This window comes from Pseudomonas sp. NPDC096950, from assembly GCF_044762525.1.
Lineage (GTDB): Bacteria > Pseudomonadota > Gammaproteobacteria > Pseudomonadales > Pseudomonadaceae > Aquipseudomonas.
Genome location: NZ_JBIWEL010000015.1, coordinates 1 through 113138, shown reverse-complemented (window position 1 = coordinate 113138; position 113138 = coordinate 1). Strand labels below are relative to the sequence as shown.

Sequence of the window (113138 nt, the reverse complement as noted above, 5' to 3'; positions counted from 1 at the left end):
ACACGTTCATGGACACCACCGACTACACCATGTACGAGCTGAACGCTGAAGACATCGAAGCCGTTCTGCCTTTCGTTGAAGAAGGCATGACCGATGTTTGCGAAGCGATCTTCTTCGAAGAGCGTCTGGTTTCCGTAGAACTGCCGACCACTATCGTGCGTCAGGTTGACTACACCGAAGGTTCCGCTCGCGGCGACACTTCCGGCAAGGTGATGAAGCCTGCCAAACTGAAGAACGGTACCGAGCTGTCGGTTGCTGACTTCATCGAAATCGGCGACATGATCGAGATCGATACCCGCGAAGGCGGTTCCTACAAAGGCCGTGCTAAATAAGCACAGCTTCAGGAATGAAAAAGCCCGACCATTGAGTCGGGCTTTTTTGTGCCTGCGAATAACGTGAGAGCGCTGAAAACCCCCTGTGGGAGCGGGCTTGCTCGCGAAAGCGGTGTATCAGGCGACAATGATTCGTCTGACACTCCCTCTTCGCGAGCAAGCCCGCTCCCACATTTTTATTTCAGGTGTTGCTTGAGTTCTTCAGACGCTTGCAGCATCGCCGAACGCACCGCCGGCACCTGACTCACCACGTTCAACAAACCATAGTCGTGGATCATGCCGTTGTAGCGAACCGCCGTGACCGGCACGCCAGCCTCGTCGAGTTTACGCGCATAGGCCTCGCCTTCATCGCGCAGCACATCGGCGCCGGCGGTCTGCACCAGAGCCGGTGGCAGACCTTTGAGCTGAGCCGTGGTCGCCCGCAGCGGTGACGCGTAGATCTCGTTACGCTGATTGACGTCGGTGGTGTAGTTGTCCCAGAACCACTTCATCATGTTTTTGGTGAGGAAGTGCCCCTCGGCGAACTGGTTGTAGGACGCGGTCTCGAAGCTGGCGTCCGTCACCGGCCACAACAGCACCTGAAACTTGATCGCCGGTGTGCCTTTGTCCTTGGCCATCAGCGCAACCACTGCGGCCATATTGCCACCGACACTGTTGCCGGCCACCGCCAGGCGTTTGCCGTCGACGTTGATCTCTTTACCGTGCTCGGCCACCCATTTGGTCGCGGCGTAAGCCTGGTTGATCGCCACCGGGTAGTGCGCTTCCGGCGACGGGGTGTAATTGACGAACACCGCCGCCGCACCCGAACCCACCACCAGATCCCGAACCAGCCGTTCGTGGGTCGGGAAATCCCCCAACACCCAGCCACCGCCGTGGAAGAACATGAACACGGGCAACTCACCCTTGACCCCGGCCGGCCGGACGACGGTCAGGCTGATCGGTTGGCCATCGACTTGAATGGTCTTCTGGCTGACGACGGCTTTTGGCAGCGTCAGCTTCACCCCGGCTTGCGCACCCACCAGCACCGCGCGGGCCTCTTTCGGCGAGAGCTGTTCCATCGGCTTGCCGGTGCCGGCATTCAGTACATCAAGGAACGCCTGGGTGTTGTGTTCAACCCCATCGCCCGCGAATGCGCTGTGGACGGAGAGGGCGAGAAGGGTACCGGTCAAGACTTTGCTGAACGTGTTCATGGTCATTTCCTGTTCGGGCCTGGGAATCAGTGGTTAGACGGCAACGTGCAGGCGCACTTCGACGTTGCCACGGGTGGCGTTGGAGTACGGGCAGACCTGGTGAGCCGCATCGACCAGGGATTGCGCGTCAGCTTGTTCCAGGCCTGGCAGGCTGATGTGCAAGTCGATGTCCAGGCCGAAACCGCCAGGAATCTGGCCGATGCCGACATGGGCAGTGATCGAGGCGTCGTTCGGGATGGTGCGTTTGGTCTGGCTGGCAACGAATTTCAGCGCGCCGATGAAGCAGGCTGAGTAACCGGCGGCGAACAGTTGTTCAGGGTTGGTCGCTGCGCCGCCTGCACCACCGAGTTCTTTCGGGGTAGCGAGTTTGACGTCGAGGATGTTGTCGCTGGAAACCGCACGACCGTCACGGCCACCGGTGGAAGTTGCGATTGCGGTGTAGAGAGTTTGCATGGTGTGAGCCTCATTCGGATTTTGGTGTTTTGCGCTAAATGTTTGCGCGCTAAGTAACTGCGAGATAAATGTAGCTCGCGAATATTTAGCGCGCAAGATAAATTTTTGAAAAAGTTTTGTGAGGGGAGGCAAGTGGGCGGGCGAGGGTTGTAAAGACTATTGAGTTAGAGGGGTTTGATCAGGATTTTAAGGACGGAATTTTTTTCAAGGAAGGCCACAAAAACAACTGTGGGAGCGAGACTGCTCGCGAATGCGGTCTGACATTCAGCACTGATGTTGACTGACACACCGCATTCGCGAGCAGGCTCGCTCCCACAGGGATCTATTGTGTTTGGGGGATTAGAGGCTGTCTTGCAGATGGCTGCGCAGCTCTTGCAGATCGTTTTGCAGTTTCTTCAACTGTTCCAGCGTCTGCCCGCTGGCACCGAGGATGCACTGCGGAATATCCCGCGCCTTGTCCCGCAACGCCCGGCCCTGTTCGGTCAGCTCGACAATTACCACCCGTTCATCTTCACGGCTGCGGGTGCGGCTGAGCAGTCCTTCGACTTCCAGGCGTTTGAGCAGTGGCGTCAACGAGCCCGGATCGGTCAGCAGGCGATTGCTGATTTCGCCGACGGTCAAACCATCCTTTTCCCACAACACCATCATCGCCAGGTACTGCGGATAGGTCAGGCCCAGTGCTTGCAGCAAGGGTTTGTAGACCTTGGTCATCAGCAGCGAAGTGGAATGCAGGGCGAAGCAGACCTGATTGTCCAGCAGCAGGTCGTCGCAGTTGTCCGGGGTGTTGCTCTCGGTGGTCATGTCAAAGCCTTGATCAGTGATCGTCATGAATCTAGCGGGCGAATCTTTAATGCGCCAGATAATTATGGCTAATACCCGGCCAGATTGCCTTGCAGGGCAAGATCCCAGGGAGCAATCGGGCTGAAGCGGGTCTTCAGGTATTCCAGCAACAGGCGACTGCGGGAACTGGCCTGCTGCTCCAGGCGCAACGCGTAAATTCCGGCGGTTTCCGGTTTCGGCAGACCGTTTTCGCAGAACAATGGCAGCAATTCGCCGCGCAACAGGTATTCGCTGGCCAGCCAGGTCGGCAAGTGCGCGATGCCCAGTCCAGCCAGTGCGCCGCAAACCAGCGCCTCGGCATTGTTGGCACTCATGCGAATGCGCGCCGGGCGATGCAGTTGCATGCGCCCGTCCTGTTCAAAGCGCCAGGCGAAGGGCGGGGCGAGGCCGTCCCAGTCGAGGCCATCGTGTTCGATTAACTGAGCAGGATCGGTCGGCACCCCTCGGCGTTTCAGATAGTCAGGACTGGCGCAGGCGATACGTACCATGTTCGCCAGTGGCGTGGCCACCAGTCGGGTGTCGGCCATTTGCCCGGCACGCAGTACGAGATCGACTTTGCCCAGGTTCAAGCCCTGCATGTCGACAAAACTGTCGATCAGGTGCAATTGCACGTCGAGACCGGGGTACAACATCAGAAAGTCAGCGATGACCGGTGCCAGATGCCGGCGGCCGAACGCGGCGGGCGCATCCACCCGGATCAAGCCTTCGGGCGCGCTGCTAAGGGACACCGCTTCGGCCCGGGCCAAACGCAACTCAGCCACGATCCGCCGCGCACGTTCGGCAAACGCCAAACCGGCCGGCGTCGCCCGCACCGCGTGTGTGCTGCGCAGAAACAATTGACTGCCGACCGCGCTTTCCAGGCTGTCAATACGCCGGGCTACTGCCGAAGGTGTCAGCGGATGGCGCCGGGAAGCAGCGGAAAAGCTGCCGGTTTCCAGCACATCGAGGAACAGCCCGAGTTGGTCGGTCAATTGATTGGGATTCATGGTTTCACCAGCGCTTGTGCGAAATCGGCACAGCCATTGTGCGTTGCTGTGCGTTTCCCCGCCAGCACCGACTGCGTAGGATGAAACGCCTGACGAGAGGGAAGTGGCCTGTGATTGAGTTTTTGATGTACCTGATCTTCGGCGTGGCCTTGGGCACCCTGGGTGGGCTATTCGGCATCGGTGGTGGCTTGGTGGCCATCCCGTTGCTTGGCGTGCTCTGCGGTCTGGACCAGCAACTCGCCCAAGGCACGGCGTTGGTCATGGTGGTGCCGAACGTGATGCTGGCACTGTGGCGCTATCACCAGCGCAATCGCATCGAATTGCGCCACGCTTTGCCTTTGGCCTCGATGGGTTTTTGTTTCGCGTGGATCGGATCGATCTGGGCCGTGGGCATCGACGCACAAACCATGCGCATCGGCTTTGTCGCGTTCCTCGTGGCCCTGTCCACCTACAACCTGGTGCGCATGTTCACCGCCAATTCGCCGGTTTCTTCACAGATGAATTACTCATGGCCATGGCTGGGTGTGCTGGGCGCGGCGTCCGGGACCATGGGCGGATTGTTTGGCGTGGGTGGGGCAGTGGTGGCGACGCCAGTGCTGACCAGTCTGTTCGGCACCACTCAAGTTGTCGCCCAAGGCTTGTCGCTGGCACTGGCATTGCCGAGCACCGGCGTCACCCTGGTGACTTACGCCGTGCACCATGAGGTGAACTGGATGATCGGTTTGCCATTGGCTGTCGGCGGTCTGATGAGCATCAGTTGGGGCGTGAAGATCGCCCACGCCTTGCCGGAGCGGCTGTTGCGCGGGCTGTTCTGCGGTTTCCTGGTGTTCTGTGCGGTAATGCTCGCCCTTAAAGTTTGAAGCCTTCGACGATGTGTTCGGCCAGGCATTCGGTGATCGGCGACGGGTTGTGCAGGTTGCGCACCAGCATGATGCAGGCTTCGGGCAGCAACGGCAGGTCTTCGGCGGCGCCGAGGATGCGCATGTCCGGGGTGATCAGGCTTTCCAGTTGCGCAGTCACCGCCAGGCCGGCGCTGACCACCGCCATCAACGCCGACAGGCTCGAGCTGTTATAGGCGATGCGGTAATCGCGGCCCATCGCGTCGAGGGCATTGCACGCCCACAACCGACAGAAACAATCACTGTTGAACATCGCCAGGGGCAACGGCGTCTGTTCGTGGGCGCTGAAGCATTGCGCCTCGGCCCAGACGAAACGTTCCTTGCGCAGCAATTGGCCAATCTCGGTGCCTGGCTCACGGGTGACGATCGACAGGTCCAGGTCCTGGCGCTGCAACAGTTGCTTGGTCGATTCACAGTGAACTTCAATCTGGATCAGCGGATAGAACTTGGCGAAGCGCGACAGGATTCCTGGCAGAAACCGCATCACATAATCATCCGGCGTGCCGATGCGCACCGTGCCGACCATGTGCGGCTCGCGCAAAGTATTGAACACCTCACTGTGCAGTTTGAGGATGCGCCGGGCATAGCCGAGCAGCACCTGGCCTTCAGCGGTCAGCTTGACCTAGCGTCCGTCCCGCTCGAACAACTGACGCTGCAACACGTCTTCTTCCAGGCGTTTCATCTGCATGCTCACCGCAGACTGGGTGCGGTTGACCAATTCACCGGCTCGGGTAAAGCCGCCCTGGTCGGCGATGGCAACAAAGGTGCGCAGCACATCGGTATCAATACTAGGAAAGGCCGACATTCATCAATCTCCGAGATGCATACCATCAGAAACATTCGTTGGATTGATCTTAGCTCTGGCGCGAGACTTGAGCCATCCCTAAAGGAGGGCAACATGATGAAAGGTCAACACGAGCATGTAACGTCAGAAAAATTCTCAATCCACGCTGTTTCGGATCTGCTGCACAAGTTTAGTCGCTGGTACGAACTTCACCGCGAACGCGAGCTGCTGGCGAGCCTGAGCGATGAAGCGCTGAAGGACATCGGTGTGAGCCGTGCGGATGTCGAGCACGAATCGATCCGGCCGTTCTGGGACGATCCGATGCATAAATGATGAGGCCATTGCTACACAAACCCCTCTCTGGTGAGGTAGGTTGCGAGCAGACAAGGAGATGCTCATGCCCGCAACGCTGTCCTTTTCCATCAAACAGGCTCGACGTCTGGCACTGGCTGCCCAAGGGTTCAACGGGCGCCAGCCGCCAGCGGCGATCAAACCGGTTCAGCTCAACCGGTTGATCGAACGCCTGGGTATTTTGCAGATCGACTCCGTCAATGCGTTAGTGCGTTCGCACTACCTTCCCTTGTTTTCCCGTCTTGGCAATTATTCATCTGACTTGCTCGACCAGGCGGCCTGGAGTCAGGGCCGACAACGCACGTTGTTCGAATATTGGGGCCATGAAGCTTCGCTGTTGCCGTTGTCCATGTACCCGTTGATGCGCTGGCGCATGCAGCGTGCGACCCGTGGTGAAGACATCTATCAGCAATTGGCGAAATTTGGTCGTGAACAGCAAGAGACGATTCGCCGGGTGTTGGCGTCGGTCGAGGAACTGGGGGCGCTGGGCGCCGGTAGTTTGTCGACCCGTCAGGAACGGGCCGGGCCGTGGTGGGACTGGAGCGCCGAGAAGCATGCCCTGGAATGGTTGTTTGCCGCTGGTGAAGTGACTGTCGCCGGAAGGCGCGGATTCGAACGGCTTTACGATTTGCCGGAACGGGTGATTCCTTCAGCGATTCTCCAGCAACCGTTGCTCACCGAAGCCGAGGCTCAGCGCGGGTTGTTATTGCATGCGGCAACGGCGCTGGGTGTCGGCACGGAAAAGGATTTGCGCGACTATTTCCGTTTGAACCCGGCCGACAGTCGGCTGCGATTGGCGGAATTGGTCGAGGCCGGTGAATTGCTGACCTGCGAAGTCGAAGGCTGGCGGCAACCGGCCTACTGCCTGCCCGAGCCCAAGGTGCCGCGCAAGGTTGAGGCCAGCGCCTTGTTGTCTCCCTTTGATTCACTGATCTGGGAACGCAGCCGCACCGAGCGTTTGTTCGATTTCCGTTATCGACTGGAGATTTATACGCCCCAGGACAAGCGGATCTACGGCTATTACGTGTTGCCGTTTTTGCACAATCAACGGATTGCCGCGCGGGTGGACTTGCGCACTGAACGGGCATTAGGCCGGTTGGCGGTGCATGCGGTGCATGAGGAAGAGCCGGGGCTGGATGAGGCGGGGATGTTGGCGTTGGCGGTCAATTTGCGGCAAATGGCGGATTGGTTGGGGCTGGAGCAGGTGCAATTGAATTGTCAGCGGGTGAGTGCGGGGCGGTTGCGGGTGGCATTGGCTCAGTTGGGTGGTGCCTGAGCGGACGCCTTCGCGAGCAAGCCCGCTCCCACAGGGGACCGCATTCCAAATGCGGGAGCGGGCTTGCTCGCCAAGGGCGCGACGCGATTTAACGGCGGACTTGCTTCAACGTCTCAGCAATCAAAAACGCCAATTCCAGCGATTGATCGGCATTCATCCGCGGATCGCAATGGGTGTGGTACCGATCCGACAACCCGTCTTCAGTAATCGGCCGCGCCCCACCAATGCACTCAGTAACATTCTGCCCGGTCATTTCGATGTGGATACCGCCGGCATAAGTGCCTTCCGCTTCGTGCACCTGGAAGAACTGCTTCACTTCGCCAAGAATCTGCGCAAAGTCGCGGGTCTTGTAGCCGCTGCTGGCCTTGATGGTGTTGCCGTGCATCGGGTCGGAACTCCACAGCACTTTCTTGCCTTCGCGTTCGACGGCGCGGATCAGCTGTGGCAGGTGATCGCCGACTTTGTTCGCGCCCATCCGCGCGATCAGGTTCAAGCGGCCCGGATCGTTGTCCGGGTTGAGCACGTCGATCAGGCGAATCAAATCTTCCGGGTTCATGCTCGGGCCGACTTTCACACCGATCGGGTTGTTCACCCCGCGCAGGAATTCCACGTGTGCGCCATCGAGCTGGCGGGTGCGGTCGCCGATCCAGAGCATGTGGGCCGAGCAGTCGTAGTAATCGTTGGTCAGGCTGTCGCGACGCACGAAGGCTTGTTCGTAGTTCAGCAGCAGCGCTTCATGGGCGGTGAAGAAACTGGTTTCGCGCAGTTGCGGCGAGCTGTCCATGCCGCAGGCGCGCATGAACGCCAGGGTTTCATCGATGCGGTCGGCCAGGTGGCTGTACTTCTCGGCCAGGGCCGAGTTGGCGATGAAATCCAGGTTCCACTTGTGCACTTGATGCAGGTCGGCAAAACCGCCCTGGGCGAAGGCGCGCAGCAGGTTCAGGGTCGCCGTAGACTGGTGATAGGACTGCAGCAGGCGTTCCGGGTCCGGCACGCGGCTTTTTTCGTCGAAACCGATGCCGTTGACGATGTCGCCACGGTAGGCCGGCAAAGTCACGCCGTCGATGGTTTCGTCATTGGCCGAGCGCGGTTTGGCGAACTGCCCGGCCATGCGCCCGACCTTGACCACCGGGCAACCGGCGGCGAAGGTCATCACGATTGCCATTTGCAGCAACACTTTAAAGGTGTCGCGGATTTTCGCGGCGGAGAACTCGGCGAAGCTTTCGGCGCAGTCGCCGCCCTGCAACAGAAACGCGCGGCCCTGGGTGACTTCGGCGAACTGACGGCGCAACTCCCTGGCTTCACCGGCAAACACCAGCGGCGGATAGCTGGCCAGGGTTTGCTCGACGTGCTGCAAATGCGCGGCATCGGGGTAGCGGGGTTGTTGCTGGATCGGCAAGGCACGCCAGCTGTCAGGGCTCCAGGGTTGGCTCATCACGGTCTCTAGTGTTTACGCACGGGTCCTTATGTTATCAGCAATTAGTGCGTGACCTGTTCCCGTCGCTTCGCGGACAATCGCGCCTTTGCCGCTTCATGTTGCGGTGTATTGGTTGCCGGGCCCGGTGACGATCTGGAGACGAAATGACTGAGGAGCGCGTCGAGCATCTGCTCGCCGAGGTACAGGATGAGTTCGGCGTGATTCGCGTGCTGGAAGTGGCCGATTACCGCTTTCTAGAATTCGGCGATGCCATCGAGCAAAGCTGCGTGTTCACCGCTGACCCGAGCTGGCTGGAATACGACTACACCCGCGCCATGTTGATCGGTGCGTTGTGTCACGAGCAGCCGGAAAGTGCGCTGTTCCTCGGTCTCGGCGCCGGCACGTTGACCCAGGCCTGTCTCAAGTTCCTGCCGCTGGAAGACGTCGAAGCCATCGAACTGCGCCCGGACGTGCCGCGCCTGGCCATCGAATACCTGGGGCTGGATGACGATCCCCGGCTGTATATCCGCGTCGGCGATGCGCTGGAGTTGCTGGAGACCGCTGAACCGGCAGACCTGATTTTCGTCGATCTCTATACCGACGTCGGGCCGGGCGTCGGGCATCTGGCCTGGAGTTTTCTGGAAAACTGTCAGAAACGCCTGAGTCCGGGGGGCTGGCTGGTGATCAATCAGTGGGCCACCGACGACGGCAAACCGCTGGGCGCCGCAATGTTTCGCGGGCTCTATCATCGGCATTACTGGGAACTGCCGGTGAAGGAGGGCAACGTGATCCTGATCGTGCCGTCGGAGCTGGATCAGGAACTGGATATGGACGGCCTGATCGCCCGGGCCGAAGGGCTGGCGCCGCAATTGGGGTATTCGTTGTTGTCGTTGATCAAGGCGATTCGGCCGGCGACTTGATGGGGTGTCTGTGATGGCCTCTTCGCGAGCAAGCCCGCTCCCACAGGGAAATGCATTCCAATGTGGGAGCGGGCTTGCTCGCGAAGAGGCCCCTGCTACCAATGCATCCCTCAAACCCCTTTAAAGACCCCCGGTCGCTTCTCGACCATCGACCGCACACCTTCCTTGGCATCCTCACTGGCCAGCAACTTCTTCACCATCGGCGGCAACGCCTGTGCCGCCGCGGTTTCCCCTTCATACCGCGCCTGTCTGGCAGACATCAACGTCGCCTGAACCCCCAACGGCGCCTGCCGGGCGATGCGCTCAGCCAGTTCAATCGCCCTCGGCAACAGATCCTCACTGGCCATGACTTCCTGCACCAATCCCAGGCGCAACGCGTCATGCGCATCGAATTCATCGCCGGTCAGCAGCCAGCGCATGGCGTTGCCCCAGCCGGCGACCTGATGCAGACGCAACGTGGCACCGCCGAACGGGAAGATCCCGCGCTGCACCTCCATCTGGGCGAAACGGGTGTTGCTGGCGCAGAGGTTGATGTCGGCGGCCAGCATCAACTCGATGCCGATGGTCAGGCAGTAGCCTTGCGCGGCGACGATCACCGGTTTGCTCACCCGTGGCCCGGCGAACACGCCCCACGGATCACAGCCGCCGGGCGGTGCCTGCCAGCCTTCGGCGAGGGCGGCGCTGGCATTGATCAGGTCGAGCCCGGCGGTGAAATGCTCGCCATGGCCGAACACCACCGCCACCCGCGCCTCGCTGTCGGCCTCGAATTCGCCATAGGCCAGGCTCAGTTCGTTGAGCAGGTCCAGGTCGAAGGCGTTGCGCTTGGCGACCCGGTCCAGGCCAAGTAACACGACATGACCACGTCGTTCACGGCTGACGCGACTGGAAACGGTCTGATTCATGGGGCATTTCCTCGGGCGGGAAGGAGAGGTCAGACCGAAGGTCTGCGTCACAAGGGTGAACCGTTTTAGCGCCATCACCAGCAGGGCCGGGCCTTTGAAAAATAGACCGTTGCACGATTATCCGCAAAGCCTGTGACACAACGGTATATACGTCAGTTTTCCGACAAATAATGCTCCCTTTTTGGGCGAATTCCGGTATAGTGCGCGCCGGCCTTTAACCGGGCCGCGTTTAGGTAGCGCAATTCCCCGAAGTCAGCTTCGGCTGCACGTCCGCACAGCGGACTCTCCCTTGACGAATCTTTTTCATTCATTCGTTTTCGCAAATCCCCGCCGACAAAGCAGCCAGGGCGACTCTTGAGTCTTACACGGCATGCGCAGCTTTGGAGCATGGGTCTTTGCGGATGCACTTAGAGGCAGACCCATGACCCAGGAAACCGGCGGCTTCGCCGCTTTTAATCTTAATCCGAATATTCTTGCAGCCGTCATTGCGACCGGCTACGAAGAACCTTCGGCTATTCAGCAGCAATCGATCCCGATCATCATGGCCGGCCACGACATGATTGGCCAAGCGCAAACCGGTACCGGTAAAACCGCCGCGTTCGCCCTGCCTATCCTGCATCGCATCGATCCTGCCAAGCGCGAGCCGCAAGCCCTGATCCTGGCGCCAACCCGTGAGTTGGCGCTGCAAGTAGCAACCGCTTTCGAAACCTACGCCAAGCAAATGCCGGGCGTTACCGTTGTGGCCGTTTACGGCGGCGCCCCTATGGGCCCACAACTGAAAGCAATCCGTAATGGCGCACAGATCGTTGTCGCCACGCCGGGCCGTCTGTGCGACCACCTGCGTCGTGACGAAAAAGTCCTGTCGACCGTGAACCACCTGGTTCTGGACGAAGCGGACGAAATGCTCAAACTGGGTTTCATGGACGACCTCGAAGTTATCTTCAAGGCTCTGCCACCGACCCGTCAGACCGTATTGTTCTCGGCGACCCTGCCGCAGTCGATCCGTGCCATTGCCGAGCGTCACCTGCGTGATCCGCAGCACGTGAAGATCCAGACCAAGACTCAGACCGTTACCGCGATCGAACAGGCTCACCTGTTGGTTCACGCTGACCAGAAGACCTCGGCTGTATTGAGCCTGCTGGAAGTCGAAGACTTCGACGCCCTGAGCAGGTTCGTGCGCACCAAGCAAGCGACCCTGGACCTGGCCAGTGCCCTGGAAGCCAAAGGCTACAAAGCCGCTGCGCTGAACGGTGACATTGCCCAGAACCAACGTGAGCGCGTGATCGAATCCCTCAAGGATGGCCGTCTGGACATCGTTGTTGCGACCGACGTTGCTGCTCGTGGCCTGGACGTTCCGCGTATCACTCACGTGTTCAACGTTGACATGCCGTACGATCCAGAGTCCTACGTTCACCGTATCGGCCGTACTGGCCGTGCCGGTCGCGAAGGTCGTGCACTGCTGCTGGTGACTCCACGTGAGCGCCGCATGCTGCAAGTGATCGAGCGTGTAACCGGTCAAAAGGTTGCCGAAGTTCGCCTGCCGGACGCACAAGCTGTTCTTGATGCCCGCATCAAGAAGTTGACCAACAGCCTGTCGCCGCTGGTGGCTGATGCCGAATCGACTCACGGTGATCTGCTCGATCGCCTGACCGCCGACATCGGTTGCACCCCGCGTGCCCTGGCCGCTGCTCTGTTGCGCAAGGCCACCAACGCTCAGGCGCTGACCCTGGCTGCAATCGAGAAAGAACGTCCACTGGTGCCGAACAACGCACCGCGTGGCGATCGTCCAGAGCGCACCGGTGATCGTCCGGACCGTGGTGATCGTGAGCGTCGTGCTCCGGTTCCATTGGCCGAAGGTCGTGCTCGCTGCCGTACCGCGCTGGGTGCGCGTGATGGTATCGCTGCCAAGAACCTGCTGGGCGCTATCCTGAACGAAGGCGGCCTGGCTCGCGAAGCAATCGGTCGCATCCAGGTGCGTGACAGCTTCAGCCTCGTCGAGCTGCCGGAAGATGGTCTGGAAAAACTCCTGACCAAACTGAAGGACACTCGCGTTGCTGGCAAGCAGTTGAAGCTGCGTCGCTATCGCGAAGATTGATCCGCTCTCGGGCTGATTGATCGCACATAAAAAATCCCCGACTGGTTCGGGGATTTTTTTTGCCTGCGGTTTGTGCCTGGCTGGAGACCGAGTTGCCTTCATTCGCGAGCAAGCCCGCTCCCACAGGGGATCTCTGTAATACACAGATATTGTGTTCACTGGAGATCCCCTGTGGGAGCGGGCTTGCTCGCAAAGGGCGCGACACGGTCTACCTGTCAGCCAAACCGGTAAATATCCATCCCCAGCGCCCCCATCGTGAACCCCTGGTGGGCAATCCCGAACTCACCCCCAGCCCCGCGAGCAAAGTACAACGGCAGCAGATGCTCATCGCTGGGATGGTTGCGCACGGCATTCGGCGCCTGCTGGCGATAATCGTGCAGCGCGTCTTCGTCGTTGGCAGCGAGCTTCTCAATCATCCAGTCGCGGAACGCCTTGGCCCATGGCTCGACGCTTTCCGGGCCGGCATGCCAGTCCAGTTCGCGCAGGTTGTGGGTGATGCTGCCGGAGCCGATCAACAGCAAGCCCTGTTCGCGCAGGCTGGCCAGGGCATGACCGACACGGGTTTGCAGGGCCGGGCCGCCGCGGGTTGGCAGTGAGACTTGCACCACTGGAATGTCGGCCTGCGGGTACATCAATGACAACGGCACCCAGACCCCGTGATCGAACGGCCGCTTGGCATCGATGCGGACCGGCAGGCCATCGGCTTTCAGCAACTCGGCTACCTCGGCCGCCAGTTGTGGATCGCCGGGCGCCGGGTATTGCACGTCGAACAGGGCTTTGGGGAAGCCACCGAAGTCATGCCAGGTTTCAGGCTGCGGATTGCCGCTGACCAACAGCTCGTTGCTTTCCCAGTGCGCAGACACAATCACGATGGCCCGGGGTTTCGGCATTTGCGCCGCCAGGCGCGCCAGGGCGGGGCCGCTGGCGCCTGGTTCCAGTGCCAACATGGGCGAGCCATGGGATATGTACAGGCTGGGGAACATGAATGAGCTCCTGAGGGGTAAGATGGCGTCATCTTCAGTCAGATCATTGATCTAAATCTAATATAAGTTTTAGGGTCTTTTGATCGAATTTTCGGGATTAATTATGCAGCCGGAGTTTTGGCACAAGCGGTGGACGTCGAATCAGATCGGCTTTCACCTGCCGGAAGTGAATCCATATCTGCAACGGTACTGGCCGCAGCTCGGCCTGGAAGAGGGCTCGCGAGTACTGGTGCCGTTATGTGGGAAAAGCCTGGATCTGCTGTGGCTGGCCAAATGCGGCCACGAGGTGTTGGGCGTCGAATTGTCGGAAAAAGCCGTGGAAGACTTTTTCCACGAACATCAATTCGACCCGGACGTCAGCGACCAAGGCCCCTTCACGGTCTATCGCGCGGGCTCGATTGAAATCTGGTGTGGCGATTTCTTCGCATTGACCGCCGGTGACGTGGCTGATTGCAGCGCGTTGTACGACCGCGCGGCGCTGATCGCCTTGCCGCCGAAAATGCGTGAGCAGTACGCCGAGCACTTGAAGCGGATTCTGCCGAAAGATTCACTGGGGTTGCTGATTACCCTGGATTACGACCAGGCACAAAAGGACGGCCCGCCGTTTGCCGTGCTGGATGACGAAGTGCAGCGGCTGTTCGGGGCGAGCTGGGAGTTGAAGATTCTGGAAGACCAGGACGTTCTGGGTGAGAGCTGGAAGTTTGTCGAAAGCGGTGTGACACGGCTTGAAGAACGGGTGTATCGGGTTTCCAGCTGATAGATCCGGGTTGTTTGTGCTGGCCCCTTCGCGAGCAGGCTCGCTCCCACATTGGAATGCATTCCTCCTGTGGGAGCGAGCCTGCTCGCGAAAGGGCCCTGAGAACACCACAAAAATCAGCAGACAAAAAAAAGGCCCGCATTCGCTGCGGGCCTTTTCTTTTAGTGCGAAGCCAATCAGCCCCGACGACGCAACGCGTCAATACGTTCTTCGAGCGGCGGGTGGCTCATGAACATGCGGGCGAACCCCTGTTTGATGCCACCGTTGATGCCGAAGGCGTTCAAGGTGTCCGGCATGTGCACCGGCAGACCTTGCTCGGCCCGCAGGCGCTGCAGGGCGCCAATCATCGCGCCAGTACCGGCCAGGCGTGCGCCGGCTTCGTCTGCGCGGAATTCGCGTTTGCGCGAGAACCACATGACGATCGAGCTGGCCAGGATCCCCAGCACCAGTTCGGCGAAGATGGTCGCCACGTAATAGGCGATGCCCTGGCCTTCTTCGTTCTTGAAGATCACCTTGTCGACAAAGTTGCCGATGATCCGCGCGAAGAACATCACGAAGGTGTTCACCACGCCCTGGATCAGGGCCAGGGTGACCATGTCGCCATTGGCCACGTGACCGATCTCGTGGGCCAGCACGGCTTTGACTTCATCCGGCGAGAACCGCTCGAGCAGGCCCTGGCTGACCGCGACCAGCGCGTCGTTCTTGTTCCAGCCGGTGGCGAAGGCGTTCGCCTCGTAGGCCGGGAAAATCCCGACTTCGGGCATCTTGATCCCGGCTTCCCGGGACAGTTGCTCGACCGTTTGCAGCAGCCATTGCTCGTGACGGGTGCGCGGCTGGCTGATGATTTGGGTGCTGGTGCTCATCTTCGCCATCCACTTGGAGATGAACAGCGAGAACAGGGAACCGGCGAAACCAAAGACCGCACAGAAAATCAGCAGCTGATTGAGGTTGAGATCAACCCCGTTGGCCGCCATGAACCCGTTGAAGCCGAAAAGGCTCAGGGTGATGCTGGCAATCAGCACGACCGCCAGGTTAGTGGCCAAAAACAGCAGGATGCGCATCATGGTTGTAGAAATCTCCTCATGCTAAAGATGTAGCGTACTGCGGGGTATATAAGGTGCTGCACCGTGCTATTCAACCGGGTGACTATTTCAAACTGTGTCCTACAGCAACAGTTTAGCTGCGTGCAGGGCATTTCCGACGCGGACGCAGGAAAGGTTTGTCAGTCGAAGGACTGCGAGGCCCCCGTCTTTGTTAGGCGCGAGCATAAAAGCCATCGTCAGGCAGCGCTGGCAACGGGGATCTGCGGCAAGGTGTAGCGATGTGTTGCTGAATCAATCACCGTGCGACACGGACCGCGCCGCACGGTGATCGCCAGGTTACTGGCGGTAGGTCTTGAGGAAGTTGCCGATCCGGCCGATGGCCTGATCCAGCTCGTCGACCCGGGGCAGGGTGACGACGCGGAAGTGATCCGGCCATGGCCAGTTGAACGCCGTGCCTTGCACCACCAGCAGCTTTTCGGAGAGCAGCAGGTCGAGCACGAACTTCTCGTCGTTGTGAATCGGGCACACCTTCGGGTCGATACGCGGGAAGGCATACAGCGCGCCCATTGGCTTGACGCAGCTCACGCCCGGAATGTCGTTGAGCAATTCCCAGGTGCGGTTGCGTTGTTCCAGCAGGCGACCTTGCGGCAACACCAGGTCATTGATGCTCTGATAGCCGCCGAGTGCGGTCTGGATCGCGTGCTGGCTCGGCACGTTGGCACACAGACGCATGTTGGCCAGCATGTCGATGCCTTCGATGTAGCTCTGGGCGTGGTGTTTCGGCCCGGAAATGGCGATCCAGCCGGAACGGAAACCGGCCACGCGGTAGGACTTGGACAGACCGTTGAAGGTCAGGCACAGCAAGTCCGGGGCCAGGGAAGCGGTGCAGATGTGCACGGCATCGTCGTAGAGGATCTTGTCGTAGATCTCGTCGGAGAACACCACCAGGTTGTGCGAGCGGGCCAGTTCGAGCATGCCCAGCAGCACTTCCTTCGAATACACCGCGCCGGTCGGGTTGTTCGGGTTGATGATCACCAGGGCCTTGGTGTTCGGGGTGATCTTGGCCTTGATGTCGGCCAGGTCCGGGAACCAGTCGGCGCCCTCGTCGCACAGGTAGTGCACCGGGTTGCCGCCAGCCAGACTCACCGCTGCAGTCCACAGCGGGTAGTCGGGCGCCGGCACCAGCACTTCGTCGCCATTGTTGAGCAGGGCCTGCATCGACATCACGATCAGCTCGGACACGCCGTTGCCCAGGTAGATGTCTTCGATGCCGACGCCTTCGACCTGCTTCTGTTGGTAGTACTGCATCACGGCTTTGCGCGCGCTGAACAGGCCTTTGGAATCGCTGTAGCCCTGGGCGGTCGGCAGGTTGCGGATCACGTCCTGGAGGATTTCATCTGGCGCTTCGAAACCAAAGGGCGCCGGGTTGCCGATGTTCAGCTTGAGGATGCGATGGCCTTCCTCTTCCAGGCGTTTGGCGTGCTTGAGCACTGGGCCGCGAATGTCGTAGCAGACGTTGGCGAGCTTGTTCGATTTGCTGACCTGCATGGCGATGTGTTCCCGAAAATGAACGATCCAGGCGGCGGATGGACAACCGTACTGGGAATCCTGCGTACTCACACAGGCCTGACGCCTTCAGTGGCGACACTCATAATCCGTTTGAATGCGCGGGGTCTGGCTGCCAGACTGGCGTTTGACGAGGCGCAATCATACGTGCCGCCCGATCCGTGGAAAAGGTACAGATCGGGCTTTTTCAGCTGCTGAGGTGTGACGATGGAAAAGTTGGATAAAACCCTGGAAGAATGGAAGGCAATGCTCGACCCGGAGCAGTACAACGTTTGCCGTCTCAAGGGCACTGAGCGCCCGTTCTCCGGCAAGTACAACGACACCAAGACCGACGGCGTTTACCACTGCATCTGCTGCAATGAGCCGTTGTTTGATTCCAAGACCAAATTCGATTCCGGCTGCGGTTGGCCGAGCTTCTACGCTCCGATCGGCGAGAGTGCGATGGTCGAGATCCGCGACGTCAGCCACGGCATGATCCGCACCGAAGTGGTCTGCGCGAAATGTGACGCACACCTGGGACACGTGTTCCCGGATGGCCCGCCACCGACCGGTTTGCGTTACTGCATCAACTCGGTGTGCCTGGACCTGGTGCCGCGCTCGTAATGCGAGCCCCGTAGGAGCTGCCGAAGGCTGCGATCTTTTGATCTTCAGCGATTTCGAGAAAAAGCAAAATCAAAAGATCGCAGCCTTCGGCAGCTCCTACGCGTGGCCGGCATTTCATAATTTAGATTGCGCACAATTCAATTGCTTACTATGTTTGACGCTTCTTCCTTCATCTGGAGCCCAAACCCATGAGCGACAATCTGCTGAGCATCCCGGTTACCACCATCAAGGGTGAACAGAAAACCCTGTCCGATTTCGCCGGCAAGGCCGTGCTGGTGGTCAATACCGCCAGCAAATGCGGCTTCACCCCGCAGTACAAAGGCCTCGAAGAACTGTGGCAGACCTACAAGGATCAAGGTCTGGTCGTGCTCGGTTTCCCCTGCAACCAGTTCGGCAAGCAGGAGCCCGGCAACGAAGGGGCGATTACCGAGTTCTGCGAGCTGAACTACGGTGTCAGCTTCCCGCTGTTCAAGAAGATCGACGTCAACGGTTCCGACGCTCATCCGCTGTTCGTGCAACTGAAAAAGCGCGCACCGGGCCTGTTGGGTTCCCAAGGCATCAAGTGGAACTTCACCAAGTTCCTGATCGGCAAGGACGGCCAGTTGGTCAAGCGTTTCGCCCCGGCCACCAAGCCCCAGGACTTGACCGCCGAGATCGAAGCATTGCTGAAATGAACAGCGTGTCCGCCGATTCCCTGAAACTCGACAGCCAGCTCTGTTTCAAGCTGTATGCCGCTTCCCGGGCGGTGATTCGTGGCTATAAGCCGATGCTCGATCAGCTCGGCCTGACCTACCCGCAATACCTGGTGATGCTGGTGTTGTGGGAATGGCAGGAAGAGGCGCCGGAACAACCGACCGTCAAGGCCCTGGGCGAACGCCTGGCGCTGGATTCCGGCACGCTCACGCCGTTGCTCAAGCGGCTTGAGCAACTGCAACTGGTGCAGCGCCAACGTTCGGCTCGGGATGAGCGTGAGGTGCACCTGAGCCTGTCGCCCGCCGGCATCGCCTTGCGCGAGCAGGTCGGGCCGCTCAAGGCGCGCCTGCTGTGCGACAGCGGCGTGGACCTGAATCGCCTGAATGAACTGCGCGATGGCCTTGATCAGTTGTTGGGTCAGATCAAGGCGCTGTCGTAGTCGGTATCCACAAGTCGAGCAGGGCGGCCAGTTCTTCCCGGCGAAAGGGTTTGGCCAGGTAGTCGCTCATGCCCGCCACACGGCAACGCTCGCGTTCTTCGGACATGGCGTTGGCGGTCAGGGCGACGATCGGCAACTGCGGCCAACGCCCGCTGCGGCGAATGTGCCGACTGGCTTCGTAGCCGTCCATCACCGGCATGTTGCAGTCCATCAGCACCAGATCGAAGTCACTCAGCTCAAGTTGATCCAGGGCTTCTGCGCCGTGGGCGGCGACAATCACTTCGCAGCCGAGTTTGCCGAGCATGCCCTTGGCCACCAATTGATTGACCGGATTATCTTCCACCAGCAGCACCCGACCGCGGCGTTGGGGGGTGAGGGCATCAAGTTGTGCGTCGTTGATCGTGGCGGCCTCCGGCTGCAACACCCGGCGCAGGGTCTGGTACAGCGCGTTGCGGGCCAATGGCCGCGCCTGTTGTTGCAAGGGCGCCAGGGCCGCGGCTTCTTCGCTGGGCATGAAGCTGCCATAAGCCGTCACCAGCAGAATCGGTGCCGTCAGCGTGGGGCGCAGGCCGAACAGGCATTCCGGGCAGTCGGTGATCAAGACATCGGGATCGAGGCCGAGCAACGAGTCCTCAATGGAGCGTTGCTGGTATTCGAGCCCCCATAACGGCAGCAGGCTTTTCAAGAGTTCCGCCAGGCCACTGCTGGCCGATGTGATCGCGATGACCTTGCCTTGCAGCGGCGGGGGCGCAATGGCGCGGGTGTGGCAGGGCAGCGGCAGGTCGGCGCAGAACTGGCTGCCGAACCCGGCTTCGGAACTGATCGTCAGCCGCCCTTGCATGGCTTCGCAGAGGTTGTAGGTCAGGGCCAGTCCCAACCCGGTACCGCCGAATTGCCGGGTAATCCCGGCGCCGGCCTGGGTGAAGGGCTGGAAGATTTTCACCTGGGCATCCTGGGCGATCCCGATACCGGTGTCGCACACCTCGATGCGCACGCCGTCTTCAAAGGTGGAAAGCCGCACATCGACCCGCCCGAAACGGGTGAACTTGAGGGCGTTGGACAGCAAGTTGCTGACAATCTGCCGGACCCGGGTCGGGTCGCCCAGCACCAGCGCCGGGAACTGCGGATCGATCAGGCAGGCCAGTTCAACGCTCGGTGCGGCGTTCTGCGACAGCAGGTTGGCGGTGTCCTCGATCAGCGAGCCGAGGTCGAACGGAATGTGTTCGAGCTCCAGCTGCCCGGCGTCGAATTTCGACAGGTCGAGAATATCGTTGAGCAGTTCCACCAACACTTTGCCCGAGTCATGGGCGATGGACAGTTGCTGCTGTTGCTCGGCATTGAGCGGGCCGTCGAGGGAGAGGGCGATCATCCCCAGCAGGCCGTTGAGCGGTGTGCGGATCTCGTGGCTCATGTTGGCCAGGAACGCCGAGCGCGCTTCGGCCATGTCCAGTGCGGTACTGCGGGCGACTTCCAGTTCCTGGTTGGATTGGCTGAGCCGGGTGTTGATCGCCTTCAGTTCTGCGGTGCGGGCCGAGACGATGTTTTCCAATTGCGCGAGGTAGTCGGTCAGGCGGTTTTCCGCGTTGCGCCGCTGCTGGATTTCGGTGGCGATGTTTTCGAACTGTTGATTGGCCACTTTGACCAGCACACCGATTTCATCGTTTTCATGCCCCGCCGGGTACTCCAGCCACGTCGGTTCCGCGCTACGCGGATCGCGGCCGCTGAGTTCGCGGATGACCCGCACCAGCGGCTTGGTCAGCATCACGTAGAACAGCGCCAGGAGAATGCCGGTGAGGATCAGGCTGCGGGCGAAACCGTTGAGCAAGGTCACTTCGGCCCGGCGCAGGAAGCGGTTGCCGAAGGAATAAGTGTCGACTTCCAGCTGCAACGTGCCGAGGGACTCATCGGGCAAATGGTCGAGGTAGAGTCGGTCTTCGAACTGCCGGTTGGCGCCGAACAGGAAGTCGCTGATCACCCGATAACCGCTTTGCAGGCCCTGGCGCTTGACGCTGGCCAGCACGGTATTGTTGTTATCGGTCAATTGCGCGCTGATGATTGCCGGCGAACGCAACAGGCCCATGGTCAGTTCCTGGGCGAGTTCGGCGTCGATGTTGTAGGCGATGCGTGAAGCCGGGTTGTGACTGATTTCCAGCAACGACAGGATTTCGCGGTTGATGGAGGCGTCTTCGCTGGCATAATCGATGCCTATTTGCACCAGACTGAGCAAGGTGCCCAGTATGAAACCGACCAGCACAGTGAGCCGGGCTTGCTTGTATGACAGCCGGTGGGTGAACTTGATATCCATGGGGTGTTGAACCACTTCCGTTTCCCTTCGCTGCTCAAGCATAGTCGATCATGCATGGATGCCGATGTTCCCAAGTCACCCTTATTCGAGGGTGCTGGTTGTTGTAAGTTGCTGTATCGCCATCATTACTGTGAAACGTGCCCGAGGAGAAGACGTGGATTCCCGATTGAATGCTTTTCTTGAACGCGCCGATGCCGTTCTGGCCCGTATCGAACCCCTGCTGCCGGCCCCTCGGCAAATCATCGACTGGGCCCATTGCCTGGCCGCGCGCTGGCAGCGTGAGGGCCGCAGCGGCTTCCTGCTGCCGCTGCAAGTCAGCCTCGACACCCGTTTGACCGACCTGATTGGCGTCGATCGCCAGGTTGAACAACTGGGACGCAACACCCAACAATTCATCGACGGCATGCCGGCCAACCATGCGCTGCTCTGGGGCTCCCGTGGCACCGGCAAATCGTCGCTGGTTCGCGCGTTGCTGGCGGAACATGCCTCGGCGGGTTTGCGCCTGATCGAAATCGAGCGCGATCACCTGGCGGACTTGCCGCGTATCGTCGAACAGATTGCCAAATTGCCCCAGCGTTTCGTGCTGTTCTGCGATGACCTGTCGTTCGAATCGGGCGAAGGCGATTACCGCGTGCTCAAGAGCGTGCTCGACGGCTCCCTGGAGCAAGCGCCAGACAATGTTCTGCTGTACGCCACGTCCAACCGCCGCCACCTGGTGCCGGAAAAGGAAAGCGATAACGAAAACTGGAAACGCGTCGACGGCGAATTGCATCCCAGTGAAGCGGTGGAAGACAAAATCGCGCTGTCGGACCGTTTTGGCCTGTGGCTGTCGTTCTATCCGTTTACTCAGGAACACTTCCTCAATGTGGTCGAGCACTGGATCGGGCAATTGGCCGACAAGGCCGGCCTCGCCTGGGAGCGCACCGAAGAGCTGGATATCCTCGCGGTCCGCTGGGCCACTGGCCGGGGGAATCGCAATGGTCGTTGCGCGTATCAATTTGCGCGTTATTGGGTTGGACTGAAGCTGTTGGAGCACAAGGCATGATCGATCTACAACAAAGCGGCCAGGGCCTCGAAGGCTACGGCATGTTGCACGCACAACTGGAATCCTTGCTGGCGGACGAGCGGGATTTCATTGCCAACGCCGCGCAGTTTTCCGCGTTTCTGTTCAACCAGCTCGATGACCTGAACTGGGCCGGCTTCTACCTCAATCGTAACGAAGAGCTGGTGCTGGGCCCCTTCCAGGGGCAAATAGCCTGTGTACGGATTCCATTCGGCCGTGGTGTGTGCGGGGCGGCTGCAGCCACTTTGCAGACCCAACTGGTCGAGGATGTGCACGCATTCCCCGGGCACATTGCCTGCGACAGCGCGTCCAACAGCGAGCTGGTGGTGCCATTGGTGAAGGACGGCCGACTGATCGGCGTGCTGGACCTGGACAGCCCGAAACTCGCGCGTTTCACGGCTGACGATCAGGCGGGTATCGAGCAACTGGCGGCGATCTTTCTGCGGCTGACGGATTGCTGAGGCTTACCTCCTGTGGGAGCGAGCCTGCTCGCGAAGAGGCCATTACATCCAGCATCGATGTTGGCTGACAGACCGCTTTCGCGAGCAGGCTCGCTCCCACAGGGATTTTGACCGGCATTACTGCAAGCCAGCCTTGGCCAGCAAGCCCTCCGGGTCCACCGCATCAATCTGTTTCGGATCGAGAAATTGCTCGGCGTACTGCCGGTAAATCTGCTCGTTGATAAACAGCCCAAACAGCTCGGGATCGATATGGGCGTCACGGCACATCGTGGCCATGATGCCCAGCGCTTCGCTCAAGGACTTGGCTTTCTTGTAGGGGCGATCCGCCGCGGTCAGGGCTTCGAAAATATCGGCAATCGCCATCATCCGCGCCGGCAGGCTCATGTCCTCGCGCCTCAACTGTTTGGGATAACCGGTGCCGTCCATTTTTTCGTGGTGGCCGCCGGCGATTTCCGCGACGTTGTTGAGGTGTCCGGGGAAGGGCAGGTGGCTGAGCATCAGGATCGTCTGCACCATGTGGTGATTGATGATGTAGCGCTCTTCGCGGGTCAGGGTGCCCCGGGTAATGCTCAGGTTGTAGAGCTCGCCGCGATTGTATTTGTAATGCGGCACATCGAGTTTGAAGCCCCAGGGATTGTCGGCCGGGATCAGTTCGCCTTCGTTGCGTTCCAGCAGGTGCTCGGGCTTGTCCGCCAGCAGCGGCTCACTGACCGGCAGCGTCGGCGCCGGAGTGCGCGCCTGGCGACGATTCTCTTCCCACGACACCCCCAGTCGGTCGTCCAGGGTTCGGGTCCAGGTGCGTTGGGCGATTTGGTTCAGACGCTGGAGGTCGGCCTCGGCCATCGCTTCGCCGCCCAGATTGCAGCGGGCGATAAAGGCGAAGTCATCGTCCAGCCCGGCCAGGTTGGCGTTGCGCAGTTCGGCCAGGTGTCGTTCGTCGCCACCCAGGGCAACGGCCTGCCAATAGTTGATCCAGGCGTCGCGCTTGAGCACTTCGAAACGGGTGCGGATTTCGTGGATGCGATCGTTCAGGGTTTCCAGTTTGGTGGCCTTGTCGACCACATATTCCGGCGTGGTGACTTTGCCGCAATCGTGTAGCCAGGCGGCAATGTGCAGGGCTTCCCACTCATCTTCGGTGGGCTGGTAGCCGCTGAACGCCGGGTCCTGACTGGCCGCGGCCGCTTGGGCGAGCATCAGGGTCAGCGCCGGCACACGCTGGCAATGGCCGCCGGTGTACGGGCTCTTGGCATCGATCGCGCCGGCCAGCAGTTGAATGAAAGAATCCAGCAGTTGTTTTTGCTTGGCCTGCAACCGTTGGCTTTCGATACTTACCGCCGCTGCGCCGGACACCGCTTGCAGAAACGCGATGCGATCCGGGCGCAGTTTTTCCAGGTCGCTTTGGCTGCCGCTGTCAGCCAGCAGCAGGATCAGCAAGCCGACGGTTTCGTTATGCCGATTGCGCAACCGAATGCCGATCAGGTGCACCCGCGGGCTCTCCATGGCCAGCAAGACGTTCTGCAAATCCCCGGCCTGTTCGAAACCGAGACTGGCGACCACATTGTCGGCGGTCGCCAACTGTTGCAGCCACGAAGGGCTTTGCGGGTTTTGCAGTTCGTGTCCTTGAATGTCGAACGACGGCAAGGATTGGGACGTGCCGTTGATCACCAAACCATAGGGCTCGATGCGATCGCCGTCGGTTTCCCGCAGGTAGATCAGGCCGGCCTGTGCCTGGGCGATTTTCACGGTTTCAAACAGCACCCGTTGCAGCAAAGGGGCGAAGCGGGTTTCGGCACACAGGCTGTCGGTGATCTGGAAAAAACTCCCAAGGGTGTCCTTCATCCGCGCCATCGATACGCGCAACTGATCGACTTCCAGTACCGGTGAGCGACGGCTGACGGGAAAGTTGAAATCGAAGCTGCGAATTGCATCGGCTTCCTTCACCAGTGCTCGCAGTGGCTTGACCAGGATCCGCGACGTCAGCCAACCCACCGGCAGACACAGCAATAAAGTGGTCAGGGTAATCAACGCCCCTTGCCAGCGCATGCGGTAGGCATCGACGAGCAATTCATCCTCGGGCACCAGCAATGCCATTTGCAGACCTTGAGGGCCACCCTCCTGCATGTGGCTGCGGGCGACGATCCACTGCCGGCCGCCGACGTCCAGGCGATTGCCCGCCTGCGGGTTGGCGAGCAGGGCGCCGAGGCCGGGACTCAGGTCCGCGGCTTTGCTCAGGCGGGCGGTCTGGTCGTCGATGATCAGTTTGCTGCTGTCCGGATAGGCAATCGCGTTGCCCTCGGCATCGAACAACGCGATCTCGGTACTCGGGGTGACGACGTGTTTGGCCAGGGTTGCGGAAAGCTCGGCCAAGGTGAGGTCGGCGCCCATCACCGCACCGTCGCCGCTGCGCCGGGCGAGTGTGGTGCCGACGTTGTGGGTGGAGAAAAAAATGTAGGGTTCGGTGGTGATCTGGTCCGTGTCCTGCCGAGCGCTGGTAAACCAGTCGCGGGTCCGCGGATCATAGGTTTCGTCGGCCACGTCCTGGCGGCTGATCAGATTCAGGGCCAGGTCGTAGAACAGGAATCGGGAGACGACCTGAGCGCCGCTGTCGTGACGCTCGATGCTCCACACCTGATAGGCCGCCGTGTCAGGCGCCTTGAGCTGGGTCCTGAGGACCTCAGTGCGCAACGGCCGGACCATAAAGAAATCGCCATTGTCGTAGCCCAGGTACAGCGAGGCCAGGTTGGGATTGTCCTTGAGCGATTGGCTGAACGGCTTGAGCAACGCCAGGCGCGCCTCAAGTGCCGGGGCCTGGGTGGCTGGCATATCGGCCAGCAGGCTCAGCAGGTGCCGAATCGGTTCGTAGGTGGATTGCAGGTCCAGGCGAACATCCTGCTCGATGCGATTGAACAGCTTTTCGCTGCTGGACAGGATGATCTGCGTGGTTTGCTGGTAATTGAAAATGCCCAGCACCACGCCGGTCAGCAACAACAGGAAGGTGAACATGACGCTGATATGGACGTGCAGGGGAAACCGGCGTTGATCCGGGCGCAGTGGGCTGGGCATCACGGTCTCTCCATAGTGGTTACGCACTGCTCAGCGTCCAAGCATAGTTAAGGCTCCGCCATTTTGCTGTGGGTGTTGAGGCCTATCTCGTGCACTAACGCGCGCTCCAGATCGAGCATGGCCTGGTCCATGTTTTTGATGCAGTGGCTGACGTCATTTCCAGGCCCCGCGTCATGGCAGGCTTTTTCGAGGGCCTGGCAACAATCGATCAACCGAGAGGCCTGGGCGATGCGGGCCGCACCTTTGATTTTGTGCGCAACGTCGATCAGGGCCTGGTGATCATCGATTCTGGATATCGCCAGCAACTCCTGGCGATCCAGCCGGTTGCTGTTCAACAGTTCGGTCAGTAGCCGTTGGGCCAACTGCGGATTGCCGCCGGTCAACAGGTCCAGCCCTTGCAGATTGAACGGCCGGTCGGGAACCGTGGGCTTGATGCCTTCGACCCACTGACTCAAGGCCATCAGGCTGAGGGGTTTAAACAGGCAATCGTTCATCCCGGCGTGCTTGCAGCGTTGTATCTCTTCCGGCTGCGCATTGGCGGTGAAGCCCAGTACGGTACAAGGCGGGCGTTGCTCCTGCTGTTCATGCTGGCGGATGGCGCGGGCCAGGTCGTAGCCATTCATGATGGGCATGTTGCAATCGACCACCACCAAATCGAAGGGCTCGAGCTTCCAGGCGTCCAGTCCGGCCTGACCATCACCGGCCCCGGTAAACCGATGTCCCAGGTATTCCAGCTGTTGGCACATGAGCAAACGGTTGGCGGGATGATCGTCGACCACCAGCACATTCAAGGGCGTGCGGGTGGTGTGGACAGGTGTCTCAACCCGGTCCGGCGCCTGCTCCGGTGCCAATGTTGCCAGGTGCAATGAAAGGCTGACCTGAGTGCCCAACCCCAACTGACTGCTCAGTTGCAGGCTGCCCCCCATCATTTCGCACAATTGGCGACTGATCACCAGGCCGAGCCCCGCGCCGCACCTGGCCAGTTGCCCGGAATTGTCAGCCTGGGCAAACGGTTCGAACAGGCGCTGCTGATCCTGATCGCTGATTCCGACCCCACTGTCCCGGACCTGCACCCGCATCCGCGTGTGCTCGGGTTCATCACCGGGCAACAGGTCGACCGTTATCCTGACCTCGCCCTGGTCGGTAAACTTGATGGCATTGCTGACCAGATTCGACAGCACCTGTTTAAAGCGCAACGGGTCGAGCAGCACATCCACGGGCGCTTGGGGCGGGTTGAATTGCAGCAGCAGGTGAAGATTTTTCTGCCGGGCCAGGCCGTCGAAAATCCGCACCACCGAGGCCACGATTTCCCTCGGATTGACCCGCTCAGGGCTCAGGCTCAGGCGCCCGGACTCGATCCGGGCGATGTCGAGAATGTCGCCGATCAACTCCAGCAAGTCTTTCGCCGAGCTGTACGCGGTTTCGATGGACGATCGGTGCTGATGCCCTTGATCCATGCGTTTGAGGGTCAGCTCCAACATGCCGATCACCGCGTTCATCGGTGTGCGGATTTCGTGGCTCATGGTCGCCAGGAAGGTACTTTTGGCCCGGTTCGCCTCATCCGCCTGCTCTTTGGCCGCTCGCAGCTTGTCGAACAGTTGCCGTCGTTCACTGATGTCGATCCAGCCGCCGATGATGCCTTGCACTTCGCCACTGGAATCGCGGTAGGGCAGGATCCAGTGATAGATCGTCAGCCGGCGGCCGCCGATGTGCAGCGGGCGGTCGACGATCAGCGGCGTACCTTCGGCCACGACCCGTTGATAGTCAGCCTGAAATTCCCGGGCTTCGAAGGCATTGTTCATGTTGCCCGGCATGACGCATTTGCCGATCACGTCTTCGCGTTTCGCCTGGAAAACCTCCAGGTAGCTGTCGTTGCAACTTTGCAGCAGCCCCTGGCGGTCACGCACATAAATCGGGTGGGGCGTGCCGTTGACCAGTGAACGCATGAATTCGAACTGATCGTTCAGTGCACGCTCGGCGGCCTTGCGCTGATTGATCTGGCGGCGCATCCAGGCATTCCAGACCATGGAAATCAGCAACAGCAGGCTGGCAATCGCCACAATCTGATAGAACACCCGGTGAAAGTTGTTCCAGGTTCTTTCCGAGGCCGCCGAGTAGCCACGCCAGCGGCTGTTGATGACGCCCAGTTCCTCCGGGGCAATGCTCAGCAACGCTTTGTCGATGATCGAACTCAGCTCCGTGGCACCGCGCGCAGTGGCCAGGGAGAACGCCGCCTGCTGGGTGCCGATGGTGGTGCTGATCTGCAGTTTGTGTTCGAAGATGCGCGAGGAAATGAAGTAATTGGCGATGACCAGCGAATTGACGGCACCCTCCACCTGGCCCTCGGCGAGCAATTCCACGGCGTGAAAGGTGTCCGGTGTTTCAATCAGGTGGATCCGCGGAAACTCGCGGCGCAGGTAGTCCACCAGCGGATTGCCCTGGGCGATGGCCAGGCGTTTGTCTTCCAGCTGTGAAAGGTTGGTCGCGCTGTCGGCGGATTTACGCGTCACCAGCACAAACGAGTTTTCCAGGTAAGGGCGGCTGAAGTTCAGCTGGGATTCCCGTTGAGGCGTCGGGAGCAGCGCGGCAATCAAGTCGGCCTGATTGCCTTTGACCAGCGTGATCATCTGATCATCGCCACGGCTGCGCTGGATGTCGAAACGCAAACCGGTGCGCAACCGGATCAGTTCTAGCAGGTCGGCGGTGACGCCGCGAAAGTTGCCGTCGCTGTCGAAAAACGTCAACGGCGCAAACGCCTCGTTGACCACCACGCGCACCACCGGGTGTTGCGCCAGCCAGCGCTGTTCACGGTCCGTCAGTTGCAGCTTGTGGTCGGTGAGGAGAATGTCACTGCCGGCGCTCCAGCGCTTGGCGATGTTTTCCCGTTCGCTGGTGGGGATGGCCTTAAGCGTCGCGTTGACGATCTGCAGCAACTCCGGGTTGTCCTTGTGTACCGCAAAACTGAAGCCGTGAGCTTCGTGTTTACCGAAATTGGCCATGCGGATGTTGTTAAGGTAACCCTTGTTGATCATGTAGTGGGTGGAAATGGTGTCGCCGAGAAAGACGTCAGCCTGGTCGAAAGCCACGGCGTTGATCGCATTCTGATAAGCGGGGTAGTCGGTGATGATCGCTTTCGGGTACAGCGCCTGCACTTCTTCACGCGGCAAATAGTGATAGACCATGCTCAGTCGCAGACCGGCAAGGCCCTCGGTCAGCGGTCGGGTTTCGCCTTCCCGTGTCACCAGCACCGGTTGATCCACGGCATAGGGTACGGACAGTTCAATGTCGGCATTGCGAGCTTCGAAACCATTGGCCGTTCCGAGCAGGTCGACCTCGCCCTGTTCCAGCGCCTCGATGGCGGCATGGCGGGTGGCGTAGCGCTGGACCTTGACCGGCAGGCCCATGGCCAGGCCGAGGATCCCGGCATAGTCAGCGGTGAAGCCCTCGTAGTCACGACCGCTGACAGTCAGGTCAAACGGCGGATAGTCCGGGGCCGAAGTGCCCAGTATCAGTTCGCGTTTGTTGTGAGCCCATTGCCGTTGCGATTTATCCAGCGGGACTTCCAGGTGCCCGACCGCTGCACGGCTGAGCAAGGTGTAGTTCTCGACAGCGGTATGTGCTGCGGACACTGAGGTGCTCAGGCATAAACCTGCGCCCAATGTTATTAGATAGTCCTTTACTCGGTTGGGCATCCTGTCTCTCACACTAACGCGTTACGTTTTGCCATCTCGATAAGCGCGACCAGGGATTTGGCCTTGAGTTTTTGCATGAGTCGTTTTTTATATGTGCTGACAGTCTTGTTACTCAGGAACATGCCTTTGGCAATTTCCTTGTTAGTGCGCCCTTGGGCAAAAAGTTGCAACACCATCAATTCCCGGTCATTGACGGACTTGAACAATTCAAGTTCGGCGTAACGCATGTCATCCGGGCGTACCGGGTTCAAGGCCTGGCTCGGGAAGTAGTTGTAACCCGAGAGTACGGCCTTGATGGCGCTCATTAATTCACTGAGGTCTTCCTGTTTGCACACATACCCCGAGGCGCCGGATTGCATGCAGCGAATGCCGAACAGTGTCGGGCATTGCGCCGTCAGTACCAGTGTTTTCAACGGGGTGCTCATCGCATTGAAACGAGCGAGAACTTCCAGTCCGTCGAGTTTGGGGATGCTGATGTCGAGAATGATCAGATCGGGCATGCATTCACGAACCATCTGCATGGCATCGACCCCATTATCGGTTTCGCCCACGACTTTATAACCCTCATGCTCCAGCAGCATCCGGACAGCCAGACGGATGACGGGGTGATCGTCGACAATAAAAACGGAGTTCATAATCAAGTCCCATACGTGCGCGAATAAAGCGCGCACCTTAGCTCAGTTAATTGAGAGGGCGCATGAACGGACGGGTCTGTAGCGGCGATATAGGACAAATCCTACAAATGAAAAAGAATAGGACTACGTATCAACTGGGTTTTGAGTGCGGAAATGTGAAAGTTCTTATTGTGTAATCAGAAAATGATGATGTTTACAGTGCACGTTACACGCTGGATGTGATTGGACTTTGCAATGCCAGAAGTTTGCTTGCTTTTATATCAGGGCCAGGTCAATAAGTTTCTGAAGCCGGTTTGTTTCAGCGGCGTGGTCAGTACCTCAACTGCTCAGCTCGACGCGTAGGGGAATTCGTTGAAATGCAGTTGACGGGCGAGCGACTCGATCAGCCGGTCAGAAGTCTCTGACACGGCTGATCCCGCGTTGTTATCCGTGGACGGAGCGGCCAGTCATTTCCTGGGCCATTTCGCTGGCGTAGCTGTCGGTCATGCCGGCGATGAAATCAATCATGCGCAGGAACGACGTATGCAACGGGCCGTTGGGATCGGGCGCGCTGTTACCCAGCAGGTCGAGTACCCGACGGCTCTTGAAGGACGGCGTGCGACCGTTGTGCTGTTCCAGCGCCGCGCCGCAGAAGGCGTTGAGCAGGATTTCCAGGGTGGTGTAGGCGCCGATTTCATGCAGCGTCTTGCGCTTGTCCTGGAAGATTTTTTTACGCGCCATGTCCTTGGCATTCAGCACGCAGCGCTTGGCCGGACCGTGCATGTGTTCCACCAGATCGCCGGGCAACGTGCCGGCCAGCAGCGCATCCTGTTGCTCGACGAAGGCGCGGGCGGCGGCGTTGGTCAGGTGTTCGATGGCCTTGCCCCGCAGGATCGCCAGTTTGCGCCGACGGGAATCCTGTGGCCCGAGCAGGCGATAGGTTTCCGGAATGTCGTCGCCCACCAGATTCAGCAGCAGGGATTCAACTTCAGCGTATTCCAGCAGGTCCATTTCCAGGCCGTCTTCGAGGTCGATCAGCGCGTAGCAGATGTCGTCGGCAGCTTCCATCAGGTACACCAACGGATGACGGGCCCAGCGCTGGTCTTCCAGTTGTGGCAGGCCGAGTTTGTGCGCGATCTGTTCCAGCAGCGGCAGTTCGCTCTGGTAGCAGCCGAACTTGTGCTTCTTGTAGCCCAGGGAGTCAGCGTGCTTGGCGGTCCACGGGTATTTCAGATACGTGCCGAGGGTGGCGTAGGTCAGGCGCGTGCCGCCGTCGAACTGGTGATATTCCAGTTGGGTGAGCACGCGAAAGCCTTGGGCATTGCCTTCGAAATTGAGGAAGTCATTGCGTTCGACCTCGCTCATTGCATCCAGCCAGCCACGTCCGGCGGCCTGCTGGAACCAGTGGCGGATCGCGTCTTCGCCGGAGTGGCCGAAGGGCGGATTGCCAATGTCATGGGCCAGGCAAGCCGATTGCACCACCATGCCCAGGTCGCTCGGCTCGCACCATTCGGGCAGCGCGCTGCGGATGGTTTCGCCCACGCGCATGCCCAGGGAACGGCCGACGCAACTGACTTCCAGCGAGTGGGTCAGGCGCGTGTGGATGTGGTCGTTGCTGGACACCGGATGCACTTGGGTCTTGCGTCCCAGGCGGCGGAACGCACCGGAGAAAATGATGCGGTCGTGGTCTTTGTGGAAAGGGCTGCGGCCGAGTTCTTCCGGGCTGTGCACAGGCTTTCCGAGGCGTTCGCGAGTAAGCAGGGTTTGCCAATCCAAGGCTGGTTCTCTCCGTCTGGTGACTGATGGCCCAGTGTCCTGTCTCGCCTGCGTGCCTGCAAGCAGAACTACAGCCCGGCGGCGTCGATATCGATGAGCAGCAGGCGCTCGCCGTTGTCGAAAAACTGTCCGGCCGTCAGGCAATACTGGTTGCTGGTGGCATCGCGGTAGGTGTTGGAAAGCGTCAGCCGACGCTCATCCCAACCCTCGGCGAGCAGGTGATAAAAGTACGGGCGCCAGGACCAGTTGTGGCCCAGGTATCGGTTATCGGCTTCCCAGCGGTGGTTGCGCCATTCCAGGTTGGGCGTCAGTTGCGTGCCGTGGCGATCGCATTGGTAGAAACGCAGCAGCCAGGGAAAAGCGTCCAGTTGGGGCAGGGCGGTGATGGGCGCGCGGGCCTGGGCCCAATCCTGCAGGATCGCCATCAGCTCGCTGAGTTGCCGGCGCATGACCATCAGTTTCCCGCGTTCAATCAGCTTGCGCTGTACATAGCGTTGGCGCAGTTGGGCGAACTGGTCGACGAAGGCGTCGGTGGCAAAGAAATCGGTTTGCGCCCGGGCGAACAGAAAACCCTGCACATAACGTGAACCGCATTCCAGAGCGAAACTCAGTTGGGCTTCGGTTTCTACGCCTTCAGCGATGATCCAGCACCCGGTTTTCTCGGCCATCAGCGCCAGGGCCTTGACCACCTCGCTGCTCGGCCCGCCCAGGGCTGCGGCCTGAAACAGGCGCATGTCGAGCTTGAGAATGTCGGGTTGCAGGGCCAGCACACGATCGAGTTGCGAGTAGCCGGCGCCGAAGTCATCGATGGCGATCCGCGCGCCGGCCTGACGATAACGCGCCACCACTTCGGCCAGGCGTTGGCTGTCACCGCCCAGTTCGGTGATCTCGAAAACGATGCGTTGCGGATCGACCCCGTGTTTGGCCAGTTGCTTGAGGCTTGGCAGGGCCTGTTCCGGGCGCAAGCGGCTGATCCAGCGCGGCGACATGTTCAGGCTCAAAAACCATTCCGCAGGTGCTTCGTGCAGACGGCTCAACGCGTTATCGCGGATCTGCCGGTCGAGGCGACGCAGGGCGATGGCGGGGGTTCGCGGGTCGGCGAACAGCGGCCCCACCGAGGTCAATTGACCATTGGCCTGGCGCAGTCGACCCAATGCTTCGACGCCCGCGATACGGCCTGTGGCGGTATCGATGAACGGCTGAAAGCAGGCGAGCGGTTGCCCGTCGATCACGAGGCCTCCTTAGTGAGGTTTTATTTTTGATTGAGCCCGACGCCGGGTAGGCACGCAGGATTGAACCCCTCGATAAAGAGGTTCAATCCCGGTGGTATTGCAAGAATGCAGCCAGATAGTGGCTTTTTAGTGTTTGTTCGAGGAGCCCTGCAGCACCAACTTGATCAGCGGTCCCAGGCTTGTGCCCAGTTGAACCAGGCGCGTGATGCTGCTGACGCCACCGTTCTTGGCGCCCTTGCCGGTCAGGAAACCGAGCAGGGTCACCGCGGCCATGCCCCAGAGCGGCGCATGCTTGATGCCAAAACCGTCTTGCAGGTTTTGCGTCATCCCGCGCACGCGTTGCAGGGGTTGCAGCAATTGCCGGGACTCCTGGCGGATTTCCTGGCGATGCATTTCCATGCGCAAGCGGATCAGCGCCTTGCGCATTTCTGTGCGCGAGCTGTTGTGCGGCAGTTCAGGCAGGCTCATGGCAACAGGCGCTCCCGATCATTGGCCAATTCTTCCAGGGTGCCATGGAAGGGCGAGGACTCATCGAATACCGCAGCCTTGAGGCGCATCCCGCAGAAAATCGCGGCCAGGGTGTAGAACACGCACAGCCCGATGATGGCGGCCAGGCGATAGGTGTCCCAAAACAGGATCAACACCAGCGTCGACAACCCCACCAGCAACAGCAAGGCAAACACCAGCGCCAGGCCGGCAAACAATAACAGGCTGACGGTACGGGCTTTCTGTTCCTGCAATTCGATGCCGAACAATTCGACATGGCTGTGCAGCAACCCTAGAAATGCCGCCCCCAGCCGCGGCGAGGAAGCGCTTGTGCCCGTCGCGGACGGGCCGGATTCGCCGATAGACATATCAGCGACGCGTGGCCAGCAGGCCAATCAGGAAACCCACGCCGGCGGCGATGCCGACCGATTGCCATGGGTTGGCCTGCACGTAATCTTCGGTGGCGGTGACGGCTGCCTGGCCGCGCTGGCGCAGGGAGTCTTCGGTCAGTTTCAGGGTTTCGCGGGCACGCAACAGGCTGTCGTGGATCTGGTCACGCAATTCATCGGCCTGATCGCCGGCGATGGATTTGGTGTGTTCCAGCAACCGTTCGGTGTCGCTGACCAGGGTCTGAAAATCGTTCATCAGGATTTCTTGAGCAGTCTTTGCCTTGATGCTGGCCATGGGTGGATCTCCGTAAGTGGCTTCTGATGCGTTCGAGTATGAGCCTTGGGCGAAGGTTCAGTACAAATGACTGGTACAACTTTTGCTATGCCATGGTGCGTCAGCCTGCGCCGTTGCGCTGTTGCTGGGCATGATTTGAGCAAAACCATAACTCAAATAATCAAAACCCGCGCAAAGGTCATGACCTTGTGCGCCAAAGCGGTTCATTGGAATCAATGCGTTGGTCTCGGCGAGCCGCAACTTGGTGCATGGAATACCTGCGCGAACTGCTTTGGTGCTTTTTTAGCCTTCAGGTCTGCCAACCCCATGGAAAATCTGCAAAGCGCTGTGGACAGTCTGGTCCATAGCTCCAATACGTTGTTCATTTTGATCGGTGCTGTCATGGTTTTAGCCATGCACGCCGGTTTCGCGTTTCTGGAAGTCGGCACGGTTCGGCAAAAGAACCAGGTCAACGCCTTGTCGAAGATCCTCAGCGACTTCGCCATTTCGACGTTGGCGTATTTCTTTATAGGCTACTGGATTTCCTACGGCGTGACTTTCATGCAACCGGCGGCGGTGATCAATGCCGATCACGGTTACGGTCTGGTGAAATTCTTCTTCCTGCTGACCTTCGCGGCGGCGATCCCGGCGATCATTTCCGGTGGCATCGCCGAGCGTGCACGCTTCGTTCCGCAGTTGTGTGCGACGGCGTTGATCGTGGCGTTCATCTACCCTTTTTTCGAAGGCATGATCTGGAACGGTAACTTCGGTGTGCAAGCCTGGTTGCTCCAGCACTTTGGCGCCAGCTTCCATGATTTCGCCGGCTCGGTGGTGGTCCATGCCATGGGCGGCTGGCTGGCGCTGGCGGCGGTGCTGTTGCTCGGGCCACGTCAGGGGCGATATCGCGACGGTCGGCTGGTGGCGTTCGCGCCGTCGAGCATTCCCTTCCTGGCCTTGGGCTCGTGGATTCTCATCGTCGGTTGGTTCGGTTTTAACGTGATGAGTGCGCAAACGCTGCAAGGTGTCAGTGGCTTGGTGGCGGTGAATTCGCTGATGGCGATGGTCGGCGGCACCGTGGCGGCGTTGATTGTCGGGCGCAATGACCCGGGCTTCCTGCATAACGGCCCGCTGGCCGGGCTGGTGGCGATCTGCGCCGGTTCTGACTTGATGCACCCGGTGGGCGCGTTGGTGACCGGTGCGATTGCCGGGGCCTTGTTTGTCTGGTGCTTTACCGCTGCGCAAGGCAAATGGCACATCGATGATGTGCTGGGTGTCTGGCCGTTGCATGGTTTGTGCGGCGTCTGGGGCGGGATTGCTTGCGGCATCTTCGGCCAGACGGCGCTGGGCGGCCTCGGCGGTGTGAGCCTGATCAGCCAGTTGATCGGCACCTCGCTGGGGGTGATCGTGGCACTGGCCGGCGGTTTTGCGGTGTACGGCACGATCAAGGCTTTCCATGGTTTGCGCCTGAGCCAGGAAGAAGAGTATTACGGCGCGGACTTGTCGGTGCACAAGATCGGCGCCGTGAGCCAGGACTAGTTTTCCTCATCTTCAGCTCCGGGATAAAACCGGTGCAGCAGGCTGTAGCGGTCATGCCGGACCTGATCGACCCTCTCCTGGACCTGATGCGCCGGCAAGCCCAGCATGATGAGCGCATGGGACGCGAGCATCAGGCTCGACTCCAGCAGTTCCGGCACCACCTCATTGGCGCCGGCCGCTTTCAATTCGGCCCACTGACTGTCGTCCCGGGTGCGCACCAGGATCGGCACGCTCGGGTTGTATCGACGGGCTTCCTTGAGGATCAGCAAGGCAATGTCAGTCTGGTCCACGGCGATCACCAGCAACCGGGCACGCTCCAGCCCCACGGCGGCGAGCAACTCGCCGCGACGTGAATCGCCGTAGTGCACGCTGCTTTCCTCGGCGGCCGCTTCCTGGACCCGCACCGGATCGTTATCCAGCGCGATATAAGGTTGTTGGGCGTTGTGCAGAAAGCGTCCGATGGACTGGCCCACGCGACCGTAACCGCAAATCACTACATGGCTATGCAGGCCGGCGTTGAGCGCGCTGATTTCCTCGAGTTTTGCTTCTTCGTTAGGTTTGCGGTGCAAGCGCGCGGCAATGCGTGGCGCGGCGCGCAGCAACAGCGGCGTGACCAGCATTGAACAGAACGTCGCCGCCAGCAGCAGGCCGCCAAGGTCGGCGGGCATCAATTTGTGCTGTTGCATCTGTGCCATCAAGGCAAAGCAGAATTCGCCGCCCTGGGCCAGCGCCAGGCCACTGCGCCACGCGGTCTCGCCGTCGCTGCCGCGCCATTTCACCAGCAGGGCCACCACGCTGCCCTTGATCAGCAGCAACCCGAGCGTCAGGCCGAGGATCAACAAGCCGTGGCTGGCAAACAGCTGCAAGTCGATCAGCATGCCGATACTGACGAAAAACAAGCCCAGCAGGATGTCGCGGAACGGCCGGATATCAGCTTCGATCTGATGCCGGTAATGGCTTTCCCCCAGCAGCATGCCGGCCAGGAATGCGCCGAGGGCGGGGGAGAGGCCAAGCAAATGCGTGAGCCAGGCAGTCAGCAGCACAATCACCAGCGCCAACAGCACGAACAGTTCCGCAGAACGGGACGCGGCGACTTCCTGAAACAACCGGGGCAGCAGCCAGCGGCTGGCCAGCAACAGGCCGACGAACAGAAATACGGTTTTGGCCAGTGTCAGGGGCAGTGCCCAGTACCATGCTTGATCGCTGCTGCCGGCGAACACCGGCACCAGGGTCAGCAGCAACACCGCCACCACGTCTTGAAACAGCAGCACGCCAATCGCATTCTGGCCATGGCTGCTGAAAATCTCCCCCAGGCTACCCAGCTCCTTGCTGACGATGGCCGTGGAAGACAACGCCAGGCCGGCGCCGAGCAACAAAGCCGGGGTCACCGACATGCCGAACAGCATCAGCAAGGCCCCCAGCAGCGACCCGGAAACCAGCACTTGCAGGCTGCCGAGGCCGAACACCACTTGGCGCAGTGCGAGCATTTTCGTCAGGGAAAACTCCAGCCCCAGGGAGAACAGCAGAAACACCACGCCCAGTTCGGCGAGGTCCGGCAGCTCTTCGCTTTTGTCCACCCAGTCGAATGCCGTCGGCCCGACCATCAGCCCCACGCACAGGTAGCCCAGCACCGGCGGCAAGCGCAGGCGCCGAAACAGGGCAATGACCACCAGGGAGGAGGCGAGGATGATCAACAGATTGGCAAACACTGAAAACTCCGGTGAAGGGCTCGGGCTATCCAAGCGTAGAGGCAAAAAAAGCCAAGAGCATCGCGCAAAGCGGATTGCGCGCAAATGATGTGCATCAGGAAATTGCCGAAACCTTTTGAAATCGACTGGCGGGCCCTGGGGGCGTTGGCTCGACGGTTGATGGTGGTGGGGCCTAGAATGAACCCATACTTTATCGGGTCTGTTTCTCATGCCTCCTGAATGTCAGCTGTTCGGCACCCTGGGTTGCCATCTCTGTGAACTTGCCGAAGAAGAACTGATGCCCCTGGTCGAGCACGGTTTGATGGTCGAGTTGGTCGATATCGCGGAAAACGAGGATTGGGTCGAAGACTACAGCCTGCGTATCCCGGTGTTGCGGCGTCTCGATACCGGTGCTGAGCTGGATTGGCCTTTCGATGCCGAGCAGGTCGTGGCGTTCTTGCGTTAGGTTTCCCCATCCGTCGCGGTGTTGTGTTCCGCCATTGGCGAAAAACAGGTTATTCGGTTACTGTATGTTCATACAGTTATTCGGATTGCCTGCCTTGCGTCTTCCCATTACGGATTTGGCTAGGTGATCCCGCTAGTCAGAGGGATGAACCGTGGTCAATGTCGAACAATTGAAGAACAGCGTGAATCGGATGCCGATCGACGTGGTGCGCGAGGCGGTTCTCGAACTGCGTCTGGATGGCCTGGTCACCGAAGGTAAAACCCCCTTCAACAAGCTGCATTTCAACACCTGTTTCGCCGAAATCGAAGCCTTGTTCCAGCGTGCGGGTTATCACCGGCAACTGGATGTCGTGGGGTATCAGGGTTTGATGTATGCGCTTTACGATCCCGGTCGCTGGGAAGCGGTGGATGTGTTGCGCTGGCTCAAGGAATTCACCGAGGCCGCCGCGCGGACCGCTTGAGGAATCTCCGCTAGGTTCGTTCTGATCGCTGTTGGATAATGCCGCCCTGTATTGAGGGTTAGAGCGTTCGTATGTCCACTTCATCGTTTTCCGCTGCACACAGCCAGGCCAGCACCCTCTATCTGCCACCTGGCCCGTGGCAGACCGTGCTCGACTGCCTGTGCGAGCATTTTGGCGCTATCGGTCGTGAACAATGGCTGGACCGCATCGCTCGCGGCCGGGTCCTCGACGGTCATGGCCAGCCGATCGCCCTGGACCTGCCGTACAAGGAAGGGCTGCGGATTCATTATTTCCGTGAAGTGCCGGACGAGAAGCCGATCCCGGTGGTCGAGTCGATCCTGTACGCCGACGAGCATCTGGTGGTCGCGGACAAACCGCACTTCCTGCCCGTGACGCCGGCTGGCGAATACGTGGAACAAACCCTGCTGCGACGGCTGATCCACCGTCTGGATAACCCGCATCTGGTGCCGCTGCACCGCATTGACCGGCATACGGCGGGGCTGGTGCTGTTTTCCGCCAACCCCCAGACGCGTTCGGCGTATCAGTCGTTGTTCCCGACGCGGCAGATCGAAAAGCGCTACGAGGCGATTGCCCGGGCGTTGCCTGAGTTGTCCTTTCCGTTGGTGCATAAAAGCCGGTTGGTGGATGGCGAACCGTTTTTTCGCATGCAGGAAGGCCCTGGCGTCAGCAATACCGAGACGGCTGTCGAGGTCCGGGAGAAAAACGGCGAACTCTGGCGTTACGGGCTCTACCCGGTAACGGGCAAGAAGCACCAGTTGCGGGTACACATGACCGCTTTGGGCGCCAGTATCTGCAATGATCCGTTCTATCCACAGGTCCTCAAGGATGTCGAGGATGACTACGCCAATCCCTTGAAGCTGCTGGCCCAGGGGCTGCGCTTTGTGGACCCGGTCACCGGTGAGGAACGCGCCTTCGAAAGCACCATCACCTTGCAGTGGTGATCGGCACCGCACTTTTCTACACCCACGAAAAAGCCCGCATTTAGCGGGCTTTTCTGTATCCGGTTGTCACTGCAAGGATTACAGATCCTTAACGGTACGAACCTGATCCTTGTTAATGCGGGTGTGCTTGCCGTCCAGCTGTTCGAACTCGTAGAAACCCGACTCTTCATCGAATTTAGGTTGGTCGACGGCCTGGATTTCACGACCATCATTCAAGGTGATCACTGTTGGCGAAGCGCAACCGGCGAGGGTAGCCAGGCCCAGTGCGAGCATGAAAGTGGCGAGGGTCCGTTGAGTCATGAGTGTGTCTCCGAATATGAATACTTTTGGTTACTGAGCTTGTAGACGTATGCAACGCGCGCAAGTTCCTTCTCGTGTCAGTCTGACACAGTGTTGTGTGCAGTTAACAGTTCTGGCGTGTTCAGATTGGCCAGTCGAGGGTCGTTGTCCGGGCATTGCAGGGCCGTGGCGCCCAGCTGCCGCATGATTCGGCCCGGGCTGCGCTCGCCCTCGTTCCAGGCATTTTCGAAGGCATTTGAAAGGACGACGGGAATAATGCACAGCAACGGTTCCCAGTGGTCGCCGTGGCGCAGCATCAACGGCTTGTCCGGATGCTGTGCGGCAGTTTCGCGCATGCCTTGCAGCAGCGCGGCATCGATACGTGGCACATCACAGGGTAAAACCAGCAAATGGGCATGGCGAGCCGCTTTCAGGCCGGCCCGGATACCGGCCAGCGGCCCAGGAAAATCGGCGTGATCATCCACCACCAGTTGGTCGGCGTAGGGCGCGTATTTTTCCTGGTTTCTGTTGCAGGAGATGATCAGGTCGTCGCTCAGCGCGCGGGTCTTGCGGTGCAGGTGGGCAATCAGCGGTTCTCCATGCCACTCGATCAGCCCCTTGTCCTGGCCGCCCATACGCTGGCCACGTCCACCCGCCAGGAGCAGAATTGAACAGGTCGGCAACGGTGTCGTTGAAGTCATGGCAGCTCTCCATGGGGGCGGCGAAAAATTGAGGCGCTGTGATATAACACCGGGCTGTTTTCCCTACAACTGGACGAGCCTATGAAAGCCAAGGCTGATGTACCTTTCGCGCCGCTCAACATCGCGGTGCTGACGGTTAGCGATACCCGTACCCTGGAAACCGACACCTCTGGCCAGGTCTTTGTCGACCGCCTGAGCGCTGCCGGTCACAACCTCGCGGCGCGGGTGCTGCTTAAAGATGACCTGTACAAAATTCGCGCGCAAGTCGCCACCTGGATTGCCGACGATGTGGTGCAGGTCGTGCTGATTACAGGCGGTACCGGGTTTACTGGCCGCGACAGCACGCCGGAAGCGGTGAGTTGCCTGCTGGATAAGCAGGTCGATGGTTTCGGTGAGTTGTTCCGGCAGATTTCCGTGGCGGACATTGGCACCTCGACCGTGCAGTCCCGGGCATTGGCCGGTCTGGCCAACGGCACGCTGGTTTGCTGCTTGCCGGGTTCGACCAACGCCGTGCGTACCGGTTGGGATGGCATTCTCGCCGAACAACTGGATTCGCGGCACCGCCCGTGCAATTTCGTCCCTCATCTGAAACAGGCGGCACCCTGTGAATCCCGCGGGTAAGCCCGGCAAGACCGGCAGCTTGATGCCGGTCGAGGTGGCACTGGCACGCCTGCTGGAAATGGCCGAGGCGGCACCGATCCGTGAAACTGAGCGCTTGCCGTTGGCGCAGGTTCAGGGCCGTGTGCTGGCAGAGGATCTGGTCTCGACGCTGGACCTGCCGCCCTGGCCCAACAGTGCCATGGACGGTTATGCCTTGCGTCTGGCCGACTGGACCGGTGAACCGTTGGTGGTCAGTCAGAAGATCTTCGCTGGCCAGGCCCCGCAACCGTTGCAGCCTGGCACCTGTGCTCGAATCTTCACCGGTGCCCCAGTGCCTGCCGGTGCCGACTGCGTCGAGATGCAGGAGAATGCCGAGGTCTTGGCGGACGAGCGCGTACGTTTCACCGAAATCATGACGCCGGGCCAGAACATTCGTCCACAAGGCCAGGAAACCACTGTCGGTGAACGGGTCTTGTCCGCCGGCACGCGTCTTGGTCCTATTGAACAAGGGTTGGCGGCTTCGCTGGGATGTGGCGAACTGGCGGTGGTGCGCAAGGTCCGTGTGGCGGTGCTGTCCACCGGTGATGAGCTGATCGAGCCCGGTCAGGCGTTGGGGCCGGGGCAGATCTACAACAGTAATCGTGTGTTGCTGTGCAGCTGGTTGCAACGTTTGGGCTGCGAGGTGATTGATGCCGGCATCCTGGTGGATGATTTGGTCATAACTCGTGCTCGTTTGGGCGAACTGAGCAATGTCGACCTGATTTTGTCCACGGGCGGTGTGTCAGTGGGTGAGGCCGACTTCCTCGGCATTGCCTTGCGCGAAGAGGGCGAGCTGGCCTTGTGGAAACTCGCCATCAAACCCGGCAAACCGCTCACGTTTGGGCATTTCCGTGGTGTACCGGTGATTGGTCTGCCGGGTAATCCGGCTTCGACGCTGGTGACCTTTGCCTTGCTGGCGCGGCCTTATCTCCTGCGCCGTCAGGGTGTCCAGGAGGTCGAACCGCTGAAATTCCCGGTGCCGGCAGGGTTTGTCTGGCCCAAGGCTGGCAATCGACGGGAGTACCTGCGTGGGCGCATCGAGAACGGTCGGGCAACCATCTACAGGAACCAGAGTTCCGGCGTATTGCGCAGCGCTGCCTGGGCTGAAGGCCTGGTAGAAGTGCTGGAAGACCGCACGTTGGTCGAGGGTGAATATGTCAACTTCATCCCCCTGAGTGAAGTCTTGGGTTGATGCCTGCCGAAGCAAGCCCGGTGAATCGAGCCGGGCCTTGCGTCCACCCTGCCGTTTAATGAGACAGCAGTGTCACGACCTGATCGAACCGGCTGTTGGCGATCCATCCCAGTAGCCCCAGGGCCACGGCACCTGCGCCCGCCGAGTAGGCCAGTCGCTGCTTGATGGATTTGACGTCACCACGCACTTCGTCCATGTCTCTGCGGATGTACTTGAGGTGGGTCTCCAGCTCAACGACGCGAGGTTCCATATCGACTTCTCCAGCAGGTTTTGCGCTGTTTTTGAATTCAGCGTGATGAGCCCTTAAGGCGTTTGCATTCATTGCGTGCACATCCTTGTGTGTTTGTAGGTTGATGATTGAAACCACAGGCCCCAACGTTGTACCAATCACCTGGCTCGGTCAATTGAGCCGATTCCTCATGTTTCGTAAGAAAAAATACCGGGTTGTAGGACCCTGGCCGCCGGGACTCTGAATTAATTCAAGTTTTCCTGACTTTTTTGCGTGCCTGTGAGGTCAACATCTCCCATACGGATTCCAATCATGGGAGTGATGACAATGGGTGAGCGCAAGGCGCTGTTGATTCTGCATGGCAAGCAGGCACTCAACGAGGAAGTCCGCGCGGCCGTTGAAGGCAAGCGCAAACAGGGATGGGAGCTGGCCGTTCGCCTGACCTGGGAGGCCGGCGACGCCGCGCGCCTGGTGGATGAAGCGCTGGCCGCTGGATACACGCAAGTGATTGCCGGTGGCGGCGATGGCACCTTGCGGGATATTGCCGAAGCCATGGCGGCGCATTCGAATGAGGCCAGCCTGGTGCTGCTACCGTTGGGCACCGCCAATGATTTTGCGCGCGCCGCCGGCATTTCCCTGGAGCCTGCTCAGGCACTGGAACTGCTGGACAGTGCCCCGAGCGCCATTGATCTGGGCACCGTCGGCGGGCAAGCGTTCCTGAACATGGCCACCGGCGGGTTTGGCAGTAACGTCACGGCCAACACCTCGGAGGACCTGAAAAAGATCCTCGGTGGTGCGGCGTATCTGTTCACGGGTTTATCGCGCTTCAGTGAATTGCATGCCGCCTATGGCGAATTGCAGGGGCCGGACTTTCATTGGCGTGGCGAACTGTTGGCGCTGGGCATCGGCAATGGCCGACAGGCCGGTGGCGGTCGTGTGCTGTGCCCGGAGGCACTGGTTGACGATGGGTTGCTGGACATCAGCATTCTGCCGGCACCCCAGGAGGTGGTCGGCACGTTGAAGAACTTGCTGACCGAGGGCTTCGGCATCGACAACATGTTCGTGCGGGCCCGTTTGCCGTGGGTCGAGATCAAGGTGTCGGAAGGCCTGCACATCAATCTGGATGGCGAACCCCTGGAGGGCGACGACCTGCGTTTCGAGGCGCGTCCGGCGGCGCTGCGCGTGCACTTGCCGCCGAACTCGCCGCTGCTGGGCTCAACACCAGCCGTCAATCGTCCAGGCTGATGATTTGCTCACGCACGGCGAACAGCACCAGGCCGGCCACGTCGTAGATCTGCAAGCGTTTCATGATCTGCGAGCGGTGGGTTTCGACGGTCTTGATGCTCAGGCCCAGGCCGTTGGCGATTTCCCGGGTGGATTTGCCGCGCACGATCAGCCGCAGGATTTCCAGCTGGCGCGCCGTCAGGTTGTGGGCGTCCGGTATCGGCGCCTGGTTTTTCTGGGTGCGAGTCAGCGCCTGGTTGATCACCGTGTGGGCGATGGCCGGGCTCAGGTAGCGCTCGTTATTACGCAAGGCGTCCAGGGCGTGTTCGAGTTCGACGGCCGTGGTGTCCTTGAGCAAGTAGCCGTGGGCCCCGGATTCCAGCGCCTGCATGATCAGCGTCGGGTCGGTGTGCATCGACAGGATCAGCACCTTGCTCTGCGGGCGAACTCTTTTGAGGCGCTGCAAGGCTTCGAGGCCGCCGGTCTCCTTCATGGAGATATCCAGCAGGACGATGTCCGGGGACAGTTGCTCGACCATCTCCAGCAGTTGCGAGCCGTCATTGGCCTCGCCGACTACCGCGTAGCCGGGAATATCCAGCACCAGAGCGCGCACGCCTGCCCGGATAAGCGAGTGGTCATCCACCAGAAGTAAGTTACAAGTCAACGCATAACCTTATTCGTACTGGCCCGTTCGAGCGCGCGGGGCGCCCAGGGGAAAAGTGCTTCGATTTGAGTGCCTTTGCCTGGCTCGCTGGTCACGGTCAAAGTCCCGCCCAATTGCTCGATCCGCTCCGACATCCCGGCCATTCCCCGCTGTCCCTCGCGCCCGGGGTTTGCCGCGGGCGCAAAGCCCAGGCCGTCGTCGCTGATCAGCAATGTCAGGCCCTGGGGCAGGCGTTGTACGCGTACCAGTAAATTCCGGGCCTCGGCGTGACGCAAAATATTGGTGACGGCTTCCTGGGTAATCCGAAAGGCTGCGACGGCCATTTCTTCCGGGAGGCCGGTCAAGCGCTGATGGCATTCCAGGCTCCAGTGCACCGAGGTGTTGGCCAGGGTCTTGAGCAAGTGTGCGCGCAGGCTGGCTTCCAGGCCAAGACTGGTCAACTGCCGGGGATTGAGAATGGCTGAAACGTCGCGCACCTTGGTCAAGGTTTCTTCCAGGGTGTCGCAAAGTACCGAGCACTGACCCTGCAGGTCTTCGGGGAGTCGGCGCTTAAGCCATTCACTTTGCAGTTTTGCAGCGGTCAGCAATTGGCCGATATCGTCATGCAGTTCGCGGCTGAGTCGATGGCGTTCGTTTTCCTGGACTTCCAGAAGCCGGTCGGCCAACTCTTGAGGCTGAAACTTGATCGATTTGCGCGACAGGCGATGCCCGACCCAGACACAGGCCAATGCTGCGATGTTGAGCACCAGCAGGCTCGCCGGCAGGCGAGTGGACAGGCCATAGACCAGCAGGCTGCCAAGTGCCGAGCAGGTACACAGCAACAGCGTGAACCGGCGCGCGTTTTCTCGGGAGGGTGGCCACGTGGTGATTGACTTGAGGCTGGCGTACATAGCAGATGGAGCCAATGGATGTTCGCTGCGGGTAGATCCGTCATGGTGGCTGACGGGTCTCTGTCTGAAAAACTTTTGGGTGAATCACCGACTTCAACGGGGCAAACCAAAGGACGAAATACAGCGTTGAAGTTTAGCGGGCTGCTCTCGTCTGGAATCAGAGTGCCATTAATTGACGCCAACTAATGGCCGGCATAATACCACTTAAGATACCGTTGGTCGCGTTTGGTATATATGTCTATACAGTCAGGAATTAAGGTGCGCTGGACGTTGGTTCCATAATGGAAAAAGTTTGGTTTTCTGTCACGTGAAGATAGTGAAGGTGCCTGGATTTTAATTTTAAAGTCAGGCATTACCTGAGCCCGAGACAGAAAGTCCGTGCTCGACAGGAATAGTTATTTGTAATGAGTTGTCGTTGACAGATATGAAATATTCAATTGCGACATGAGCGTTCAAGTTATTGCGCCGGGGTTTGGCAATAACAAAACCAGCCGACGAATAGTTGCCCGGCAAATTTAAGCTTGTCGTTCCGAGAAGGCCACGAGGGTCAGTGGTTTGGCGTGGACCGGTGGTTGAAACCGGCTTTGCCCGACCTGAAAGGCAAACGCTTCGATCAGCGATGTCTGCTCGCTGTCATCCAGGCTCAACTGGCCGGTTCGTGGGTCGATGAGTTCAAGTTGCCAGGCCAGTAGCGTCAGGCAATCTTTCAGCGCTTCCAGGGCCTGATCGTTCAGCAACATGTGATGCTGGGCGTGGTTCAACAAGCCATGAATATGCAGCGAAAACTCCGAGACCGCTTCCAGCGCCAGGGCGTCGGCCTTGTTCGCCAGCTTGAGCAGGGTGCTGAGCATGCAGTCGATGGCGTCCGTATCATTGCTGATCAGTTGCAGATGACTGAGACATTCCTCGGTTTTGCCCAGGAGTGTTTCAGCCTCGACAAGAAACTCGGGAAGCCCTTGAGTCCCCTCTTTATGGTCGTTCGGCATGCTTATCTCCACAACGTCATGTCAGATGAGGGAATGTCGTGTGTGTCGATGATCACGAGTTTTTGCGCGAGCGCACCCCGGCGGGCTTTTGCGCACGCTGGGTAACTCGAGAGGGTGGAGGGCCACTGACCTGCGATCGCACACAAAAGCCTGACTCCGTTCATGCAATGAGAATGGCGTCACATTAATGGCTATTGGATATTGCGAATATCAGGTTGGGCCTGATTGTTACTAGGGGAATCCCTTACACAGGGGAACCTATCGTGCAAACCGAGGTCGCGCGGCAGGGAATAAAGCGTGATGAAAATCACGAGGCCAGTAAAGCATGATGTTAATGTGACATCAATGCCTGAGCATGGCATTTTGTCGGGGGGTCAAGGTCCGGCAATAACAGCCGATAACCCTCTTTAGTGAATTCATCAGAACAAGCCCAGGAGTCATTGATGGCCGGCATTCTCGACACGGTAGACCAACGCACGCAACTGGTGGGTGAGAATCGCCTGGAAATTCTCATGTTCCGGTTGGCCGGGCGACAATTGTTCGCGATCAACGTCTTTAAAGTTCAAGAAGTCCTGCAACTGCCGAAACTGACCCTGATGCCCCAGCGTCACCCGTTTGTCTGCGGTGTGGTCAACCTGCGTGGCCAGACGTTGCCGGTGATCGACCTGTCCCAGGCCATCGGCATGCGTCCCCTGGTGCCAAGCCCAACCAGCACGATCATCGTCACCGAGTACAACCGCTCGGTGCAGGCGTTCCTGGTCGGTGGTGTGGACCGCATCGTCAACATGAACTGGGAAGCCATTCTGCCGCCGCCGACCAGCGCCGGTCGCCAGCATTACCTGACGGCTATCAGCAAGGTCGATGACCAGTTGGTGGAAATCATCGACGTGGAAAAAGTCCTCGCCGAAATCGTCCCTTACAACGCCAAAGTGTCCAAGGACAAACTCGATGACCCGGTGCTGGAACGCGCCCGTGGCCGTGAAGTGCTGCTGGTGGACGACTCCAACGTGGCGCTCTCGCAACTGCGTGACACCCTTGGCCAGTTGGGCGTGAAGATGCACATCGCCAGCGATGGCCTGAAAGCCCTGAACATGCTCAAGGCCTGGGCCGATACCGGCGTGGTCATGACCGACAAACTGCTGATGATCTTCACCGACGCGGAAATGCCGGAAATGGACGGCTATCGCCTGACCACCGAGATCCGTAACGACCCGCGCCTGCGTGGCCTCTACGTGGTCCTGCACACCTCGTTGTCCGGCAGTTTCAACGATTCGATGGTGAAGAAGGTCGGCTGCGACAACTTCCTCTCCAAGTTCCAGCCGGACAAGCTTGTGGATGTAGTGCGCCAGCGCCTGATGCTCGACGAAGTGCCGGCATAAGGTAGTACACGATCCACCTGTGGGAGCGGGCTTGCTCGCGAAAGCGGTAGGACAGTCGACATCAATGTTGAATGTTAAGCCGCTTTCGCGAGCAAGCCCGCTCCCACAGGTTTTTTTGCCTTTGATTCAGTGATCAAGCTCGTATAGGGTGGCTTTTTTTGCCCACCAGGGAGCAGGCAATGCTGCGTCTGAGCGCGCTTTATCGTTATCCGTTGAAATCCGGCAAGGGCGAGACCCTGCAACAGGTCAGCCTCGACAAACTGGGCCTGGACGGTGATCGACGCTGGATGCTGGTAGACGAAGCCAGCGGGCGCTTCCTGACCCAACGGGCAGTGGCGCAGATGAGCCAGTTGTCGGCGTTGTGGAATGCCGACGGCGGCCTGACCCTCAGTGCGCCGGGCCATGCACCGATCGATATCGCCTTGCCCGGCACGGAAGCAGAACTGCGCGGCGTGACCATTTGGCGCGACACCTTGCGTGTGCCTGATGCCGGCGACGCGGCGGGTGCCTGGGTCAGTCAATTCATCGGCAAGCCGACGCGGCTGGTGCAAGTGCCGCTGGATCGCGCGCGCACCACCCAGGCCGGTTACGGCAAGGACGACGATCAGGTGGCCTTCGCCGATGGCTTCCCGCTGTTGCTGATCGGGCAGGCGTCGCTGGAAGACTTGTCGAGCAGAGTAGGGCGTCCGCTGGAAATGCTGCGCTTCCGGCCCAATCTGGTGATCGAAGGCAGCGAGGCCTATGCCGAAGATGGCTGGAAACGCATTCGCATCGGCGACGTCGAGTTTCGCGTAGTCAAGTCGTGCTCGCGCTGCATCCTGACGACTATTGATCCGCAAACCGGTGTCCGCAGTGAAGATCGCGAGCCACTGGCCACGCTGCAGAAGTACCGGGCGGAAGAGGATGGCGCGATGTTCGGCCAGAACCTGGTCAACGACAGCAACGGTCGACTTAAAGTCGGCATGCCGGTAACGATCCTCGAGTAACCGGCACTATGAACGAAAAATGCCCGTGTCCTTGGACACGGGCATTTTTTGTCGCTGTGAAAACCCAGGGTTTTAGCCGCGGTATTCGCACAGGTAAGCGGTGTCGACGGCCACTTTCAGCTGGAATTTGCTGTTGGCGGGTACGTTGAACTGGCTGCCGGCGGCGAAGGTTTCCCAGTCGCTGCTGTCCGGCAACTTGACGGTCAGGGCGCCGGTCACCACGTGCATGATTTCACGCTGGCTGGTGCCGAATTCGTATTCGCCCGGGGCCATGACGCCGATGGTCGCCGGACCTTCAGCAGTGCCAAAGGCGATCGACTTGACGGTGCCGTCGAAGTACTCGTTGACTTTAAACATGGGCGATTCCTCGAAAAAGGGCTTAAAAGGGCCGGCCAGTATGCACAACGCCCCTTGTGTCGTCACCTGCCTAGATGGGAAGTACCAGTGGCAATAACCGCGCGGTATTGCGTGCGTCCTCCAGTGCCCGGTGCTGCTGGCCATTGAACTGCATGCCCGCCAGTTGCAGCGCGCCGTTGAGCCCCAACGGCCGTTCCAGTCGCCGTGCCTTGGCGAAACGCTGCTTGAGGTTCATGTGCGGCACTTGGCTCAAGAAACTCTCGAGTTGCAGGCGCTGCCATTCCTGAAGCAATTGTTTTCGGTCGTAATCGCCCCAACTGGCCCACCCCTCCAGACGCGAATGATGCTGGCCGAGCCAGCGCTCGAACGCCGGCCAGACCTCGGTCAGCGGCTGCGCGGTATCGATATTGGCCTGGGTGATGTGGGTCAACTCGCGGCAAAACGGTGTCAGCAATGGCCGGCGCGTCGGGCGTACGAAGCGCTGGAATTGATCCAGTTCCCGGCCTTTTCGGTCCACCAGGGTGGCACCGATTTCGATGATTTCCATCTCTGTGACTGGCCAGCCGCCCTCATCGGTGGTGGCTTCCAGATCAATGACCAACCAGTGAGGCATCGCAAGGTTCCTGGTATCCGCGTCCTGATAGGGCTTGAGCGTAGCCAAACCCGGCGGATCCGCCTAGCGCCTTATTCGACCTCCAACAAAATCTGACGATTTTTGACCTGGTCGCCGACCCTGACCTGCAAGCGTTTGAGCACGCCGTCGATGCCGGATTTCAGCGGATGCTCCATTTTCATGGCCTCCAGCACTACCAATAGCTGCCCCTTGCTGACGGTGCTGCCCTCACTGACCAGCACGTCGACGATCGCCCCGTCCATCGGTGCCTTGAGCGTGCCGGAGCTGACGCTGGCAAGGCTGCTGACCGGCTGTTGGGTGCGATCTTCCAGTCTCAGGCTGCCGGGGCGGGTAAACAGCCAGAGCTGTCCGGCGTCGAGGCGGTAGGCGTGACGTTGGCGGATGCCATCGATTTCCAGGGTGGCGTGGTGTCCGTCGCAGTGGAGGATCTTCAATGTGAGCATCCGATCGCCGACCTGTAGCCGGAACGGCTCACCAGGCTCCGCATTCAATTCCACGGTCCAGTCCCGGTCTTCCACGCCGATCCGGTAGTGCAGTGGCACGCTGGCATTGTTGCGCCAACCGGCCAACGGGATGGCGTGTTGCTGTGCTGAAGCCTGATAGAGCAGCGTCGTCGCGATGGCCAGTTCTTCGGCGCTCGGAACGTGGGCATGCAGGCAGGGATGTTCGGCGAAGTGCGTCGGGATAAACCCGGTGCTGAATTCGCCGCTGATAAATTGTGGGTGTTCGAGAAGGCTGGCGAGCAGGCGCTGATTGCTTTGCACGCCCAGCAGCACGCTGTCCTGTACAGCTCGCACCAACTTGCGCCGGGCTTCTTCACGGGTGGCGCCGTGGGCGATGAGTTTGCCCAGCAGCGGGTCGTAGAAGGGGCTGATGGGCTGGCCTTCGATCAGGCCATGGTCGATGCGCACACCGCTTTGCAACGCCGGCTCCCACGCGTCGATGCGTCCGGTCTGCGGCAGGAAACCCTGGGCCGGGTCTTCGGCGTACAAACGCACTTCGATGGCATGCCCGTCGAGTCGCACCTGATCCTGACGCAATGGCAGCGGCAGACCTTCGGCAACGTGCAGTTGCCAGGCCACCAGGTCCAGGCCGGTGATCAGTTCGGTCACGGGGTGTTCCACTTGCAGCCGGGTGTTCATCTCCAGAAAGTAAAACTGCCCGCGTGCATCCAGCAGAAACTCCACCGTGCCAGCGCCGACATAACTCACCGCGCGTCCGGCCTTGAGCGCCGCTTCGCCCATGGCCTGGCGCAATTCGGCGGTCATCACCGGGCAAGGCGCTTCCTCGATGATTTTCTGGTGCCGGCGCTGGATCGAACAGTCGCGCTCGCCGAGGTAGATCAGGTTGCCGTGCTGGTCGCCGAACACCTGCACCTCGACGTGGCGCGGATCAATCAGCGCCTGTTCGAGAATCAATTCATCACTGCCAAAGCCGTGCAGGGCTTCGGAACGTGCCGTGCGCAGTTGTTCCAGCAAATCACTGGCATCGTGCACCAGACGCATGCCACGCCCACCACCGCCAGCGCTGGCCTTGATCATCAGCGGGTAGCCGATTCGATCGGCCTCGCGGCTGAGGGTCTCGTCGTCCTGTGCGGCCCCTTGATAACCGCTGATGCAGGGCACACCGGCTTCAATCATGGCGAGTTTCGACAGGCGTTTGCTGCCCATCAGCTCAATGGCTTCGGGGCTGGGGCCGATGAAGGTGATGTTGGCCTGTTGGCAGGCGAGGGCGAATTCGGCGTTTTCCGAGAGGAAGCCATAGCCGGGATGGATCGCATCAGCGCCGGTGCGGCGGGCGGCCTCGATGATCGCCGGGATGTTCAGGTAGGACTGCTGCACCGGGGCGGGGCCAATGTTTACGGCTTCGTCGGCCATCTGAACGTGCAGGGCAGCGGCGTCGGCGTCGCTGAACACCGCGACGGTACGGTAGCCCAGGGCCTGGGCGGTGCGCTGGATGCGGCAGGCGATTTCACCGCGGTTGGCGATCAGGATTTTGCGGAGTCCGGGCATGGTTTATTCCCTTGGTTTTGCGGTGGATGTGATGGCCTCTTCGCGGGCAAGCCTCGCTCCCACATTTGGAATGCGTTTACACTGTGGGAGCGGGCTTGCTCGCGAAGCTTTTAAGAGGCCCACCCCGGTTTTCGCTTTTGCACAAAGGCCATGGTCCCCTCGACCCCTTCAGCCCCGGTCACCGCTTCGCTGAACCACTCGGCGGCTTGATTCAACAATTCATCGGAAGGCTGTCCGGCACTCGTCAGCAACAGTTTTTTCGTCAACGCATTCGCCCCCGGCGCGCAGCACAACACATGCGCCAATACTTCTTCGAGGCGTTCGGCCAGGGCCTGCGCGTCATGTTCGACAAAATGCACCAGCCCCATGCGCCGCGCCTGGGTGCCATCGAACCGCGCCGCCGTCAGGGCCAGTCTGCGTGCCTGGGTCAGCCCAATGCGCTGGACCACGAAGGGCGCAATCTGAGCCGGCAGCAGACCGAGGCTGGTTTCCGGCAAACCGAATTGCGCCTGATGATCCGCCAGCGCGACATCGCTGACGCAGGCCAGACCGAAACCACCGCCGAGCACTGCGCCTTGCAGCACCGTGATCACCACTTGCGGGGCGTGTTGCACCTCTTGCAGCAGCGCACCGAATGCACGATTCAAGTCGCGATAAGCGTCCGGGCCTTGGGCGCGGGCGTTGGCCATGTCCTTGATGTCGCCGCCGGCGCAGAAATGCCCGCCGGCACCGCTGATCACCAACGCTCGCACGGCCCGGTCGTCATGCACTGCCGTCAGCACCGCGCGCAGTTCGGCGACCATTTGCAAGCTCATGGCATTGCGGCTTTCCGGGCGGTTGAGGGTGATGTGCAACACGCCGTTGTGGCGCTCGAGCAACAGCGTCTGGCACTCCGGCAGGCTGTTCATTTCTTTTTCCCCGGCAGGGTGCCCATGAGCTTGCAGATGATGCCCAGCATGATTTCGTCGGCACCGCCGCCAATCGACACCAGCCGCACGTCGCGGTAGGCCCGGGCCACCGGGTTGTCCCACATGAAGCCCATGCCGCCCCAATATTGCAGGCAACTGTCGCTGACTTCCCGGCCCAGGCGACCGGCCTTGAGTTTGGCCATCGAGGCCAGGCGCGTGACGTCCTGGCCTTTGATGTATTGCTCGGTGGCCTGGTAGACCAGCGCCCGCAGGCATTCGATTTCGGTTTGCAGTTCCGCGAGGCGGAAGTGGATCACCTGATTGTCGATCAGCGCATTGCCGAACGTCTTGCGCTCCTTGCAGTACTCGATGGTGCTGTCGATGCAGTATTCCAGGCCTTTGATCATGTTCGCCGCGCCAAACAGGCGTTCCTCCTGGAACTGCAACATCTGCATCATGAACCCCGCGCCTTCGTGGCCGATGCGGTTGCGCTGGGGCACGCGCACATTGTCGAAAAACACCTGGGCGGTTTCCGAACTGCGCATGCCAAGCTTGTCCAGGTGTGAACTCAGGCTGATGCCCGGCGTATTCATCGGCACCATGATCAGCGACTTGTTGACGTGGGGTTTGTCGTCCGAGGTGTTGGCCAGCAGGCAGATGAAGTCGGCGCTCGGCGAGTTGGTGATCCACATCTTGCTGCCGTTGATCACGTAGTCGTCGCCGTCCTTGCGCGCAGTGGTTTTCAGCCCGGCGACATCAGAGCCGGCGCCGACTTCCGAGACGCCGATGCAGCCGACCTGCTCGCCGGTGATCGCGGGCCTCAGGAACTCATCACGCAATTCATCGGAGCCGAAACGGGCGAGGGCCGGGGTGCACATGTCGGTTTGCACGCCGATGGACATCGGGATCCCGCCGCAATGAATGGTGCCGAATTCTTCGGCAGCGACAATCGAGTAGCTGTAATCGAGGCCCATGCCGCCGAATTTTTCCGGCTTGGAAATCCCCAGCAGACCCAAGTCGCCGGCCTTGCGGAAAATCTCATGGATCGGAAAGCGTCCGGCCTTTTCCCACTCCTCGACGTGCGGGTTGATCTCGTGATCGACGAACTGGCGAACGGTGCGGCGCAGTGCTTCGTGTTCCTGGGTGAAGATCATTTTTATTGTTCTCCTGATCTGATCGTTCCCACGCTCTGCGTGGGAATGCAGCCTTAGACGCTCTGCGTCATCAAAAACGTGCGACACCAAAACTGTTGGCTTGCAGCGGCCGAACCTCGGCTTCATGACAGATATCCAGCAAATACCCGAGCAACGTCCGGGTGTCCCGCGGATCGATCAGCCCGTCGTCCCACAAACTGGCGCTGCCATAAAGTGCGGTGGATTGGCTGTCGAGTTTCTGCGCGGTGACCTGCTCCAGCATGTCGAGCATTTTCGGGTCCGGCACCACGCCGTCCTTGAGCTGTTTGGCCTCGGTGACGATCCGCAACACCTTGCCGGCCTGGGCGCCGCCCATCACGGCGGTCCGGCTATTCGGCCAGGCGAAGATGAAGCGCGGGTCGAGGCCACGGCCACACATCGCGTAGTTGCCCGCACCGTAGGAACCGCCGACGACGATGGTCAGTTTCGGCACTCGGGCGTTGGCGACTGCCTGAATCATCTTCGCGCCGTGCTTGATCACGCCTTGCTGTTCCGACTCGGTGCCGACCATGAACCCGGTGGTGTTGTGGAAGAACAGCAGCGGCGTCTGGCTCTGGTCGCAGAGCTGAATGAACTGCGCAGCCTTGCTCGCGCCCTTGGGCGTGATCGGGCCGTTGTTGCCGATGACGCCGCAGGCGCGACCCTGGATTTTCAGGTGGCCGCAGATCGTCTGCTGATCGAACTCTTCCTTGAATTCAAGGAAGTTCGAACCGTCGGCAATCCGCGCGATGATCTCGCGCACGTCGTAGGGTTTTTTCGGATCGTCCGGGATCAGCCCAAGCAATTCGTCGATGGGGTAGAGCGGTTCTTTCCATTGGCGCTCGGGTAACCATTGCAGCTGATCGTTCCACCGCAACAGGCTGACAATCTCCCGCACCAGGCGCACACCGTCGGCATCGTTCTCGGCCAGGTATTCGGCGGTGCCGGCGGTTTGTGCGTGCATCTCGGCACCGCCCAATTCTTCATCGGTGGCGACTTCGCCGGTGGCGGCTTTTAACAGCGGCGGGCCGGCGAGAAACAATTTGGCCTTGCCGCGCACCACCACCACGTAATCCGACAAGCCCGGTTGATACGCGCCGCCCGCCGTGGCCGAGCCGTGGACGACGGTGATCTGCGGCAAACCCATAGCCGACATCCGCGCCTGATTGGCAAAGCTGCGCGCGCCTTCGATGAAAATCTCGGCGGCGTAATTGAGGTTGGCGCCGCCGCTCTCGGCCAGGGTAATCACCGGCAGTTTGTTTTCCATGGCGATCTGTTGCAGGCGCAGGGACTTTTTCAAACCACTGGGGGAAATGGTCCCTCCCTTGATCGCGCTGTTGTTCGCCACTACCAGCACCCGCGCGCCGGATACGTAACCGATCCCGGCAATCAGCCCGCCACCGGCAGAACTGCCGTCCTTGTCGTCGTGCAGCTTGTAGCCAGCCAGGCTCGCCAGTTCAAGGAACGGTGCGCCGGGGTCGAGCAGCAGGTTGAGGCGTTCACGGGGTAGCAGTTGGCCGCGCTTGTCGAATTTGGCCTTGGCTTCGGCAGCCTTGTTCAGCAGGTTTTGTTCGAGTTGGCGGACGTGCTCGATAGCCATCAGCATCGCCGCACGGTTTTGCGCGAACTGTTCGCTGAAAGGGTCGATCTGGGACTCAATCACCGGCATGGCTTACTCCTTGTCCTTGAGCACGTCGGGTAAGTAGGCGCGGTGAAAGCCGTTATACGATTCGCTGTTCTGCGCCTTGTGAATCGGCCACGCCCGACCGCCCAGGCTCGCCGCGCCGTCGATGCGCAATGTGCTGCCACTGACAAACGCCGCCGCCGGGCTGAGCAGGAACACAATCGCCGCGCTGACTTCCGATTCGGTGCCGATACGCTTGAGCGGCACATGCTCGCGCAGGGTCGGGATCACGGCTTTGAACGCACCTTCGTAGGTGTCCATACCGCTGGAAGCAATCCAGCCCGGCGCCACGGCATTGACCCGCACCCCGGCGTAACCCCATTCGAACGCGGCGGTCTTGGTCAGGTTGTCCATGCCCGAGCGCGACGCCCCCGAATGACCCATGCCGGGCATGCCGCCCCACATGTCGGCGAGCATGTTGACGATGGCCCCGCCGTGTTTGCTCATGGATTGGTTGAACACTTCCCGAGCCATCAGGAAACCGCCCACCAGGTTGGTGCGCATCACGGTTTCGAACCCCTTCTGATTGATCGAGGCCAATGGCGACGGGAATTGCCCGCCGGCATTGTTGACCAGACCATGAATCGGCCCATGCAGGCGGATCAACTCGCTGACCAGATGCTTGACCGCTTCTTCCTCGCGAATATCGCAGGCCTTCCAGTCCGCCTTGCCACCGTCTTCGGCAATCTCGGCGGCGACGTTTTTCAGTTTGTCGGCATTGCGCCCCACCAGCAGCACATGGGCACCGAGGGCCGCCAGTTCGTGGGCGGTGCAACGGCCGATGCCGCTGCCGCCGCCGGTGACAATAATGGTTTGGCCAGCGAACAGATCGGGTTTGAAAATCGAGTCGTAAGCCATGGCAGCGGTCCTCTAGTTGACCTGGTCGGCGATGTGCTGGGGCACTGGAATCTGCATCTCCAGCAGTTGCTGGGCGAAGGCTTTGCCTTGCGGATCGATCCGCAGGCTGGCCACGCCGCCACCGCCGAGGGCGTTTTCCAACAGGAAATTCAAGCTGTGGGTGCCGGGCAGATACCAGCGCTCGACGCGCCCGTGGACCGGGTCGAGCACGTGGCTCATCCAGTCAACGATGACTTCCGGCGTCAGCGCTTCGGCGATCCATGGCAGGAACTGTGGATCACGGGCCATGACCCCGATGTTGCTGTGATTGCCCTTGTCGCCGGAGCGCGCCACCGCGAGTTTGATCAACGCAACACTGGCGTCGGCCCGCTCGGTGGGTTTGGGCGGCTCAAACGGCTCGGGCAAATCAGCGGTGTCGAGCGCATCAAGGGCGGGAAGGGCGCAGGAATGGCGTTGACCCTTGAGATCAATCTCCAGCGTGCAGGCCGTTTTGTCGATCAGGAACGAGAACAGCCGGATCAGCGGATACACCGTTGGCCGGCCGCCGACGATCCCGGTCAGTCCCGGTGCCATGCCGGTGGCGGCCTGGGCGATTTCCCGGGAGAACACGATCAACGCCTGTTTGCTCGGGTGACGCACCGCAAGTTTGATCACCACTTCGCGGCTGTCCTGGCGTTGGCCGTGGGGGCCGTAGGTGGCCTCGCTGCCGAGCAGTTCGATGTTCACTTCGCTGTAGGGCGCCCAGCCGCGTTGGCTGAAAATCTCCGACGTCTTGTTGATGATCGCCTCGCTGACCCGCCGGGCCTTGTCCACTGCATCGATGCCGGCAATCAGGCAACTGGCGGTGCAGCGGAAACCGTCCGGGTAAGTCGCGCTGACCTTGTACTGATCCGTCGGCGGCAGGCCTTTGGCGCCGTGCACCTGAACCGCGTTTTTGCCTTGTTGCTGGAGTTTGACCTGACTGAAATCGCAGACCACGTCCGGCAACAGATAGGCCCGTGGGTCGCCGATTTCATAGAGCATCTGCTCGCCGACCGTCAGTGGCGTGACCAGTCCGCCGGAGCCTTCGGGCTTGCTGACGATGAACTGGCTGTCGGCGCTGACTTCGACGATGGGAAAACCGATGTGTTCGTAGTCGGGCACGTCGCGCCAATCGGTGAAGTTGCCGCCGGTGCATTGGGCGCCGCATTCGATGATGTGCCCGGCCAGCGCGGCCTGGGCCAGTTTGTCGTAGTCGTGCCATGACCAGCCGAATTCATGCACCAGCGCGGCGCTGACCACGGCGCTGTCCACCACCCGCCCGGTGATCACGATGTCCGCCCCCAGGCGCAGGGCTTCGACGATGCCCGGCGCGCCGAGGTACGCGTTGGTGGACACGCACATCGGTGGTAACGGCGCGCCGCTGAACATCTCGCGAATGCCTTGGCTGCTGAGTTGTTTGAACTGGGGTTGCAGGTCATCGCCCAGCAGCACCGCGATCTTCAGCGCCACACCGGCCTTGTCGCATGCCGCTTGCAGGGCGGCGGCGCAGGCCTGCGGGTTGACCCCGCCAGCGTTGCTGATGACGCGGATCTTCTGTTCGGCGAGTTGCGGTAACAAAGGGCTGAGGACTTCGATGAAGTCGCTGGCGTAGCCGGTCTGGGGATCTTTCATCCGGGCGCCGGCCATGATCGACAGGGTGATTTCGGCCAGGTAATCGAACACCAGATAGTCCAGGCGCCCGCCTTCTACCAGTTGCGCGGCGGCGGTCGAGGTGTCGCCCCAGAAGGCACTGGCGCAACCGATGCGGATGGTTTTTGGCACAGTCAACTCCATGCTCAGCTCCGACAGAAGTGTCTCGAGACTACCAAGCAAGCGCTTGGTTTGTAAACGCCCAAAATATCTTCGCCCCAAGCGCTTGCTTGGTTGCCCCGGCCAGCTTAAATTGCCCGCGCAACCCTGCTGTTTTGGCGGCGAGCAGCGCATCTGACTGAACGACTGTAGGAGAGAACGGGTGGACGAGCAAAAAGCCCTGAGGGTGATGCGCGAATTGGTCGACAACGGCCAATTGACCGACCCGGACAGCGCCCGCGGCAAACTGCTGCAAGTGGCGGCCCATCTGTTCCGCAATAAAGGTTATGAGCGCACCACGGTGCGGGATCTGGCCAGTGCGGTGGGCATTCAGTCGGGCAGTATTTTTCATCACTTCAAAAGCAAGGATGAGATCCTGCGCGCGGTGATGGAAGAAACCATTCGCTACAACACCGCGCTGATGCGTGCCGCCCTGGCCGAGGCCGGTAATGTGCGCGAGCGAGTGCTGGCGCTGATCCGCTGCGAATTGCAGTCGATCATGGGCGGCAGCGGCGAAGCCATGGCGGTGCTGGTTTATGAATGGCGTTCGTTGTCCGCGGAAGGGCAGGTCCAGGTGCTGGCCCTGCGGGATATTTATGAAGAAATCTGGTTGCAGGTGCTGGGGGAGGCCAAGGACGCCGGGTTTATTCGCGGCGACGTGTTCATCACCCGGCGCTTCCTGACGGGCGCCTTGTCCTGGACCACTACCTGGTTTCGTGCCGGCGGCAGCATGAGCCTCGATCAATTGGCCGATGAGGCGTTGATTCTGGTGCTTGAAGAGAAGCAGTGAGACGTCTATCTCGACGATAAACTGGCTAAGTAGGCGAAACCGCCTAGCTTGAATGGATTGATGCGTATTTTTTCGGGGAGTGGTTTGTTTTGATGTCTTCGCCAAGTTGGACGGTCTCGCGGCTTTTACTGGCGGCACTTGCAGTGCTATGGGTGTTGCCGTCCCAGGCGGCGCAACAAGTGCGGGTCGGCGCGGCGCATTTTCCGCCTTACACCGTGCGCCCGGAGTCCGGCGCCGACACCGGCCTGTTGCCGCAATTGGTGGAAGCCTTGAATCAATTGCAGACCGACTACCAGTTCGTGTTGGTGCCAACCTCGATTCCCCGGCGCTTCGGTGATTTCAAGCAGGGCCGGGTGGACATGGCGATCTTCGAGAACCCGGACTGGGGCTGGAAGGAGATTCCTCACACCACGGTCGACATGGGCCTGGAAGACGCCGAGATTTTTGTCGCGCAACGTAAACCCGACCGTCAGCAGAGCTACTTCGCCGACCTCACGGGCAAGCGTCTGGCGCTGTTCAGCGGCTATCACTATGAATTCGCCAACTTCAACGCCGACCCGAAATTCCTCGCGCAGAATTACAACGCCACGCTGACCTATTCCCATGACAGCAACTTGCTGATGGTCCTGCGTGATCGCGCGGACATTGCCCTGGTCACGCGCTCTTACCTGAGCGATTACCTGCTGCGCAACGAGAAAGTCGCCGATGAATTGCTGGTGTCCCAGCGCATCGATCAGGTCTATCACCACTACGCACTGCTCAGCCCGAGCGCGCCGATCAGTGGCCCGGCGTTCAGCAAGTTGCTGCAAGGCTTGCGCGACAACGGCCAGATGCTGAAGATTTTCGAGCCGTACAAGATCGCCGTGGTGCCGGTGCCCAAGCCTTGAAACGTGCCACAGATCGCGGATTTAAAGACTTCGCTTAAATTTCCCGCCCCGGCTCACGTCACATCGTTGAACTGTCGACGATTACTGTGAGCCCGACCCATGTCCAATCTGAATGACCTGTCCGCCCTGGTGTTACCGTCCGGGCGCAGTCTTGTAGCCGATGAAACCGAAAGCCGGCTGAGCCTCAGCCTGGAAGGGCAACCGCTGATTCGTTTGCGTCTGTCCCGCGAGCCCGGGTTGCACATCGAGGTGGAAGAACGCTTCGGGTTGCCCGCCGGTCAGGCGTTCTGGGCGGCGTGTTATTGGCTGTTTGCCCGTGATCCGGATTGCCAGCGCCTGACCTGGCGCCTCGGCGAAGCGCCGACCGAAGCCTTGCGCAGCGGTTTACTGATCCCGACCGAAAAGCTGGGTGAGTACCGTTGTGAACGCACGCTGTTCTGGCAGTTGCCGCAGCCGTGGCTGGGCGAGTCCCTGACGGGCATTTATCCACAGCAAATGGTCATCAGCGCCGGCAAGCGTCATCCCTTGCGCCCGGCCAAACCTCGCGGTGAAGTCTATCGACGTTTCGACGCGCGCCTCGGTGCGTGGATTTCCTTGCGTACCGTGGAAATCGAACAGGACCTGACACGCTTCAATCGCTGGCAGAACAGTCCGCGAGTGGCGAGTTTCTGGGAGGAGCAGGGCAGCCTCGAGAAACATCGCGAGTATTTGAGCAGGCTCGACGCCGACCCGCACACCCTGACGTTGATCGGTTGTTTCGATGATCAGCCGTTTGCGTACTTTGAGGCTTATTGGGCCAAGGAAGATCGCATCGCGCCGTTCTACGACGCCGGCGATTACGACCGTGGCATTCACATGCTGGTGGGGGAAGAAGCGCATCGCGGTCCACATAAAGTGGCGAGCTGGTTATCGGCGCTGGTGCATTACCTGTTTCTCGACGATCCGCGCACCCAGCGTGTGGTCGCCGAGCCGCGCGCCGACAACGCCAAGATGATCGGGCATATGCACAACCAGTGTTTTCACTGCGAGAAAGAGTTCGACTTCCCGCACAAGCGCGCGGCGCTGATGGTGTTGGGGCGTGAGCGGTTTTTTGATCGGTGCAGGTTGGCGTGAGCGGTATGACTCAAGATCTTCTGCGGTCTTGAGTCAGCCTTCGCGAGCAGGCTCGCTCCCACAGGTTCAACGCAAACCCTGTGGGAGCGAGCCTGCTCGCGAATGGATGGGGCGATGAGGTTCTGGATCTTAACGCCGAGCAAACGTATCCGCCCGACTGCCCGACACCTTGCGGCAGTGCACCAGCGCATCGCGAATCATGAAATTCACCAGGGTCGGCGAGACACCGAGTTCCTTGGCGATGTCCTTTTGCGGCACGCCGTGCAGGCGGTACATCTCGAAGGCGTAACGCGTGCGGCTGGGCAGCTCGGTCAGCGCGTCGGCGATGTGTTCCAGGGTCGAGAAATTGATGTGCGAAGTTTCTGGCGAAGCGCCCTGGATCACCACGTTCAGACCTTCCTCTTCAGGGCCTGAATACTTCTGCTCCAGCGCCTGTTTGCGGTAGTGATCGATCGCCAGGTTGCGCACGATCTGGAACAGGTAGCTGAGCTGAGCCTTGAACGAAGAGGTGATCTGCGGCGCCGATTGCAGCCGGAAAAACGCATCTTGCACCACGTCCTCAGCCCGCGACCGGCAGCCGGTAATGCGGGCTGCAATTTTGACCAGAATCAGTCGGTTGTCGACAAAGGCCTGAAGTAGCGGTGAATCGCACCTGCTTGTGGATACTTGTTCCGTCATGGAAATCACCTTGCTGCAAATAGGGTTGCGGGACGACAAGCGGTTCGGAGCCGTCCTACACATCGAGCGACAAATTATGTTGAATGATAATGATTGTCAATTGAGAAAGAGAATTAATGCTCCACAAAAGTGCAGAGTGAGAACTGCGACACGCTGACGCACCCGGCCCTGTTGGGGTTGAAGCCTGCCGACTAATTATTTCAAGACATCAATCGTTCTCATTGGTGAATGGTTCCGGACACGTCCCGGCCAAAACAGCATTCCCAAGCCTTGCGCGGTCGGCGAAGACCGCGCCCTGCACGCCATTTGTATGAGCGTGACGTAGGAAAACCGATTCCAACTTGTAAGCCGAATTCAGGCAGGAAACCTCATGACCGACGCGTTCGAACTCCCCAGCACACTGGTCCAAGCCCTCCAGCGCCGCGCGGCCCTGACGCCGGATCGCGTGGCTTTGCGTTTTCTCGCCGAAACCCCGGATCAGACGGTGGTACTCAGTTATCAAGAGCTGGATCAGCGCGCCCGCACCATTGCCGGCGCATTGCAGGACGAGGCCGGATTTGGCGATCGCGCGGTGCTGTTGTTTCCCAGCGGCCCGGATTACGTCGCGGCGTTTTTTGGCTGCCTGTATGCCGGTGTCATCGCCGTGCCGGCCTATCCGCCGGAATCGACCAAGCGTCATCACCAGGAGCGCCTGCTGTCGATCATCAGCGACGCCGAGCCGCGTCTGCTGTTGACCAGCGCCAGCCTGCGCGACGCCTTGCTGCAAATTGAAGGCGCGCCGCCGCTGCTTTGCGTCGACACCCTCGACAGTAATCTGGCCGAACGCTGGGTGGCGCCGGATCTGGAAGACGACCACATCGCCTTCCTGCAATACACCTCTGGCTCCACTGCATTACCTAAAGGCGTGCAAGTCAGCCACGGCAACCTGGTGGCCAACGAACTGTTGATCCGCCACGGCTTCGGCATCGACCTGAACCCGGACGACGTGATCGTCAGCTGGTTGCCGCTGTACCACGACATGGGCCTGATCGGCGGCCTGTTGCAGCCGATTTTCAGCGGCGTGCCGTGCGTGTTGATGTCGCCGGCATACTTCCTCGGCCGGCCGTTGCGCTGGCTGGAAGCGATCAGCGAATACCGCGGCACCATCAGTGGCGGGCCGGACTTCGCCTATCGACTGTGCAGCGAACGGGTCAGCGAATCGGCGCTGGAACGCCTCGACCTGAGTGGCTGGCGCGTGGCGTATTCCGGGTCCGAGCCGATTCGTCTCGACACCCTGGAACGCTTCGCCGAGAAATTCGCCCCGTGCGGCTTCACCCCGGACAGCTTCATGGCGTCCTACGGTCTGGCCGAAGCCACGCTGTTTGTGGCCGGCACGCCGCGTGGCCTGGGCATCGGCAACCTGCGCGTGGACGATCAGGCGTTGGCACAAAACCGTGCCACAGCGGGCGAGGGCGCGGCGATCATGAGTTGCGGCATCAGCCAGCCGGATCACGCGGTGCTGATTGTCGATCCTGTCGGACTCACGGAACTGGCCGACAACGCCGTCGGCGAAGTCTGGGCCACCGGGCCGAGCATCGCCCACGGTTACTGGCGCAACCCTGAGGCCAGCGCCAAGACTTTCGTCCAGCACGCGGGCCGTACCTGGTTGCGAACCGGCGACCTGGGCTTCAAGCGAGAAAATGAGTTTTTCATCACCGGGCGTCTGAAAGACATGCTGATCGTGCGCGGCCACAACCTCTATCCGCAGGACATCGAGCAAACCGTCGAGCGCGAAGTGGAAGTGGTGCGCAAGGGGCGCGTCGCCGCGTTCGCGGTCAATATCGACGGCCAGGAAGGCATCGGCATCGCCGCGGAAATCAGCCGCAGCGTGCAGAAAATCCTGCCGCCCGACGCATTGATCAAAGCCATCCGCCAAGCCGTGGCCGAGGCGTATCAGGAAGCGCCGAGCGTGGTGGTGTTGCTCAATCCCGGCGCGTTGCCGAAGACCTCCAGCGGCAAGCTGCAACGTTCGGCGTGCCGCAATCGCCTGGCGGACGGCAGCCTCGACAGCTACGCGCTGTTCCCGTCGGCAGAGGTTGAAAGCGAAGCCACGGCGCCATCCGCTTCCGAGCTGCAAAGCCTGATCGCCACGATCTGGCGCGAGCAGCTCAGCGTCAAACAGGTCAACGCCGACGATCACTTCTTCCTGCTTGGCGGCAACTCTATTGCCGCCACTCAGGTGGTCGCGCGCTTGCGTGAAGAGCTGGGCCTGGAGTTGAACCTGCGCCTGTTGTTCGAAGCCCCGACTCTCGGCGCCTTCGCCGAAGCGGTCGCCCGTTTGCAACAGGACGGTGGCCTGGCCCAAGGCGCGATCACGCCGCTGTCGCGCAGCGAAGCGATGCCGCAATCCCTGGCGCAAAACCGTTTGTGGATCACCTGGCAACTCGACCCGCAGAGCAGCGCCTACAACATTCCCGGCGCCTTGCGTTTGCGCGGCGAACTGGACGAAGACGCCTTGCGCGCCAGTTTCCAGCAGTTGATCGAACGCCACGAATCCCTGCGCACGCGCTTCTTCGAACGTGACGGCGTGGCCCTTCAAAGGGTCGATGGGGCTGGCGAATTCAACCTGCAACTGATCGACATCAGCGATTTGCCCGTCGACAAACGTGAACTGCGCGCGCAACAAATCCGCGAGGACGAAGCCCGCAGCCAGTTCGATCTGGAGAAAGGCCCGCTGCTTTGGGTGACCCTGGTGCGCCTCGACGACGAGGATCATCAACTGCTGGTGACGATGCACCACATCATCGCCGACGGCTGGTCGCTGAATGTGTTGATCGACGAGTTCTCGCGGCTGTACGCAGCGGCTTCCCAAGGACAAACAGCCACGCTCGCGGCACTGCCGACCCAGTACGCCGATTACGGTAGTTGGCAGCGTCAATGGCTGGCGCAGGGTGAGAGTGAGCGGCAACTGGCCTACTGGAAAAACCAGTTGGGCGACGAGCATCCGGTGCTGAGTCTGGCCACTGATCATCCGCGAACCTCGCAGCAAAATCACAGCGCCGCCCGCCACACCGTGCGTCTGGGTGTGAGCCTGAGCGAAGCCATCCGCCAGACTGCCCAGACCCACGAAGCCACGCCGTTCATGTTGTTGCTCGCGGCGTTCCAGAGTCTGCTTCACCGCTACAGCGGCCAGCGCGACATCCGCATCGGCGTGCCGAACGCCAACCGTCCGCGCCTGGAAACCCAGGGCCTGATCGGCTTCTTCATCAACACCCAAGTGCTGCGCGCCGAGGTTGATTCACGCCTGTCGTTCGTTGAGCTGCTGGCGCAAACCCGCCAAGCCGCGCTCGGCGCCCAGGCCCATCAGGACCTGCCGTTCGAGCAATTGCTTGAAGCCTTCCCCCAGGCCCGCGAGTCCGGTTTGTTCCAGGTCATGTTCAACCACCAGCAGCGGGATTTAAGCGCACTGCGCCGCTTGCCGGGACTGCTCGCCGAAGAGTTGCCGTGGCACAGCCGCGAAGCCAAGTTCGACCTGCAGTTGCACAGCGAAGAAGACCGCAACGGGCGCCTGAGCCTATCCTTCGATTACGCCAACGAACTGTTCGACGCCGCGACCATCGAGCGCCTGGCTGAGCACTTCACCAACCTGCTGCGCGAGGTTTGCGCACAGCCACAACAGGCCATCGGCGACCTGCCACTGCTGACCTCAAACGAGCACGATCAGCAAGCCTCGTGGAGCGCGGCACCCTGCGCACTGGCCAGCCAATGGCTTCCGGAATTGCTCAACGAACAACTGCGCCTGACCCCGGAACGCACCGCGCTGATCTGGGACGGTGGCCAACTCGATTTCGCCGAACTGCACGCCCAAGCCAATCGCCTGGCCCATTACCTGCGCGACAAAGGTGTCGGCCCGGATGTGTGCGTGGCCATCGCCGCCGAGCGTTCGCCGCAACTGCTGATCGGCCTGCTGGCGATCACCAAGGCTGGCGGCGCCTACGTGCCGCTGGACCCGGATTACCCGGCGGAACGCCTGGCCTACATGCTCAGCGACAGCGGCGTCGAATTGCTGCTGACCCAGACCGAATTGCTCGACCGCTTGCCCGCCACCGACGGCGTCAGCGTGATCGCCATGGACGCGTTGCACCTGGAAAACTGGCCGAGCCACGCACCCGGCCTGCACCTGCACAGCGACAACCTGGCCTACGTGATTTACACCTCAGGCTCCACCGGCCAACCGAAAGGCGTCGGCAACACCCACGCGGCCCTCGCCGAACGCCTGCAATGGATGCAGAACACTTATCGCCTGAACGACACCGACGTGCTGATGCAAAAAGCGCCGATCAGTTTCGACGTGTCGGTGTGGGAATGCTTCTGGCCGCTGATCACCGGTGCGCGGTTGTTGATTGCCGGTCCCGGCGAACACCGCGATCCCCATCGTATTGCGCAACTGGTCCAACAATATGGCGTAACTACGCTGCACTTCGTGCCACCGTTGCTGGCGCTGTTCATCGAAGAACCGCTGACCGCCGAATGCACCAGCCTGCGCCGGATTTTCTCCGGCGGCGAAGCCTTGCCCGCCGAGCTGCGTAACCGCGTGCTGGGGCAACTGCCGGCGGTGCAACTGCACAACCGCTACGGCCCGACCGAAACCGCGATCAACGTCACCCATTGGCATTGCACCACGGCGGATGGCGAGCGCTCGCCGATTGGCCGGCCGTTGGGCAATGTGATCTGCCGCGTGCTCGACAGCGACCTCAATCCTGTCCCGGCCGGTGTGCCGGGTGAGCTGTGCATCAGCGGTATCGGCCTGGCCCGGGGTTACCTCGGTCGTCCGTCCCTGACTGCTGAACGCTTCGTGGTCGATCCACTGGGCGAGCAGGGCGCGCGTTTGTATCGCACCGGTGACCGCGCGCGCTGGACCGCTGATGGCGTGATCGAATACCTCGGGCGCCTCGATCAGCAGGTCAAGCTGCGCGGCTTCCGGGTTGAGCCGGAAGAAATCGAAGCGCGTCTGCTGGCCCAGGACGGCGTCGCCCAAGCCGTGGTGCTGGTGCGCGAAACGACCGCTGGTGGCCAGTTGATCGGTTACTACACCTCAACGGATTCCTCCGAAGACATTGATGCTCAAACAGAACGCCTGAAAACCGCATTGGCCGCCGAGCTGCCGGAGTACATGGTCCCGGCGCAACTGATGCGCCTGGATGAAATGCCCCTGAGCCCAAGCGGCAAACTCGACCGCCGTGCCTTGCCGGAACCGCAATGGCAGGTTCGCGAACACGTCGAACCGGTCACCGCTCTGGAACAACAAATCGCCGGCATCTGGCGCGAAGTGTTGGGCCAGAAGCAAATCGGCCTGCGCGATGATTTCTTCGCCCTCGGCGGCCATTCGCTGCTGGCCACGCAAATCATTTCCCGCACCCGTCAGGCTTGCGACGTCGAATTGCCCCTGCGTGCGCTGTTCGAAAACAGTGAGCTGGGCGCGTTCGCAGAACAGGTGCGTCTGATCCAGGCCAGCGGCCACACCAACAAGCAACCACCAATCGAGAAAGTCGACCGCAGCCAAGCGGTGCCGCTGTCCTATTCCCAACAGCGCATGTGGTTCCTCTGGCAAATGGAGCCGGACAGCCCGGCCTATAACGTCGGCGGCATGGCGCGGCTGCGCGGAGTGCTGGATGTCGGGCGGTTCGAAGCGGCGCTGCAAGCGCTGATCATCCGCCACGAAACCCTGCGCACCACGTTCCCGAGTGTCGATGGCGTGGCCCGGCAACAGGTGCATGCCGACACCGGCATGCGCATGGACTGGAAGGATTTCTCGGCCCTCGACGCCGAGCTGCGCGAGCAGCGGGTCCAGGCCCTGGCGGATAGCGAGGCCCACACGCCGTTCAATCTGGAAACCGGTCCGCTGCTGCGTGCCTGCCTGGTCAAGACTGGCGAGCAGGAACATTACCTGGTGCTGACCCTGCACCACATCGTCACCGAAGGTTGGGCGATGGACATCTTCGCCCGTGAATTGAGCGCGCTCTACGAAGCCTTCGTCGATGACCGCGAATCGCCGCTGGAACCGTTGCCGGTGCAGTACCTGGATTACAGCGTCTGGCAGCGTCAGTGGCTGGAATCCGGCGAGCGTCAGCGCCAGCTCGACTACTGGACCGCGCAACTGGGCCGCGAACATCCGTTGCTGGAATTGCCCGCCGACCGTCCACGTCCGCCAGTGCAAAGTCACCAGGGCGAACTGTTCCGGTTCGACCTGAGCGATGACCTCGCGGCACGGGTTCGCGCCTTCAACGCGCAAAACGGTCTGACCCTGTTCATGACCATGACCGCCGCCCTGGCCGTGCTGCTTTACCGATACAGCGGCCAGACCGATTTGCGCATCGGCGCGCCGGTCGCCAACCGTATTCGTCCAGAAAGCGAAGGGCTGATCGGCGCGTTCCTCAACACCCAAGTGTTGCGTTGCCAGCTTGACGGGCAGATGTCCGTCGGTGAATTGTTTGAGCAGGTGCGTCACACCGTGATCGAGGGCCAGTCCCATCAGGACCTGCCGTTCGATCACTTGGTCGAAGCCTTGCAGCCACCGCGCAGCGCTGCTTACAACCCGTTGTTCCAGGTGATGTGCAACGTGCAGCGCTGGGAGTTCCAGCAGAGCCGCACCCTGGCCGGCATGACCGTCGAATACCTGGCCAACGATGCCCGAGCGACCAAGTTCGACCTTAACCTGGAAGTCACCGACCTCGACCATCGCCTGGGTTGCTGCCTGACGTACAGCACCGACCTGTTCGACGAACCGCGCATCGCACGGATGGCCGGGCACTGGCGCAATCTGCTGGAAGCCTTGTTGGCGGATCCGCAACAACGCCTCAGCGAACTGCCATTGCTGGAAACCACGGAACAGAAAAACCTGCTGAATAGCCTCGGCATCGAGCCGGGCGAACATCGCCTGGACCAGTGCATTCATCACCTGTTCAGCGAGCAAGCCCTGGCGCGCAAGGATGCACCGGCCCTGACGTTTGCTGGCCAAACCCTGAGCTACGCCGAACTCGAAAGCCGCGCCAATCGCCTGGCCTGGATGCTGCGCGAACGCGGTGTCGGCCCGCAGGTTCGTGTCGGCCTGGCGCTGGAGCGTTCGCTGGAAATGGTCATCGGCCTGCTGGCGATCCTCAAGGCCGGCGGCGCCTACGTGCCGCTGGACCCGGAATACCCGCTGGATCGCCTGCACTACATGATCGAAGACAGCGGCATCGGTCTGCTTCTCAGTGACAAAGCCATGTTCAACGCCCTCGGTGAATTGCCCTCGACCGTAGCGCGCTGGTGCCTGGAAGACGACGCCGCCGAACTGGCCAATTACCCGGCTACCGAGCTGCCGTTTATCAGCTTGCCGCAGCATCAGGCGTACCTGATTTACACCTCCGGCTCCACCGGCAAACCGAAAGGCGTGGTGGTGTCCCACGGCGAAATCGCCATGCATTGCCAAGCGGTGATCGAGCGTTTCGGTATGCGTCCGGACGACTGCGAACTGCACTTCTATTCGATCAACTTCGACGCTGCCACCGAGCGTCTGCTGGTGCCGCTGTTGAGCGGTGCGCAAGTGGTGTTGCGCGCTCAAGGACAATGGGACGCCGAAGAAATCTGCGGCCTGATCCGCCAGCATCAAATCAACATCCTCGGCTTCACCCCGAGCTACGGCAGCCAGTTGGCGCAGTGGCTGGCGACCCAGGGCGAAACCCTGCCGGTGCGCATGATCATCACTGGCGGCGAAGCTTTGACTGGCGAACACCTGGCGCGGATTCGCGCGGCGTTTAAACCGAGCCTGTTCTTTAACGCTTACGGCCCGACCGAAACCGTGGTCATGCCGCTGGCCAGTCTGGCGCCGGACGTGTTGGAAGAAGGCCTCGGCAGCGTGCCAATCGGCAGCGTGATCGGCGCGCGCGTGGCGTACATCCTCGACGCCGACCTGGCCTTGGTGCCCCAAGGCGCGACGGGCGAGTTGTATGTCGGCGGCGCGGGCCTGGCCCAGGGTTATCACGAACGGGCGGGCATGACGGCGGAGCGCTTTGTCGCGGATCCGTTCGCGGACAACGGTGGGCGTATCTATCGCACCGGCGACCTGGTGCGCCAGCGCGACGATGGCTTGGTGGAATACCTCGGGCGTATCGACCATCAAGTGAAAATCCGTGGTTTCCGCATCGAACTGGGCGAGATCGAAACCCGTCTGCTGGAACACGAATCCATCCGTGAAGCCGTGGTCCTGGCGCTGGATGCACCGAGCGGCAAGCAACTGGTCGGCTACCTCGTCACGGAAGTCGCCGAGCAGGACGAAACACAGCAAGCCGCACTGCGCGAAGCGCTCAAGGCGCATCTCAAATCCCAACTGCCGGACTACATGGTGCCGACGCACCTGATCCTGCTGGCCAGCATGCCGCTGACCGCCAACGGCAAACTCGACCGCCGCGCACTGCCGGCACCGGATCCTGAGTTGAACCGCCAGCACTACGTGGCGCCGAGCAATGAACTGGAGCTGACCCTGGCCGGCACCTGGTGTGAAGTGCTGAACGTGGCGCAGGTCGGCCTCAACGATAACTTCTTCGAACTGGGCGGCGATTCGATCCTGTCGATCCAGGTGGTCAGTCGCGCGCGACAGCAGGGCATTCACTTCAGTCCGCGGGACCTGTTCCAGCACCAGACTGTGCAGACCCTCGCCGCCGTCGCGACGCGCACCGAGCAAGTCACCGCCGAGCAAGGTTTGCTGGTTGGCGAATCGGGTTTGACGCCGATCCAGCACTGGTTCTTCGACACTGATATCCCCGAGCGCCAACACTGGAACCAGGCGTTGTTGCTGGAGCCGACTGTGGCCCTGGACCCCCATCGTCTGGAGCAAGCGCTGCTGGCGGTGATCGAACAGCACGACGCCTTGCGCCTGCGCTTCACGGCAACCGATGGCCAGTGGCACGCCGCGCACCAAGCGGTGAATGACACCCCGGTGCTGTGGCAGGTCCGCGTCGCGTCCATGGACAAATGCACCGCGCTGTTCGCCGATGCCCAGCGCAGCCTCGACCTCGAACAAGGCCCGCTGCTGCGTGCGCTTCTGGTCGACGGTCCCGAAGGTCAGCAACGCTTGTTCATGGCCATTCACCACTTGGTGGTGGACGGTGTTTCGTGGCGGGTGCTGCTGGACGATCTGCAAACGGTTTACCGTCAACTCGACGCTGAACAGTCGGTGAAACTGCCGGCGAAAACCAGCGCCTTCAAGGACTGGGCCGCACGCTTGCAGGCCTATGCCGGCAGCGAATCCCTGCGCGAAGAACTGGACTGGTGGCAATCACAATTGGCCGGACCAAGCGTCGAACTGCCATGTGATCGTCCGCAAGGTGGCCAGCAGAATCGTCACGCACAAACCGTCAGCGTACGCCTGGATGCCGAGCGCACCCGGCAATTGCTGCAACAGGCGCCGAGCGCGTATCGCACCCAGGTCAACGACCTGCTGCTGACCGCGTTGGCCCGGGTCATGTGCCGCTGGAGCGGCGACGAATCGGCGTTGATTCAACTCGAAGGCCATGGCCGCGAAACCCTGTTCGACGAGATCGACCTGACCCGCACCGTGGGTTGGTTCACCAGCGCTTATCCGCTGCGACTGATCCCGGCGCTGGAGCAGGGCGACTCGATCAAGGCGATCAAAGAACAACTGCGCGCCGTGCCGCACAAAGGCCTGGGTTATGGCGTGCTGCGTTACCTCGCCGATGACCTGTGCCGCCAGACCATGGCCGCATTGCCGGTGGCGCCGATCACTTTCAACTACCTCGGCCAATTCGACCAGAGCTTCGGCGCGGACGCGTTGTTCCGTCCTCTCGATGAGCCAGTCGGCGCGGCCCATGATCCCCACGCGCCGCTGCCGAACGAGTTGAGCGTCGACAGTCAGGTCTACGGCGGTGAACTGGTGCTGCGCTGGACCTTCAGCGCCGAACGCTATGATCCGCAAACCATCAGCGATCTGGCGAATGCTTATCTGGGCGAGTTGCAAAGCCTGATCGAACATTGCCTGCAAGACGAGGCCGGTGGCCTGACGCCGTCGGACTTCCCACTGGCGCGACTGACTCAGCCGCAACTCGATGCGTTGCCGATTCCGGCGGCCGTGATCGAAGACGTCTACCCGCTGACCCCGATGCAGGAAGGCATGCTGCTGCACACCTTGCTGGAACCGGGCACCGGCCTCTACTACATGCAGGACCGCTACCGCATCAACAGCGAACTCGACCCCGAGCGTTTCGCCCAGGCCTGGCAAGCGGTGATCGCCCGTCACGAAGCCTTGCGCGCCTCGTTCTGCTGGAACGTCGGCGAAGACATGCTGCAAGTGATCCACAAACCGGGCAGCACGCCGATCGAGTATCTGGACTGGACTGCGATTGCCGACGCTGAGCAAGAACCGAAGCTGCAAGCGCTGCTGAAAAGCGAGCGTGAGGCCGGGTTCGATCTGCTCAACCAGGCGCCGTTCCACCTGCGCCTGATCAAGGTCGGCGCGGCGCGCTACTGGTTCATGATGAGCAACCACCACATCCTGATCGATGCCTGGTGCCGCTCGCTGTTGATGAACGATTTCTTTGAAATCTACATGGCGCTCGGCGAAGGCCGGGACGCGCAATTAGCCGTGCCACCGCGTTATCGCGACTACATCGGCTGGCTGCAACGCCAGAGTCTGGCCGAAGCGCGGCAGTGGTGGAAAACCAACCTGCAAGGCTTCGAACGGACCACACCAATTCCGAGCGACCGCCCGTTCCTGCGCGAACACGCCGGCGACAGCGGCGGCATGATCGTTGGCGACCGCTACACCCGACTCGATGCCCGTGACGGCGCGCAATTGCGTGAACTGGCCCAGGCCCATCAACTGACCATCAACACCTTCGCCCAGGCAGCGTGGGCTTTGGTATTGCGGCGCTTGAGCGGTGATTGCGACGTGCTGTTCGGCGTGACGGTGGCCGGGCGTCCGGTGGAAATGCCGGAGATGCAACGCACCGTCGGACTGTTCATCAACAGCATCGCGCTGCGGGTGAAAATGCCGCAGGACGATCAGCCAGTCAGCGTGCGCCAGTGGCTCAGCGGTTTGCTCGACAGCAACATGCAACTGCGCGAGTACGAATACCTGCCGCTGGTGACGATCCAGGAGAACAGCGAACTGCCGAAGGGCCAGCCGTTGTTCGACAGCCTGTTCGTGTTCGAAAACGCCCCGGTGGAAGTCTCGGTGCTGGATCGGGCGCAAAGCCTCAACGCCACCTCGGATTCGGGCCGCACCCACACCAACTTCCCGCTGACGGCGGTGTGTTATCCGGGGGATGACCTTGGTTTGCATATCTCCTACGACCAGCGTTATTTCGACGAAACCACGGTCGAGCGCATGCTCGGCGAGTTCAAGCGTCTACTGCTGGCGCTGGTGCAAGGGTTCCATGGCGACATGGCGGACTTGCCGCTGCTGGGCGGCGAGGAACAGGACTTCCTGGTCCATGGCTGCAACCAGAGCGAACACGAATACCCGCTGGAGAAAAGCTACGTCGAGTTGTTTGAAACCCAGGTCGCCCAGCATCCGCAGCGCATCGCGGCGAGTTGCCTCGATCGGCTGCACAGTTACGTCGAGCTGAACCAGCGCAGCAACCGTCTCGGTCACGCGTTGATTGCGGCGGGTGTCGGGCAGGATCAACCGGTGGCGTTGCTCGCCGAACGTAATCTCGATCTGCTGGGCATGATCATCGGCAGCTTCAAGGCCGGTGCCGGTTATTTGCCGTTGGACCCGGGCCTGCCGAGCCAGCGCCTGAGCCGCATCATCGACCTGAGCCGGACGCCGTTGCTGCTCTGCACCCAGGCCTGCCACGAGCAAGCGCTGGCGTTGCTGGACGAGTTCGGTTGCGTCAATCGACCGAAGTTGCTGGTCTGGGAAGACGTGCAAGCGAGCGATGCTTCGGTGCAAAACCCCGGCATCTACAGCGCCCCGGATAACCTGGCGTACGTGATCTACACCTCTGGCTCCACCGGTTTGCCGAAGGGCGTGATGGTCGAGCAACGCGGCATGCTGAATAACCAGTTGAGCAAAGCCCCGTACCTGAACCTGAGCGCTGCGGATGTGATCGCGCAAACCGCTTCGCAAAGCTTCGATATTTCGGTCTGGCAATTCCTCGCCGCGCCGCTGTTCGGGGCACGGGTGGACATCGTGCCGAACACCATCGCCCACGATCCGCAAGGCTTGCTGGCCCACGTGCAGAGCCAGGGCATCACCGTGCTGGAAAGCGTGCCGTCGCTGATCCAGGGCATGCTTGCCCAAGAGCGGATGAGCCTCGACGGTCTGCGCTGGATGTTGCCGACCGGTGAAGCGATGCCGCCGGAACTGGCGCACCAATGGTTGCTGCGCTACCCGGAAATCGGGCTGGTCAACGCCTATGGTCCGGCGGAATGTTCGGATGACGTGGCGTTCTTCCGCGTCGACATGGCCTCGACTCGCGGCAGCTATTTGCCGATTGGTACGCCGACCGACAACAACCGTTTGTACTTGCTCGATGGCGCGCTGGAACTGGTGCCGTTGGGTGCCGTGGGCGAGTTGTGCGTCGCGGGTACGGGCGTCGGTCGCGGTTACGTCAGCGACCCGCTGCGCACCGCCCAAGTGTTTGTGCCGAACCCGTTTGGCGAGCCGGGTGATCGTCTGTATCGCACCGGCGACCTGGCTCGGCGTCGCAGTGACGGCGTGCTGGAATACGTCGGTCGCATCGACCATCAAGTGAAGATTCGCGGTTACCGCATCGAGCTGGGGGAAATCGAGGCGCGTCTGCACGAGCAACCGGAAGTCCGCGACGGGGCGGTGGGGGTGCAGGAGGGCGTGAACGGCAAGCACTTGGTCGGCTATCTGGTGGCGGCGGATTCGGCGCTCAACCCGAGCGAACGCCTGGAACGGATCAAGCAACGCCTGCGCGCCGAACTGCCGGAATACATGGTGCCGCTGCACTGGTTGTGGCTCGACAAGCTGCCGCTGAACGCCAACGGCAAACTGGATCGCAAGGCATTGCCAGCGCTGGAAATCGGCCAATTGCAGAGCCAGGATTACCAGGCGCCGCGCAATGAGCTGGAGCAGACCCTGGCAGATATCTGGGCCGAGGTGCTGAAGGTCGAGAAGGTCGGTATTCGCGACAACTTCTTCGAACTGGGCGGCCATTCGCTGCTGGCGACACAGATTGCTTCGCGGGTACAGAAATCCCTGCAACGGGACGTGCCGCTGCGGGCGATGTTCGAGTGCAGCACGGTGGAGGAATTGGCCGAGTACATCGACGGGTTGGCGGCGAATGATATGACCGAGGAGAAGGTGGATCGGTTGAATGACTTGATGGCGGAGTTGGAGGGGCTGTAGTTCTCTAGCGTTTGTTCTGGCCTCTTCGCGAGCAAGCCCGCTCCCACAGGTATCGCATTCCCCTGTGGGAGCGGGCTTGCTCGCGAAGGCGTCAGACCTGCCGCTACAATTTGCGCGTTGACTGTCGAGCTGTACCGGTTCAGCCTGCCAAGGCTTTTTCGGTAGACCCCTTCACAAAGGAGACACTCGATGCCCTTCGCAACAATAGACGGACAACCCCTGTACTACATCGACCAAGGCACCGGCCCTGCCGTGTTGCTGGCCGGCAGTTACCTGTGGGACCAAGCCATGTGGGCGCCGCAGATTGCCGCGCTGTCGCAGCATTACCGGGTGATTGCCCTGGACCTCTGGGGCCATGGTCAATCCGGTCAACTACCCGAAGGCACCACATCGCTGGATGACATCGCTCGCCAGGCCCTGGCGCTGCTCGATCATCTGGACATCGACCGCGTCACCCTGGTCGGTTTGTCCGTCGGTGGCATGTGGGGCGTGCGTCTGGCGCTGTCCGCACCGCAACGGCTCAACGGCCTGGTGCTGATGGACACCTACGTCGGCGTCGAACCCGAGCCGACCCGCCAATATTATTTCTCGCTGTTCAAACAGATCGAAGACACCGGCGTGATATCGCCGCAACTGCTGGACATCGTGGTGCCGATCTTCTTCCGTCCGGACATCGATCCGCAGTCGGCGCTGTATCAGGACTTCCGCGCATCATTGGCAGCGCTGCCGGCGGAACGACTGCGCGAAAGCATCGTGCCGATGGGGCGGATTACGTTTGGTCGGGATGATTTGTTGCCGCGTCTGGGCGAGTTGAACGCTGAAACCACGCTGGTGATGTGTGGCGATCAGGACAAGCCACGACCGCCGTCGGAAGCACGGGAAATGGCCGGGTTGATTGGTTGCCCGTGTGTGCTGGTGCCAGAGGCGGGGCATATCTCCAATCTGGAGAATGCCGGGTTTGTGACGGAGGCTTTGTTGAAGTTTTTGGCTGAGAGGAATTAGTCGATCGTTCTGACGCTTTCGCGAGCAAGCCCGCTCCCACAGGGGAACGCATTCCAATGTGGGAGCGGGCTTGCTCGCGAAGGCGTCGGTGAGGTCACTGCTGCGCTAACGGCAATAAAACTACTTAGGCCCCAGAATCTTCACCAACTTGTCCGGCGACGGCGCGCCTTGCTGTTGCTGCAGTTCACCCTTGTCATCCATATAGAAAATCGCCGGGGTTGCCTGCAACTCCAGGTCTTCCATCAACTGCATGTTCGCCGCCAGTTTCGCCTGGATCGCCGGTGGCACGTCTTTCATCGCTTTAAGCGAGCTTTCCTTGCCGGACTTCTCATGGTCTTCCAGGGCTTTGCTCGGGTCCTTGGCCGCCAGCAGCGCGGCGGATTTGCCGGGGCTGTCTTCGCGGATGATGCCGACCATGATGTGGCGCAATTGCACCTTGCCGGACTTGACCCACGGCCGCGCCTGTTCCCAGAACATGTTGCAGTAAGGGCAGTTCGGGTCGCTGAACAGGTACACCACGCGCGGGGCGTCCTTGTTGCCGTCGCCGATCCAGTTGCTTGCTTCCATCTTGCCCCAGACTTCCTTGGACATTGGTGCGTAGACCAGTTTCTGCAACGGCGCGCTGCTCAGGTCATTGCCGTCGGCGTCGTACAGGTTGCCGAGCAGCACGTGCTTGCCATCCGGGGTCAGGTACAGCGCCATGCCGCGGTTCTGGTATTGCGCCGCGTAACCGCGCAAACCGTCCGGCGCATCGAACTGGCCGACGATTTTCGCGCCTTTGGCTTCGATTTTCTTGATCGCCTCGGGCAATTCTTCAACAGCCTGCGCCGACGGCAGGTGCAGCAGGGCTGCGCCCAGGGTCAGGGTCAGCAGGTGGCGGAGGCGGGGCATGGCAATTTCCTTGCAGAGGTGGCCGGTGCGGCAGGATTGGGGGTGTCGAAGTTTTCCAGGGCACGGGCCAGACTGGCTTCGGACAATTCGCCCAGATGGCTGCCCAGCAGGCGACCGTCATGGCTATAGAACAGCGTAGTCGGCAAGGCCATGGAGCCGACGGCCTGGCCCAGTCGACCACTGCCGTCGAACAACACGTTGGACAGGCTCAGGCCCTGGGTTTCCAGGAAGGTGCTGACGCTTTGCATGCTTTCGGCCTGGTTGACGAACAGGAAGGTCAGGTCCGGGCGATGTTGCTGGGCGTTTTCCAGCACCGGCATTTCCCGGCGGCACGGTGGGCACCAGGTCGCCCAAAGGTTGATCACCAGCGGGCCGCCCTGATAGTCGGCCAATTGCACGGTTTCGCCCGCGGCATTGCGCAAGGTGATTTCCGGCAGGCGCGTGCCTTGTTCGTAAAGACTCAGGGAGAAGGTCGCCAGCAACCAGAACAGCAAGCCGCTGCCGACCCCGAAACCCAGTGGCCGGCGCAGGCCCGGTCGGCGCCAACCGCGATACAACGCCGCCAGCACCAGCACGATCACCCCCGGCCAGGCGAGAAAACCGCCGTCGCGCAAGTCGATGATCTGCCACGGATCGTCGCGATAGTGCGCCCAGTAGGCGATCACGAAACTGATCCGCGCCGCCAGCATGCCCAGCAGGAACAGGCTGAACAGCACCGACTCGGGGTTCTCGCCGCCGCGCTTGGCCACCCGCCAGCCGACGAAGGTGGCCAGCGCCAAAGCACTGATCAGCAGCAGGTGGTTAAGCGCGATGGCAAAAGTGCCGAGTGTAAAGGTCAGCATTAACGGGCATCTCGGGTGGTGGTCCAACGTTGCAGGAAAGTCTCGGCATCGACCTCACCGGTGATGCGCTGGCTGCGGCGTTCGTTGCCATCGGCACCGATCCACAACAGACTGGGCGGCCCCGGCACTTTGTAGTGGCCGAGCAGCTCGCGACTGGCGGCATTGTCGGCGGTCACGTCCAGCCGTAGCAAGCGTACGTCTTTCAAGGCGTCCAGGACCTGCGGTTTGGCGAAGACCTGTTTCTCCATGACTTTGCACGACACGCACCAGTCGGCGTAGTAGTCCAGCAACACCCACTGACCCTGGGCCTGCGCCGCATCGAGTTCCCGTTGCAGGGCGGTGGGGTCCTTGATCGTGGTGAAGGCGTCGTGATCGACCGGCGCGCTGTTGGCGCGTGCGGCGGTGTAAACCTGCAACGGTTTGAACAGATCATCGCTGCCCCCCGCCGCACCGACCACCAACAGGCTGCCCCAGACCCCGAGCAACAACGAGCTGGCGCCGAACACCTGGGCCACTCGGCCGAAACCTTCGGATTGCTTCCAGGCACTGTAGGCGGCGACCAGCAGCAGGGCGCCGCACAAACCGATCCACAACGATTGATCCAGCACCGGCCGCAGCATCAACAACGCCGTGGCGAGGAATAGGAAACCGAACACACCTTTAAGCAGGTTCATCCAGGCGCCGGGCTTGGGCAGGAAACGGTTGCCGACGGTCACCAGCAGCAACAGCGGCACACCGATGCCGATGCCCATGGCGAACAGAATCAGCCCGCCATGCAGCGCGTTACCACTCTGGGCGATGTAGAGCAGGGCGCCGGCCAGGGGCGCGGTCATGCATGGGCCGACCAACAGACCGGACAAGGCCCCGAGCACACCGGCGCCGATCAGGCTGCCGCCGCGTTGATTGCGCGAAACGTTTTCCAGCCGATCCCGCAGCGCCACCGGCAATTGCAGTTCGAAGAAGCCAAACATCGGCAATGCCAGCAGTACGAAGATCGCCGCGAAACTGCCCAGCAACCATGGGTTTTGCAGCAGTGCCTGGAGGTTCGCCCCCAGTAGCGACGCCAGAACGCCCATCGCCGCATACACCAGCGCCATGCAGATCACATAGCTGCTGGCCAGGGCAAAACCGCGCTTGGGTGTGGCGCCGCTGCCGACGATCAAACCGGCGAGAATTGGCAGCATCGGCAAGGTGCAGGGCGTGAAGGCCAGCAGCAGACCGAGGCCGAAGAACACCAGCAAACTCCAGCCCAGCGCCCGCTGTTGCAGATTGCTGGCCAGGGCCTGGTCCGGTGCTTCATTGACTGCGCTCGCCGCGTTGCTGTTGCCCAGGTCCACGATTTTGGTCTGCGGCGGATAACACAACCCTGCATCGGCACAGCCCTGGAAGCCGACCTTGATCTGACCCGTGGCACCGGCGGGGATCTTCAGTTCCAGGCCCTGGCGATAGACTTGTTGTTCACCGAAGAACTCATCGCTGTGGGATTCGCCCGCCGGTAACACGGGCTGCTGATCCGGGGCCAGGCCATCGAATTTCAGGCGCTTCTGATACAGGTAATAACCGTCGGTGATCTGCCAGAACAGTTGGGTTTCACCGGAGTCCAGGCGTTCGGAGGTGAAAACGAATGCCTGATCAACAGGGAGGAAATCCGGTTTGGTCTCGAACGGATTGGTCCCTGCCTGGGCCAGACCCGAGATCAAGAGAGCAAAGAGGAAAAACAGTCGACGCATGGGTAAGCCTTGTCCCGGTGCAAGTGAGTTGCACAATGGTGGGCGGCGATTAACCGATGATTAACCGTCATGGCCTTGTGGCGCCGGTGATCGGGGCATAATGTCCGCTTAATCGGCCAACGGCCTAATCAGCTTTTTTCTACGGGGCTTTCCATGCACGTACTGGTTTGCGAAGACGACGAGTTGATCGCCAGCGGCATCGTCGCCGGCCTCACTGCTCAAGGCCTGACCGTGGAGCATGTCGCCACGGCGTCCGCCGCCCGGGCGATGCTCAAGGTCGCCGAGTTCGACGTCATGGTGCTCGACCTCGGCCTGCCGGACGAAGACGGCCTCAAGCTGTTGCAGCAGTTGCGTCACAGTGGCCTGGAGATTCCGGTGCTGATCCTCACGGCGCGGGACTCGGTCACTGACCGGGTCGATGGCCTGCAGGCCGGTGCCGACGATTACCTGCTCAAACCCTTCGACCTGCGTGAACTCGCCGCGCGCCTGCACACGTTGCTGCGCCGGGTCGCCGGACGCAGCGTCAACCTGATCGAGCACGGCGCCCTGACGTATGACCCGAGCAGCCGCGAAACCATGCTCGCCGGCCAACCGGTGGACCTGTCGCGCCGCGAGCAGTCGCTGTTGCAGGCCTTGCTGCACAACCGGGGCCGGGTGTTGTCCACCGAGCAATTGAAGGACAGCGTCTACGGTTTCAACGATGAGCTGGAAAGCAATGCGCTCAACGTTCATATCCATCACCTGCGGCGTAAACTCGGCAATGGCATCGTCGAAACGGTGCGTGGCCTGGGCTATCGCCTGGGCCCTGCGGATGGCGGAGATCAATCGAAGTGATGAGCCTGCGTTTGCGCCTGAGCCTGACCCTCGGCGCCGCTTTTGCGCTGATCTGGGCCCTGGCGGCGGCCTGGATGCTCAGCGACCTGCGTAACCAGATGATGTTTTCCCTCGACCAGCGCCTGGTCGCCTCGGCGCGGATGGTCGCCGGCCTGATGGAGCAATTGCCGGCCTTGCCGACCAAGGGCGAGGGCACTCATTTCAGCGCGGAGCAATTGAACGTCCCCGGCGGCATGGCCTGTCAGGTCAGTTCGTTGCGCGGCGAAATCCTCGCGCGCAGTCACACCGACCCGCAACAGACCCTCGAAGCCGAGAAAATGGGCTTCCATGACCAGATGATCGATGGCGCGCCGTGGCGCAGTTTCACCCTGGCCCGGGGCGATTTGCGCATCACCACGGCGGATCGGCAGATCGAGCGCGAAGCCCTGAACATGTCGATCCTGCTGGCCGCTTCGGTGCCGGTGGGCGTGGCATTGCTCGGCTGCCTGTGCCTGCTCTGGCTGGGGATCGGCCAGGGGTTGGCGCCGCTCAATCGCATGCGCGATGCCTTGATGCGCCGCAGCGCCGACTCCCTCGAACCGTTGCAGATCCAGCCGCTGCCCAGCGAGTTGCAACCGTTGCTGGACACCCAGAATCAGCTGTTCCAGCGCATCGGCCGGACCATCGAGCGCGAACGCCGCCTGACCGGGGACGCCGCCCATGAATTGCGCAGCCCGTTGACCGCGATCAAGACCCACCTGCAAGTGGCGCGCATGACCGACGGCGCGGCCCGGGATCAATCCCTGGCCCGGGCCGAAGAGGGCGCTGATCGCCTGCATCGCACCCTTGAACAGTTGTTGCTGCTGGCGCGGGTCGAGGGCAGTTTGTCGTTCGATGACGGTGTGCAATGCAGCGCCGAGCAAGTGGCGAAACTGGCGATTCAGGATGCCGTCAGCGGTGATCGCCAGCGCATCAAGTTTCAGCCGCCGACGAAGTGCTCGGCGGCCCCTGTGCAAATGCCCGCGGTGCTGTCGATTGCCGCGCTACGCAACCTGCTGGACAACGCCCTGCGCCACACCCCGAGCGATGGGGCCGTGGAGTTGAGCCTGGAAACCACTGGCAACCGCGTGCGCTTCGTGGTCCGCGACCATGGGCCGGGGATTGCCGAGGATGACCTGCAACACCTGACCCAGCGTTTCTGGCGCAACGGCCAGAGCACCGGTTGCGGATTGGGGCTGGCGATTGTCCAGGCGATTGTTCAGCGTTGTGCGTGTACGTTGCATTTCGACAGTCGCCCGGATGGGTTGCGGGTCGAACTGACGATGCCATTGCAAACGGTCTAAAAAACACCACAAAAACCCTGTGGGAGCGGGCTTGCTCGCGAAGAGGGAGTGTCAGTCGACATCAATGTTGACTGACCTGCCGCCTTCGCGAGCAAGCCCGCTCCCACAGGGGGATCTCGGTTGCACATCAAATGTAACTTCTCTCCATTAGCCATCTCGTCGCCCACAGCGCTATCTTCCCGGCAGCTTTGACTCAATGGATTGAGGTATCAGCGCCATGGAAGCACCCCCGCACATCTGCAAGGCAACCCCCGCCGACGCCGGCATTATCAGCCGGATCGTCGAACGTTCGATCCGGGTCGGTTGCGCCCTCGACCACCGCAATGACGCGAAAATCGTCGCTGCCTGGACCCACAGCAAAACCGCCGACCACATCCACGCCTGGCTCACCGACCAACGGCTGTACCTGAACATCGCCTTGCTCCAAGACAAACCAATCGGCGTCGCCATGGCCGCGAGCAGTGGCAAAATCGCCTTCTGCTACGTGCAGCCGGAATGGTTTCGCCGTGGCGCCGGGCAGGCTCTGATTCGCGATCTTGAAGCCTGGCTGCGCGACCAGGACTTGCACCAGGTCCGACTCAACAGCACCCGCACCAGCGAAGCCTTTTATCGGCACCTGGGTTATCGCAGCAGCGCTGAAACCTTCAGCGTGGCGGGGTTGCAAGCCATTCCCATGCATAAGGCACTGGCACCACCTTCATAGAAAGCTGAGCGCGGGTCTAAATCCTCAAGGCTCTGATGCGTTTCCAGAACAGGAAAACCTGCAAGTGCGCCCCGTGACCGGAACGCGCACCTGCCCGGTGTGCAGTTTTGGTCACTATCCACAGCGTATTGAGGGGTCGAGAGATGTCAGTCGCTACCAGCCTTATCGAAGATCAGCCGGCCCGGGTCGCCCCGACGCCTGCCGAGACGCTTTACCAGTTCAACGAATCGCCGTTGCTGGCCCGTCAGAGCCAGCAGGAATCCAATGCCCGCAGCTACCCGCGGCGTATTCCCCTGGCGCTCAAGCGTGCCAAGGGAATCTATGTCGAAGACGTCGAGGGCCGCCGGTTCATCGATTGCCTGGCCGGCGCCGGGACCCTGGCTCTGGGGCATAACCACGCGGTGGTGATCGAAGCGATCCAGCAAGTGCTGAACGACGAACTGCCGCTGCACACCCTCGACCTGACGACACCGGTCAAGGATCAGTTCGTCCAGGACCTGTTCGGTCTGCTGCCACCGGCATTGGCGGCGGAAGCCAAGATTCAATTCTGCGGCCCCACCGGCACCGACGCGGTAGAAGCCGCGTTGAAACTGGTGCGCACCGCCACCGGGCGCAGCACCGTGTTGTCGTTCCAGGGCGGTTACCACGGCATGAGCCAGGGCGCGTTGAGCCTGATGGGCAGCCTGGGGCCGAAAAAGCCATTGGGCGCCTTGCTCAGCAGCGGCGTGCAGTTCATGCCGTATCCCTACGATTACCGCTGCCCGTTCGGCCTCGGTGGTGCGCAAGGGGTGCAGGTCAACCTCAACTACCTGGAAAACCTGCTCAACGACCCGGAGGCCGGCGTGCAATTGCCGGCGGCGGTGATCGTCGAAGTGGTGCAGGGCGAGGGCGGAGTGATTCCGGCGGACCTCGACTGGTTGCGCGGCTTGCGGCGCATCACCGAGCAGGCCGGCGTGGCGCTGATCGTCGATGAAATCCAGAGCGGATTTGCGCGCACCGGCAAGATGTTTGCCTTCGAACACGCCGGGATCATTCCGGACGTGGTGGTGCTGTCCAAGGCCATTGGCGGCAGCCTGCCGCTGGCGGTGGTGGTTTATCGCGACTGGCTCGACACCTGGTTGCCGGGTGCCCACGCAGGGACGTTCCGTGGCAATCAGATGGCCATGGCTGCCGGTTCGGCGGTGATGCGTTACCTGAAAGACAACAACGTCTGCGAACACGCCGCGGCCATGGGCGAGCGCTTGAGCGAACACCTGCGCATCCTGCAACGGGACTTCCCGCAGTTGGGGGATATTCGCGGTCGCGGACTGATGCTCGGGGTCGAACTGGTCGACCCGAGCGGCACACCGGACGTGCAAGGCCACCCACCGTCGTTCGGTCGCCTGGCGCCGCTGGTGCAGCGTGAATGCCTCAAGCGCGGCTTGATCCTCGAACTGGGCGGCCGACATGGCGCGGTGGTGCGTTTCCTGCCGCCGCTGGTGATCACCGCCGCTGAAATCGACCGGGTCGCGGAGATTTTCGGCCGGGCGTTGGCGGCTGCCACCGCCAGCCTCTAAATTTTCCGGGGCCTCGAACGTTCCTTCTACATACCGGCTGCACGCGCCGTGCAGCCCACCCCTACAACGATGGAGAGACACCATGACGTCAGTATTCGACCGCGAGGACATCCTCTTTCAGGTCGTGGTCAACCACGAAGAGCAATACTCGATCTGGCCCGACTACAAAGCCGTGCCACAAGGCTGGCGCACCGTGGGTAAAAGTGGCCTGAAGAAAGAATGCCTGGCCTACATCGAAGAAACCTGGACCGACATGCGTCCGCTGAGCTTGCGCCAGAAGATGGAAGAGCAGGCGGCAGTGGCTCACTGAGCTGTTGCGTGAGACGCGGAGCGTCTCTGGCTGCATTCCCACGCGGAGCGTAGGAACGAGAAGCCCGCTGAACCGGTAAGGTCAGCGGGCTTTTTCATGTCTGGAATTTGTGTTGATCGTTCCCACGCTCTGCGTGGGAATGCCTCAACGGACGCTCTGCGTCCGCTTTGGGACGCGGAGCGTCCCGGGCTGCATTCCCACGCGGAGCGTGGGAACGATCTTTTGATCTTAGGCCGAAGGCCCGTGACTCAACCCCTTGATCACCAAATCCACATTCCCCTCCAACTCTGCCACCGGATCCGCCCCGTCGGTGCTCAATACCACCAACCGGCTCCCGGCCTCGCTGATCACTGCTTTCAACGCCTCCGACGGCTGGCGATGGTGCAACACCACCGCCACGTCATTGTCCTTGAGCGTCGTGCCCAATTGCTTGAGCGCTTCCGGGGTCCACTCGGCATCCGGCCGTGCGTCGAGACCGACCAGTTCCAGGTTAAGCCCGCCGACCAGATAGCCGAAGTGATCGCTGAGGCTCATCACCGTAAGGTTGTCAGCGCTGGCCAGCCGCGCCTCACTGTCGGCGCTGAGCTTGAGCAAACGCTGCTTGAGCGCCGCCAGGTTGGCTTCGATCTTCGGCTTGGCCTCGGGTGCCAGGCGCACCAGGTCCGCCGCCATCACGTCCGCCATGCGCCCCATGTTGTTGCTGGAAAACCACGGCTGACTGTTCAAGCCATCAACCTTGTTACCCGGCTGCACGGCGATGCCGGGCAGGGCGCCGTCCACCGGGCGGGCGGCATCGATTTCAATGATGCGGATATTGCTGCGGCGCGCGTTCGGGTACAGCGGATCGTCCGGCCACAACGAGCGGATGCCGATCACCGCATCAGCGTCGGCCGCCAGTTTGCTCAGCTCGGCTGCGCCACGCCCGGTGAAGTAAGCGGTCTGCCTCGTACCGGGCAGGTTGGCCGGTGCCGCGCGTTCGATGGCGACGTCGGTGCCTTCCAGCAACACGCTGCCGAGGCCATAGGTCACCGGCAACGACGCCAGGACCAGGGTTTTGTGCGCTGACGACGAGGCGAACAAGGCGGTATTACCGACGCCGTGATTGGCCACCAGACGCATCGGTTCGAAGCTGTCGCCCGCCAACGCGTTGAAGGAGGCCGTCCCGCACAGGGCCACGGCCAGGCTCAATTGACGCAGAGTAAAAGACATTTATCCGAGATTCCCTTTCAGACTTGGAACGACACCGCGCGCGATGGCGGAGAGGGCGAAGGCGATACCGGCCACCAGAATGATCGCGGCACCGGACGGGATCGGCAGGTCGAAGACAATCGGCGCCAGAATCCCGCACAGGGTGCTGACCGTCGCAATCGCCACCGAGCACCAGAAAAACCCCTTCAGCGATTGGCTGAGCAACCGCGCGGCCGCCGCCGGAATCACCAGCAGGGCACCGACCAGAATCGCGCCGATGACTTTCACCGCGGCGACGGTGATCAGGGTCACCAGAATCACGAACAGGTAATCCAGGGTCTTCACCGCGACCCCGCGCACCGCGGCCAGTTGCGGATTGAAGCTGGCGAGCATGATGCGGTTGTACAGCGGCAAAGCCAGGGCCATTACCAGCGAACCGACGATGGCCAACACCAGCAAGTCATTGCCGTTGACCGTCAGCACCGAACCGAACAGCACGTTTTCCAGAATGTGCACGTTGATCTTGCCCGCCAGAATCAACAGCAGGCTCGCCCCCAGCGCCAGGGACACCGAAAGGAACACGCCGATCAGCGTGTCCGGTGCCAGGCCGGTACGGTTGCGCAGGTAGTTGAGCAGGATGCCGAACAACAGGCAGTAGCCGAACAGGCTGCCGTACGGCCCGGTGTAGGGTTCGCCGAGCAGGATGCCGATGGCCACACCGGTCAGTGCCGCGTGCCCCACCGCTTCAGAGAAAAACGCGAAGCGCTTGACCACTACCAGCGTACCCAGACCACCGAGCACCGGGCCGATCAGCAATCCGGCGAGCAGCGCATTGACCACAAATCCGTAGGCCAGCGCTTCCGGCAAATAACCGGAAGAGGCCCAGCCCTGGACCATTAAACGAAAGGCTTCGTAACTCATCAGACAGCGCTCCGTGGATGGGTCGAGAACAGGGTCAACAAGCGTTCCGGGGTCAGCGCCTGTTTTGGCGTGGCGTCGAACAGCACCCGGCGATTGAGTCCGGTAACCCGGTCCGCCAGACGCCCGACGGCTTCCAGGTCATGCTCGATCCACAGCACGGTGATGCCGCTCTGGCGCCAGTCGCCCAGCAGCCGTTCGAATACTTGAATACCGGCTTCATCGAGGGCCGACATCGGCTCGTCGAGTACCAGCAATTGCGGCGCCGGGATCAGCCCTTGGGCCAGCAACACCCGTTGGCGTTCACCGCCGGACAGCGCGCCCATGCGCCGCTTGCGTTTGTCCTGCATGCCGACCCGTTCCAGCGCTTCGCCAATCGCGACGGCGTAATGCTTGCTCAAGCCGAGAAACGCCGGGCGCCGCTGACACATGGCGGCCATGAAATCGTCGACGGTCATTGGCAAGCCACGATCAAACTCCAGCGCTTGCGGCACGTATCCGATGGTGCCGGGCTCGCCGGGCCATTGCAGGCTCAGACGACCTTGATGGGGCATTTGTCCGAGCAGGGTTTTGATCAGCGAACTCTTGCCGCCACCGTTGGGGCCGACCAGCGCATGCACGGTGCCGGGCTGAACGGTAAAGGTGACCTTATCGAGGATCGTCGTGCGACCCAGCGTCAGGCTGACCTCCGCAAAATCCAGCGTCGGCCCGGAAACCTGTGGGAGCGAGCCTGCTCGCGAAAGCGGTGTGTCATTTAACGATGATGCTGGCTGACCGGGCGCCTTCGCGAGCAGGCTCGCTCCCACAGGGGACTCGCTGATAGTTTCTTTTGCGGTCATGACCCCGACTCCTGAATCGCCCGCACTACGGTGTTGAGGTTGCCGGTCATTTCTTTTTCGTACTTGTCGGCGGTGTATTCGCCGTAGGAAATGTGCGACAGCGGGTACAGCTTCACGCCGGATTCGCGCCGGATGGTATCGACGTAGGTGGACGGGAAATCCATCTCCGAGAAGATCACTTTCACGTCGAGTTCGCGCAGTTGATCGATGGTCTTTTTCAACTGGCTCGGGCTCGGCTCGATGCCGTGGGCCGGTTCGACCACCGCCGTCACTTCCAGGCCGAATTCGCGCAGCAGATAGTCGTAAGCCGCGTGTACCGTGGCCACCCGCAGTTCGGCGTTCGGCGCCTGGGTCAGTTTGGCCAGGGCATCGGCACGCATCTGGCGCAGGCGTTTGCCGTAGGCGCGGGCGTTCTGGGTGTAGGTCTTGGCGTTGTCCGGGTCGAGCTTGCCCAGTTCCCGGGCGATGTTGTTGACCTGGGCAATCGAGGCGCTGATCGACAAAAACGTGTGCGGGTTGACCACCTTGCCGGCACCACGCGCAGCGACCCCGGTGGCGGCCAGCAGCGGCACATTTTCGTTGGCTTCGATCACCGGGATATTCGGCGTTTCGCTGGCGGCGATCATGCGGTCGGCGAAGTCGTCATGCCCGACGCCATTGAGCACGATCACGTCCAGCCCGCTGATGCGCTTGATGTCTTCAGCGCGCGGCTCGTAAGCGTGGGGGTTGAAACCGGCCGGGATCAGCGGCACCACTTCGGCCTTGTCGCCGACGATGTTGGCCACGTAGCTGTAATAAGGGTGCAGGGTGATGCCGATGCGCAGGCGCTTGGCCTGATCGGCGCTGGCCAATGGCGTCAGCAGCAAGGCGCACAGGCCGACCAGCAGCAGGCGCAAAAACGAACGATGAGATGAAATGGGCATGGGAAAGCGATCTTCTCTCGGGTGAAGGCGAGGGTTCAGTGCCGGTGCTGGCGGGTCACGCCGGCATCGAATTGCGCGACGATCTGCTGCCAGCCAGCGCTTTCCAGCGCGGCGTCAGTCAGGTCGGTCGGGGCGGTGAGGGCTTTGCCGCGATTCAGCCAGACGTCCGGCGCATCGTCGTCAGCGGTCAAACGCATCAGAAACGAACCCGCCACGGAGGGCGTCTGGCTCTGGCCGAAATAGGCCTTGGCGTTGAGCAACTGCCAGGCATGACCGCCACGACTGACGGAGCTGGCGTCCTGGGCAAACGGCGCAAAGCCTTCCTCGGCCAACGTTTCAGGCGTCGGCAGCGTTGTTTGCTCCTGGCGCAGCAAGTGAATCTCGTCCAGGGTCACCCGCAGATCGGCGTAGATACCTTGTTCGGAAGCACTCAAATCCCGGCGCGCATCCAGTTGATGGCTACTGACAGTGCTCACGGCCTGGGATTCGTGGCGCCAGGCGACCACCGAGCCGGCCACCGCGAGAATGATCAGGCACAACAGCAACACATAAAGGGTTTCATGACCGGCACCGGCCGGGCGGACGACTTGGGTAGTGGGCGTACTCATGTTCAGGGCGCCTCGATGTCGGCTTGGTCGATTTCGACCACGTGGCCGGGACCGGCGTCGAACAGCACGTAGAACTCGGCGCCGGGTTTCTTGAACACCAGGGTCGAGTCGGCGCCGAGTTTGCCCGGCACGAGGATGGTTTCGTCGTAGCCGATCACGTCCAGGGTCACCCCCGGTGCGCCGCTGCCGTCGGAGAAACCGCCGGTGCATTTGATCTGCTCGGCGTCGATGGCCTTGCATTCGCACATCGGGTTGTGGGCGAGGGCGCTCGCACTGAAACCGGCGCCGAGCATCAGCAGCGCGACGCGCAGCGGGCGAGAAAAGTTGATCATGGTTTGCCTCCTTGTTTGTTCAGCCAGGCGATGGTGGCCGGGGATGCCTGGCTCAGGGGGATCGAGGCCTGATGCATGCTGCCGTCCCAACCTTCCATGGTGATCCACAGTTCAGCGTCGGCCGGGGTTTTGACCGGCACCGGCAACGAGGCGCCCATGCGGTAGGGCGTGCCGAAGAAAATCACCCCGGCGGCGCGCAGGCTGCGGGGTTTGCCGATGCGCAGGTACGTGGCTTTGACCTGTTCGACACAGGCGTTGCACAGGGCGGCGTTGAAGTTTTTCAGGTGACTGGCTGCGCCGTCCGGGCGTGGTGCTTCGTCGCGAAGCTCGGCCAGACGCAGGCTCCACGGGCCGACCTGAATCTCGCCGATTTCCCGTTCGCCCAGGCCGCTGTCACCGCGAAGCAGCGAGGCTTCGCTGAAGTATTTGGGCATGAAACCCAAGGGGATCAGCAGCAACAGGATGTTCAAGTGGAAACGCCATTTGTGCCAGAACACACTCAGGCGCGACGGTTGCGGGGCGACGGTGGTTTTGCTCACAGGCTGGCCTCCGAAGTTTCGCGGCTGATGCTTGATTGCGCCGCGGCGGTGCGCTGTTTTTTATCGCTGCGCTTCAGCGCATTGGCGGTGGCCAGGGCGGTGCGTTTGGTCCAGATCAGCAGGCCGCTAAGGACCATCATGCTCAGCACCAGGCCAAAGAAGAACCAGATCAGCTTGATCCACAGCCCACCGAAATCCCCGGTGTGCAGCGGTCGCATGGACTCGGTGACGAACTCCAAAGCGGTGCGGTCCGACAGCAGTCGCGAAGCGGCGATTTCACCGTTGTACGGGTTGATCGTCGCGGTCTGGAACATCAGCGGATACCAACCGCGGCCACCGATGTCGAGGTGGCTGTAACCATTGCCCGGCAGGCTGACAAAACTGGCTTCGAGCCCGGGAATTTTCTGCATGGCGATGTCAATCGCGCGATCCAGATCGATGCGCGGTGGCGGCGAGCCGTCGGCGGAGAGCGGCACCGCTTCACGGGACATGGCAGGAATGACTGGCTCGCTGGAGATGGAAATCTGGTTGTCGTACAGCAGGGCTTCAATCAGGAACCACAGACCGGTGACGGAAATCACGGCGATGAACCAGATCGACCAGATGCCGCTGAGGCGGTGAAAGTCGCCCCAGAAAATCCGCGCCCCGTGACGAAAGCGCAAAGTCGGCTTGAAGAAGCCTTTCCAGAATTTCTTGTAGACCACCAGCCCGGTAATCAAAGAAACCAGCAGCGGCAAGCCGAGGAACGAAACCAGGTACCAGCCCCAGCTGTAGCCATTGGTGAACGGCACCAGCCACCAACCATGCAAGGCGCGGGTGAATTGTTTGAAGTTGAACGTGGGCGCAACGCCCTGAATCACCCCGGTATACGGGTTGACGTAGACCGTCACCGAACGCCCGTCGGGATAACTGACGCTCACGTCGAGGGCGAAGTGCGATTCGTCGGGGCGCTTGATGGATTGAACCAGGGTCAGGGGTTCAGCTTTCTTGAGGGCCGCGAGGACCTGGTCATAACTGAGCCGTTGCGCGTCGTCCGATGGCGGGCTGGCGCGCATTTGCGGGTTGGCCAGCCAGACGATTTCCTGGCTGACGACCGCCAGGGTACCGGTGACGCAGACGATCAACACGAAAAACCAGATCGGCAGCGCCAGCCAGCTATGGACGAGAAACCAGAGTTTGGAACGGGATTTCTTCGACATGATTAAAGGTCTTGTTTCGATGAAAGGACCTCTACTGCGGGCTTCGCAGCGTGAGGGTCCTCGAAAAGCCCGGCCGTGGCTTTTGCCTACGCGACCGGGCTGCATCTAGATAAGACGGATGAGCAATGAAAATCCCGAAGGCTTATATGAAAGTAAATGTTTCGCGTTCGCCGATCACCCGGGAGCCCTTGTGGGAGCGGGCTTGCTCGCGAAGGCGTCGTGTCAGGCGACATCACTTTGCCTGACCCACCGCTTTCGCGAGCAAGCCCGCTCCCACAGGGGGGGCGATGTGTTTACTCGGGAGCGCTATTCAACACGAACCATGGTTCACGGAATCACTCTCCAGCCATTGATGGCCAACCCCCGCTCCCTATGATGGAACCCAGACGCCTGCGGCGTACCGTCCTCTGAGCGAGTACTTCCATGACCCCAGCAAGAACCCTCTACGACAAACACATCGATGCCCACACGGTGTGTCGCCTCGATGACCAGGGCCACGTCCTGTTGTACATCGATCGCCAGGTCATCAACGAATACACCAGCCCGCAAGCCTTCAGCGGTTTGCGCGAGGCCAGGCGCGGGGTCTGGCGCCCGGAAACCGCGCTGGCCGTGGTCGATCACGTCAACCCCACCGCGCCGGTGCGCATCGCCGCGATGCCGGATGCCGGCGGGGCGCGGCAGGTGTCGTACCTGGCGGAAAACTGCCGGGATTTCGGCATCGAACTGCTGGACATCCTCGACAAGCGCCAGGGCATCGAACACGTGATCGCCCCGGAGCAGGGTTTCATCCTGCCGGGCATGGTGATCGCCGCCGGTGACAGCCACACCACCACCTATGGCGCCCTCGGCGCTTTCGGTTTCGGCATCGGCACCTCGGAAATCGAACACCTGCTGGCGTCCCAGACCCTGGTCTACAAACGCCTGAAAAGCATGCGCGTGACCGTGGACGGCGAACTGGCCACCGGGCTGACCTCCAAGGATGTAATCATGGCGCTGATCGGCCAGATCGGCGCATCCGGCGCCACCGGGTATGCCATCGAATTTCGCGGCTCGACCATCGATGCCTTGAGCGTCGAAGCGCGGATGACCATCTGCAACATGGCAGTGGAGGCGGGAGCGCGCGGCGCGTTCATGGCGCCGGACGAGAAAGTCTTCGCCTACCTCAAGGACAAATCCCGCGCGCCCAAAGGTGAATTATGGGATCGCGCGGTGGAGCAGTGGCGCCACTTGCACAGCGACGCGGATGCGCAGTTCGACCGTGAGGTTTTTCTGGACGCCAGTGTGCTGGAACCGATGGTCACTTGGGGCACCAGCCCGGACCAGGCCTCGCCGATTGGCGCTAGGGTCCCGGATCCGCAAGACGTCAGTGACCTGATCCTGCGCCAGGACATGCGTCGCGCCCTCAACTACATGGGCCTGGAGGCCGGCATGCCGTTGAGCGATATCGTCATCAGCCATGCTTTTATCGGCTCCTGCACCAACGCCCGCATCGAAGACCTGCGCGATGCCGCCAGCGTGGTGCGCGGCAAACACGTCGCCGAGCATGTGCGGGCGATGATCGTGCCCGGCTCCACTGAAGTGCGGGATCAGGCCGAAGCCGAAGGCCTGGCGGCGATCTTTATCGATGCCGGGTTCGAGTGGCGGCAGTCCGGCTGCTCGATGTGCCTGGCGATGAACGACGACGTGCTCGCGCCGGGTGACCGCTGCGCGTCCAGCACCAACCGCAATTTCGAAGGCCGCCAGGGCGCCGGTGCCCGCACGCATTTGATGAGCCCGGCGATGGTCGCCGCCGCCGCGATCACCGGTCGCCTGACCGACATCCGTCATTTTGGAGAACGCGCATGAGCCAGCAACCCTTCACCCAGGTCAGTGGCAAAGCCGCGCCGATGCTCGCGGCGAATATCGACACCGATGTGATCATGCCCAAGCAATTCCTCAAGGGCATCGACCGCGCCGGGTTGGATCGTGGGTTGTTTTTTGATTTGCGGTTCCTGCCGGACGGTTCGCTTAATCCTGAATTCGTGCTCAATCAACCGGCCTGGCAAGGCGCGAGTTTCATGGTGGTCGGGCCGAATTTCGGCTGCGGATCGAGCCGGGAACATGCGGTGTGGGGCTTGAAACAGATGGGAGTTCGGGCGTTGATCGGCTCAAGCTTTGCCGGGATTTTTTATGACAACTGCCAGCGCAATGGGGTGTTGTTGATTACGCTGGACGAGCCGGTATTGCAGCGGCTGGGCCGGGTCGTCAGTCAGCCCGACAGCGCGCAAATCAGCGTAGACCTAGAGGCGCAAGAGATTCGTCTTCAAGGTGAAGTCATTCCGTTCCAGATCGATACCTTGCGCAAGACCGCGTTGCTGCTGGGGCTTGATGCCATTGGCAGCACGTTGCAGCGAGCCGAGCAGATCATAGCCTTCGAACGCGAGCATCTGGCGGCCAACCCCTGGTTGAGCTGAATGCAAATCCCCTGTGGGAGCGGGCTTGCTCGCGAAAGCGTCGTGTCAGTCACCATCAACCTTGACTGACACACCGCTTTCGCGAGCAAGCCCGCTCCCACAATTTTGGATTGTGTTGGCCGGGCTACACCGACAACCCCTTGAAATGCTCCTGCAAAAACTCCACACACGCCCGCAACTTCCCGGAATACGCCAACCGCGTCGGATACACCGCCCACACATTCGCACTCTGGGTGTAATCCGCCAGCACCTGCACCAACCGTCCTTGTTCCAGCAACGGCTTCACATCCCACAATGAGCGCAGCAACACCCCGCGCCCATCCAGTGCCCACTGCAAGACAATCTCGCCGTTATTCGACGACAGCGGCCCGCTGACCCGCACGCTCTCCTGAACCCCGTCACGCTCCAGGTTCCAGATGCCGAACGCGTTGTCGCGCTCCTTGATCACCAGGCAGTGATGCTGTTCCAGATCCGCCAGCATCTGCGGCGTCCCGTGGCGTTGCAGATACGCCGGCGCCGCGCACAACACCCGCCGATTGCTCACCAGGCGCCGGCCGATATGCTGGCCGGGAATGTCATCGCCGACGCGGATTTCCAGATCGAACCCTTCGCTGACGATGTCCACCACCCGATCGAACAGGTCCAGGCGAATCTCCAGTTCCGGATACCGCTCGGCCAGCAGCGAAACCGCCGGCGCCACATGGTTACGGCCGAAACCAAAACTGCTGCACAAATGCAGACGCCCGCGTGGGCTGTCGTGGGCGTCGGAGAGTTCGTCGTGGAGTTGCTGGAAGTCATCAAGGATGCGCAGAGCCCAGCGCTGCACCCGTTCGCCGTCTTCGGTCAGGGCGATGCGGCGGCTGGTACGATGCAGCAGGCGGGTGCCGAGGGTGGTTTCGAGAATCTGGATTCGTTTGCTGACGTAAGCGGGGGACAGGCCCAACTCATCGGCCGCTGCGGCGAAACCGCTTTTGCGGATGACGGTGAGCAATACACGCAGGTCTTCGGGTAGGGGCACGGTGTCTTTCTTGGTGGTCATGACAGAACGAGCACTGGCGGCATGAGCCGCCAGCATAGCATCGGTGTGTGGGCTTTCTATTCAGCGGAGAGCTTGGCCGCGGCCCGGGCATGTCGCCCACGCTTGAGGGCAATCGGCGCCATTTTGCTGCGGTCGAGTTCACCCTCCCATGCCGCCACCACCAGCGCTGCGACCGCGTTGCCGATGATGTTGGTCAGGGACCGGCATTCCGCCATGAATCGGTCGACACCGAGGATCAACACCATCGCCGCCACCGGCACGGTCGGCACCACCGCCAGGCTCGCCGCCAAGGCAACGAAACCTGCACCGACCACCGCGCCGGCACCTTTGGACGTGAGCATCGCCACCGCCAGCAAGGTCAGTTGCTGCTCCAGCGTCAGGTCGATATTGGTCGCCTGAGCGAGGAACAACACCGCCAGGGTCATATAGATGTTGGTGCCGTCCAGGTTAAACGTGTAGCCGGTCGGCACCACGATGCCGACCACACCTTTCGATGCGCCGAGGCTTTCCAGTTTCTGGATCAACTGTGGCAGCGCCGATTCCGAAGAGCTGGTGCCGAGCACGATCAACAGTTCAGCCTTGATATACGCCAGCAGTTTGAAAATGCTGAACCCGGCGTAACGGGCGATGCTGCCCAGCACACAGGCGACGAAAATAAACGCGGTCAGGTAGAAAGTGCCGATCAGTTTCAGCAGCGGCAGCAACGAGCCGAGGCCGTACTTGCCGATGGTGAACGCAATCGCACCAAACGCGCCGATTGGCGCTACACGGCTGATGAAGCCGACGATGCGGAAAAACACCTCGCTGGCCTGATTGATGATGCCCACCAGCGGCCGGCCCTTTTCCCCGACCATCACCAGCGCAATCCCGAACAGCACTGAAACGAACAGCACCGGCAGAATTTCACCCTGGGAGAACGCCTCGAAAAACGTCGTCGGAATCACATGCAGCAGAAACCCGGTCACGCCTTCGCCGTGTTGCGCCTGGCCGACGAAACCGGCGATGGCCGTTGAGTCCAGCGTCTTCACGTCGATGTTGAAACCGGCGCCCGGATGCAACGCATGCGCAGCGAGCAACCCGATCAGCAGCGCGATGGTCGAGACGATTTCGAAGTACAGCAACGCCTTGCCGCCGACCCGGCCCACCTGTTTCACGTCGTGCATGCTGGTGATCCCGGAGACCACGGTGCAGAAGATGATCGGGCCGATGATCATCTTGATCAGCTTGATAAAGCCGTCGCCCAACGGCTTGAGATCGATACCGACCTGGGGCCAGTAATGCCCGATCGCAATGCCAAGGGCGATGGCGATAAGCACCTGCACATAGAGGGTTCCCAGCAGTTTTCTGATTGTCATTTTTATTATCTCGAGACGGTTTTTGGGCATGACGATCCCGCGCGGGCCAGTAACGGCCCGCGACGGGAGGTGGATTCAGGTCAGGCTGTTGCGGGTGTCAACGCAGGGCTGTCAGTGCAGGAAAGGCAGGACCTCGGCGAGCAGCAGTTCGGGGGCTTCTTCGGCGATGTAATGGCCGGCGGGCAACGCTTTGCCACGCACGTCGGTGGCCACCAGTTGCCATTCCTTGAGCGGCTCGAAGCAACGGCCGACGGTGCCTTCAGCGCCCCACAGCACCAGCAGTGGCAGGTTCAAATCGCGGCCAGCGTCGATATCCGCGCGGTCGTGGTCCAGATCGATGCTGGCGCTGGCGCGGTAGTCCTCGCAGATCCCCCGCGCGGTGCCGGGCAGTTTCAGGCAACGCAGATATTCGCCGAACGCCTCGGCGGTGAACGGCTTGAGCCCGGCACTGCGGCTACCCATCACGCTGCGCAGGTAGGATTCGGGATCGGCTTCGATCAGGGTTTCCGGCAACGGCGCCGGGCGGATCAGGAAGAACCAGTGCCAGTAAGCGCGGGCGAACGCTTCGTTGGTTTGCGCGTACATCGACAGGGTCGGGGCGATGTCCAGCAATACCATGCGTTGCACGGTGTCGGGATGGTCCAGCGCCAGGCGATGGGCGACACGAGCGCCACGGTCGTGGGCCAGCACCGAGAACTTATCGAAGCCCAGGGACCGCATCAGCTCGACGCCGTCCTTGGCCATTTCCCGTTTGGAATAGTTAGTGTGGTGATCGTTGGCCGGCGGTTTGCCGCTGTCGCCATAACCGCGCAGGTCGGCGGCGACCACGGTGAAATGCTCGGCCAGTTGCTCGGCGATCTTGTGCCAGATGACGTGGCTCTGCGGATGACCGTGCAACAACAGCAGGCCCGGCCCGGTGCCACCGATGCGGTAGGCAATGTCCACGCCGTTGACGTGGCGCTGGTCTTTCAGGAATCCGGCGAACATGGGGAATGACTCCTTGTTGTAGTTGCCTGCATCCTGAAATTGTTGAGCGGTTACGGCAAGGCGCAAAGCGTGGGGTGGTTGTTCATGAAGTGTGTTGAAGCAGATCGGCGGTGTCTGGGAGGGCGCCTTCGCGAGCAAGCCCGCTCCCACAGGGGATCGGCCGTGTACACAAAATGTGTGTTCAATCCAATCCCCTGTGGGAGCGGGCTTGCTCGCGAAGAGGCCCGATCAGGCGCTGAAAACTTCAACCCTGCTGGAACATCTCCTTCGCCCGCTGCTCAATCTGTTCCTGGGTCAAATCTTCCTTGCGCGTCGCCAGAAACCACAAATGCCCATAGGGATCCTTCAAGGTCCCCGAGCGGTCGCCGTAAAACTGATCCTTGACCTCGGACACCACCGTGCCGCCGACCGCGATTGCCTGTTTGTAGGACTTGTCGACATCGGTCACGTACAGGTGCAACCCCACGGACGGTGATGTGTCCGGGTTGCTCAACGGCCCCTGATCGCATGGCGTGCCGAGCATGATCGGGCAGTCGCCGATGCGCAGTTCGGCGTGGCCAATGCCGCCGTCGGGCATGCTCAGGCGCATGACTTCGATGGCGTTAAAGGCTTTTTTGTAGAAGTCGATGGCTTCGGCGGCTTTCTGGATGCCGAGGTAGGGGGTGATGCTGTGATAGCCCTCTGGAATGGGGTTGACGCTCATAACGGTTCTCCCTTTTTGTTGTGGATTGAAGGTGTTCCTTCGCCGATTTCCGGTCGCATAACTATAGGTCACGGTCATTAGCGTCACCGAGTGCCCGACGAGCAGCAACGCCACTGTTCAGCCATCAACAGTGAAGCAGCAGATTGCTCGGGTTTATCACTGAAAAGTCCGCTGAACCCCCGAAAACATTGGCCCATACACTCGGCACAGAAGCTGCAATGACTCCCTCAAAACCCTGTTGTCGAGAGTCGTGTATGCCTGAATCTGCCGTTTATCCGATCAACCCGCCGGCCGCCCATCGGATCGCCGACGAAGCCGAAGCCCTGCGGGTCGCCGAACGCGTAGCCGCCGTTTTGCTGGAGCACGACGCCGAGCGCGACCGCACTCGCCAGGTGCCTGCGGAGATCGTCGATCTGTATTCCAACAGCGGTTTGTGGGGCATCAGCGTGCCGAAGGAATTCGGTGGCGCGCAGGTGTCCTACGCGGTGCTGGCGCAGGTGATTGCGATTATCTCGGCGGCGGATCCGTCCCTCGGGCAGATCCCGCAAAACCACTATTGCCTGCTCGAAGACATTCGCCTGCAAGGCACGCCGGCGCAGCAAGCGCACTTCTTCGAACTCGCGCTGCAAGGGCATCGCTTCGCCAATGCGTTGTCGGAAACCGGCGGCAAGAACGTGCAGGACATTCAAGCGACGATCCGCCGCTACGGCGACGGCCATGTGATCAACGGGCGCAAGGGTTATTGCACCGGTTCGCTCTACGCCCATTGGCTGGCGGTGCTGGCCGTGGACGAAGAGGAGAAGGGCCAGTTGTCGTTCGTCGAGCGCGGCACGAAAGGGCTGGTGATCGTCGACGATTGGGACAGCATCGGCCAGCGCACCACCTCCAGCGGCACGGTGTTGGCCGAAGACCTGCACGTCGCACCGTTCAATGTGTTCCCGACCTATCGTTCGTATGAAAGCCCGACCCTGGCCGGCCCGTTCGCGCAATTGACCACCGCCGCCATCGACGCCGGCATCGCCCGCGCGGCCCTGCGCGACACCATCGCCTTCGTCCAGCAATTCGCCCGGCCATGGATCGACGCGGGGGTGGAAAAGGCCAGCGAAGACCCGCTGACCATCATTCAGGTCGGAGGCCTGGAGATTCGCCTGGAAGCTGCCGAAGCCTTGCTCGAACGCGCCGGTCGCGCGCTGGATGCGGCACGTCCGGCGCCGGATGAAGACAACGTCGCCCGCGCTTCACTCGCGGTCGCCAAAGCCAAAGTGCTGACCACCGAAATCGCCATCGAGGCCAGCAACAAACTCTTCGAACTCGGCGGCACCCGCTCGACCCTGAAGAAACACAACTTCGACCGCCACTGGCGCAACGCGCGGGTCCACACCCTGCACGATCCGGTGCGGTGGAAGTACCACGTGGTCGGCAACTGGTTGCTCAACGGCGTCAAACCGCCACGCCACGACTGGTCCTGACCATGGCCGAGTGGTTAAAGAACATCTATTGGGCCGACATCGCCCAGGCCTGTCTCGACACCCTGACCATGCTCGGTGCCGCCCTTGGTTTTACCGTGTTGCTCGGGTTGCCGCTGGGGGTGGTGCTGTTCCTCACCGGCAAGCGCCAGTTGCATGAAGCGGTCGGGGTTTACCGGGTGTTGTCGGTGATCGTGAACATGCTGCGCTCGCTGCCGTTCATCATTTTGCTGATCGTGCTGATTCCCCTGACCACGCTGCTGGTGGGCACTTCGCTTGGCGTGCCGGGGACGATTCCGCCGCTGGTGGTGGGCTGCACGCCGTTCTTCGCGCGACTGGTGGAAACCGCGTTGCGCGAAGTCGATCGCAGGGTGGTGGAAGCGACCCAGGCCATGGGCGGCACCACTTGGCAAATCATTCGCCACACCTTGTTGCCGGAAGCCCGGGGCGGGTTACTGGCGGCGGTGACGGTCACCGCGATTGTGCTGGTGGATTACACCGCGATGGCCGGGGTGATCGGTGGCGGCGGGCTCGGCGATCTGGCGATCCGCTACGGCTATCAACGGTTCCAGACCGATGTGATGGTGGTCACCGTGGTGTTGCTGCTGATCCTGGTGCAAGCCCTGCAAATGACCGGCGACCGCCTGGTGGCGCGTTACAGCCGACGCTAATTATTCGTTTCGACAAAACAATCAGGCCCCACGTCCACCCCACGACGGCCACTCAATCTGCCTTGGAGCACAGCATGAAAAAGACCCTGGCCATTCTGGCTGCCGTCCTGTCGTTCAGCGTTCACGCCAACGAAAAACTCATCGTCGGCGCCACCCCGGTGCCGCACGCGGAGATCCTCGAATTCGTCAAACCGACCCTGGCCAAGGAAGGCGTGGACCTGGACATCAAGGTCTTCACCGACTTTATCCAGCCCAACCAGCAACTGGCGCTGAAAAACCTCGACGCCAACTATTACCAGTACCGCCCGTTCCTCGATGATTTCAACAAGACCCGCCACACCGATCTGGTGCCGGTGGTCGGCGTGCACATCGAACCGTTTGGCGCTTACTCGACCAAGATCAAGAACATCAGCGAGTTGAAGGATGGCGCCACTGTGTCGATCCCCAATGACCCGGTGAACACCGGCCGTGCGCTGGTGCTGCTGCACGAAGCGGGGCTGATCAAACTCAAGGACCCGAGCAACACCCTGGCCACGCAACGGGACATCATCGACAACCCGAAACACCTGAAGATTCGTGAACTGGAAGGGGCGTTGCTCGCGCGTTCGGTGAGCCAGGTGGATTTGGCATTCGTGTTTGCCAACTACGCGTTGGAAGCGGGGATCGACACCAACAGCGCGTTGATCGTCGAGAAGGGCAAGAGCCTGTACATCGAGTTCCTGGTCGCGCGCCCGGACAACATCAACGACCCGCGCATCCAGAAACTGGCCAAGGCGTTGAATTCCGATGAGGTTCGGCAGTTCATATTGACCCGCTACAAAGGGCAGATAGCACCAGGGTTTTAATGAACGGTTGACCACCAGGACGCCTTCGCGAGCAAGCCCGCTCCCACACTGGATCTGTGGCGCTCACAAATCCCCTGTGGGAGCGGGCTTGCTCGCGAAGGCCGCACCGCTATTCCGGGTCAGACTCCGATTCCAACAGCCGCGCCCCCGTCCCACGCTCCCCCAGCACATCGCCAAAGTTGCGCAACGGACACGCCTCCATCGACAAACACCCACAGCCGATGCAGCCATTGAGCCGGTCCCGCAACAAGGTCAGTTGGTGAATCCGCTGATCCAGGTCCCGGCTCCACTGCGCCGACAACACCTGCCAGTCCGCCGCCGTCGGCGCGCGGTTGTCCGGCAACGCCTTCAACGCCTCGGCAATCTCCGCCAACGGAATCCCCAGCCGTTGCGCCACCTTGATCAACGCCACCCGCCGCAACACTTCCCGGGGATAACGCCGTTGGTTGCCCTGGTTGCGATGGCTTTTGATCAAACCCTTGGTTTCATAGAAGTGCAGGGCGGTGACGGCCACGCCGCTGCGGGCGGCCACCTGGCCGACGGTGAGTTCCTTGTGCAGGTTTTCCGAGGTGACCATCTGAAAAAAGCCTCTTGACCTCTAGTTAACTTGAGGTTTTACCCTGCAGGCCTTCGGATCGCAAGATCCGGTTTTAAGGTGAGTGGGGACTATTCATGCAAACGTCAGAGAAAAACCGCAGTTTCACCCAATTGATCGAATTCGAGATCGAGCCTCATCAACAACCCGCGCTGGTCTCGGCGCTGTCCGCCCAGACCGAGCGCCTGGCCCAGGATTTCAGTGGTTTCCTGAGCGCGAGCATCCAGGCCAGCGACGATGGCCGGCGGGTGCTCAATTACCTGCAATGGCAGTCCCGCGAGGCCGGGGAAGCCGCGTTCCAGCGCTTTGAAAGCGGCGAGCAGGATTTCTGGCAACTGATCCGCGCCCATCAGGCGAAAACCGTGACCTTCGGTTCATTCCAGGTGCTGCACAGCCTGGAGCGCAGTCACGATGATGCGCTGCACTGCAATCTAGTGAACTAGATCGACAACTGCATCAAGCGTTCGCCCTGCACATTCTCCGTGGGTCGGCGCTTGTTCACCGCCAGTTCGCCGATCTTGATCAACCGCGTGCGGGTCACGTTGCGGCTCAAGCCGAGCAGCGCGGCGGTGTGCACCTGGTTGTAATGACTGAAGCGATACGCCGCGCGCAACAACGCGTCTTCGACTTTTTCGTGCAGCGCCCCGGCCTGTTCCTCGAAGAGCTTTTGAAACGCGCGGTCGAGCAGGGCTTCCGGTGAATCGTCGACGGTGCCGTGGTGATCGTCCTGGCGTTCGATGCGCATGTTCGACAGGCGCAAGTCATCCCGTTCGATCACGCCGTTGCGGCAGATCAGCAGGGTGTGGTGAATCACGTTTTCCAGTTCGCGGATATTGCCCGGCCAACTGTAGCTGCGCAGTTTCAGCTCGGCTTCTTTGCTGATGGTGACGGTGCCGTAGCCGAGGCGCTGGCTGTAGGCTTCGACGAAGTGGCGGGTCAGCGGCAGGATGTCGCCGGGACGGTCGCGCAATGGGCTCAGTTCCAGGCTGACCACGTCGAGGCGGTAGTACAAATCCTCGCGGAAATGCCCGGCGTTGATGGCTTTCTCCAGTTGCACGTTGGTTGCCGCCAGCACCCGCACGTCGATGGGGATGCTCTTGCGCGAGCCCAGGCGCACCACTTCACGCTCCTGCAACACCCGCAGCAACTTGACCTGGATCGCCATCGGCAAATCACCGATTTCATCGAGGAACAAGGTGCCGCCATCCGCCTCTTCGAACCACCCGGCCTTGGCGCTCAACGCGCCGGTGAACGCGCCTTTTTCGTGGCCGAACAGCTCGGCTTCCACCAGGGATTCGGAAAACGCGCCGCAGTTTACCGCCACGAACGGTCGGTTGCGTCGGGCGCTGAGGTTGTGGATATGCCGCGCCACCAACTCCTTGCCGGTGCCGGTTTCACCGATGATCAGCACGCTGGCTTCACTCGGTGCGACCTGTTGCAAATGCGCGAGCAAGGCCTGGGATTTCGGGTCTTCGAACACCTGCGCGGTGGCGCGGATCGACGTAGCCAGGGCGGGCGAGGGCGGTAGGGTCAGCAGTTGCATGGCAGGCTCCATGAAGAGAGGGTTAGGAATAGAAAGTCGGAATCGGCAGGGACTGGTTCAACGCCCAATCACCCAGTTCATGGAGTTTGTAATCCACCGGGTCGTGCAGGGTTTGCGTACGCAGGTTGCGCCAGTGTCGGTCCAGTCGCAGCGAGGCGTGGGTCGAACGGGCGCCGGTCACTTCGAACAGTCGGCTACAGAGTTCCAGGCCATTGCGGGTCGCGGCGACCTTGGCCGTGGCAATCGCCGTGGCGAGATGCCCGCGCTCTTCGGCGCTGAGATTCGGGCCCTTGGCCCAGGCCTTGTCGAGCAGGTCGGCGGCGCGCTCCACCAGCAACCGAACACCTTCGAGGGCGACCCAGAACTCGCCGTAATGGGCGAGCACATACGGATCTTCGCGCACATCCTGGGTGCTGGATTTATGCCAGGGCCGGGTTTCGGTGAGGGTGTATTGCCGCGCTTCTTCGAAGGCACCTTCGGCGATGCCGAGGAACATATGCGTGAAGGTCAACTGCGCGATCAAGGGCCGCAGGCAGGCGAACGGGGTACTCAACGGTCCGGGATCGAGCAGCAATTCCGACTCTTCGACCCGCACCCGTTCGAAGGTGGCACTGCCGCTGTCGGTCTGGCGCTGGCCCATGTTGTTCCAGTCGTTGTGCAGGGTGATGCCGCTGCGACCGCTGGGGATCGCGGCGATCAACAGCTTGCCGCCAGCGCTTTCGTCGACCGCCGAGGCGATCAGCATCTGTGAATCGCTGGCGCCGGAGCAGAAGCTTTTCTTGCCGGAAAACTCGCGCCAGCCGCCGAGGTTTTTCACCACGGTGCGGGTGTCCAGCGGGTTGAGGGCGTTGCCCCAGAACCAGTTTTTGCGCGCGGTTTGTTCGAACCATGGCTGCCACTGTTCGGGTTTGGCGAACAGGCGCACGGTGGCGAGCATCAGGTGATGGAAACCGAAGACGTGGGCAATCGAACTGTCGACCTTGGCGAACTCGCGCACGATGTTCAGGGTTTCACTCCAGCTCGCGCCGAGGCCGCCGTACTGGGTGGGAATGCTCAGCGCGAGCAAGCCGCTGTTGCGCAGGGCGTCACGCTCGGCCTTCGGCGTACCGCCGCGTTCGTCGCGCTCGACGGCGGTCAGGGCAAACTCAGCCGCCAGTTGGCGGGCGGTGTGCAAGGGAGAGAGCAGGGCGCTTTGTGGTTTGGCCGTCACGCGGGGGTTCCTTATTGAAATCGACGCAGATCCCCTGTGGGAGCGGGCTTGCTCGCGAAGACGGTGTGTCAGTCGCCATCATTGTTGACTGACCCACCGCTTTCGCGAGCAAGCCCGCTCCCACAGGGATATCAGGGTCAGGCGGAAGCTTTTGCCGGCAGCACATCATTGGCAATCATTTCGCCAAACGGCCCGGTGAGGTTGGTCACGCCACGTCCCGCGAGGCTGGCATACGGCTCCGGCAACAGCGGGAACACCAGTTCGGCGAAGCGATAGGCTTCTTCAAGGTGCGGATAACCGGAGAAGATAAAGCTCTCGATCCCCAGGTCCGCGTATTCCTTGATCCGCGCCGCCACTTGTTGTGGATCGCCCACCAGCGCCGTCCCGGCCCCGCCGCGCACCAGGCCGACGCCGGCCCACAGGTTGGGAGCGATTTCCAGGTTGTCGCGCCGCCCGTCATGCAGCGCCGCCATGCGCCGCTGGCCTTCGGAGTCAAAACGCGAGAACGACTTCTGCGCCGCCGCGATGGTTTCATCGCTGATGTGCTCGATCAGTTTGTCCGCGGCTTTCCACGCCTCTTCGGCGGTTTCGCGCACGATCACATGCAGGCGAATGCCGAACTTCACCGTGCGCCCGTTGCGCGCGGCACGCTCACGCACATCGGCGAGTTTTTCCGCCACGGCGGCCGGTGGCTCGCCCCAGGTCAGGTACACGTCCACTTGCTCGGCGGCGAGTTCATGGGCCGCTTCCGAAGAACCGCCGAAGTACAGCGGCGGATAGGGTTTCTGCACCGGCGGATACAACGCCTTGGCATTTTGTACCTGCAGGTGTTTGCCTTCGAAGTCGACGGATTCGCCTTGCAGCACCCGACGCCAGATGTGCAGGAATTCGTCGGTGACTTCGTAGCGCTCGCTGTGATCGAGGAAGATTCCGTCGCCACGGTTTTCATCCGGGTCACCACCGGTCACCACGTTGATCAGCAAGCGGCCGTTGGACAAGCGATCCAGCGTTGCAGCCATGCGTGCCGAAACCGTCGGCGAGATGATCCCCGGACGAATCGCCACCAGATATTTCAGGCGTTCGGTCAACGGCACCAGCGCCGAAGCGATCACCCACGAGTCTTCGCAGGAACGCCCGGTGGGGATCAGTACGCCGTAGTAGCCAAGGCTGTCGGCAGCTTGCGCCACTTGTTTCAAATAGTTGAGCGTCACCGGGCGGGCGCCCTGGGTGGTGCCCAGGTAATGGCCGTCGCCATGGGTGGGCAGAAACCAGAAAACATCCATGAAGAGATCCTTAAGCGATTTTCAGCAGATTTTTGGGGTGCACGCCAAACAGTGGCGCGGCGCGTTCTGCAGCAAGACGAATGCGGGCCTTCAAGGGCTCACTGGTTATTTGATAATTCGAGAAATCGGCCTCGGTGGCGTACACGCCAATCGGCAGGGTCAGGGCCTGGAAGAAGCTGAACAGTGGCCGCAGTTGATGATCGAGCACCAGGGCATGGCGTTCGCTGCCACCGGTGGCCGCCAGCAACACCGGGGTGTTGATCAGCGCATTCAGGTCGATCAGGTCGAACAGGTGCTTGAGCAGGCCAGGGTAGGAACCGCGATAAACCGGCGCGGCGACGATCAGCAGGTCGGCGCTTTCGATGGCTTGCAGCTCGGCTTCGATCTCGGCACTCAGTTCCTGACGGGCGAGGGCGGCGCCCAGTGGTCGGGCGATGTCGCCCAGTTCGATCAACTTGCTCTCGATCGGCAATTGTTCGCCAAGTTCGGCCAGCAGAGCCTGGGTCAGCACCAGCGTGCGGGACGGACGCCAGGTACCGCCGGAGAGGGCAACGACTTTCAATGGACGCGACATGATCAGTTCCTTTTTAAACAGTTGCTCAGGGAGCAGTGAATAGTCACTGGGCTTGAGCAAGACCTGTACCAATCCTTCGAAGCCCCGTATTCCGGGGCTTTCAGCGTTGCGCTCGACGCGAACTGTGTGACTGGCAGGGCCATTTGTTGAATGACTGTTGCCAGGCCAACAGTTGCGTGGGCAACAGCAGGTGAAGCGATGCCGTTGTTATAAAGGCTTGTTGTTATTCCGTAAAAGATCATTAAAAGATATTTATAGATCTTTATTGAATATGTAGTGCTCCGGTCCCGTGGTCCCTGATACCCACTATCGAGAGCGTTGATTTCTGCCGAACGCAGGCCGGGCGTAGCCTTCACCCATCGCCAAACACAACTTTGTCAGGACGCTCCCCATGAACCGCTTTCTCACTGTTTCCTTGCTGCTCGCCGTCTCCGTCCTCGCCGGATGTGCCAGCCATGTTTCGCCGGAATTGCGTCCCTACACCGCCGAAGAAACCAAGGAATTGGCGCTGGAAGCGTTGAATCGCCAGGGGTTGTCCTTCGAGGAATACCACGCGAAAAAAGCCGCATTGCTCGGCCAACCGCAGAAGTCCTTTGGCTTCGATAGCCAGGGCGAAATGAACGCGGAACGGGCCGTACACCTGCACGGTCGTCCAAGCTGAATCGCGACTGTACTGCTCGAACTTTTACCCAACTGTCCGTGGGTTTCCCGCAAGGCGTGCGATAGGGTCAATACCTGACTGACCCTGACGGACTGCCACCCATGCTCTCGCTCGATTTGCTGCTGGGCTTCGCCCTGTTTGCCCTCGTGACCTCGATCACTCCCGGCCCGAACAACACCATGTTGCTGGCATCGGGCGTGAACTTCGGCTTTAACCGCACGATCCCCCATATGCTCGGCATTACCTGCGGCTTTTTCGTATTGGTGGTTGCGGTGGGTTTTGGCCTGGGCGCGGTGTTTCAAACCTATCCGTTGCTCTACACCATCTTGCGCTACGTCGGCGCGGCGTATTTGCTGTACCTGGCGTGGAAAATCGCTCACTCCGGGCCGGTGTCCGAGAGCGAACAGGGCGAAAGCCAACCGATCAGTTACCTCAGCGCCGCGGCATTCCAGTGGGTCAATCCCAAGGCCTGGATCATGGCCATCGGTGCCATCAGCACCTACACGCCGATGCAGGGCTACTTCACCAATGTGCTCGTGATTGCCGCAGTGTTTGCCTTGATCAACCTGCCGAGCGTCGGCGTGTGGGCGGGTTGCGGCACGTTGTTGCGCAATGTGTTGAAGGATCGCCGCTGGTTGCGGATCTTCAATTGGGGCATGGCCCTGCTGCTGGTGGCTTCGCTGTATCCGTTGTTGATCGAAAGCTTTAGCTGACGCATTGCTTCAACCGGTTGGCCGATGCCTGTTAAGCTCGACTTCAGGAGCGTTCCTACGCACTTTTAAATGAAGTTGTTCTTCTTTAACGGCCTCCGATCAGGTATTGCTGGGGTGCGGATAATTCGGCGTCGCCCACAAGGTGGCGCTTTGAACTGTCCAGTGACGAGCCTCCTGATCCCGGAACACGCTCTGCGAGTCTTTTTATGAATAAACGTCCGTTGTATTTCGACTACGCCGCCACCACGCCGGTGGATGAGCGGGTCATCAAGGTCATGGTCGAGTGTCTGGGTTTCAACGGCAATTTCGGCAACCCGGCGTCCAGCTCCCATGCGTTTGGCCAGCAGGCCCGGCAATCGGTAGAGCAGGCGCGCCAGCAAGTGGCCGAATTGGTAGGCGCCCAGGCCGATCAGATCGTCTGGACCTCCGGCGCCACCGAATCGAATAACCTGGCGCTCAAGGGCGTCGCCCAGGCCCGAGGCGTGTCCGGCGGCCACATCATCACCAGCCAGATTGAACACAAGGCAATTCTCGACACCGCGAAACAATTGCAGGACGCCGGTGTGGCGGTGACCTATCTGGTGCCTGACGCCGAAGGCCTGATCACCCCGCAAGCGGTCAGCGAAGCCATGCGCGACGACACTTTCCTGGTGTCGCTGATGCTGGTGAATAACGAATTGGGTACGGTCAACGACATCCCGGCCATCGGCCAGGTGGTGCGCAATCGTGACGCGTTGTTTCACGTTGATGCGGCCCAGGGCGCGGGTAAAGTCGTGATCGATCTGGCCGAATGGCCGGTGGACCTGATGTCGTTCTCGGCGCACAAGATCTACGGTCCAAAAGGCATCGGCGCGCTGTACGTCGGCCCACGGGCGCAACAGCGCTTGCAGGCGCAGATCCACGGCGGCGGTCACGAGGGCGGCTTGCGTTCCGGCACCCTGGCCACACACCAGATCGTCGCCATGGGCGAAGCGTTTGCGCTGGCGGCGAGCTTGTTCGATGACGAGAAAGCCACCATCGTGCATCTGCGCGAGCGCTTGCTCGAACAACTGCTGAGCCTCCCCGGCGTGCGCCTCAACGGCAGCACGACCCAACGTATTCCCCACACCTTGAGCCTGACCTTCGGCGAAGGTGAATTCAACGCGGCGACGCTGGGCCATTCGATCGCGTTTTCCGCGACCTCGGCCTGCAATTCCGCAAGTAACGCGCCATCCCATGTGCTGCTGGCCCTGGGGCACGATGCCCGCTCGGCTAGTCGCACCATCCGCTTGAGCCTCGGGCGATTCACCACCGAGCAAGATATCGACCAAGCGATCGAACTGATTAAAGCGGCCAATGCCAGCGCTCCGGCGTTCTGGCAGTAAGTCGTTAAAGCGCCGACTCAGATCGGCACTCAACAATAATGATGAAGTGGTTAGCAGGAGACATGATGAGTACGCAGCCTTTGACCAATGGATTGGTACCCCAGCGCCTGGCGCAAACCCGTGAGCTGATGAACCGCGAGGGCATTCACGCCCTGCTGGTGCCGTCGGCCGACCCGCACTTGTCGGAATACCTGCCGGGTTACTGGCAAGGTCGGCAATGGCTGTCGGGTTTCCACGGTTCGGTGGGCACCCTGATTGTTACGCCGGATTTCGCCGGTGTCTGGGCCGACAGCCGTTACTGGGAACAAGCGAGCAAGGAGCTCAAGGGCAGCGGCATCGAACTGGTCAAGCTGCAACCGGGTCAACCCGGTCCGCTGGACTGGCTGGCCGAGCAAACCCCGGAAGGTGGTGTGGTTGCCGTCGATGGTGCAGTGATGGCCGTGGCCTCGGCACGCACGCTGGGCGGCAAACTCGAAGAACGCGGTGCGAGTCTGCGGACCGACATCGACCTGCTGAGCGAAGTCTGGAGCGATCGCCCGAGCCTGCCGAACGAACCGATTTATCAACACTTGCCGCCGCAAGCGACGGTCAGCCGTGGCGAGAAGCTCGCCAAGCTGCGCGAGGTGTTACAAGAGCGCGGTGCCGACTGGCATTTCATCGCGACCCTCGACGACATTGCCTGGCTGTTCAACCTGCGCGGCGGCGATGTGTCGTTCAACCCGGTGTTCGTGTCCTTTGCCTTGATCAGCCAGCAGCAAGCGACTTTGTTTGTGGCTCTGAGCAAAGTCAGCGCCGAACTGCGCGCGATCCTCGAACAGGACGGCGTGACCCTGCGCGATTACAGCGAAGTGGCCGATGCCTTGCGCGGCGTGCCGAGCGGCGCGAGTTTGCAAGTCGATCCGGCCCGCGTCACCGCCGGTTTGTTGGATAACCTGGACAGCGGCGTCAAACTGCTGGAAGGGCTGAACCCGACCACGTTGGCCAAGTCCCGCAAAAGCCTGGATGACGCTGAACACATCCGCCAGGCCATGGAGCAGGACGGCGCGGCGCTGTGCGAATTCTTCGCCTGGCTGGAATCGGCCTGGGGCCGAGAGCGCATCACCGAACTGACCATCGACGAACACCTGACCGCCGCCCGTACCCGGCGTCCGGATTATGTGTCGCTGAGTTTCAACACCATTGCCGCGTTCAACGCCAATGGCGCGATGCCGCACTACCACGCCACCGAAGAAGAACACGCGGTGATCGAGGGCGACGGCCTGTTGCTGATCGACTCTGGCGGCCAGTACCTCGGCGGCACCACCGACATCACCCGCATGGTGCCGGTCGGCACGCCAACCGACGAGCAGAAACGCGATTGCACGCGAGTGCTCAAGGGCGTGATTGCCTTGTCCCGTGCGCAATTCCCTCGGGGTATCTTGTCACCGTTGCTGGATGCCATCGCGCGCGCGCCGATCTGGGCGGAGAGCGTGGATTACGGTCACGGCACCGGGCATGGCGTCGGCTACTTCCTGAACGTTCACGAAGGCCCGCAAGTGATTGCCTATCAAGCCGCCGCGGCACCGCAAACCGCGATGCAGCCGGGGATGATCACCTCCATCGAGCCAGGGACGTATCGTCCGGGTCGTTGGGGAGTGCGGATCGAAAACCTGGTGTTGAACCGTGAGGCAGGCAAGAGCGAGTTCGGCGAATTCCTGAAATTCGAAACCCTGACCCTGTGCCCGATCGACACTCGCTGCCTGGAACCGTCGTTGCTGACTGAGGACGAGAAACAGTGGTTCAACGCCTATCACGCTGAGGTGCGCGAGCGCTTGAGCCCGTTGCTCGATGGTGCGGCGCTTGAGTGGTTGAACACGCGGACCGCGGCTATCTGATCGACTTGAGTTCAGGCGCTCGCTCGAGCGCCTGGCTCATGCCATTCAGCTCAGGGCTTCGAGAACGAAGTCCAGTCGGTCCTGGCCGAAGAACAGCTGATTATCGATAAACATGCTCGGCGCACCGAACACGCCGCGTTGCACGGCTTTCTCCGTGTTGTCCTTGAGGGTGGCTTTGACTTCCTCATCGGCGGTCAGGGCCAGCACTTCGTTCGGGTCGAAATCGTTTTCCTTCAATACGGCCGCGACGGTCGCCGGGTCATCGAGGCTGCGGCCTTCAACCCACAACGCCTTGAACAGACAATCGATAAACGCTTTGAAACGTTGCGGATGACGCAATTGCACGCCGGTGACGGCACGCATGAGCATCAGCGTATTAATCGGGAAATGCGGATTGTACTTCAGCGGTACGTCGTAACGTTTGGCGTAACGGTCCAGGTCCTGAAACATGTAGCGACCCTTGGCCGGGATCATCGCCGGTGAGGCATTGCCGGTGGCTTTGAACACGCCGCCCAGCAGCATCGGAATATAGGTCAGTTGACTGCCGGTCTGCGCGCAGATCTTAGGCAGTTGGGTGTACGCCAGGTAGGTGGCCGGGCTGCCGAGGTCGAAGTAAAACTCCACGGTTTTGCTCATGGTTGATGCACTCTGCTTATTGTTATTGGGGAGGGCTTACCAGCGTTCGTTCCAGGGGCGCAGATCGAGCTCGAAGGTCCAGGCGTCCCTCGGCTGACTGTGCAGGTACCAGTAATTTTCGGCAATGTGCTCGGGGTTGAGAATGCCATCCTGATCCTTGGTCGCGTATTTTTCCGGAAAGCTTTCGCGGATGAAGTCGGTGTCGATGGCGCCGTCGACCACGACGTGGGCAACATGGATGTTCATAGGGCCCAGCTCCCGGGCCATGCTTTGGGCGAGGGCGCGAATGCCGTGCTTGGCGCCGGCGAATGCGGCAAACCCCGCCGCGCCGCGCAGGCCTGCGGTAGCGCCGGTAAACAGGATCGTGCCCCGTTGGCGCGTCGCCATGCGCTTGGCCACTTCGCGAGCATTCAGGAAGCCAGAAAAGCAGGCCATTTCCCAGATCTTGAAATATTTGCGGGCGGTTTCTTCGAGGATGCTGCACGGCACATTGGCGCCGATATTGAAGACGAACGCTTCGATGGGACCGATCTGGGTTTCGATCTGCTCCACCAGCGCAATCACATCCTCTTCCTTTCGCGCATCGCAGGCGAAACCATGGGCTTCGCCGCCGCTGGCCCTGATGGCGTCCACCAATGGCTGGAGTTTGTCGGCGCTGCGACGGGTGACGCAGGCGATGAAGCCTTCCTGGGCGAAACGCTTGGCAATGGCGCCGCCGGTAGCATCTCCTGCGCCGACAACCAGTACGACCTTCTTGTTATTCATGGGTAGATCCCTTTGGTAAACGATCGTTAACTGAACGAACGTTATGCTACGATCCGCCCAGCGTCAAGGCGATCAATCCCGAGGACAAGGCAATGCGTTATTCGCCCAATCACAAGCTGGAAACCAAAGAAAAATTGCTGGAAAGCAGTTCCGTGTCGGCCAAGAAGTCGGGTTTCGCCACGGTCGGTGTCGACGGTTTGATGAAGGCGATCGGCTTGAGTGGCGGGGCGTTCTACAGTCACTTCTCGTCGAAGGATGAACTGTTCGCGGCCATCGTCGAGCGAGAGCTGTGCCAAAGCCTCGACCGATTAGGCGGGCGTGGTGAGCAGGATTTTGCCAGGCTCGAGCGCTGTCTCAAGCATTACTTGAGCATGGCTCATGTCGAGCAGCCAGAGGCCGGGTGTGCGTTGCCGGCGTTGGGGGCGGAGATTGCTCGTTCAGAGCTGGTGGTACGCCAGCAGGCAGAAATCTGGATTTGTCGGCTTCAGGAGAGTTGGGCGCGGATTCTGGAGAGCGACAGCCTGGCCTGGGCGATTCTGTCGCAATGCATCGGTGCACTGGTGGTGGCGCGAATGTTGGCCACTACGGATATCCAGCGAACCGTGCTGCAGTCCAGTCAAGACGAGATTGGCCGCCAGATTGCCGGGCGGCTTCCAGCTACTTGCAAATGACGATCATGCTGCGGCTGGTATAACCGGCGGGGTTGAGGCCGAACGGATAGTCACCCGGTTCTTCCACGCTGTCCCCCGATTTGGCGATGACCTTGTAACCTTTGGGCGCACACGAGTTGGCGGCGCTGGTGTAGCACTTGTCCCAGGAGGACGAGAGCCCGGAACAGTTGATATGCAGCCCTTTCTTGCCGTGTTTGACCTGGGTTTTCGAGGTCGCCGCGCAGCCCGCAACTGCAAGTACGGCGATCAGTATCAAAATTCGTTTCATTACTGTCCTTATAACGGCCCGGATCTGGCGCCCGGGTCTGGCTGCGTTCGCTTTTGCTTTCGCTTGACGCGCTCCGATGTCCCTATCTGAAAAAGTCCATGTGTGGCACTGGGTTGCGGGCCTAAACATGGCCTAATTGGGCGGCAAATACCAGAGCTTCGTCAAATCCGGTATCAATCTGCCGCGACCGCAGGCTTGGCGGTACTCCCCATGGTCATGGTTGCGCCGACGGAAGCCAGAATGATGCACAGGATGGCCATCCACTGTGACAAGGAAAGGTACTCGTGGAGGAACAACAAGCCCGATAGCGCGCCGATTGCGGGTTCGATGCTCATCAATGTGCCGAAGGTGCGTGCCGGCATCCGGGTCAGTGCGACCATTTCCAGGGTGTAGGGCAGGGCGGTAGAAAGAAGGGCAACGCCGATGGCAACAGGGATCAGCGAGGGTGTCAGCAAAGCGGCACCCGCGTGGACGATGCCGATAGGCGCGACAAAGAGTGCGGCAATTATGACGCCCAGGGCTGCGGTGGTTACACCGTTGTCGGCGCCGGCCTTTTGGCCAAACAGAATGTACAGCGCCCAGCAGGCACCGGCCCCGAGTGCATAACCTGCGCCCACCAGATCGATTCCTGCAGATGTCGCTCCTGTAGGTATCAGTAGCAGCAAGCCGACGGCGGCGAGTGCGATCCAGAGAAAGTCGATGGCGCGACGTGAGGCGTAGATGGCGACAGCCAGTGGCCCGGTGAACTCCAGGGCCACGGCGATTCCGAGCGGGACCGTGCGCAAGGACATATAGAAGAGGAAGTTCATGCCACCCAGCGCCATCCCGTAGATGATGACGGTGCGAAGGGATTTCGCGGTGAGCTTCGCGCGCCAGGGGCGCAGTATCAGCAGCATGATCACGCTGGCAAAGATCAGTCGCAGGGTGGTGGTGCCTTGAGCGCCGACAACGGGGAACATGCTTTTGGCCAGGGAGGCGCCGGACTGGATCGATGCCATGGCTATTAATAGCAGGCCCACCGAAAAGAGGGTCGAGGCAAGGCTGCGGGGTTGGTCATTCATTGCAAGGCATCGTCCAAGGCAGGAAGCAAAAGTGTTGTTTTATGTGTTGGGCAATATACTGCGCATTCGTTGCGGTCGCGTCTATATATAAGCAGGGTTTTTACGCTTCCTGATAGAAAAGCTAAGTCAGGGGTTGACGGCAGATTCTGGAAGTCTATAATTCGCCCCACTTCCGGCGCAGTCGAAACGGAAAACTCCTTGGTAAACAAAGAGTTACGCAGGT

Annotated in this window: 101 protein-coding genes and 2 pseudogenes (1 of these 103 running past the window's edge); 42 read left to right on the top strand and 61 right to left on the bottom strand. The window is 60.9% G+C overall.

The window, feature by feature from the left end; translation table 11 throughout:
- Positions 1 to 332 carry the 3' portion of an elongation factor P gene (locus ACIQY3_RS21905; protein WP_007943632.1) on the top strand. Its footprint begins 238 nt before the window's first position, so 332 of the gene's 570 nt are visible here — the last part of the coding sequence; its start codon lies beyond the left edge, outside the window; its stop codon occupies positions 330 to 332.
- 176 nt (positions 333 to 508) lie between these two features.
- Here ACIQY3_RS21905 and ACIQY3_RS21900 read toward each other — a convergent pair whose 3' ends face one another.
- The 4 genes from ACIQY3_RS21900 to ACIQY3_RS21885 form a co-directional block, all read right to left on the bottom strand.
- Positions 509 to 1522: an alpha/beta hydrolase fold domain-containing protein gene (locus ACIQY3_RS21900; RefSeq protein ID WP_403023443.1), complete on the bottom strand. Its 1014-nt coding sequence runs from the start codon at positions 1520 to 1522 to the stop codon at positions 509 to 511.
- A 33-nt stretch (positions 1523 to 1555) separates the two neighbouring features.
- A complete protein-coding gene (locus ACIQY3_RS21895; protein WP_403023440.1) occupies positions 1556 to 1975 on the bottom strand; it encodes an organic hydroperoxide resistance protein in 420 nt (139 codons plus the stop codon).
- A gap of 339 nt (positions 1976 to 2314) precedes the next feature.
- Positions 2315 to 2776: a MarR family winged helix-turn-helix transcriptional regulator gene (locus tag ACIQY3_RS21890; RefSeq protein ID WP_403023437.1), complete on the bottom strand. Its 462-nt coding sequence runs from the start codon at positions 2774 to 2776 to the stop codon at positions 2315 to 2317.
- Positions 2777 to 2844: 68 nt separating this feature from the next.
- Complete coding sequence (locus tag ACIQY3_RS21885; protein WP_403023434.1) at positions 2845 to 3801, bottom strand: LysR family transcriptional regulator; 957 nt, start codon at positions 3799 to 3801, stop codon at positions 2845 to 2847.
- Between the two features lie 110 nt (positions 3802 to 3911).
- Here ACIQY3_RS21885 and ACIQY3_RS21880 point away from each other — a divergent pair, with 110 nt between their 5' ends.
- On the top strand, positions 3912 to 4661 hold the full coding sequence (locus ACIQY3_RS21880) for a sulfite exporter TauE/SafE family protein (protein ID WP_403023431.1): 750 nt from the start codon (positions 3912 to 3914) through the stop codon (positions 4659 to 4661).
- Here ACIQY3_RS21880 and ACIQY3_RS21875 read toward each other — a convergent pair.
- A pseudogene (locus tag ACIQY3_RS21875) lies at positions 4651 to 5505 on the bottom strand (LysR substrate-binding domain-containing protein). The gene ACIQY3_RS21880 and the pseudogene ACIQY3_RS21875 sit on opposite strands and share 11 nt — an antisense overlap.
- A gap of 96 nt (positions 5506 to 5601) precedes the next feature.
- On the opposite strand from ACIQY3_RS21875, the gene ACIQY3_RS21870 reads away from it, so the two are divergent.
- Complete coding sequence (locus ACIQY3_RS21870) at positions 5602 to 5817, top strand: DUF1127 domain-containing protein (protein WP_054052224.1); 216 nt, start codon at positions 5602 to 5604, stop codon at positions 5815 to 5817.
- Between the two features lie 64 nt (positions 5818 to 5881).
- Positions 5882 to 7111 carry a winged helix-turn-helix domain-containing protein gene (locus ACIQY3_RS21865; protein WP_403023428.1) on the top strand — a complete coding sequence of 410 codons (1230 nt, stop codon included), beginning with the start codon at positions 5882 to 5884 and terminating at the stop codon, positions 7109 to 7111.
- An 88-nt stretch (positions 7112 to 7199) separates the two neighbouring features.
- On the opposite strand, the gene ACIQY3_RS21860 is transcribed toward ACIQY3_RS21865, so the two are convergent.
- On the bottom strand, positions 7200 to 8546 hold the full coding sequence (locus ACIQY3_RS21860) for a class II 3-deoxy-7-phosphoheptulonate synthase (protein WP_403023426.1): 1347 nt from the start codon (positions 8544 to 8546) through the stop codon (positions 7200 to 7202).
- Positions 8547 to 8692: 146 nt separating this feature from the next.
- Here ACIQY3_RS21860 and ACIQY3_RS21855 point away from each other — a divergent pair, with 146 nt between their 5' ends.
- Positions 8693 to 9448 (top strand): spermidine synthase, encoded by a 756-nt coding sequence (locus ACIQY3_RS21855; RefSeq protein WP_403023423.1) that lies wholly within the window; start codon positions 8693 to 8695, stop codon positions 9446 to 9448.
- A 110-nt stretch (positions 9449 to 9558) separates the two neighbouring features.
- Here the strand turns inward: ACIQY3_RS21855 and ACIQY3_RS21850 are convergent, their stop codons facing one another.
- The gene (locus tag ACIQY3_RS21850) at positions 9559 to 10350 is read right to left on the bottom strand and encodes a crotonase/enoyl-CoA hydratase family protein (protein WP_403023421.1); all 792 of its coding nucleotides are present in this window, start codon (positions 10348 to 10350) and stop codon (positions 9559 to 9561) included.
- Positions 10351 to 10771: 421 nt separating this feature from the next.
- On the opposite strand from ACIQY3_RS21850, the gene ACIQY3_RS21845 reads away from it, so the two are divergent.
- Complete coding sequence (locus ACIQY3_RS21845) at positions 10772 to 12445, top strand: DEAD/DEAH box helicase (RefSeq protein WP_403023418.1); 1674 nt, start codon at positions 10772 to 10774, stop codon at positions 12443 to 12445.
- A gap of 215 nt (positions 12446 to 12660) precedes the next feature.
- On the opposite strand, the gene ACIQY3_RS21840 is transcribed toward ACIQY3_RS21845, so the two are convergent.
- Positions 12661 to 13428, bottom strand: a complete 768-nt coding sequence (locus ACIQY3_RS21840) for a DODA-type extradiol aromatic ring-opening family dioxygenase (protein ID WP_403023415.1) — start codon at positions 13426 to 13428, stop codon at positions 12661 to 12663.
- Between the two features lie 103 nt (positions 13429 to 13531).
- On the opposite strand from ACIQY3_RS21840, the gene ACIQY3_RS21835 reads away from it, so the two are divergent.
- Complete coding sequence (locus ACIQY3_RS21835; protein WP_403023412.1) at positions 13532 to 14185, top strand: thiopurine S-methyltransferase; 654 nt, start codon at positions 13532 to 13534, stop codon at positions 14183 to 14185.
- Between the two features lie 176 nt (positions 14186 to 14361).
- On the opposite strand, the gene htpX is transcribed toward ACIQY3_RS21835, so the two are convergent.
- Entirely contained in the window at positions 14362 to 15249 is an 888-nt protein-coding gene (gene htpX / locus ACIQY3_RS21830; RefSeq protein WP_123409452.1) for a protease HtpX, read from the bottom strand.
- 315 nt (positions 15250 to 15564) lie between these two features.
- Complete coding sequence (locus ACIQY3_RS21825) at positions 15565 to 16776, bottom strand: pyridoxal phosphate-dependent aminotransferase (RefSeq protein WP_054052048.1); 1212 nt, start codon at positions 16774 to 16776, stop codon at positions 15565 to 15567.
- Positions 16777 to 17001: 225 nt separating this feature from the next.
- Between ACIQY3_RS21825 and msrB the strand changes: the two genes are divergently transcribed.
- The 3 genes from msrB to ACIQY3_RS21810 all read left to right on the top strand — a co-directional run bounded on the left by msrB (position 17002) and on the right by ACIQY3_RS21810 (position 18529).
- Positions 17002 to 17397, top strand: coding sequence for a peptide-methionine (R)-S-oxide reductase MsrB (msrB, locus tag ACIQY3_RS21820; RefSeq protein WP_403023407.1), 396 nt, complete (start codon positions 17002 to 17004; stop codon positions 17395 to 17397).
- 188 nt (positions 17398 to 17585) lie between these two features.
- A complete protein-coding gene (locus ACIQY3_RS21815; RefSeq protein WP_213940770.1) occupies positions 17586 to 18071 on the top strand; it encodes a glutathione peroxidase in 486 nt (161 codons plus the stop codon).
- On the top strand, positions 18068 to 18529 hold the full coding sequence (locus ACIQY3_RS21810; RefSeq protein WP_403023402.1) for a MarR family winged helix-turn-helix transcriptional regulator: 462 nt from the start codon (positions 18068 to 18070) through the stop codon (positions 18527 to 18529). The genes ACIQY3_RS21815 and ACIQY3_RS21810 overlap by 4 nt, the downstream gene beginning before the upstream one ends.
- Here ACIQY3_RS21810 and ACIQY3_RS21805 read toward each other — a convergent pair.
- Positions 18513 to 20834, bottom strand: a complete 2322-nt coding sequence (locus tag ACIQY3_RS21805; protein WP_403023399.1) for a response regulator — start codon at positions 20832 to 20834, stop codon at positions 18513 to 18515. The two genes, ACIQY3_RS21810 and ACIQY3_RS21805, sit on opposite strands and share 17 nt — an antisense overlap.
- A 154-nt stretch (positions 20835 to 20988) precedes the next feature.
- Here ACIQY3_RS21805 and ACIQY3_RS21800 point away from each other — a divergent pair, with 154 nt between their 5' ends.
- A complete protein-coding gene (locus tag ACIQY3_RS21800) occupies positions 20989 to 21879 on the top strand; it encodes an ATP-binding protein (RefSeq protein ID WP_403023394.1) in 891 nt (296 codons plus the stop codon).
- Positions 21876 to 22358: a GAF domain-containing protein gene (locus ACIQY3_RS21795; protein ID WP_054052060.1), complete on the top strand. Its 483-nt coding sequence runs from the start codon at positions 21876 to 21878 to the stop codon at positions 22356 to 22358. The genes ACIQY3_RS21800 and ACIQY3_RS21795 overlap by 4 nt, the downstream gene beginning before the upstream one ends.
- Before the next feature lie 117 nt (positions 22359 to 22475).
- Here ACIQY3_RS21795 and ACIQY3_RS21790 read toward each other — a convergent pair whose 3' ends face one another.
- The 8 genes from ACIQY3_RS21790 to ACIQY3_RS21755 form a co-directional block, all read right to left on the bottom strand.
- Entirely contained in the window at positions 22476 to 25421 is a 2946-nt protein-coding gene (locus ACIQY3_RS21790) for an HD domain-containing phosphohydrolase (protein WP_403023389.1), read from the bottom strand.
- A gap of 47 nt (positions 25422 to 25468) precedes the next feature.
- Positions 25469 to 29113: a transporter substrate-binding domain-containing protein gene (locus ACIQY3_RS21785; RefSeq protein ID WP_403023386.1), complete on the bottom strand. Its 3645-nt coding sequence runs from the start codon at positions 29111 to 29113 to the stop codon at positions 25469 to 25471.
- A gap of 8 nt (positions 29114 to 29121) precedes the next feature.
- Positions 29122 to 29748 carry a response regulator gene (locus ACIQY3_RS21780; RefSeq protein WP_403023383.1) on the bottom strand — a complete coding sequence of 209 codons (627 nt, stop codon included), beginning with the start codon at positions 29746 to 29748 and terminating at the stop codon, positions 29122 to 29124.
- Positions 29749 to 30171: 423 nt separating this feature from the next.
- Positions 30172 to 31503: a deoxyguanosinetriphosphate triphosphohydrolase gene (locus tag ACIQY3_RS21775; protein ID WP_403023379.1), complete on the bottom strand. Its 1332-nt coding sequence runs from the start codon at positions 31501 to 31503 to the stop codon at positions 30172 to 30174.
- Between the two features lie 68 nt (positions 31504 to 31571).
- Entirely contained in the window at positions 31572 to 32735 is a 1164-nt protein-coding gene (locus ACIQY3_RS21770) for an EAL domain-containing protein (RefSeq protein ID WP_403023377.1), read from the bottom strand.
- A 126-nt stretch (positions 32736 to 32861) separates the two neighbouring features.
- Positions 32862 to 33203, bottom strand: a complete 342-nt coding sequence (locus ACIQY3_RS21765; protein WP_403023374.1) for a hypothetical protein — start codon at positions 33201 to 33203, stop codon at positions 32862 to 32864.
- The gene (locus tag ACIQY3_RS21760; protein WP_403023371.1) at positions 33200 to 33589 is read right to left on the bottom strand and encodes a phage holin family protein; all 390 of its coding nucleotides are present in this window, start codon (positions 33587 to 33589) and stop codon (positions 33200 to 33202) included. The genes ACIQY3_RS21765 and ACIQY3_RS21760 overlap by 4 nt, the downstream gene beginning before the upstream one ends.
- A 1-nt stretch (position 33590) precedes the next feature.
- Entirely contained in the window at positions 33591 to 33905 is a 315-nt protein-coding gene (locus tag ACIQY3_RS21755; protein WP_133838233.1) for a YqjD family protein, read from the bottom strand.
- Between the two features lie 306 nt (positions 33906 to 34211).
- Here ACIQY3_RS21755 and ACIQY3_RS21750 point away from each other — a divergent pair, with 306 nt between their 5' ends.
- Positions 34212 to 35420, top strand: a complete 1209-nt coding sequence (locus tag ACIQY3_RS21750; RefSeq protein ID WP_054052080.1) for an ammonium transporter — start codon at positions 34212 to 34214, stop codon at positions 35418 to 35420.
- Here the strand turns inward: ACIQY3_RS21750 and ACIQY3_RS21745 are convergent.
- Positions 35417 to 37129 carry a cation:proton antiporter gene (locus ACIQY3_RS21745; RefSeq protein ID WP_403023367.1) on the bottom strand — a complete coding sequence of 571 codons (1713 nt, stop codon included), beginning with the start codon at positions 37127 to 37129 and terminating at the stop codon, positions 35417 to 35419. The genes ACIQY3_RS21750 and ACIQY3_RS21745 overlap by 4 nt on opposite strands.
- Before the next feature lie 208 nt (positions 37130 to 37337).
- Between ACIQY3_RS21745 and ACIQY3_RS21740 the strand changes: the two genes are divergently transcribed.
- From ACIQY3_RS21740 to ACIQY3_RS21730, 3 genes are all read left to right on the top strand, one after another.
- A complete protein-coding gene (locus tag ACIQY3_RS21740; protein WP_403023364.1) occupies positions 37338 to 37574 on the top strand; it encodes a glutaredoxin family protein in 237 nt (78 codons plus the stop codon).
- Positions 37575 to 37725: 151 nt separating this feature from the next.
- Complete coding sequence (locus ACIQY3_RS21735; protein ID WP_403023361.1) at positions 37726 to 38034, top strand: transcriptional regulator; 309 nt, start codon at positions 37726 to 37728, stop codon at positions 38032 to 38034.
- 71 nt (positions 38035 to 38105) lie between these two features.
- Positions 38106 to 38996, top strand: coding sequence for a pseudouridine synthase (locus tag ACIQY3_RS21730; RefSeq protein WP_403023359.1), 891 nt, complete (start codon positions 38106 to 38108; stop codon positions 38994 to 38996).
- Between the two features lie 78 nt (positions 38997 to 39074).
- Here ACIQY3_RS21730 and ACIQY3_RS21725 read toward each other — a convergent pair whose 3' ends face one another.
- Entirely contained in the window at positions 39075 to 39296 is a 222-nt protein-coding gene (locus ACIQY3_RS21725) for a YgdI/YgdR family lipoprotein (protein WP_054052090.1), read from the bottom strand.
- Between the two features lie 77 nt (positions 39297 to 39373).
- Entirely contained in the window at positions 39374 to 39976 is a 603-nt protein-coding gene (gene mobA / locus ACIQY3_RS21720) for a molybdenum cofactor guanylyltransferase MobA (RefSeq protein ID WP_403023355.1), read from the bottom strand.
- Between the two features lie 81 nt (positions 39977 to 40057).
- Between mobA and moaB the strand changes: the two genes are divergently transcribed.
- Positions 40058 to 40597 (top strand): molybdenum cofactor biosynthesis protein B, encoded by a 540-nt coding sequence (moaB, locus tag ACIQY3_RS21715; protein WP_092279602.1) that lies wholly within the window; start codon positions 40058 to 40060, stop codon positions 40595 to 40597.
- A 22-nt stretch (positions 40598 to 40619) separates the two neighbouring features.
- Positions 40620 to 41807 (top strand): gephyrin-like molybdotransferase Glp, encoded by a 1188-nt coding sequence (gene glp / locus ACIQY3_RS21710; protein WP_403023620.1) that lies wholly within the window; start codon positions 40620 to 40622, stop codon positions 41805 to 41807.
- Positions 41808 to 41862: 55 nt separating this feature from the next.
- Here the strand turns inward: glp and ACIQY3_RS21705 are convergent, their stop codons facing one another.
- Entirely contained in the window at positions 41863 to 42129 is a 267-nt protein-coding gene (locus tag ACIQY3_RS21705; protein WP_403023351.1) for a hypothetical protein, read from the bottom strand.
- Between the two features lie 234 nt (positions 42130 to 42363).
- On the opposite strand from ACIQY3_RS21705, the gene yegS reads away from it, so the two are divergent.
- Entirely contained in the window at positions 42364 to 43281 is a 918-nt protein-coding gene (gene yegS / locus ACIQY3_RS21700) for a lipid kinase YegS (RefSeq protein WP_403023618.1), read from the top strand.
- On the opposite strand, the gene ACIQY3_RS21695 is transcribed toward yegS, so the two are convergent.
- From ACIQY3_RS21695 to ACIQY3_RS21685, 3 genes are all read right to left on the bottom strand, one after another.
- A complete protein-coding gene (locus tag ACIQY3_RS21695) occupies positions 43265 to 43924 on the bottom strand; it encodes a response regulator (protein ID WP_403023348.1) in 660 nt (219 codons plus the stop codon). The genes yegS and ACIQY3_RS21695 overlap by 17 nt on opposite strands.
- A complete protein-coding gene (locus tag ACIQY3_RS21690) occupies positions 43921 to 44814 on the bottom strand; it encodes a sensor histidine kinase (protein ID WP_403023615.1) in 894 nt (297 codons plus the stop codon). The genes ACIQY3_RS21695 and ACIQY3_RS21690 overlap by 4 nt, the downstream gene beginning before the upstream one ends.
- Positions 44815 to 45329: 515 nt before the next feature.
- A complete protein-coding gene (locus ACIQY3_RS21685; RefSeq protein ID WP_403023345.1) occupies positions 45330 to 45800 on the bottom strand; it encodes a hypothetical protein in 471 nt (156 codons plus the stop codon).
- Between the two features lie 443 nt (positions 45801 to 46243).
- Here ACIQY3_RS21685 and ACIQY3_RS21680 point away from each other — a divergent pair, with 443 nt between their 5' ends.
- Together ACIQY3_RS21680 and ACIQY3_RS21675 are read left to right on the top strand one after the other, a co-directional pair.
- Positions 46244 to 47179: a chemotaxis protein CheV gene (locus ACIQY3_RS21680; protein WP_054052105.1), complete on the top strand. Its 936-nt coding sequence runs from the start codon at positions 46244 to 46246 to the stop codon at positions 47177 to 47179.
- Positions 47180 to 47358: 179 nt separating this feature from the next.
- The gene (locus tag ACIQY3_RS21675) at positions 47359 to 48165 is read left to right on the top strand and encodes an MOSC domain-containing protein (RefSeq protein WP_403023341.1); all 807 of its coding nucleotides are present in this window, start codon (positions 47359 to 47361) and stop codon (positions 48163 to 48165) included.
- 72 nt (positions 48166 to 48237) lie between these two features.
- On the opposite strand, the gene ACIQY3_RS21670 is transcribed toward ACIQY3_RS21675, so the two are convergent.
- From ACIQY3_RS21670 to ACIQY3_RS21630, 9 genes and pseudogenes are all read right to left on the bottom strand, one after another.
- The gene (locus ACIQY3_RS21670; protein ID WP_054614024.1) at positions 48238 to 48522 is read right to left on the bottom strand and encodes a pyrimidine/purine nucleoside phosphorylase; all 285 of its coding nucleotides are present in this window, start codon (positions 48520 to 48522) and stop codon (positions 48238 to 48240) included.
- Positions 48523 to 48592: 70 nt separating this feature from the next.
- Entirely contained in the window at positions 48593 to 49135 is a 543-nt protein-coding gene (locus ACIQY3_RS21665; RefSeq protein ID WP_403023338.1) for an exonuclease domain-containing protein, read from the bottom strand.
- 71 nt (positions 49136 to 49206) lie between these two features.
- Positions 49207 to 49599 (bottom strand): biotin/lipoyl-containing protein, encoded by a 393-nt coding sequence (locus tag ACIQY3_RS21660; RefSeq protein ID WP_403023612.1) that lies wholly within the window; start codon positions 49597 to 49599, stop codon positions 49207 to 49209.
- Between the two features lie 101 nt (positions 49600 to 49700).
- Positions 49701 to 51168: pseudogene (locus ACIQY3_RS21655) on the bottom strand (acetyl/propionyl/methylcrotonyl-CoA carboxylase subunit alpha); the annotation flags it as partial.
- Between the two features lie 110 nt (positions 51169 to 51278).
- Positions 51279 to 52076: an enoyl-CoA hydratase/isomerase family protein gene (locus ACIQY3_RS21650; RefSeq protein WP_403023335.1), complete on the bottom strand. Its 798-nt coding sequence runs from the start codon at positions 52074 to 52076 to the stop codon at positions 51279 to 51281.
- Positions 52073 to 53230, bottom strand: coding sequence for a citronellyl-CoA dehydrogenase (gene atuD, locus ACIQY3_RS21645; RefSeq protein WP_403023332.1), 1158 nt, complete (start codon positions 53228 to 53230; stop codon positions 52073 to 52075). Before atuD ends, ACIQY3_RS21650 begins: the two co-directional genes overlap by 4 nt.
- A gap of 70 nt (positions 53231 to 53300) precedes the next feature.
- A complete protein-coding gene (gene atuC / locus ACIQY3_RS21640) occupies positions 53301 to 54917 on the bottom strand; it encodes a geranyl-CoA carboxylase subunit beta (protein WP_403023329.1) in 1617 nt (538 codons plus the stop codon).
- Positions 54918 to 54920: 3 nt separating this feature from the next.
- On the bottom strand, positions 54921 to 55790 hold the full coding sequence (locus tag ACIQY3_RS21635) for an SDR family oxidoreductase (protein ID WP_403023326.1): 870 nt from the start codon (positions 55788 to 55790) through the stop codon (positions 54921 to 54923).
- A 12-nt stretch (positions 55791 to 55802) separates the two neighbouring features.
- Positions 55803 to 57593: an acyclic terpene utilization AtuA family protein gene (locus ACIQY3_RS21630; protein ID WP_403023609.1), complete on the bottom strand. Its 1791-nt coding sequence runs from the start codon at positions 57591 to 57593 to the stop codon at positions 55803 to 55805.
- Positions 57594 to 57783: 190 nt separating this feature from the next.
- On the opposite strand from ACIQY3_RS21630, the gene ACIQY3_RS21625 reads away from it, so the two are divergent.
- The 3 genes from ACIQY3_RS21625 (at position 57784) to ACIQY3_RS21615 (ending at position 60410) form a co-directional block, all read left to right on the top strand.
- Positions 57784 to 58410, top strand: coding sequence for a TetR/AcrR family transcriptional regulator (locus ACIQY3_RS21625; RefSeq protein ID WP_403023323.1), 627 nt, complete (start codon positions 57784 to 57786; stop codon positions 58408 to 58410).
- Positions 58411 to 58502: 92 nt separating this feature from the next.
- Positions 58503 to 59297 carry a substrate-binding periplasmic protein gene (locus ACIQY3_RS21620; protein ID WP_403023320.1) on the top strand — a complete coding sequence of 265 codons (795 nt, stop codon included), beginning with the start codon at positions 58503 to 58505 and terminating at the stop codon, positions 59295 to 59297.
- Positions 59298 to 59396: 99 nt separating this feature from the next.
- The gene (locus ACIQY3_RS21615) at positions 59397 to 60410 is read left to right on the top strand and encodes a GNAT family N-acetyltransferase (RefSeq protein WP_403023317.1); all 1014 of its coding nucleotides are present in this window, start codon (positions 59397 to 59399) and stop codon (positions 60408 to 60410) included.
- A 129-nt stretch (positions 60411 to 60539) separates the two neighbouring features.
- On the opposite strand, the gene ACIQY3_RS21610 is transcribed toward ACIQY3_RS21615, so the two are convergent.
- A complete protein-coding gene (locus tag ACIQY3_RS21610; RefSeq protein WP_054614033.1) occupies positions 60540 to 61088 on the bottom strand; it encodes an RNA polymerase factor sigma-70 in 549 nt (182 codons plus the stop codon).
- A 370-nt stretch (positions 61089 to 61458) separates the two neighbouring features.
- Between ACIQY3_RS21610 and ACIQY3_RS21605 the strand changes: the two genes are divergently transcribed.
- The gene (locus ACIQY3_RS21605; RefSeq protein ID WP_403023314.1) at positions 61459 to 74442 is read left to right on the top strand and encodes a non-ribosomal peptide synthetase; all 12984 of its coding nucleotides are present in this window, start codon (positions 61459 to 61461) and stop codon (positions 74440 to 74442) included.
- Between the two features lie 189 nt (positions 74443 to 74631).
- A complete protein-coding gene (locus tag ACIQY3_RS21600) occupies positions 74632 to 75444 on the top strand; it encodes an alpha/beta fold hydrolase (RefSeq protein ID WP_403023311.1) in 813 nt (270 codons plus the stop codon).
- Between the two features lie 120 nt (positions 75445 to 75564).
- Here ACIQY3_RS21600 and dsbG read toward each other — a convergent pair whose 3' ends face one another.
- The 3 genes from dsbG to dsbD are packed head-to-tail and all read right to left on the bottom strand — an operon-like array spanning position 75565 to position 78907.
- Positions 75565 to 76335 carry a thiol:disulfide interchange protein DsbG gene (gene dsbG, locus ACIQY3_RS21595; RefSeq protein WP_403023308.1) on the bottom strand — a complete coding sequence of 257 codons (771 nt, stop codon included), beginning with the start codon at positions 76333 to 76335 and terminating at the stop codon, positions 75565 to 75567.
- Complete coding sequence (locus tag ACIQY3_RS21590) at positions 76311 to 77177, bottom strand: prolipoprotein diacylglyceryl transferase family protein (protein ID WP_403023305.1); 867 nt, start codon at positions 77175 to 77177, stop codon at positions 76311 to 76313. The genes dsbG and ACIQY3_RS21590 overlap by 25 nt, the downstream gene beginning before the upstream one ends.
- The gene (gene dsbD, locus ACIQY3_RS21585) at positions 77177 to 78907 is read right to left on the bottom strand and encodes a protein-disulfide reductase DsbD (RefSeq protein ID WP_403023302.1); all 1731 of its coding nucleotides are present in this window, start codon (positions 78905 to 78907) and stop codon (positions 77177 to 77179) included. The genes ACIQY3_RS21590 and dsbD overlap by 1 nt, the downstream gene beginning before the upstream one ends.
- Positions 78908 to 79060: 153 nt before the next feature.
- Here dsbD and ACIQY3_RS21580 point away from each other — a divergent pair, with 153 nt between their 5' ends.
- From ACIQY3_RS21580 to ACIQY3_RS21560, 5 genes are all read left to right on the top strand, one after another.
- Complete coding sequence (locus ACIQY3_RS21580) at positions 79061 to 79741, top strand: response regulator (protein WP_403023299.1); 681 nt, start codon at positions 79061 to 79063, stop codon at positions 79739 to 79741.
- Positions 79738 to 81063, top strand: a complete 1326-nt coding sequence (locus ACIQY3_RS21575) for an ATP-binding protein (RefSeq protein WP_403023295.1) — start codon at positions 79738 to 79740, stop codon at positions 81061 to 81063. The genes ACIQY3_RS21580 and ACIQY3_RS21575 overlap by 4 nt, the downstream gene beginning before the upstream one ends.
- 217 nt (positions 81064 to 81280) lie before the next feature.
- Positions 81281 to 81766, top strand: a complete 486-nt coding sequence (locus ACIQY3_RS21570; protein ID WP_403023292.1) for a GNAT family N-acetyltransferase — start codon at positions 81281 to 81283, stop codon at positions 81764 to 81766.
- A gap of 143 nt (positions 81767 to 81909) precedes the next feature.
- A complete protein-coding gene (locus ACIQY3_RS21565; RefSeq protein ID WP_403023289.1) occupies positions 81910 to 83322 on the top strand; it encodes an aspartate aminotransferase family protein in 1413 nt (470 codons plus the stop codon).
- Between the two features lie 82 nt (positions 83323 to 83404).
- Positions 83405 to 83632 (top strand): MbtH family protein, encoded by a 228-nt coding sequence (locus tag ACIQY3_RS21560; protein ID WP_007990131.1) that lies wholly within the window; start codon positions 83405 to 83407, stop codon positions 83630 to 83632.
- A 228-nt stretch (positions 83633 to 83860) separates the two neighbouring features.
- On the opposite strand, the gene ACIQY3_RS21555 is transcribed toward ACIQY3_RS21560, so the two are convergent.
- Genes ACIQY3_RS21555 through ACIQY3_RS21520 form a run of 8 tightly spaced genes read right to left on the bottom strand, consistent with a single transcriptional unit; the run spans position 83861 to position 90178 of the window.
- A complete protein-coding gene (locus ACIQY3_RS21555; RefSeq protein WP_403023285.1) occupies positions 83861 to 84841 on the bottom strand; it encodes a metal ABC transporter substrate-binding protein in 981 nt (326 codons plus the stop codon).
- The gene (locus ACIQY3_RS21550; protein WP_054052155.1) at positions 84842 to 85741 is read right to left on the bottom strand and encodes a metal ABC transporter permease; all 900 of its coding nucleotides are present in this window, start codon (positions 85739 to 85741) and stop codon (positions 84842 to 84844) included. It lies immediately after the preceding gene.
- A complete protein-coding gene (locus ACIQY3_RS21545) occupies positions 85741 to 86577 on the bottom strand; it encodes a metal ABC transporter ATP-binding protein (RefSeq protein WP_403023281.1) in 837 nt (278 codons plus the stop codon). Before ACIQY3_RS21545 ends, ACIQY3_RS21550 begins: the two co-directional genes overlap by 1 nt.
- The gene (locus ACIQY3_RS21540; RefSeq protein ID WP_403023278.1) at positions 86574 to 87500 is read right to left on the bottom strand and encodes a metal ABC transporter substrate-binding protein; all 927 of its coding nucleotides are present in this window, start codon (positions 87498 to 87500) and stop codon (positions 86574 to 86576) included. The genes ACIQY3_RS21545 and ACIQY3_RS21540 overlap by 4 nt, the downstream gene beginning before the upstream one ends.
- Positions 87501 to 87535: 35 nt before the next feature.
- On the bottom strand, positions 87536 to 88108 hold the full coding sequence (locus ACIQY3_RS21535) for a DUF6162 family protein (RefSeq protein ID WP_403023275.1): 573 nt from the start codon (positions 88106 to 88108) through the stop codon (positions 87536 to 87538).
- Between the two features lie 2 nt (positions 88109 to 88110).
- A complete protein-coding gene (locus ACIQY3_RS21530) occupies positions 88111 to 88440 on the bottom strand; it encodes a hypothetical protein (RefSeq protein WP_403023272.1) in 330 nt (109 codons plus the stop codon).
- Positions 88437 to 88979 (bottom strand): thiamine pyrophosphate-binding protein, encoded by a 543-nt coding sequence (locus ACIQY3_RS21525; protein ID WP_403023267.1) that lies wholly within the window; start codon positions 88977 to 88979, stop codon positions 88437 to 88439. The genes ACIQY3_RS21530 and ACIQY3_RS21525 overlap by 4 nt, the downstream gene beginning before the upstream one ends.
- Positions 88976 to 90178, bottom strand: a complete 1203-nt coding sequence (locus tag ACIQY3_RS21520; protein ID WP_403023263.1) for a PepSY-associated TM helix domain-containing protein — start codon at positions 90176 to 90178, stop codon at positions 88976 to 88978. Before ACIQY3_RS21520 ends, ACIQY3_RS21525 begins: the two co-directional genes overlap by 4 nt.
- 423 nt (positions 90179 to 90601) lie before the next feature.
- On the opposite strand from ACIQY3_RS21520, the gene leuC reads away from it, so the two are divergent.
- Positions 90602 to 92023, top strand: a complete 1422-nt coding sequence (gene leuC, locus ACIQY3_RS21515; protein WP_403023260.1) for a 3-isopropylmalate dehydratase large subunit — start codon at positions 90602 to 90604, stop codon at positions 92021 to 92023.
- The gene (leuD, locus tag ACIQY3_RS21510) at positions 92020 to 92631 is read left to right on the top strand and encodes a 3-isopropylmalate dehydratase small subunit (RefSeq protein ID WP_403023257.1); all 612 of its coding nucleotides are present in this window, start codon (positions 92020 to 92022) and stop codon (positions 92629 to 92631) included. The genes leuC and leuD overlap by 4 nt, the downstream gene beginning before the upstream one ends.
- Positions 92632 to 92755: 124 nt before the next feature.
- Here leuD and ACIQY3_RS21505 read toward each other — a convergent pair whose 3' ends face one another.
- The 4 genes from ACIQY3_RS21505 to ACIQY3_RS21490 form a co-directional block, all read right to left on the bottom strand.
- Positions 92756 to 93706: a LysR substrate-binding domain-containing protein gene (locus ACIQY3_RS21505; protein WP_403023254.1), complete on the bottom strand. Its 951-nt coding sequence runs from the start codon at positions 93704 to 93706 to the stop codon at positions 92756 to 92758.
- Positions 93707 to 93726: 20 nt separating this feature from the next.
- Complete coding sequence (gene dctA / locus ACIQY3_RS21500; RefSeq protein ID WP_403023251.1) at positions 93727 to 95025, bottom strand: C4-dicarboxylate transporter DctA; 1299 nt, start codon at positions 95023 to 95025, stop codon at positions 93727 to 93729.
- A 111-nt stretch (positions 95026 to 95136) separates the two neighbouring features.
- The gene (locus tag ACIQY3_RS21495) at positions 95137 to 96012 is read right to left on the bottom strand and encodes an alpha/beta fold hydrolase (RefSeq protein WP_403023248.1); all 876 of its coding nucleotides are present in this window, start codon (positions 96010 to 96012) and stop codon (positions 95137 to 95139) included.
- A 244-nt stretch (positions 96013 to 96256) separates the two neighbouring features.
- Entirely contained in the window at positions 96257 to 96715 is a 459-nt protein-coding gene (locus ACIQY3_RS21490) for a VOC family protein (protein ID WP_403023245.1), read from the bottom strand.
- A gap of 254 nt (positions 96716 to 96969) precedes the next feature.
- Between ACIQY3_RS21490 and ACIQY3_RS21485 the strand changes: the two genes are divergently transcribed.
- The 3 genes from ACIQY3_RS21485 (at position 96970) to ACIQY3_RS21475 (ending at position 99697) form a co-directional block, all read left to right on the top strand.
- Positions 96970 to 98184 (top strand): SfnB family sulfur acquisition oxidoreductase, encoded by a 1215-nt coding sequence (locus ACIQY3_RS21485; RefSeq protein ID WP_403023242.1) that lies wholly within the window; start codon positions 96970 to 96972, stop codon positions 98182 to 98184.
- Between the two features lie 2 nt (positions 98185 to 98186).
- Positions 98187 to 98852: a methionine ABC transporter permease gene (locus ACIQY3_RS21480; RefSeq protein WP_403023239.1), complete on the top strand. Its 666-nt coding sequence runs from the start codon at positions 98187 to 98189 to the stop codon at positions 98850 to 98852.
- A 74-nt stretch (positions 98853 to 98926) separates the two neighbouring features.
- Positions 98927 to 99697 (top strand): MetQ/NlpA family ABC transporter substrate-binding protein, encoded by a 771-nt coding sequence (locus tag ACIQY3_RS21475; RefSeq protein ID WP_403023236.1) that lies wholly within the window; start codon positions 98927 to 98929, stop codon positions 99695 to 99697.
- Positions 99698 to 99806: 109 nt separating this feature from the next.
- Here ACIQY3_RS21475 and soxR read toward each other — a convergent pair whose 3' ends face one another.
- Positions 99807 to 100274: a redox-sensitive transcriptional activator SoxR gene (gene soxR, locus ACIQY3_RS21470; protein ID WP_403023233.1), complete on the bottom strand. Its 468-nt coding sequence runs from the start codon at positions 100272 to 100274 to the stop codon at positions 99807 to 99809.
- A gap of 95 nt (positions 100275 to 100369) precedes the next feature.
- On the opposite strand from soxR, the gene ACIQY3_RS21465 reads away from it, so the two are divergent.
- Positions 100370 to 100735, top strand: coding sequence for an antibiotic biosynthesis monooxygenase (locus tag ACIQY3_RS21465; RefSeq protein ID WP_403023230.1), 366 nt, complete (start codon positions 100370 to 100372; stop codon positions 100733 to 100735).
- Here the strand turns inward: ACIQY3_RS21465 and ACIQY3_RS21460 are convergent.
- From ACIQY3_RS21460 to msuE, 4 genes are all read right to left on the bottom strand, one after another.
- A complete protein-coding gene (locus ACIQY3_RS21460; protein WP_133840632.1) occupies positions 100732 to 101835 on the bottom strand; it encodes a sigma-54-dependent Fis family transcriptional regulator in 1104 nt (367 codons plus the stop codon). The two genes, ACIQY3_RS21465 and ACIQY3_RS21460, sit on opposite strands and share 4 nt — an antisense overlap.
- Before the next feature lie 22 nt (positions 101836 to 101857).
- On the bottom strand, positions 101858 to 103045 hold the full coding sequence (locus tag ACIQY3_RS21455) for an acyl-CoA dehydrogenase family protein (protein ID WP_403023225.1): 1188 nt from the start codon (positions 103043 to 103045) through the stop codon (positions 101858 to 101860).
- A 137-nt stretch (positions 103046 to 103182) separates the two neighbouring features.
- Complete coding sequence (gene ssuD / locus ACIQY3_RS21450) at positions 103183 to 104328, bottom strand: FMNH2-dependent alkanesulfonate monooxygenase (RefSeq protein ID WP_054052194.1); 1146 nt, start codon at positions 104326 to 104328, stop codon at positions 103183 to 103185.
- Between the two features lie 10 nt (positions 104329 to 104338).
- Complete coding sequence (gene msuE, locus ACIQY3_RS21445; RefSeq protein WP_123510419.1) at positions 104339 to 104902, bottom strand: FMN reductase; 564 nt, start codon at positions 104900 to 104902, stop codon at positions 104339 to 104341.
- 391 nt (positions 104903 to 105293) lie between these two features.
- Here msuE and ACIQY3_RS21440 point away from each other — a divergent pair, with 391 nt between their 5' ends.
- The 4 genes from ACIQY3_RS21440 (at position 105294) to ACIQY3_RS21425 (ending at position 109514) form a co-directional block, all read left to right on the top strand.
- The gene (locus tag ACIQY3_RS21440; protein WP_403023221.1) at positions 105294 to 105563 is read left to right on the top strand and encodes a hypothetical protein; all 270 of its coding nucleotides are present in this window, start codon (positions 105294 to 105296) and stop codon (positions 105561 to 105563) included.
- Positions 105564 to 105664: 101 nt separating this feature from the next.
- The gene (locus tag ACIQY3_RS21435; protein ID WP_403023217.1) at positions 105665 to 106276 is read left to right on the top strand and encodes a LysE family translocator; all 612 of its coding nucleotides are present in this window, start codon (positions 105665 to 105667) and stop codon (positions 106274 to 106276) included.
- 206 nt (positions 106277 to 106482) lie between these two features.
- Positions 106483 to 107640, top strand: coding sequence for an aminotransferase class V-fold PLP-dependent enzyme (locus tag ACIQY3_RS21430; RefSeq protein WP_403023214.1), 1158 nt, complete (start codon positions 106483 to 106485; stop codon positions 107638 to 107640).
- 65 nt (positions 107641 to 107705) lie between these two features.
- Entirely contained in the window at positions 107706 to 109514 is a 1809-nt protein-coding gene (locus ACIQY3_RS21425) for an aminopeptidase P family protein (protein ID WP_403023211.1), read from the top strand.
- A gap of 45 nt (positions 109515 to 109559) precedes the next feature.
- Here the strand turns inward: ACIQY3_RS21425 and ACIQY3_RS21420 are convergent, their stop codons facing one another.
- Together ACIQY3_RS21420 and ACIQY3_RS21415 are read right to left on the bottom strand one after the other, a co-directional pair.
- Positions 109560 to 110150, bottom strand: a complete 591-nt coding sequence (locus tag ACIQY3_RS21420) for a 2-hydroxychromene-2-carboxylate isomerase (protein ID WP_403023208.1) — start codon at positions 110148 to 110150, stop codon at positions 109560 to 109562.
- A gap of 36 nt (positions 110151 to 110186) precedes the next feature.
- On the bottom strand, positions 110187 to 110915 hold the full coding sequence (locus tag ACIQY3_RS21415) for an SDR family oxidoreductase (RefSeq protein WP_403023205.1): 729 nt from the start codon (positions 110913 to 110915) through the stop codon (positions 110187 to 110189).
- Positions 110916 to 111007: 92 nt separating this feature from the next.
- On the opposite strand from ACIQY3_RS21415, the gene ACIQY3_RS21410 reads away from it, so the two are divergent.
- Positions 111008 to 111586, top strand: a complete 579-nt coding sequence (locus tag ACIQY3_RS21410; protein ID WP_403023203.1) for a TetR/AcrR family transcriptional regulator — start codon at positions 111008 to 111010, stop codon at positions 111584 to 111586.
- On the opposite strand, the gene ACIQY3_RS21405 is transcribed toward ACIQY3_RS21410, so the two are convergent.
- From ACIQY3_RS21405 to ACIQY3_RS21395, 3 genes are all read right to left on the bottom strand, one after another.
- On the bottom strand, positions 111573 to 111854 hold the full coding sequence (locus ACIQY3_RS21405; RefSeq protein ID WP_042560187.1) for a hypothetical protein: 282 nt from the start codon (positions 111852 to 111854) through the stop codon (positions 111573 to 111575). The two genes, ACIQY3_RS21410 and ACIQY3_RS21405, sit on opposite strands and share 14 nt — an antisense overlap.
- Positions 111855 to 112027: 173 nt before the next feature.
- Positions 112028 to 112915, bottom strand: coding sequence for a threonine/homoserine exporter RhtA (rhtA, locus tag ACIQY3_RS21400; RefSeq protein WP_403023200.1), 888 nt, complete (start codon positions 112913 to 112915; stop codon positions 112028 to 112030).
- Positions 112912 to 113138: hypothetical protein (locus ACIQY3_RS21395; protein ID WP_403023197.1), on the bottom strand; the 227-nt coding region annotated here is incomplete at its 5' end. The genes rhtA and ACIQY3_RS21395, both read right to left, overlap by 4 nt.

Bases quoted from the DNA above. Each gene is read 5' to 3' on its own strand.
- ACIQY3_RS21900 (WP_403023443.1), bottom strand. From the start codon at position 1,522: ATGAACACGTTCAGCAAAGTCTTGACCGGTACCCTTCTCGCCCTCTCC.
- ACIQY3_RS21895 (WP_403023440.1), bottom strand. From the start codon at position 1,975: ATGCAAACTCTCTACACCGCAATCGCAACTTCCACCGGTGGCCGTGAC.
- ACIQY3_RS21890 (WP_403023437.1), bottom strand. From the start codon at position 2,776: ATGACCACCGAGAGCAACACCCCGGACAACTGCGACGACCTGCTGCTG.
- ACIQY3_RS21885 (WP_403023434.1), bottom strand. From the start codon at position 3,801: ATGAATCCCAATCAATTGACCGACCAACTCGGGCTGTTCCTCGATGTG.
- ACIQY3_RS21870 (WP_054052224.1), top strand. From the start codon at position 5,602: ATGAAAGGTCAACACGAGCATGTAACGTCAGAAAAATTCTCAATCCAC.
- ACIQY3_RS21865 (WP_403023428.1), top strand. From the start codon at position 5,882: ATGCCCGCAACGCTGTCCTTTTCCATCAAACAGGCTCGACGTCTGGCA.
- ACIQY3_RS21860 (WP_403023426.1), bottom strand. From the start codon at position 8,546: ATGAGCCAACCCTGGAGCCCTGACAGCTGGCGTGCCTTGCCGATCCAG.
- ACIQY3_RS21855 (WP_403023423.1), top strand. From the start codon at position 8,693: ATGACTGAGGAGCGCGTCGAGCATCTGCTCGCCGAGGTACAGGATGAG.
- ACIQY3_RS21850 (WP_403023421.1), bottom strand. From the start codon at position 10,350: ATGAATCAGACCGTTTCCAGTCGCGTCAGCCGTGAACGACGTGGTCAT.
- ACIQY3_RS21845 (WP_403023418.1), top strand. From the start codon at position 10,772: ATGACCCAGGAAACCGGCGGCTTCGCCGCTTTTAATCTTAATCCGAAT.
- ACIQY3_RS21840 (WP_403023415.1), bottom strand. From the start codon at position 13,428: ATGTTCCCCAGCCTGTACATATCCCATGGCTCGCCCATGTTGGCACTG.
- ACIQY3_RS21835 (WP_403023412.1), top strand. From the start codon at position 13,532: ATGCAGCCGGAGTTTTGGCACAAGCGGTGGACGTCGAATCAGATCGGC.
- htpX (WP_123409452.1), bottom strand. From the start codon at position 15,249: ATGATGCGCATCCTGCTGTTTTTGGCCACTAACCTGGCGGTCGTGCTG.
- ACIQY3_RS21825 (WP_054052048.1), bottom strand. From the start codon at position 16,776: ATGCAGGTCAGCAAATCGAACAAGCTCGCCAACGTCTGCTACGACATT.
- msrB (WP_403023407.1), top strand. From the start codon at position 17,002: ATGGAAAAGTTGGATAAAACCCTGGAAGAATGGAAGGCAATGCTCGAC.
- ACIQY3_RS21815 (WP_213940770.1), top strand. From the start codon at position 17,586: ATGAGCGACAATCTGCTGAGCATCCCGGTTACCACCATCAAGGGTGAA.
- ACIQY3_RS21810 (WP_403023402.1), top strand. From the start codon at position 18,068: ATGAACAGCGTGTCCGCCGATTCCCTGAAACTCGACAGCCAGCTCTGT.
- ACIQY3_RS21805 (WP_403023399.1), bottom strand. From the start codon at position 20,834: ATGGATATCAAGTTCACCCACCGGCTGTCATACAAGCAAGCCCGGCTC.
- ACIQY3_RS21795 (WP_054052060.1), top strand. From the start codon at position 21,876: ATGATCGATCTACAACAAAGCGGCCAGGGCCTCGAAGGCTACGGCATG.
- ACIQY3_RS21790 (WP_403023389.1), bottom strand. From the start codon at position 25,421: ATGCCCAGCCCACTGCGCCCGGATCAACGCCGGTTTCCCCTGCACGTC.
- ACIQY3_RS21785 (WP_403023386.1), bottom strand. From the start codon at position 29,113: ATGCCCAACCGAGTAAAGGACTATCTAATAACATTGGGCGCAGGTTTA.
- ACIQY3_RS21780 (WP_403023383.1), bottom strand. From the start codon at position 29,748: ATGAACTCCGTTTTTATTGTCGACGATCACCCCGTCATCCGTCTGGCT.
- ACIQY3_RS21765 (WP_403023374.1), bottom strand. From the start codon at position 33,203: ATGAGCCTGCCTGAACTGCCGCACAACAGCTCGCGCACAGAAATGCGC.
- ACIQY3_RS21760 (WP_403023371.1), bottom strand. From the start codon at position 33,589: ATGTCTATCGGCGAATCCGGCCCGTCCGCGACGGGCACAAGCGCTTCC.
- ACIQY3_RS21755 (WP_133838233.1), bottom strand. From the start codon at position 33,905: ATGGCCAGCATCAAGGCAAAGACTGCTCAAGAAATCCTGATGAACGAT.
- ACIQY3_RS21750 (WP_054052080.1), top strand. From the start codon at position 34,212: ATGGAAAATCTGCAAAGCGCTGTGGACAGTCTGGTCCATAGCTCCAAT.
- ACIQY3_RS21740 (WP_403023364.1), top strand. From the start codon at position 37,338: ATGCCTCCTGAATGTCAGCTGTTCGGCACCCTGGGTTGCCATCTCTGT.
- ACIQY3_RS21730 (WP_403023359.1), top strand. From the start codon at position 38,106: ATGTCCACTTCATCGTTTTCCGCTGCACACAGCCAGGCCAGCACCCTC.
- ACIQY3_RS21725 (WP_054052090.1), bottom strand. From the start codon at position 39,296: ATGACTCAACGGACCCTCGCCACTTTCATGCTCGCACTGGGCCTGGCT.
- mobA (WP_403023355.1), bottom strand. From the start codon at position 39,976: ATGACTTCAACGACACCGTTGCCGACCTGTTCAATTCTGCTCCTGGCG.
- moaB (WP_092279602.1), top strand. From the start codon at position 40,058: ATGAAAGCCAAGGCTGATGTACCTTTCGCGCCGCTCAACATCGCGGTG.
- glp (WP_403023620.1), top strand. From the start codon at position 40,620: ATGCCGGTCGAGGTGGCACTGGCACGCCTGCTGGAAATGGCCGAGGCG.
- ACIQY3_RS21705 (WP_403023351.1), bottom strand. From the start codon at position 42,129: ATGAATGCAAACGCCTTAAGGGCTCATCACGCTGAATTCAAAAACAGC.
- yegS (WP_403023618.1), top strand. From the start codon at position 42,364: ATGGGTGAGCGCAAGGCGCTGTTGATTCTGCATGGCAAGCAGGCACTC.
- ACIQY3_RS21690 (WP_403023615.1), bottom strand. From the start codon at position 44,814: ATGTACGCCAGCCTCAAGTCAATCACCACGTGGCCACCCTCCCGAGAA.
- ACIQY3_RS21685 (WP_403023345.1), bottom strand. From the start codon at position 45,800: ATGCCGAACGACCATAAAGAGGGGACTCAAGGGCTTCCCGAGTTTCTT.
- ACIQY3_RS21680 (WP_054052105.1), top strand. From the start codon at position 46,244: ATGGCCGGCATTCTCGACACGGTAGACCAACGCACGCAACTGGTGGGT.
- ACIQY3_RS21675 (WP_403023341.1), top strand. From the start codon at position 47,359: ATGCTGCGTCTGAGCGCGCTTTATCGTTATCCGTTGAAATCCGGCAAG.
- ACIQY3_RS21670 (WP_054614024.1), bottom strand. From the start codon at position 48,522: ATGTTTAAAGTCAACGAGTACTTCGACGGCACCGTCAAGTCGATCGCC.
- ACIQY3_RS21665 (WP_403023338.1), bottom strand. From the start codon at position 49,135: ATGCCTCACTGGTTGGTCATTGATCTGGAAGCCACCACCGATGAGGGC.
- ACIQY3_RS21660 (WP_403023612.1), bottom strand. From the start codon at position 49,599: ATGCTCACATTGAAGATCCTCCACTGCGACGGACACCACGCCACCCTG.
- ACIQY3_RS21650 (WP_403023335.1), bottom strand. From the start codon at position 52,076: ATGAACAGCCTGCCGGAGTGCCAGACGCTGTTGCTCGAGCGCCACAAC.
- atuD (WP_403023332.1), bottom strand. From the start codon at position 53,230: ATGATCTTCACCCAGGAACACGAAGCACTGCGCCGCACCGTTCGCCAG.
- atuC (WP_403023329.1), bottom strand. From the start codon at position 54,917: ATGCCGGTGATTGAGTCCCAGATCGACCCTTTCAGCGAACAGTTCGCG.
- ACIQY3_RS21635 (WP_403023326.1), bottom strand. From the start codon at position 55,790: ATGGCTTACGACTCGATTTTCAAACCCGATCTGTTCGCTGGCCAAACC.
- ACIQY3_RS21620 (WP_403023320.1), top strand. From the start codon at position 58,503: ATGTCTTCGCCAAGTTGGACGGTCTCGCGGCTTTTACTGGCGGCACTT.
- ACIQY3_RS21615 (WP_403023317.1), top strand. From the start codon at position 59,397: ATGTCCAATCTGAATGACCTGTCCGCCCTGGTGTTACCGTCCGGGCGC.
- ACIQY3_RS21610 (WP_054614033.1), bottom strand. From the start codon at position 61,088: ATGACGGAACAAGTATCCACAAGCAGGTGCGATTCACCGCTACTTCAG.
- ACIQY3_RS21605 (WP_403023314.1), top strand. From the start codon at position 61,459: ATGACCGACGCGTTCGAACTCCCCAGCACACTGGTCCAAGCCCTCCAG.
- ACIQY3_RS21600 (WP_403023311.1), top strand. From the start codon at position 74,632: ATGCCCTTCGCAACAATAGACGGACAACCCCTGTACTACATCGACCAA.
- dsbG (WP_403023308.1), bottom strand. From the start codon at position 76,335: ATGCCCCGCCTCCGCCACCTGCTGACCCTGACCCTGGGCGCAGCCCTG.
- ACIQY3_RS21590 (WP_403023305.1), bottom strand. From the start codon at position 77,177: ATGCTGACCTTTACACTCGGCACTTTTGCCATCGCGCTTAACCACCTG.
- dsbD (WP_403023302.1), bottom strand. From the start codon at position 78,907: ATGCGTCGACTGTTTTTCCTCTTTGCTCTCTTGATCTCGGGTCTGGCC.
- ACIQY3_RS21580 (WP_403023299.1), top strand. From the start codon at position 79,061: ATGCACGTACTGGTTTGCGAAGACGACGAGTTGATCGCCAGCGGCATC.
- ACIQY3_RS21570 (WP_403023292.1), top strand. From the start codon at position 81,281: ATGGAAGCACCCCCGCACATCTGCAAGGCAACCCCCGCCGACGCCGGC.
- ACIQY3_RS21565 (WP_403023289.1), top strand. From the start codon at position 81,910: ATGTCAGTCGCTACCAGCCTTATCGAAGATCAGCCGGCCCGGGTCGCC.
- ACIQY3_RS21560 (WP_007990131.1), top strand. From the start codon at position 83,405: ATGACGTCAGTATTCGACCGCGAGGACATCCTCTTTCAGGTCGTGGTC.
- ACIQY3_RS21555 (WP_403023285.1), bottom strand. From the start codon at position 84,841: ATGTCTTTTACTCTGCGTCAATTGAGCCTGGCCGTGGCCCTGTGCGGG.
- ACIQY3_RS21550 (WP_054052155.1), bottom strand. From the start codon at position 85,741: ATGAGTTACGAAGCCTTTCGTTTAATGGTCCAGGGCTGGGCCTCTTCC.
- ACIQY3_RS21545 (WP_403023281.1), bottom strand. From the start codon at position 86,577: ATGACCGCAAAAGAAACTATCAGCGAGTCCCCTGTGGGAGCGAGCCTG.
- ACIQY3_RS21540 (WP_403023278.1), bottom strand. From the start codon at position 87,500: ATGCCCATTTCATCTCATCGTTCGTTTTTGCGCCTGCTGCTGGTCGGC.
- ACIQY3_RS21535 (WP_403023275.1), bottom strand. From the start codon at position 88,108: ATGAGTACGCCCACTACCCAAGTCGTCCGCCCGGCCGGTGCCGGTCAT.
- ACIQY3_RS21530 (WP_403023272.1), bottom strand. From the start codon at position 88,440: ATGATCAACTTTTCTCGCCCGCTGCGCGTCGCGCTGCTGATGCTCGGC.
- ACIQY3_RS21520 (WP_403023263.1), bottom strand. From the start codon at position 90,178: ATGTCGAAGAAATCCCGTTCCAAACTCTGGTTTCTCGTCCATAGCTGG.
- leuC (WP_403023260.1), top strand. From the start codon at position 90,602: ATGACCCCAGCAAGAACCCTCTACGACAAACACATCGATGCCCACACG.
- leuD (WP_403023257.1), top strand. From the start codon at position 92,020: ATGAGCCAGCAACCCTTCACCCAGGTCAGTGGCAAAGCCGCGCCGATG.
- ACIQY3_RS21505 (WP_403023254.1), bottom strand. From the start codon at position 93,706: ATGCTGGCGGCTCATGCCGCCAGTGCTCGTTCTGTCATGACCACCAAG.
- dctA (WP_403023251.1), bottom strand. From the start codon at position 95,025: ATGACAATCAGAAAACTGCTGGGAACCCTCTATGTGCAGGTGCTTATC.
- ACIQY3_RS21495 (WP_403023248.1), bottom strand. From the start codon at position 96,012: ATGTTCGCCGGATTCCTGAAAGACCAGCGCCACGTCAACGGCGTGGAC.
- ACIQY3_RS21490 (WP_403023245.1), bottom strand. From the start codon at position 96,715: ATGAGCGTCAACCCCATTCCAGAGGGCTATCACAGCATCACCCCCTAC.
- ACIQY3_RS21485 (WP_403023242.1), top strand. From the start codon at position 96,970: ATGCCTGAATCTGCCGTTTATCCGATCAACCCGCCGGCCGCCCATCGG.
- ACIQY3_RS21480 (WP_403023239.1), top strand. From the start codon at position 98,187: ATGGCCGAGTGGTTAAAGAACATCTATTGGGCCGACATCGCCCAGGCC.
- ACIQY3_RS21475 (WP_403023236.1), top strand. From the start codon at position 98,927: ATGAAAAAGACCCTGGCCATTCTGGCTGCCGTCCTGTCGTTCAGCGTT.
- soxR (WP_403023233.1), bottom strand. From the start codon at position 100,274: ATGGTCACCTCGGAAAACCTGCACAAGGAACTCACCGTCGGCCAGGTG.
- ACIQY3_RS21465 (WP_403023230.1), top strand. From the start codon at position 100,370: ATGCAAACGTCAGAGAAAAACCGCAGTTTCACCCAATTGATCGAATTC.
- ACIQY3_RS21460 (WP_133840632.1), bottom strand. From the start codon at position 101,835: ATGCAACTGCTGACCCTACCGCCCTCGCCCGCCCTGGCTACGTCGATC.
- ssuD (WP_054052194.1), bottom strand. From the start codon at position 104,328: ATGGATGTTTTCTGGTTTCTGCCCACCCATGGCGACGGCCATTACCTG.
- msuE (WP_123510419.1), bottom strand. From the start codon at position 104,902: ATGTCGCGTCCATTGAAAGTCGTTGCCCTCTCCGGCGGTACCTGGCGT.
- ACIQY3_RS21440 (WP_403023221.1), top strand. From the start codon at position 105,294: ATGAACCGCTTTCTCACTGTTTCCTTGCTGCTCGCCGTCTCCGTCCTC.
- ACIQY3_RS21435 (WP_403023217.1), top strand. From the start codon at position 105,665: ATGCTCTCGCTCGATTTGCTGCTGGGCTTCGCCCTGTTTGCCCTCGTG.
- ACIQY3_RS21430 (WP_403023214.1), top strand. From the start codon at position 106,483: ATGAATAAACGTCCGTTGTATTTCGACTACGCCGCCACCACGCCGGTG.
- ACIQY3_RS21425 (WP_403023211.1), top strand. From the start codon at position 107,706: ATGAGTACGCAGCCTTTGACCAATGGATTGGTACCCCAGCGCCTGGCG.
- ACIQY3_RS21420 (WP_403023208.1), bottom strand. From the start codon at position 110,150: ATGAGCAAAACCGTGGAGTTTTACTTCGACCTCGGCAGCCCGGCCACC.
- ACIQY3_RS21415 (WP_403023205.1), bottom strand. From the start codon at position 110,915: ATGAATAACAAGAAGGTCGTACTGGTTGTCGGCGCAGGAGATGCTACC.
- ACIQY3_RS21410 (WP_403023203.1), top strand. From the start codon at position 111,008: ATGCGTTATTCGCCCAATCACAAGCTGGAAACCAAAGAAAAATTGCTG.
- ACIQY3_RS21405 (WP_042560187.1), bottom strand. From the start codon at position 111,854: ATGAAACGAATTTTGATACTGATCGCCGTACTTGCAGTTGCGGGCTGC.
- rhtA (WP_403023200.1), bottom strand. From the start codon at position 112,915: ATGAATGACCAACCCCGCAGCCTTGCCTCGACCCTCTTTTCGGTGGGC.